The sequence below is a fragment of the Paenibacillus sp. S28 genome, from assembly GCF_016624415.1.
In the GTDB taxonomy this organism is placed as follows: domain Bacteria; phylum Bacillota; class Bacilli; order Paenibacillales; family Paenibacillaceae; genus Paenibacillus_AQ; species Paenibacillus_AQ favisporus.
Window position 1 is genome coordinate 115,344 of record NZ_JACVTM010000003.1, and the last position, 115,343, is coordinate 230,686.

Here is a 115,343-nt window from a genome sequence, read left to right on the forward strand (position 1 = left end):
GTGTGCTCACATACCGCGGTTATAACATTGATGACCTGGCAGCGAACGCGAGCTTCGAAGAAGTGGCTTTCCTGCTCTGGTTCGGAAAACTGCCGAATCAGGACGAATTGAGTCGTCTTCAGCAGGACCTCAGCGACTATGCCGCAATTCCGGATGCTTTGATCGAACAAATGAAATTGTACCCTAAAGATATGAGCACGATGGCAGCTCTCCGTTCCGCCGTATCGGCCCTGGCGCTGTACGATGCGGAAGCCGACGATATGAGCCGTGAAGCCAATGAGCGCAAGGCGATCCGTCTTCAGGCGCAGCTCCCTACGATTATTGCGGCCATGGCCCGCCTCCGCAAAGGCCAGGAGCCTGTCGCACCGAAAGCAGGCTTGTCGGTTGCCGAAAACTTCCTGTATATGCTCAGAGGTGAAACGCCTGAAGAGACTTCGGTGAAGGCTCTCGACCAGGCGCTCGTGCTGCATGCAGACCATGAGCTGAACGCTTCGACGTTTGCTGCGCGCGTAACCGTGGCGACGCTTTCGGACATCTACTCCGGTGTTACATCGGCGATCGGCGCTCTGAAAGGCCCACTGCACGGCGGTGCCAACGAAGCGGTGATGAAGATGCTGAACGAAATCGGAAGCATCGACAAAGTTGAGCCATACATTCAAGAGAAGCTCGACAATAAAGACAAAATTATGGGCTTTGGCCACCGCGTATACAAAAACGGGGATCCCCGCGCCAAGCATCTGCAGAAGATGTCCCGCGAGCTGGGTGAAATGAAAGGGGATACAAGCCTGTACGAAATGTCCGTCAAAGTGGAGGACATCGTGACTGGCCAGAAGGGACTGAAGCCGAATGTGGACTTCTACTCCGCTTCCGTATATACTCAGCTTGGCATCGAGCAGGAGCTCTTCACGCCGATCTTTGCGATCAGCCGTGTGTCGGGATGGACGGCGCACATTCTGGAACAATATGAAAACAACCGCATCATCCGTCCGCGTGCCGAATATGTCGGCCAAACGGATCAAAAATATGTTCCGATTGAGCAGCGTTCTTAAGGTATAATAGGAAAAGGGGGAACACCGTGAACGATCAACCCGGGCACGGGCGGTTCCCTCTGGCTTTGTGCTTGTCCCGGCAGAAATCTGATGCCCGACGAAAACTATAAGGAGGAATTTATTCATGAAACTCGAGAAATTTGCACTCCCTACCGAAGGTGAAAAGATTGAAATAACGAACGGCAAGCTGCAGGTTCCGAACAATCCAGTTATTCCGTTCATCGAAGGCGACGGCACCGGCCGCGATATTTGGAGAGCTTCCAAGCGCGTTCTGGATGCGGCTGTTGAGAAAGCTTATAACGGCGAGAAAAAAATCGCCTGGTATGAAGTATTTGCCGGTGAAAAAGCCTACAATACATACGGGGAGTGGCTGCCGAACGATACGCTCGAAGCTATCCGCGAGTACATTGTAGCCATCAAGGGACCTTTGACTACGCCGATCGGCGGCGGTATCCGCTCCCTGAACGTAGCCCTGCGCCAAGAGCTCGACCTGTACGTCTGCCTGCGTCCTGTGCGCTACTTCAACGGCGTGCCTTCTCCGGTTAAGCATCCTGAGCTGGTCGACATGGTCATCTTCCGCGAGAATACGGAAGACATCTATGCAGGTATCGAGTACAAGGAAGGCTCGGAGGAAGTGAAGAAGGTCATCAAATTCCTCCAGGAAGAAATGGGTGTTAACAAAATCCGTTTCCCTGAAACTTCCGGTATCGGAATCAAGCCGGTATCTTCCGAAGGCTCCAAGCGCCTCGTTCGCGCTGCAGTAGAATACGCCATCAAGCACGGCCGTAAGAGCGTGACGCTCGTTCACAAAGGCAACATCATGAAATTTACTGAAGGTGCCTTCAAGAACTGGGGTTACGAAGTGGCCGAACAGGAGTTTGGCGATAAAGTGTTCACTTGGGCACAATATGACGTCATCAAGGAAAAAGACGGCGTAGACGCTGCGAATGCCGCTCAAAAAGCCGCTGAAGCCGAAGGCAAAATCATCATCAAGGATGCGATTGCCGACATCGCTCTCCAGCAGGTGCTGACTCGTCCGACGGACTTCGACGTGATTGCAACCCTGAACCTGAACGGTGACTATCTGTCCGACGCCCTTGCTGCTCAAATCGGCGGTATCGGTATCGCGCCAGGAGCGAACATCAACTATGTGACAGGACACGCGATCTTTGAAGCAACGCACGGAACAGCTCCGAAATACGCGGACAAAGACGTCGTGAACCCGGGTTCGGTTATCCTGTCCGGCGTTATGCTGCTTGAGCACTTGGGATGGCAGGAAGCGGCTGATCTGATCTACAAAGGCATGGAAACGTCGATTAACAATAAGACAGTAACTTACGATTTCGCCCGTCTGATGGAAGGCGCGACGGAAGTCAAATGCTCCGAGTTTGCTGACGAAGTTATCAAAAACATGTAGGGGAGAGATCCGATCATGGCCTTGACTCGTAAAAAGATTACCGTTGTGGGTGCCGGTTTTACCGGTGCCACGACGGCGCTGATGCTCGCGCAAAAGGAACTTGGCAACGTGGTGCTGCTGGATATTCCTCAACTGGAGAACCCAACCAAGGGCAAGGCGCTGGACATGCTGGAAGCGAGTCCTGTTCAAGGCTTTGACAGTCAGATCATCGGTACCTCGAATTACGATGATGCGGCTGGCTCCGACATCGTGATCATTACGGCCGGCGTTGCCCGCAAACCGGGCATGAGCCGTGACGACCTCGTGAACACCAATGCAGGCATCGTTAAATCGGTCTGCGACAACGTAAAACGCGTAGCGCCGGAATCGATCGTGATTATCCTGAGCAATCCGGTGGACGCCATGACGCATGTCGCTTACAAGACACTCGGTTTCCCTAAAAACCGCGTGATCGGCCAATCCGGCGTCCTTGATACGGCCCGCTACTGCACGTTCATCGCACAGGAGCTGAACGTCTCCGTCGAGGATGTGCGCGGCTTTGTGCTTGGCGGACATGGCGACGATATGGTGCCTCTCGTGCGGTATTCCAGCGTCGGCGGTATTCCGATCGACACGCTGATATCGCCGGAGCGCATTCAGGAAATTGTGCAGCGCACCCGCGTCGGCGGCGGCGAAATCGTCAACCTGCTCGGCAACGGCAGTGCGTATTACGCCCCGGCGGCCTCATTGGTGCAAATGGCGGAAGCCATCCTCAAGGACAAGCAACGAATTATTCCGGTCATCGCGCGCCTTGACGGCGAATACGGCTACCATGACATTTTCCTAGGCGTACCGACAATTCTAGGCGGCAGCGGCATCGAGAAAATTTTCGAGCTGGAGCTGACGGCCGAAGAAAAAGCGGCGCTGGATCAATCGGCCGATTCCGTCCGCAATGTCATCGCTGTAGTGAATGTATAAGCGGGACCATTCGTGTCCAAACTTTGAACAAGAAAACCTCTAATGTGTGACAACCATGGAGGTTTTCTTTTCTTTTCAAAGGTTTATAAGTATAATGAATGTTATGGAAACACAAGCACGCGGGGAGGAAATGGAATGACCACTGTGATGTTTTTCGTACATATTTTGGGAGCGTTGTCTCTCGGATTCTATCTGGTTCTGCCATTCGTTGTAGGTAAAGTGGCCGGTTTGTCACTCCCTGCTCAGGAAGGCAGCGCGGCAGCCATCCGCAGCCTCAATACGTTTGCTCAGGTAGGCCTTGTGATCCAGCTGCTGACAGGCGGCTATTTGATGAGCCAAGGCGACTATTCCGTGCCGTGGATGATCATTATTGTCATCCTGCTGCTGGCGCTTGGCGCAATCAGCGGAATCATGGGCAAGCCGCTCCGTCTGGCGATCAAGGGCATTCAGGAAAAAAGGGATATTTCCGTAGAAATGGGGAAAATCCGTACGCTCAGCGCCCTGCTGGCGATCTGCCTGTTGATCATGACCTTCTTCATGGTCTACAACCACATTATTTAAGCTATAAGGTATCTATCGTTTGGAAGATGACTCCGCATTGCGGGGTCATCTTTTTTTTTGCAATAATGATCCATGGGCTGCTTTTTCTTGATGGAGAGCGGTCTTCTTCTGTTTAACTCCGGGAGCGATGTGGTAAGTATCAACGGTAGAGAATAATCCATCCGTCATATGCCATCCTAATACGGAATGTGATGGCATGTGCACCGATGAAACCCATCCGTGAAAGGAGAATGAATGATGTCAGGAAATTCGCAATCGCAATCTAAACAAACTCTGCCTCCTCAGCATCAGAATCATCAGCCGGGGACGGAATCGGAAATGAACCCTCTACCGAAATACGAGCCCAAGGATTACAAAGCCGCGGGCAAGCTGCAGGGCAAAAAGGCGATCATCACCGGCGGCGACAGCGGGATCGGCCGTGCGGTGGCCGTAGCTTTCGCCAAAGAAGGTGCCGATATCGCGATCGTATACCTGAATGAGCACGGGGACGCCGAAGAAACGAAGCGCCAGATCGAGCAGGAAGGACGCAAATGCCTGCTGATCCCTGGCGATATTGGAGACGAGTCCTTCTGCAAAAACGCCGTCAACCAGTCGGTACAGGAGCTTGGCGGACTGGATATTCTAATCAACAACGCGGCGGAGCAGCATCCGCAGCAGAAAATTGAGGACATTACGAAGGAGCAGCTCGAAAAGACGTTCCGTACGAACATTTTCGGCATGTTCTTTATGACCAAGATGGCGATGCCGTATCTGAAGAATGGCAGCGCGATCGTCAACACGGCCTCTATTACGGCCTATAAAGGCAACCCGACGCTGATCGATTACTCCTCGACGAAGGGCGCAATCGTCAGCTTCACGCGCGCGCTGTCCATGAACGTGGTGGAGAAGGGCATCCGCGTGAACGCGGTCGCTCCGGGCCCGATCTGGACCCCGCTCATTCCGTCCACGTTCGACGCCCAGCAGGTGAGCCAGTTTGGCGCGTCGCAGCCGATGAAGCGTCCGGGTCAGCCGGAAGAGCTGGCGCCGGCCTATGTCTATCTGGCGTCGGATGACTCGTCCTATGTCAGCGGACAGGTGATCCACGTGAACGGCGGCGAAGTCGTAAACGGCTAAGCCGAGCGGAACGTTAAAAAAGGGCAGCGATGCCTTAAAACGTCTGGCAGCCGCAGCCCATATTTGGATCGGTTGTTATCCATAGGGATTGACTTCAAGCATCCCTTGAATAAAAGGTTGTACCCGGAAGAAGGAATCCGGGTACAACCTTTTTTGGTGGTGGCGTCAGGGGGCAGCTTCATTCCAGACTGCCGCCGTGATTTCCATCGTCGGCAGTGTCGGCTGGATTACTGCCGCCTTCATCGTCGGCGGACAGCTCATCCAGCGACATTTCGAAGCTCGGCGCCATATTTTCCAGGAAATAATCCGCCTCGGCGAGCTTCATCTGGCGGATCTTCGCCAGTGTCTGCTCCTTGGCGGCGGCGAATTCCCGGTTGCCTGCAGCAACCTCGCGCGTGCACTTCAGGTACGCGTCCAGCCTGTCGGCGGCTTTGACATAGAGCTGCAGCTCGGACTCCTGTTCATCCACAGTATTCGGATGAAGGAGGGGGCCGTAAACCGCTTGCAGCTCCGGAGGCACCATGCCGGCGAGGCGCTCCGCGGCGATCTGCTCCATCTCGCGGAAGCTTCCGAGGAGCCGCGGGTTGTTATGCTTCACCGGAGTAGCGATATCGCCGGTGAACACCTCCGCCGCGTCGTGAAACAAGGCGAGAGACGCGGCACGGTCCGCGTTGAGCCGGCGCCCGAAGAAGACGTTGCCGATATGGCAGAGCATATGTGCGAGCAGAGCGACGTGATAGGAGTGCTCCGCCACATTTTCCGGCGAGGTGCTGCGCATCAGGCTCCAGCGCTGGATATACTGCAGACGGTACATGTAAGCGGAAAAATGATAGTTCAACGTTCGGTTCTCCTTTCGAAGCTGGATAGATATTATTATATCCGGGAAGAGGCGCCCCGGAACAGGGCTGTCCATTTTCCACTGGTCAAAGGGCGGGATTCACGTTAGGATTAGGAATAGAAAAAGAGGAAACTTGAGGATAAAGGAAGGGAACCATGAAACCTTTTCGGATCAGATTGACGCTGATTCTTATGGTGATGATCGGCGTATCCATGCTCGGGGCAGGCATCACGATGGCCCAGGTGTTCAAGAAATCGCATATTACGGGACTTGAAGAGAATATGGTCCGCGAAATAAAGCTGCTCAGCACCACGTTTGACTTTATACCGATGCAGGGGGCGGATGCGGTCAGCTATTATACCGGCGAAGCCGGGAAGCTCGGCAAGCTGACGGAAGCGCGGGTGACCTTTATTAAAAGGGATGGCACCGTGGTCGGCGATTCGGAGAGCAATCCGCTGGAGATGGACAACCACAGCAAGCGGGAGGAGGTTGTAACGGCTTCGAAAGAAGGGGTGGGGCACGCCATCCGTTACAGTGATACGCTCCGTCAGAATATGCTGTATGTGGCGGTGCCGGTGACTTCCGGCGCGAATTTTGACGGCTTCATCCGGTTGTCGGTCAGCCTGAAATCCGTCGATGAGGGTGTCCGGAACGGCTGGATGGTCATGGCCGTCGGCCTTGTGATCCTGTTTGCCGCGGCTGCCTTGATCAGCTACCGCATCGCATCCGGGATGACGTCGCCGCTGGAGAAGATCACCCGGGTGGCCAGACGCATTTCACAGCAGGATTACGACGCCCGCGTCGATCTGCGCAGAAAGGACGAGATCGGCCTACTGGGCAACGCGATCAACGGGATGGCCGACAGCCTGCAGACACAGCTGAAAACGATCCAGGACAATGAGGATCTGCTGCAGAGCGTGCTCGACAATATGACCGGAGGCATTCTGCTTGTGGATGCCGAAGGGAAGATCGCGCTGGTGAATCCGGCCGCCGAGAACATGCTGAGCGTGAGTGCCCAACACATTACCGGCCGCTCGTATGATGAGCTGAAGCAGTACTACGAACTGACGAAGCTGATCAAGGAAGGGATCTCCGAGCGCATCGAAATCCACGAGGAGCGGAAGGTCTACATTCCGCAGGAAACGATCCTCCGCATGGACGGGGTCCCGATGTTCCGGGAGCAGAGCGGCAAAGAGTTCAGCGGCATGCTGTTTCTGCTGCAGGACGTTACCGCGATCCGCAGGCTGGAGAATATGCGCAGCGAATTTGTGGCCAATGTGTCCCATGAGCTCAAGACGCCGGTGGCAGCGGTCAAGGGCTTTGCCGAAACCCTGCTGAACGGCGGCGTCCATGACGAGAAAACGGCCAAGTCGTTTTTGCAGATCATTTTCGATGAAAGCGAGCGGCTGAACCGTCTGATCAGCGATATATTGGATTTGTCCAAAATCGAATCCAAGCAGTCGCCGATGGATTACGCTCCCGTTGACGTGTCCACGTTTTTTGGGACGATGATGGAGACGCTCGGCACGGTCGCCAGGAAAAAAAGGATCACGCTGCAGACGGACATTCCGGATGAATTGTTTATCGAAGCGGATGAGGACAAGCTGCGGCAGATTTTTATCAATCTGCTCTCGAACGCGATCAGCTATACCCAGGATGGCGGCAGAGTCGAGCTGTCCGTGCGCGATCAGCAGGACGCCGACGGAAACGATCAAGTCGTATTCGCCGTTTCCGATACCGGCATCGGCATTCCGAAGAAGGACCTGCCGCGGATCTTCGAACGCTTTTACCGGGTGGATAAGGCAAGATCGAGAAGCTCGGGAGGGACCGGGCTGGGGCTTTCGATCGTGAAGCATCTGGTTGAACTTCATCACGGGGCGATTTCCGTGGAAAGCGAGCTCGGCATCGGCACCACGTTTACCGTTAAGCTTCCGATGCTTCAGGAGCAGGACGGTGCGTAAAAGGGGGGAATGGAATATTCCCCCTTTTCGTTAGAGACAATAGGCTTATCTTTTCGAAAAAGGTAAACATCATGTATTCTTTTACACAGCGTTAACAATCAGATGATAAGATGTTGCTTGTCAGCATTCATTCATTTGATACAAGAAACAGGGGGACCGGTGAATATGACTCAACGATTGTTGGTAATCGAGGATGAGCCGACGCTCGCCAGATTGCTTTCGTACAACTTGACGCAGGAAGGCTACGATGTCACGATTGAAGACCACGGCACGTCCGGGTACGAGCGGGCCGCCCATGAGCCTTACGACCTCATTATTTTGGATTTGATGCTGCCGGGAATGAATGGATTTGACATTTTGAGCAAACTCCGCAGCAAGGGAATGGAGACGCCGGTGATTATTTTGACGGCCAAAAACGCGGAGGAAGAGGTCGTGCAGGGCCTTAAGCTGGGCGCCGACGACTACATTACGAAACCGTTCGGGGTTTCGGAGCTGCTGGCGCGCGTAAGCACCGTGCTTCGCAGAGTGTCCGGTCCCGGAGAGGAATCGGCGGCCGTTCCGGAATCGCCTACCTCGGCCATCACACTCGGACAGCTGGAGATTTATCCGGAGAAATACGAGGTGATGCTGGGCAGTACCAGCATTAATCTGCGGCCGAAGGAATTTGAAGTGCTGCTGTACCTCGCCCGCAAACCCGGCGTTGTCCTGACCCGGGATGATTTGATGAACGCGGTATGGGGCTTTGATTACATCGGGGGTCAGCGGACGGTGGATGTGCATGTCAGCTCCCTGCGCAAGAAGCTGGAGCTTGATCCCGAATCCGTTCATATTGATTCAATCCGCGGCGTTGGCTATAAGCTGGTCGTCAATAAAAAAAGAAGCTCTCATCCTGTGGAATAAGGAGAGAGCTTCTTTTTTTGCATGCATTAGACCTAAGGAACTAGTTCTTTGATCATAGGTTTACATACAATTTACATTGTCCGCATATTCTCTTAACGCTCGGGAGGTATGATGCGGCTAAAGACTAGAGAGCCGAAGAGGGGGAGGGCCATATTGTCCACACTGTACGCCGATCTGGAACAAAGCATTCGTGCAAATGGAAACCCAGCTCAAGAAGGTAACGCCTCCGCACAAGGCCATACCGAAGCCAACACGCAGGGAGGAGGGGATTCCGGGGATCGCCCCACGCCGGCGGAATACTGCCGGATGGTTCCGCTGCTGGACGCTCAGACGAGCTGCCGTGAAGTTCTGGAGCTGATCAAGGAGCAGCCGGATCTTCCCTGCGTGGTCATCGGAGGGAAAGAGGGCGAGCCGTTTGGGCTGGTCATGCGGGACACCTTTTACCGGAAGCTGACCGGCCGGTTCGGCGCCGATCTGTATTTTGCCCGTCCGGTAGAGAAATTTGCGGATATGCAGCCCCTGATCGCCGACATTGGAGCCGATCCCGGACTGCTGATCCAGCAGGCGCTGGACCGCCCCGAATCCCAATTTTATGACTGTGTCATTTTGACGGATCACGGGCAGCTGGCAGGCGTGTTGACGGTCCTGGATTTGATGATTATGTCGGGCCTGCTTCAGACGGGGGCTGAGCAGCGGCGCAGGCAGACGGTAGCGGAGAGCTTCAGGCATGTCACCGGCATGGAGGAATCGCTGCAGCAGGTAGCGGAGGCGGCGAACGCCACGCTGATAGAATGCCGCCAGATGAAGGAATGGTCGCTGAACGGACGCAGCAAGCTGGATGAGGTCAGCCAGTCCTATTCCAATGTGGTGGAACGGATGAACGAGAATCAGCAGCAGGTGGCCCGGCTGATCCAGGATGTCGACACGATCTCGGCATTGACCCGGACCATTTCGGAGCTTGCGGATAAAAGCAATCTTCTTGCCATGAACGCATCGATTGAGGCGGCGCATGCCGGTGAGCACGGACGCGGCTTTCAGGTCGTCGCTGCTGAAGTCAGGTCGCTCGCAGGACAGACCCGGCAGCTGGCGGCGGATATTTCCGGACTGCTCGGAAGCATCAGCCGGCTGGCGAAGGAAACGGGGGCTTTAACCACGGCCGGAGTGGGCGAGATCACGGCCAGCGCGGAGCTGCTGGGTGAAGGAAGCCGGATGTTCGGTGAACTGGAAAAGGCGGTCGAGCACGTGGCGGGGACCGGTGAAATCGTGAACCGGTTGGCGGGAGATACGGCCATACGGGCCGCCGTCATCAGGCAGGAACTGGAAAAAGGGAGTTCTTTTGCTTAATATTGGATCTGCTAGTTTACACATTTTACACTGCGTTTACAATTGTGGGACACAGCATTTACATAACGGCATTACTATAGATAGGTGCCATATAGATGAACTGAACTTCATAGACCCTTTTTGAAAAAAGGAGAAGCGATTGTAAATGGAAGATATTATCGATATTGAGCAGTTGAACTTGTACTACGAGCAGTTTCATGCGCTTAAAAATATAGACCTGGACATTCCCGAGAAAACGATCACTGCCTTTATCGGCCCTTCCGGATGCGGCAAGTCGACCCTGCTGCGGACGCTGAACCGGATGAATGACATGATCACAGGCACGCATATCGAAGGCTCCGTCAAGATCGGCGGCAAAGATATTTACGGCAATGACGTGCACGTGGAAGCTCTTCGCAAGCAGGTGGGCATGGTGTTCCAGCAGCCGAATCCGTTCCCCAAATCGATTTACGACAATATTGCCTACGGCCCCCGTCTGCATGGCACGCGCGATAAGAAGGTGCTCGACGAAATTGTGGAGCAGAGCCTGCGCCAGGCCGCGCTGTGGGAAGAGGTCAAGGATTACTTGAAGCGTTCGGCCCTCAGCCTCTCGGGCGGACAGCAGCAGCGTTTGTGCATTGCCAGAGCTTTGGCGGTTCAGCCGGACATTCTTCTGATGGATGAGGCGACCTCTGCGCTCGATCCGATTTCGACACTAAAGATTGAGGAATTGGTACAGGAGCTCAAGGAGACCTATACCATCGTTATGGTTACTCACAATATGCATCAAGCTGCCCGGATTTCCGGCCGCACGGTATTTTTCCTGAACGGGGAAGTCGTCGAAGCCGACGATACCAAGGAGTTGTTCACCAACCCACGGGACTCCCGTACCGAAGATTATATTTCCGGGCGTTTCGGGTAACCGGCAGCAAGATGAGCATTAAATATATCCTAGGGGGAACAGGGCAGCGATGATTCGGAGAAAAGAGTTGGATCAGGATTTAGAGGTACTGCGCACGTTGCTTCGCCAGATGGGCGCGCATGTGGTTCATGCTTTGGAAGAGGCGGTTGTCAGCCTGAAAACGCTCGATGCGGTGAAGGCACAGCAAATCGTTAAGGATGACGCCAAGCTGAACGCGATGGAAGAGGAGATCATGGACATCGGCTCTCGCCTGATCGTCACCCAGCAGCCGGTAGCCAAGGATTTGCGGAGAATTCTCGTAGCCTTTAAAATTTCGAGCGATCTGGAGCGCATGGGAGACCTTGCCCTTGATGTTGCCAAGGTGACGCTGCGGCTGCAGGGGCAGGAGCTGATCAAGCCGCTGATCGACATTCCGCAAATGGCTGAGCTGGTGCAAGTGATGATCGAGGAGTCTATTACGTCTTACTTGGACGAAAATACCGACCTTGCTTATAAAATGGCCAAGGACGACGATCAGGTGGACCAATTCTACAGCCGGATCATCACGGAACTGTATGGCTATATCGCCTCGAATCCCGAAACGCTGTCGCAGGCGATGCTGCTCACACTGGTTGCCCGGTACATCGAGCGGATCGCCGATCACGCCACGAATATCGGGGAGAGCACAGTGTATCTCGTCACCGGCCGGCGTCCTGATTTGAATCAATAATATCATATACATGAGATCAAGGAGCTGACCCGCACAGGCGGGAAGCTCCTTTTTTGTCGTAAAGGAATTGACAGAAATTACGCTTAGGAGATTTGCGGCAAAACGGCCTAATTTTTTCTCGAAAAGGGGCGCGTATGGTATCATAAATGAAGGACGTTTGATAAAGGGAAGGTGCCCAATGAACAAGCTGATTTTGATAGATGGAAACAGTATTATTTACCGCGCATTTTTCGCAATGCCCCCACTGACGAACACCAAGGGTCTGCATACGAATGCTGTGTACGGATTTACGAATATGCTTCTGCGTTTGATCGAAGACCATAAGCCGACGCACATGATGGTTGCGTTTGACGCCGGAAAAATGACGTTCCGCCACGAAGGCTACCAGGAATACAAGGGCGGAAGGGAAAAGACGCCGCCGGAGCTGTCGGAACAGTTCCCGCTGCTCAAGGAGCTGCTGCAGAGCTTTGGCATCGCCCAATATGAGCTGAGCGGTTACGAGGCGGACGATATCATCGGGACCGTCTCCCGCATCGCCGAGGAGGAAGGGCAGCAAATTCTCGTCGTGACCGGGGACAAGGATATGCTGCAGCTGGCTTCGGACCATGTTCAGGTGGGCCTGACACGCAAAGGGGTAACGGAAATCGAAACCTACGCACCTGAGCAAATCAAGGAGCGGTACGGACTGACCCCGCTTCAAATCATTGACCTGAAGGGCCTCATGGGCGACCCGTCGGATAACATTCCGGGAATTCCGGGCGTCGGCGAGAAGACGGCGCTCAAGCTGCTGCACCAATTTGGATCGGTCGAGGAAGTGCTGGCCAATACGGCCGAGCTGAAGGGGAAGATGAAGGAAAAGATCGAAACCCATTCCGATGACGCGGTTCTCAGCAAGAAGCTGGCGACCATTTACCGCGAAGTGCCGCTGGACAAATCGTTTAACGAGATGGTATTCCCGGGCTTGAAGGAAGAAACGGCAGGGCCTGCGCTCGCCAAGCTGGAATTCAAATCGCTGCTGGAGCGGTTGTCTTTCCATGCGGACGGTAACACGCACTCGGATGAGGAGCAGGCCAAGGCTGCCGAACGGGAGATCGAGGTCACCGTCGTTGACGGCGAAAATGCGGACGAGCTGATCGCTGCATTGGACGCCGTGCAGCTTATTCATGTCGAGACCAGCGGAGAGAACCCGCATCACGCCGACGTGATCGGGGTCATGTTCTCCACCGAGCCGAAGCATTACTACGTTCCGTTCGAGCGAATGAACGAGTCTTGGGCGGAGCCTCTGCGGACGTGGCTGGGGAACCCGGATGTTCCGAAACGGGGATATGACCTGCACCGCACCGACCTGGCGCTTCACTGGAAGGGAATCGCGTTTGCCGGGGCGTCGTTTGACGTGCAGCTGGCCGCGTATTTGCTCGATCCGACGGAAGCGAACCAGAATGTCAACGCGCTTGCTTCCAAGTACGGGCTGCCGATGCTGGCGGCGGATGAGGACGTATTCGGCAAGGGCGCAAAATACAAGGTGCCGGAGCTGGACGTGCTGAGCGGGCACTTGGCCCGAAAGAGCGCCGCGCTGCTGGAGATCATGCCGCTTCAAGAGAAGGAGCTTACGGACAATGAGATGAGCTCGCTGTTCCATGACCTGGAGATGCCGCTGTCGCGAATTCTGGCGGACATGGAGAAGCAGGGCATCGCGGTCAACAAGGACGATCTGAAGGCGCTCGGAACGGAATTCGAGTCCCAGATCAAGTCGCTGGTCGAGCAGATTTATGAAATTGCAGGCACCGAGTTCAACCTCAACTCGCCGAAGCAGCTGGGAGAGATTCTGTTCGTCAAGCTGGGCCTGCCTGTTGTGAAAAAGACCAAGACCGGCTATTCCACCGACGCCGAAGTGCTGGAGAAACTGGCACCGTATCACGATGTCGTACGCCTGATTTTGCAGTACCGGACCATCGCCAAGCTTCAGTCGACGTATGTGGAAGGACTGTTAAAGGAAATTTCGGAGGAAACGGGCAAGGTGCACACGTATTACCGCCAGACGATTGCGGCTACAGGACGCCTAAGCAGCCAGTTCCCGAACCTGCAGAACATCCCGATCCGCCTGGAAGAAGGACGGAAAATCCGCAAAGTGTTCGTGCCATCCGAACCGGGCTGGTACATTCTGGCCGCCGACTACTCGCAGATCGAGCTGCGGGTGCTGGCCCATATCTCGGGGGATGAAGGGCTGAAGGAAGCCTTCCTGCACGATATGGACATCCATACGAAGACAGCCATGGACGTGTTCGGTGTTAAAGCCGAAGACGTTGACGCCAATATGCGCCGGTCCGCCAAAGCGGTTAACTTCGGTATCGTGTACGGCATCAGCGACTATGGTCTGTCCCAGAACCTGAACATTACCCGGAAGGAAGCGGCCCAATTTATCGATCAATATTTCGATGCCTTTCAGGGCGTTCGCAAATATATGGACGATATCGTCAGAGACGCCAAGCGCGACGGTTATGTCACCACGCTGCTGGAGCGCAGACGTTATTTGCCGGAAATCAATGCGAGCAACTTCAATCTGCGTTCTTTCGCCGAGCGAACTGCGATGAACACGCCGATCCAGGGCACCGCCGCCGATATCATCAAGCTGGCTATGGTTCAGATGGATGCGGCGCTGGCCAAAGAGAAGCTGAAGAGCCGCATGCTGCTTCAGGTGCATGACGAATTGGTATTCGAAGTCCCTGAGGAAGAGCTGGAGCTCATGAAAAAATTGGTGCCGGAGACGATGGAGCGTGCGCTGGCCCTGTCCGTACCGCTCAAAGCCGAAGTGAGCTACGGAGTCAATTGGTACGAGGCGAAATAAAGGGCTCCGCAAGCGCCCGTGTGTAAATCTTACGGGTTCCCCGCGAAATTCTTGAGCAAACTTCGAAGAAAAAGCGCCGCTTTGTGGGGCTGTCTTACGCTATAATAGAGGTTGAGGTGAAGTCATCATGCCGGAATTGCCGGAAGTCGAAACAGTCAAAAGAACACTCAATCAGCTCGTGAAGGGAAAGATGATTGACCGCGTTAGTGTGAATTTGGCGCGGATCATTCAGCGCCCCGATGATATAGATCAGTTTGCGTGGATGCTGGCCGGACACACCATTGAAGGTGTGGAGCGGCGCGGCAAATTTTTGCGGATCCTGCTGGACGGGCTCGTGCTCGTCTCCCATTTGCGGATGGAGGGACGATACGGGGTATACCAGAGCAGTGATCCGGTGGAAAAGCATACGCATGTCATTTTCCACTTTACCGACGGCACCGAGCTGCGGTACAAGGATGTGCGGCAGTTCGGAACGATGCATTTGTTCCAGCCCGGAGAGGAATTCCAGCTTCCCCCGCTCTCCAAGCTGGGATTGGAGCCGCTGGATCCGGCGTTTACGCTGGAGCGTTTCAAAGAAACGCTGAAGGGGAAGAAGACCAAAATCAAGGCTGTCCTGCTCAATCAGGCATATATCGTCGGCATTGGGAATATTTATGTGGATGAGTCGCTGTTTCGGGCGGGCATTCACCCCGAGCAGCCGGCCGATACGCTGACGGATGGGCAGCTCGAAGCGCTCCATCAGGCGATTGTAGCCACGCTCGCCGAGTCGGTTGAGGTGGGGGGATCGTCCATCAAGTCTTATGTCAATGGACAAGGTGAGATGGGCATGTTCCAGCACCAGCTGAAGATTTACGGCCGGCAGAACCAGCCGTGCGTAAATTGCGGCACCGCCGTGGAGAAAACGGTCGTTGGCGGGCGCGGAACCCATTTCTGCCCGTCCTGCCAAACCCTGAAATCGTAACAATTCGAACTGGGCGTGCACCCCTTTTTTGTACCCTCCATATACTGAGGTAGAGATATCTTATGAAGCGGGGCTTCCGAATGCCTGATCCATACTGCAGGCTTTTTCGGGGCACCGCTTCTGTCACAGGGAGGGAACGGGGTGCTCAGTCATGTTCTTGCACTGCTGCTGCTTGCGTTAGCATTAAGTTTGGACAGTTTTGGTGTCGGCATTACATACGGCCTTCGTCAAATGAGGATTTCGCCGTTATCGATAGCGATTATTTCTTTATGCTCCGGGGTCATCATCTATGTGTCCATGCAGGTGGGCGTGCTGCTGGCCCAATTCGTATCCCCTTCGATCGCCTCCATCATTGGAGCGGTCATCCTGATCATTATGGGCTCTTGGTCGCTGGTACAGATGTGGATCCAGAAGGAGAAGAGCGGGGAAGGCAAAGAAGTCTTGGAAGCCAAAGACGCAGAGGTCGCCAAGCAGGCTAAAGACGCCCAAACCAGCGGGATAGGGGGGCATGGCTTGCAAAGCTCCGGCGGAGAAGGTACACTGGACCCTGCCCAGCATGAAGCACCTGAACAGACGGTGTTTTCACTGGAAATCCGGAAGCTGGGCGTCGTGATCCGCATTTTGCGGACGCCGTCTTCCGCTGATATGGATAAGTCGGGCAGCATCTCCGGATGGGAGGCCATGTGGCTTGGTATCGCCTTGTCCCTGGATGCGTTCGGCGCGGGTCTAGGCGCGGCATTGCTCGGATTTTCGCCGCTGCTGACCGCCGTCGTGATCGCTCTCTTCAGCGGCACCTTTTTGGTCGTCGGAATGAAGACGGGTCTGCGCTTTGCGTCCCGAACGTGGATGCGCCGGTTTACGGTGCTGCCGGCAATATTATTAATTGTAATGGGAATAATGAAGCTGTTATGAGGTGAGTTAAGGATATGAACATCGGGTTAACCGGAGGAATAGCGACAGGAAAAAGTACCGTATCCGCCCTCTTAGTCAGCAAGGGGGCGCTGCTTGTTGACGCCGACGTCATCGCCCGGGAAGTCATGCTCCCGGGTCATCCGGTTTTGGCGGCGGCCGTTGAGCATTTTGGACAAGTCATCCTCCTTCCGGACGGAACGCTGGACCGCAGACGCCTGGGGGATATCGTGTTTCACGATCCCGGCGAGCGCAAAGCTCTGAACGATATTACGCATCCTGCGATCCGTCGGGAGATTCGGGAGCAGATGCAGACATTTGAACGGGAGCACCCGGACCGCCTGGTGGTGGTGGACATCCCGCTCCTGTTTGAATCGGGTCTGGAAGCGATGTTTGAGCAGGTCCTGCTGGTCTATGCCCCGTTTGAGGTACAGGTGGAACGCTTGATGGAGAGGAACCGGCTGACGAAGGATGAAGCGGTCGCGCGGATTCGTTCCCAAATGGATATCGAAGAGAAGAAGAAGCGGGCCGACGTTGTGATCGACAACAGTGGACAACCTTCCGAGACGGAGCGCCAAGTGGATGAATTTTGGAACCGGAAGGGCCTGCTATGAAGTTTTTACGCAAAAAAAGAGTGCTTCTTCTGTTGTTTTTAGGATTTGTCGTCATCCTGTTTTTTAATACGAACTGGATGTCGTGGTTTTACCCAATTCATTATAAAGAGAACATTCGCGAGCAGGCTGAGCGTTATGACGTCGACCCGTTCCTGGTGGCTTCGATTATCCGGGTGGAATCCAATTACAAGCTGGGCAAGGAGTCCAAGAAGGGGGCTCTCGGCCTGATGCAGTTAATGCCGGATACGGCCAATTGGGCGATGGAAAAGGCCAAGCTTCCCGAGGTGACGCTGGACCATATTAAGCATGAGCCGGAGGCCAGCATCGAAATCGGCACCTGGTATCTTAAAACGCTATCGGAGCAGTTTAAAGGAAACCGGATTGCCGTCATCGCAGCATACAACGCGGGGCCTGGTAAAGTGGACGGTTGGCTGAAAAGGGGCGTATGGGATGGGACCTACGACTCGGTCAAAAATATTCCCATCGGGGAAACCCGGCACTACGTACAGCGGGTCATTTATTACTACAATCAGTACACGCGGATATACAGCGAGTTTTAAAGGGAGTACTGTTCTGTCACTAAACATAACAAAAGAAGCATTGGAGAAGCTAGGTTAGCGTCTCCAACACTTCTTCGGGTATCAAACCGAATTAGAATTGACCAGCCAGTTGTTGTTCAGCCAGGGTCACCAAACGTTTAGTGATAAGTCCCCCGATCGAACCGTTCTCATATGCAGTCATGTTGCCTTGGTATCCGTCTTGTGGGATGCTGATACCCAGTTCTTGAGCGACTTCATATTTCAATTGGTTCAGGGCTGCGGTAGCTTTAGGTACTACCAGGTTGTTGGAGCTGTTGTTGTTGGAAGCCATTGTTGTTCACCTCCTCGCTGTTTGTAAATGTATTATGTCTCGAAGCTCAAAAGTTCATTACTCTTTTTGAAAAGTTTTTGTTGGAAATTTAATACATTTCGGTGAGGCGGCAAGTTAATCCCTGATGGGATAAGGGTTCGCGATATTCGGACCCTGTGAATGTTCGTGATTTTGTTCTATATACACCGTGATTTGCAAAGGAAGGGAGTTTACCATGAAATGTCCGTACTGTGATTATGCCGGCACGAAAGTGCTGGACTCACGGCCCGCTAACGAAAATAAATCGATCCGCCGCAGGCGTGAGTGCGAGAAGTGCAGCCGTCGCTTTACCACGTTTGAGATGGTGGAGGAAACGCCGCTGATGGTCATCAAGAAGGATGGAAGCCGGGAAGAGTTCAGCCGGGATAAAATCCTCCGCGGCCTGATTCGCGCCTGCGAGAAGCGCCCGGTATCCGTGGAGCAGCTCGACATGATCGTCTCCGAGGTGGAGAAATCACTGCGCAACACCGCCGTGGCGGAGGTGGAGAGCCGCCAGATCGGCGAGCTGGTGATGGAGCAGCTGTATCCCGTGGACGAGGTGGCTTATGTCCGCTTTGCGTCGGTTTACCGCCAATTTAAAGATATCAACATGTTCATGAAAGAGCTGAAGGGGCTGCTGTCCAAAAATACGGTGGAGGACTAACCGTAAGGGAGCATGCTGCTTTGCCGGTCCGTTACAGAGGATGCAACCATCTTAAAGAGCAAAAGGGCCTTACAGGGCCTCTTTTGCTCTTGGCGGTGGCCATGGCATGGGAGCATAAGGCTGAACACTTGCGTGGGCTCCAAATTTTTTTTGAATTTTTTTGTTGACACATGCATAAATCTTTGATAAATTATAAGAGTCGCTGATACATAATAAATCAGTAGAAAATCATAAGGGGCCTTAGCTCAGCTGGGAGAGCGCATCGCTGGCAGCGATGAGGTCAGGGGTTCGATCCCCCTAGGCTCCATAGAAGAAAACCCTTGGGAATCAAGGGTTTTTTGCTTTTTTATTTTCAGTTTGGCTTAATTAAATTTGAAGTTGGGGACGAATTGGGCGATTTCCGACAAAATATATTCGCCATCTGCTCCTTTTTTGAAAAAATAATGGCATAAATGATGTTTATCAATAAGGCTGCAGCGGCCGAACTCCACATTAACATCAGAAACAAGGAAGCCATGGGGTCTTTATCAGCCTCTATTACAGTGTTCATAACGATCTTCGTCCCCCTGTAAATAGTCATGTAATAGGTCATGAAAGAAGCGGCAGCCATATGCAAACAACTCATCAATACATAAACCAATCGACCTGTTTTCAATGACAGCGGGGCAAGAAGCTTTATGATCATAAGCGAAAGGATCGATAAGCCCAACTGGCCAAAGAAAACCCGCAGGTCGACTTCAGGCACTTCAATGAAGTTTAGGATCAAGACAGGACCTAGCGATATGAGGGCAAGAAGCAATAAAGGCGTGGCAAGCCGCCCGGCATATTTTCGTGAATTAATCTGCCTCCAAGATTTTAAAGGGATTAGCAATAGTACCACCGCTATAAAATACAAAAGGCAAAACATGAATCCATACAACATGTTCCTTTGGTTAATAATATGGCCTTTTTTTATTGCATAATTAAAGTCTTCTCCCGGATTCCCCAACTCCATTGCCTGATCCAAAGCCCCGATGGCCTTTTTGAAATGATGCTGCTTAACGAGAATGTCGGAATACAACTGCAGGGCCAGGGCTTTGTCTGTAGTTGACATGAGGGATTTATCAAAGTTTTGTATATATTTTTCCACATGCTCTCTCGCCTTTTGATCGTCGGCAGTTTCAAAATAGTTATTAGCCAAATAAATATGCATTTCCGGCGCAATCAATGTGTCCTCATTCTTGGATAGAATGGTTTCAACTTCCTCAAGGCTATCTTTGAGGGGAATATGGTCTTCTTCCAACTGGACTTTTCTAAAATCTCGCAATGCCTGCCATTCAGAACGTCTTTCATTCAGATAAGCGATCCTTACCCGAAAGTCATTGGCAAATTTTCCTTCAGGGAATTGGTCAAGATACTTTTTATACACGGACAACGCTTTTCCAAAATTAAAGAGGTAATCATCATAGATATGGGTCAGTTGCTTGTAGACCCTTTCATTGTTCAGTTCCGGATTCTTTATCAGGAGTTCCTCCAAAACTAAAGCTGCCTGCTCATAATTTTTGTCGGCAATGAATTGGTTCGCTTTCTTGCTGTATTCCTGTTCAAAGTCGGCAGAGTGGCTTTGAGCCATGACGGTGCCAGGACTCGTAATGAAGACAATAAAAGCAACCATGATGGAAACAAAAAAATAAGATGAAGTATTTTTCTTCATGTCGTTCTCTCTTCCTGTTATTTTTAGAACGGTATCAACTGCAAATTGAACACCCGATCGACGAACCAGAGGAAACCAACAATAAAAATGGCTACGGATGCTACGGCGGCTACTCTTCTAATCGAGAACTTTTTCCTTATCAGGTACAGAAGGGGCATCAGGATTAAAAAGATCATCAACTGTCCCGCCTCCACGCCGACGTTAAACGAGACCACCGAGAGAACAAGATTGGATTTTCCTCTGACGAGCTCCTCGAGAGCACTGGCAAAGCCGAACCCATGCACCAATCCGAAGACAAAGGTGATCAGCCATCGATAATTGACCTGTTTTGCGAACAAGTTTTCCAACGCGATATAACAGATGGAGAGGGCAATCACACTCTCGACAAATCTAGAGTTCAGATTGATCACATGCATGGCCGCCAGCAGCAAAGTAATGCTGTGAGCCAAAGTAAATGAAGTGATAATTTTTAGGGCTTCCCGGGTGGATAAACCTATCACAATTAAAGCAACCAAAAAGGTTATGTGATCATATCCGGTCAGGATATGCTTGATTCCAAGTACTAAGAAGGTAAAGATTTGCGACTGCAAAGCGGCGGCTTTAGATTTAACCGAGAACTCAAATTCCGTATGACCGGAATCGAACGTATACATCAAATCCGGTTGGCTATAATTGAAAACATTCTTCACCGAATCGTCATCGGCATCGGTAAAATAAATATAACCGATACTCACATGCTGATTATTGGTTTCCTTAAATAATAGATGGTAATTAATCTTAACCTTGTTGTCTTGCTGGTTCAAACTTAGATCACTAACCTTCATCCATGTTCTCCATACGGTCCCTTCCTTCTCCATTTTCTCTACCTTAACCGGATAAGAACGGTCATTGACGGAGACCGAGAGCTTCTCGTTCATGTAAGGCTGAACGATATCGGTTTCCATTTTACGGCGCTGCTCATCGGTGAGACTGTCGAGGTTATCTCCGAGTTCCTTGATCCCATTGATTTGCTGTAATATGGCGGGGTCGAGATCAATGGTGAACAGAATGCGATCCTTGCCGACGGCCCATTCTGATCCTCCTAGATACATGTCATGTGCGAAGACGGGGGTAACTCCGCCAAAAAATAAACCGAACATTAGAATCAATGGAGCTAGTTTCCGGAACCATTGTATAGGCATGATGATGCCCTCGTTTCTTCTTGAAGTTAGGAGCGGCCGCAGGTTTTCCCTGCGGCCGCTGTTTTATTTTTCAATGCGGGTTCTACTTGTTGTTATCTTTCAAGCTCGGATTCACGGTGACGACCACAGTATCCGTGGCAGTGGCGCCATCATCATCTGTCACCGTAAGAGTAATGGTATGGGTGCCAACAGTCAGCTTAACGCTCGGAGTGGCGTCGGTGGCAATCGTGGTTTCCCCCTCTTTCCAGACATAGGAAGAGATCGTTCCGTCCTGATCCAAGCTTTTGGTCCCGTCTAGGGTAATCATTTCGTAACCCGGATCTTTGGGTCCGGTTCTTTTCGGTGCGTTTACATTATTGCAGCTGTTGCCGTTGCAGTCGTCAGTCACCGTCTGGTCAAGTCCGGCATCAGCAGCGGGTACCTTGTTGTTGTTGAGTGTCACGGTCTCAATGACCGAGCCGTCAATCCGGCGGGAAGTGACTTTCATAGTTTTTCCATTCACATCGAACTCGGATAGGAAGTACGCACTTTCGGCTTTAACAATGTTCGGCCATGTCGGATCTACTGCATACGAAGGAGCGCCGCCGCCGCCGGAGGTGAGGTACTCGATCCCTTCGTATTCCGCACGGGCATAGTTATGGTTATGTCCGTTGAGGTACAACTGTACTCCATACTGCTTCAGGAGGGGATGGATGACATTCTGAACATTCGTGTCGTTTCCATGAGTACCGGCACCCCACGCTGGATTGTGGGCCATCACAATCTTCCACGGTTTGGTTGTGGAGGCAAGGTCGTTGACCAGCCAGTTGTACTGAGCCGAGCCGGGTTTATAGTCGGAATACTCGTCCAGTACTGTAATATGAACCGGGCCGTAATCGAAGGACCAGTAGAAATTAGACACGTACGGGTAAGGGAAGTACTTTCCATAGACAGATCCTGCTCCCTCATGGTTGCCCCTTGCTCCAACCATAGGAACCTCGGACTGGAGAGTGTGCAGCTGAGGGTAGGTGGATCCGGGAACGAAGTATTGAGCTGTCCAGTTGCTCTCCGTATCACTCGAGGCAATATCCCCGCTGTTCAAGAGAATAGTCTGGTAGGCAGGATCGGCGGCATAAGCCTTAAGCGCCAGGCCGGCTACCTGCTCCTGATAGCTTGGTTGGGTACGGCTGTCGCCGTAAGACAGGAACTTCACGGAAGTAGCATCGTCCGCAGGCGCGGTGACGAAAGAACCAGTCTGACCGTCTACATCATAGTAATATTTGGTAGCCGGCTTCAGCCCATTGATGGTGAACTTGTGCTGGTGGTCGGTACCGTATGTCCCGACGGTCTCTTGTCCCATCGTATAGGAAGTATCGGTACCCCATTTGATGACATTTGCTTGGTCATCGCTCGTCTGCCAAAGGAGGCTCATTGAGGTGTTGGAACCTTCGAACAGCAAATACGGGCTTTTAATAAAGTTGCTTTCAGCTGACGCATTGAACATACCAACCGTAAAAAGAAGAGTACTAACACTTACAAGTGCGGTTACGCTTTTCCACTTGCCTTTCAACTTGCCTATTAATTTTTCCTTCATCATGAACTTCCTCTCAACTTCATTCTAGTAGTCGGAGACACAGGAAACCGCTTCCCAACCTCCTTTCACCCACTGACATTTTTAAGAAATTACGGTTAACAGGTTTCTTCCGACTGTCCGAGCAAATCACATCTTACTCGTCTAACGTAAATTCTGTTGTAAGAGTTCTTTAAGCTAATATTAATGTTCTCAAGTCCCACCATATCGTAATGTTATTGAATCCTTTAATAGAATCAATAATTTTTCAGTTTCCTGAACTTGCTATGATATTCCCCTTACAATTCTTCTGTAAACTTCATTGAGATAATAATAGCAATCAACGAGAGAGAGATGGACAGCCGATGAAATCATTGTTCACTGCAAGAGATTTTGCGGTTACGCAAGCTTGTGTAGCCGCTGCCCTTTTTTTATCTATTCCTTTGGTCAATGTGATCGGATTCAGCAACCATAAGCTTGAAGCCGTCCTTCACGGATTGGGGGCAACCGTCACCGTTATCATGAGCTGCCAAATGATTCACCTGACCTATCCCATGCTGCGGGGCAAGAAAGGGGCAGCGGCGAAACTGGAATGGGTGCTCTGGCTCACAAATGTTATGGTTCTGCTCACGATCGTGTTCGGTAACTGGCTCTACATCGCATACCGGGGACCTGACGGTCCGCAGGAATGGCTGATGTTCCACAGCCCCGAGGTACATTTGATCCTCATGGAATATAAAGAATTCGTCTCGCTGTATCCGCTCCCCTTGGGAATTGCGGCAGGCTTTTTATTGCGCCGGTTTCGCCATACGCTCAAACCTGGCTCGGCGGTTAGCGGAATCATCGCTTTATTGATCACGCTATTCTGGATCTGTCTGCTGATTGGATTTGCGTTTGGCATCGGCATAGCGAAACTGAGAATGGTATGAATCTTAAGACGATCCACTGGGGGAGAACATCATGAAAAAAGACAAGCAACGAAAAACGGGCGAGGTCGCATCCGTTCTGCTGTCAGTATATCTCGGTATCCTTGCGACAACGGCCAGTCACTTATGGAGTTATTACAATCCGCTCAAAGCGAATGCGATTTTGCTGAAGATAGGCTCATGGATTCCCTCTTGGTGGGGTATCGGTCCCTATGCCGGTAAAGAAACGGTAGGACTGCTCGTTTGGTTGGTCTCATGGGCTATATTCCACTGGACGATCGGACGGAAAGAGGTTGATCTGAGACCATGGACGATCGGATTTGCCATTGCATTTGTTGGCAATCTGATCATCCTGTGGCCTACGGTTTACCACACGATCCTATGGTGGCCAGTCCTGCCGAACACGCTGCCCGGAGGTGAAGGTTAGCCATGCTGATTATTTCCAAATATAAACTCTCATTATCGCTGCTGGTATTCATTTGTGTTCTTTGGTGTTCTTTTTATTGGACAAGAGTGCCGATGGCAGGATTCAAAACTTCCGCCGCATCGTCCATCTCATTTCGATTCGGTTATTTTAGTGAGCAGGGAGGGGAAATCGGGGATTCGTTCAAGCAATTCCAAGACATTTCGTACTTTGTCGCACCCGATCAGTGGCTGCAGAATCATCCGGAAGCGCAAGCATCCCAGATTTATCCCATATATGACAGTTCTGCAACGGAACAGCGTTTCAACCAAGCTTATCCCCATGTGCCTACCGGGACTCTTCCGGGTTACGGGAAAACGGTGTATGCGGCCAGTCATGGCAACGCCAGGATGTTCTTCCTGAACGCCGATCGGTTATCGGGTGCGGGAGACGATCAGTTGGAATGGATTCGCAGGACGGCTAATGAAAATAAGAAGCTTTTCAACTTCGTCTGGCTGAGCAAAGATCCGAAGCTTCCCGAAGTATGGAACGCGTTCAGAGCCGCCGGAATTAACGCAGTTTTCATCGGTGATTCCGTATATGTTCTTAAATTGGCCGTTACGCAGCAGTCTTCCGATGATATGCCCACCGAATATGAGGGCTGGGAAGTTTGGGATTTGAACAGGCTGAAGGAAAAGCCCTTCATTACGGTATTGGAAGCCACAGATAATACGTTGTTCATTAAAGCTGAAAATAAACAAGGACAGGTCCTGGATCAACTGGAACAGGATGCGCAGAATCTGGCATCTTGGAATCTGACTACGTTGAAGGAAAAACAGGAAATCCCTCTCGTGGGGATTCAATCTATATGGCGCTATCATCCGGGCAGCGAGGCAATCAAATCCGCTTTACCGGAAGGGGTGGACCTGGTGGGAGAGGGGCCGATCATTGAAACATCTCATACGGAAACGGTTCCACTGCCTGCTAACGATTGGCGCAGTCCGGAATACAACGATTCCGACTGGAAGTTCGGCAGGGCTCCTTTGGGAAATACGAATAACAAGGAGCGGCAGACTTATGTTCAAACAAACTTGGAGACCGTGAAGTCTCCAACTTATTACTTTCGCAAGTCGTTTGACTTGGATGCCGATCCCAAGAAGTTATCCGATTTAGTTTTGAATATCGCCTACGAGGACGGTTACGTCGTTTATCTGAACGGCCAGGAAGTATCCAGGGACGCCATTCTATCCGGGATCTTAACCGGATCCTCGCTCGCGTTTCCGAATGAATTTTCCTTTTATCGAAGAATTGATCTAAAAGCCCATTTGAACAAGCTGCTGAAGGGTGCTAATGTCATAGCTGTTGAGGTGCACCGCAGCCACCCCTCCTCGCCCAATCTGTTCTTTGACCTGGCATTGTCTGTTGAATCAGAATGAAAGGAACGTGGATCATGCGGATAAACCTGATGAATTTCATAAGTAAGCCTGCAATGAGAATCGGCTCATCATTCTTGTTGATCGTCTGCCTTGCCAGCATGATGACGGGATGTGTCCCCGCGCCAACCAGCCCAGTCCCCTTGGCCGAGATTGCCGTTACAAATGGACACTTATTGGTACAAAACCACACCGGACATGTATGGTTCAATGCCAAAATCACCATCGATGACGAGTACACTTATAAAGTGGATGTACTGCCTGCCGTCAAATCCAGCCTGCCGTTATCCGATTTCGTTGACGATCAGGGCCATAGTTACAAGCGCGGGCTGCTGAGCGTGCGCAATGTAACGATCGATGTGCCCGATACGATGGGCAATATAAGGCATTTTCGTTGGTAATTCGCGGCCAATGAAAATCAAGAAGAAAACCCTTGGGAATCAAGGGTTTTCTTGTTCTTTTATTTTATTATGATATTAAGCCCTGGCCCATTTCTTCCGATACTGGTGCGGCGTAGTGCCCATGCGCTGTTTGAACAATTTACAAAAATAAGAGCTGTTCGCCAAACCAATCTCCTCAGCAATGAGCGAGATTGGTTTTTTGGTGGTCGTTAACAGCAGAACGGATTGATGGACCCGGCGGGCCATGATGTATTCGGAGATGCTGATGCCTGTCGCCTCTTTGAAGAGATGCGAAACATGATAGGGAGATAAATGCAGCGATTTGGCCATGTCGTCCAGCCGAAACGGTAACGTATAGTTGGCCTCGATCCATGTCAATATGTGCTCCACCTGATGATTTTGGCGAAGGGCCGGTTTGGGCAGTCCAGCTTCCGTCCGCTGATTCCATACGTGTTGGATCGAACGGTACAGCATAACGAGAAATAAAGAAAATTCCTCATATCTTTCTGCCTCTGAAAGCGCGTGTAATTGATCATCCAAGCTTTTGTAGACAGCGTCCAAGATGTGGAGCTCATCCCCGGTGTCATACAAGCACGGAACAGGGAGTTCCCCTAAATACATGAATCGATAGAAGGTATGAAGCGAAGGCCATTTTTCAAAATAAGACTCAAACATCGTCGGTTCAAAGGTCACAAGGGAACGTTCGAAGCATTGGCCTTCGTCGTATTCGAGCTTGAGATGATGAAGCTGATAAGGCTGAAAAATGCAGAGCATGCCCGGTTTGATGTCGTAGCGGTTGTTATTGACGATCATCGTCCCTTTCCCTTGATGGATCAACAATATTTCCACCCCAAGGTGGGAATGGAAGGTTTCTTTATGCTCATAGTTGACGCTTTTTCGTTTATAGGCAAAATGCAGGGGCACCTCGCTATAGTTCCCCGCTACAAAAGACATGGCTGCTGCCTCCTTCTTCCCCCGTATGTACTCGCTTTCGAATCTATTCTATCTCAGAACCGCAACCCAGTGTTATTTTTCCCCCCACGGCGAAGCACAATGTTCTCGCAGCTTCAGTTAATATTCTTATATACCAATGAAGAACGCTCAGGGGAGGTTAAATGGATGATCAAGGTTGCGATTATAGGGACCGGGGCGATTTCGTCCGCTCATATCGAAGGTTATCTGCGGCTGAAGGACCGCTGCCAAATTGTTGCGTTATGCGATCTTTATCCCGAGAAGGCCGAAGCCAAGCGGGAGCAATACGGTTTGGACGCTGTCATTGTTAAGGATTACAAGGAACTGCTTGATCAGGAGATCGATCTGGTATCCGTTTGCATGCCTCCGTTCGAACATGCGCCGGTCACCATTGATTTTCAGAATGCAGGCAGTCATGTGATCGTGGAAAAGCCCATGGCCTCTTCTCTTGAAGAATGCGACGCCATGATCAAAGCTGCGGAACAAAGTGGAAAAGTATTATCCGTCATTGCCCAAAATCGCTTCAGAAATCCGATTATGAAGCTGAAGCACGTTATTGACAGCGGATTGGCCGGCAGGATTCTTCATGCCCAGGTGGATTCGCATTGGTGGCGGGGCCATTGCTATTACGATTTATGGTGGCGCGGCACGTGGGAGAAGGAGGGAGGCGGTCCGACGCTGAATCATGCGGTTCATCATATCGACGCCTTGCTCTGGATGCTGGGTCAGCCCAGCGAGCTTCAGGCTTATATGAGCAACGTCGCGCATGACAATGCGGAAGTAGAGGATCTGTCCATCGCGATTTTAAAATATCCGAACGGCAGCTTGGGGCAAATTACAAGCTCCGTCGTTCATCATGGTGAAGAACAGCAGTTTATTTTCCAGGGTGAGCATGCCCGGATCTCGGCGCCGTGGCGGGTCACGGCTTCCAGGTCACTGCCGAACGGCTTCCCGGAGCGGGAACCTTCTCTCGAGGAGAAAATCCAGCAATACTACAACGAGCTGCCGGATCTGCCATACGAAGGCCATACGGCACAGATCGATAATGTGCTGAATGCGATCGAGACGGGCGCGCCGGTACTGATTGACGGAATCAGCGGACGGAATACGCTGGAACTCATTATGAGTATTTACAAATCCGCAAGCACCGGAGAAAAGGTCAAACTCCCCCTGCAGCAGGACGATCCTTTTTATACGCGGGAGGGCCTGATGAAGAATGCACCTCATTTTTACGAAAAGGGCAGCAGCATTGAAAACTTTGCGGATCTGAAAATAACGACAGGAAGCCGTTACGGCGGCGTAACGAACGGACAAACGTCAGGCGAACAGTAAATCCCAATCATCGGGATGGACAACCTTAAGCGCGAAAGGGATGAAGGAGATGCAGAAGAACGACGGGATGAATTATGCCCCGAAAGGAAAACCCAATTCAGTAGTCGGGCCGGGTGAATTTGTGATCGCCGCGGTAGCGCTCGATCATGGGCACATCTATGGAATGGTCAACGGACTGATCGAGGCAGGCGCTACATTAAAGTGGGTTTATGACCGTGACCGGGCCAAGGCGGAAGCATTCGCACGAACCTATCCCCAAGTAACGATTGCAGCCTCTGAGGAAGAGGTTCTGGCAGATCCGCAGGTTCAGCTTGTTGCAGGAGCAGCCATTACTTCGGAACGCTGTGCGCTGGGACTTCGGGTGATGGACGCAGGCAAAGATTATTTTACGGATAAAGCTCCCTTTACAACGCTTGTGCAGCTGGAGTCGGCCCGCGCCAAAGTGCGTGAAACCGGAAGAAAGTATATGGTTTATTATAGCGAAAGGCTGCATGTCGAATCGGCGGTTTATGCCGGGCAGCTCATTGAGCAGGGCGCGATTGGGCGGGTGCTGCAGGTGACGGGATTCGGACCGCATCGGTTAAACGCTTCGTCTCGGCCGGAGTGGTTTTTTCAAAAGAAGCAATACGGAGGAATTCTATGCGATATTGGCAGCCATCAGGTCGAGCAGTTTCTTTTTTATGCGGGTTGTAAACAAGCGGAGGTTCTGCATAGTAAAGTGGCAAACTACAATAACCCTGAGTATCCGGAGCTTGAGGATTTTGGCGATGCCACCCTGCTAGGGGACAACGGGGCCACGCAATATTTCCGGGTGGACTGGTTTACGCCGGACGGCTTAGGTTCATGGGGAGACGGACGCACCCTGATGTTGGGAACCGAAGGTTACATTGAGCTGAGAAAATATATCGATATCGCCCGCGACCGGACCGGCAATCATGTCTACCTGGTTAATCAAGAAGGGGAATACCATTTTCATGTTGATGGACAGGTTGGATATCCGTTCTTTGGAGAACTCATTCTGGACTGTCTGAATCGAACCGAAAATGCCATGACGCAGGAGCATGCCTTTATGGCGGCTGAGCTGTGCTTGAAAGCCCAGGAAATGGCGCTGGACGTGACCCGCGGCGGCAGCTGACTGCATGAGTAAGCCATGATGGTCATGGGGCAGCTGCTTATAATGCATCTGTTAAAATAAGCTGGGGAGGGCCTCGTATGTATCATACAACCCTCCCTTATTCATTATTTAGGTTGATCTATCAGTTGTTTGACCATGAGGATATGAGGTATGCCATCTTCCATAAATTCCTCCGAAGAAGTTCGATACCCAAGTTTCTTATAGAACCCTTCCGCCTGACTTTGCCCGTGCAATTTAACCTGCTGTATCCCTTTGTCTTTAGCGATCTCTTCTAACGATGCAATGATCCTTCTCCCGATTCCGAATTTGCGGTAAGGCTGCAGGATGCAAATCCGCTCCAGCTTCCCTGATCCTTCATGAATTCGTATCCTTCCCGTCCCGACGGGCTGCTCATCATAATAGGCGATGATGTGCTCACATGGTCCACCCAAAGTATCAAACTCGTCGAATTCATCATTCAGCGGAACGCCCTGTTCCTCAACAAAGACGTTTCTCCGGATAGAAAACGCAGCCTCTAACTCCTCAGGTAGATTAATTCTTTGGGTTTTCAATCGTTCTCGGCCCTTTCATGATGTATTCAATGATCGTTATTCAAATTATAGGATGAATTATGTTGTAAATGCAATAAAAATAAATTTCTGCGGTTGAAACCACCCACGAGGAGCAAAAAAGCCCCAAATAACGGGGCTTGAAAATCATATGGGTCTCATGAAAAAAAAGCTGTGACCATCTCAATCTCAATTTTAGCTCTGTACGCTTGTCTTGATAAGATCTTTGGCATGCTTCCTGCCTGTCGATAATAGACTGTCACTCAGCTCGGCATCACTAACGGAACGCGTCAGTACAATCGTGCCGACCATAAGGCTCAGCAAAACTTGGCCAGTCAATGGATCGACTTCTGCCAGGTCAGAGATAAAATCAATCATGCGCTGCAGCTCCTCGGTAAAGACTTGGCGCACCTCTTCGGACATTCGGGATACTTCAGCGGAAAGGGCGGGAAGAATGCAGCCCACCTCGGTTTGGTCGCGATGCTGTGGACTCAAATAATAATGAATGACCGCGTGGATCTTGGGTGCTTCCTTTTCCTGGTCCGCCGCCTTCTGCAGCAGGGCAATGGTCTCGCTGATCGCAAAGCGGCAAGTTTCAGCGACCAATTGCTCTTTATTGTCAAAATGTGAATAGAACCCCCCGTGCGTCAGACCGGCACCTTTCATAATAAAGGGAACGCTGATGTCGCGTACTCCGCTGGTTCGAATGGCTTTGGCTGCACTTTCAATAATACGGCCGCGAACCTTTAATTTGTGACCTTCCGGATAAGGCAAAGCAATCACTCCTAGTGGCAAAAAACGCATTTTAAAATATTATAGTCATCATAATTAAACCTGTCAATTTCACTCAGTCCAATCGTTTGGTTTTGCGGCAAATGAGCAGATGATATTGACTGTTTTAAAATATGATGAATATAATATATTACGTTCATCATATTTTATTTCGGAGGTGCAAAGTTATGAATGACCTTAAATCGGTAGACACCCTGGTAATAGGATCGGGTCCGGGAGGTTATGTGGCGGCGCTTCGGTCAGCACAGCTTGGAATGACAACGGCTGTCGTTGAGCGCGGCCGGATCGGTGGAGTGTGCACCAACATAGGCTGCATTCCTTCCAAAGCGTTGATTGGGGAAGCGCATCGCTTCAAGCAGCGTAAGCAATGGAATCACACAGTTGCTGCTGCTGTTGCTTCCTTTGAGGATGCTCAGGCCTTCAAACAAGCGGTCGTAAATAAGCAAGCCGGTGGAGTTCAATATTTGTTAAAGACGGCCGGAGTTTCGATTCTTGAAGGAGAGGCCCGCTTGATTGACGAGCACACCGCTTCCATTCAACAAGCGGGAGCCGAACAAAGGATTTCTTTTAAACACGCCATTTTAGCAGCAGGTTCTCGTCCAATTGAGCTAGCGGCTTTGCCCTACGGCGGACGTATTATGTCTTCCACTGAAGCGTTGTCCCTTTCACAAATTCCATCGAGCCTGGTCGTGATCGGCGGCGGTTATATCGGCGTTGAACTGGGGCAAATGTATGCCAAATTCGGAACAAAAGTTACGATTCTGGAGGGAGGAGGACAGGTGCTGCCCGGATTTGAGGCGGACCTTGTGGCTCCGGTTGAACGGCAATTAAACGAAGACGGTGTAACTATCATTACGGAGGCTATAGCCGTCCATGCAGAACAGGATGCGGGCGGGCTGACACTCCGCTATGTGTGTCAAGATGAGCAGCGTACTGTTAGAGCAGAATATGCGCTGGTGACTGTCGGAAGAAGACCGAATACGGACGGCGGATTAGGGCTCGAGAACATCGGCTTGCAGACAACAGGCAGGGGGCTGATCGAAACGGACGCTCAGTGCAGAACGGCGGTTCCGCATATATTTGCGATCGGTGACATTACGGAAGGTCCGGCTCTGGCCCATAAAGCTTCCTACGAAGCTAAAGTCGCTGCAGAAGCTATCGCCGGCAAACCTTCTATCGTGGATTACAGAGCCATTCCGCTTGTTGTATTTTCCGAACCTGAATTGGCCAGCGTTGGTCTGACAGAGACAGCATGCAAGGAACAAGGCATCCCGGTTATCGTGGGCAAATCCTCCTTTAGTATTAATGGCAGAGCTTTGGCGCTGAAAGAAGAGCCAGGATTTGTGAAAATCATTGCGGATCAAGCGTCGGGGATCGTTAAAGGAGCGCAAATCGTAGGCATAGAGGCGTCAACCCTCATATCGGAGCTTGCCTTGGCGATCGAAATGGGAGCGACGGTAGAGGATCTCGCGATGACGATTCATCCCCATCCTACGTTAGGGGAAGTCATTATGGAGGCGGCCGAGAACGCGGTGAGAAAAATGAGGATTTTAAATAAATAATGAGAATTGCAAAATAAATGCGGATTTTTGCCCCAAAAAGAAAAGCCATTTGCTTAAGCAAACGGCTTTCATGACGGCGATTCATAATCAGCTCATCCTGTCTTTCTCGTTCTTCATCTTGTTCATCTCGGTTAATGTCATCTCATTGCACTGCCGGATGAAGTTCAAAATCAGCTGCAGTTCCTGCTCCGTATACTGCGAGACGATCTCGAGCGTCGACTGCATAATCGATTGGAACAAGGGAGAGATGGATGCCGAGCCTTCCGGCACCGGTTTGACGACGACACGTCTGCGATCGTTCGGATCCTTATCCCGGATGACATAACCCGCTTGTTCGAGCCGGTCGATGACACTGGTCACAGCACCGGTTGTAAGCCCAGTTAACTGGGCCAGCTGGCCGGCCGTGACAGGTCCGGCTTGATTCAAGTAATCCAGGCATTTGTGGTCGGTGGCGTTCAAACCCAATCGTTCCGAAATGAGCTGATGGAACATCACGGCACGGGTGCTGTTCTGGCGCAGCTCGTGCACCATTTCCTGCTGTAAGGAAGCGAGTTCGGGTGACACGCGGTCCTTTTCTTTTGACATCTTGATTCCTCCGCGTATGCGACTTATGTCTTTTCTCGTTAAGATAAACATTATATTAAGATGATTTGCCGATCAAGACTTATTTACTCTACATAGTCACATTAAGGCGATTTATTTTGACCCAATCCACGAAAAGGGCGGTTTTACGCAATGTGAAGTAGGATTAAAGATCAGCAGCGGAGGATCTGCAATTAAGCAGAAAGAAAACCCTTGTTAATCAAGGGTTTTCTGGTTTTCCTCTATGCATGTTTAATAGATGCGATATTTTCCGCTTAGCGCCAGGAGGCTAAAGAAATAAAGGCAGTTGTCGTAATATCGGCGAGTGCCTGTTCTAAGCGGTGTGTTCCAGAACTTGTGAACAAAGAGGAGCGCATCTTCACCGTCGGCGGCCAGCGATGCCATCGCATTGGTGGCCAACAGCCCGATGGGGTGCAAGGCCGGCTCTTCAAAAGGGCTCCCGTCGATGCGGTATCTTCGGTATTCGGAAGGCTCGATCTCCCGGAAAAACCGCTGAATCCGGTTGGACTGCCCGACCTGCCATGGATCCTGGCGGAACCATTCCCAGTCGAGGGCAATGTTGGCCGCCACCCGGTACGCATCGCTGAAGAAATGGCGGTAATCGCCATGGGGCTGCGGTTCAGCCGGCGTGCCGTCATAATTCGCATACTCCGGAGACAGTCCTGTTTCGGGGTGACAGGCCAGATGCAGATAAGCCCGGCTGGCGACGGCAGCTTCTTTCCAAAAAGTCCGATCCCGTTCGTCGACACGCTCGGAGAACAGCTCATAGAAATGGGGAAGGTGATAGGATGGATCGCTGAAGGGAGACTCCGGAATGAACTTGATGAGCTTGGTTGCAGGGTCCCACATCGGATCTCCTTCCTGGCCCCGGCCTTTATGGACGCAAGCGCGAAGAATCATCCTCGCCTGCTCGGAGTAATCGTACGGCGGCAGTCCGTCGCCCCACCGGCTTGAAGCAAAGAACAGGGCCATTGCGAAGTATTCCTCCCCGTCAGGAGCGGGTCCAGGAGACAGGCGGGTGCCGTCCGGCTTGCAGTGCCAGGCGAAATAATCCTTGTAGCGTCCTTCCTTATGCTGCATATACGATTTGGAAAAATTCCAGAGCCGGTCGAAGATGTCTTTATTATCCATCTGAACGGCCATCATCATGCCGTATGACATGCCTTCGGTGCGGACGTCCGAGTTGCCTGTATCCAGAACATAACCTTTATCCTCGCCAAGAGGAAAGTAGATCCGAACCTCAGGTGCACCGTCAAACAGGTCGTTCCATGCCTGTTCAAGCCTGGCGTCGATCTCCTCTGGCGAATAACCCGCTTCCAGGAATACATTCCGATATTGGCCGGTATAAAACGCTCCTTGCATCGTTAGAGCCATAATCAACCTCCAGCTGTTAGTTTAAGCTTATCGTAACATAAGGGGCACTCTAAAAATTAAAGCGTTTACCCTTCAAATTATAGATGTTCGTGTTCCGATGTATAAAAATAATACTTTACCGATCGTTCCCAAAATGTTATGCTGAATTCGTGAAGAAGAGGGTTCACAGCGTTCGAAGTAGAATGTGCATTCTCAAAATAGGCAATGCTGTTCTAAGGTAAGGAAGGGGAAAGCGAAGGGAATGGGAAGCGGAAAGGACAGATTTTCTATACCGATGATTCCCGAAATGATAATATAACGGAAGGAGGTGTACGGGGTGGCCAGAAGCAAAGAATTTGAGGAAAGCGCCGTTCTCGAGAAAGCGATGAAGCTGTTCTGGGAACAGGGCTACGAGAAGACATCCATGAACGACCTTGTCGAGCATATGGGCATTCACCGCAGAAGCCTGTATGATACGTTCACCGATAAGCATACGTTGTTCCTGAAAGCGATCGACCGCTTTGGGGAACGGTTCAACGCCAGAATGTCCGCAGGGGTTAAGCAGTCGGAAACGGCCGAACAAGCGCTGAAGTTTGTTTTCCAATACATGATGCATGGGGATGAAGACGTACCGCCAGGCTGCATGGTCGTGAACTCGGCCGTGGAATTGGGGATCCGTGATGAAGAGGTGGACGCAAAGGCGACGGAGGCATTTGCCAAGGCCGAGCAGCTGCTGAGGGAAATCGTGTTTTGGGGGCAGCAGAACGGAGAGTTTACAAGGGAATACGAAGCGGAAGAATTGGCGGAGTACCTTCATAACGCTCTGGTGGGAATTCGAGTGATGAAACGGACGTCCATTCCCCAAGAAAAACTGGAGCGGATCGCAGACATTTCGATACGCTTCGTCAAAAAATAAAAACATATTTTTTTTCATAATTATAGAATGATCGTTCTCAAAATGGCAGTGCTAAAACTTTTTAATGAGCATAGCATGACGCATGGTTAATAGAACAATCATTCCCAAAAAAGGAGACGATCATTATGAAGACGTTAATTATTGCTGCACATCCCGATTTGCAGGCCTCCCGGATCAACCGGGCCTGGACCGAAGCGGCACAAAAGCAAGCAGAAACGACCGTACACCTGCTGTATGAAGCCTATCCGGACAAAAAGATCGACGTCGCACGGGAGCAAAGTCTGCTGGAGAGCCATGACCGGATTATTTTTCAATACCCGCTGTATTGGTACAGTACGCCGCCGCTCCTCAAACAGTGGTTTGATGAGGTTCTCACATACGGCTGGGCTTTCGGTCCTGGAGGGGACCGCTTGAAAGGGAAAGAGATCGGTATTGCCATCTCGACCTCGGGTACCGCAGCTTCGTACCAACCCGGAGGATACAACCTGTTTACGATCAGAGATATCGCAAAGCCGGTGGAAGCGCTGGCCAACTATGTTAGCGCCCGCTATCTCCCGCCCTTTGCACTGCATAACGCGCATCATGTGACGGATGAGCAGATCGCCGACAGCCAGGCCGCGTATGTCAAGCACTTGGTTGAGGCGCAGCCCGTACAATACGAAGCACTTGAAATCCATTGACCATTTCATAACGATGACTATTTTCATCAAAACAATAACAGGGAGGAAATAAAGATGAACAACAGCAAAATTGCACTTGTGACGGGAGCCAGCAAAGGAATCGGATTTGAGGTGGCCAAACAATTGGGGCAGCAGGGCATTACGGTATTAACGGCAGCCCGGACGAAAGAAGCAGCGGATCAGGCGGCGTCGGAGCTGCACCAGCAGGGGATTGAAGCGGTCGGCGTTCAGCTGGAGGTGACGAATGAAGCCCATATCGCGGAGCTTGCGAAGTGGATTGAAACGGAATACGGCCGGCTCGATATCCTGGTCAACAATGCAGGCGTCTCGTTGGAAAAACCCGGATATGAAAGGGATGCTTTCAGAGATACGTTTGAAGTGAACACGTTTGCGCCTTATTTTATTACGGAGGCACTGCTGCCATTACTGCTGAAGAGTGAGGCGGGGCGGATCGTGAACCAAAGCAGCGCGCTCGGCTCGATTCAATTCATCCTGACGAACGAGCTGGCGCAGCGGATTGCGACTCCGGCCTATTCGGCCTCGAAAGCGGCGCTGAATATGCTGACGGCCTATTGGGCGCAAAAGACCAGCGGGACGAACCTGAAAGTAAACGCGGTGCATCCGGGGTTGGTTAAGACGCGCATGGGCGGTGACAAGGCCGAACTGACGGCCGAAGAAGGTGCGGTGACGGCTGTTCGGCTGGCAACGATACCTGAGGACGGCCCGACCGGCGGATTTTTCTACATGGATGACAAGCTTCCGTGGTAAATGCTGCCAAGTATTAGCGAAAGCCCTTGAGAGATCAAGGGCTTTTTCTCGTTCTTTCGTATTTTTGCTTTGCATATGACATCTCATGTCATATAATCAAAAGGATAATCAGAATAAGTGGAGGGACATAAAATGGCATCGAAAATCAGAATTGGTATTGTAGGTTATGGTAACCTTGGACGAGGCGTCCAGCAATCCATCGCGCAGAACGAAGATATGGAATTGGTGGCGGTATTCACACGGCGTGATCCGTCGCAGATGCCTGCTGAAGCGGGCGTCAAATTTGAGCATTTATCGACAGTGGAACAATATAAAGGATCGATCGATGTCATGATTCTGTGCGGAGGATCCGCAACCGATCTTCCCGAGCAAACACCGGCCATTGCCGCCCTGTTTAACACGGTGGACAGCTTTGATACGCATGCCAAGATTCCTGAGTTTTTTGCAAGCGTGGATGCAGCGGCTAAAAACGGACAAACCGTCAGCGTCATCTCGACCGGCTGGGATCCGGGCTTGTTCTCCATGAACAGACTGCTCGCTGAGTCGATTCTCCCGCAGGGCAAGGAATACACGTTCTGGGGTAAAGGCGTCAGCCAGGGCCACTCGGATGCCATCCGCCGCGTTCCGGGCGTCAAAGCAGGAGTGCAGTATACCGTCCCGGTAGAAAGCGTCATCGAACAAATCCGCAGCGGCGAAACGCCAGAACTGGCAACCCGCGAGAAGCACGAACGGATTTGCTATGTCGTTGCAGAAGAGGGTGCGGACCGTGCCGAGATTGAAAAGACGATCGTGGACATGCCTAACTATTTTGCAGACTATGACACAACGGTCCATTTCATTACGGAAGAAGAGCTGAAATCCGAGCACAGCGGCATGCCGCACGGCGGATTTGTGATCCGGAGCGGAGTGACCGGCCAAGGAACGAAGCAAATCGTCGAATTCAGCTTGAAGCTGGAGAGCAACCCGGAATTCACCGCAAGCGTATTGACCGCTTATGCCAGAGCGGCCGTCCGGTTGGCCAAAGAAGGAGCCGTTGGCGCTAAAACGGTATTTGATATTCCGCTCGGCTACCTATCCGCGAAAAGTGATGCGGAACTGCGCCAGCAATTGCTGTAATTTTGCACCGATAAATGCATTTAATCGACTAAAAAAATATTTTTTATTGGAAAAAACCCCTAAACCTGCATTAGAATTTAGTGAAGCAAAGCGTTATAGTGCAAAAAAATGTGCGAATTGTGCAAAAGGGGTTGGGTTATGAATAGTGTAATGGATACGAAGGGTTTAAATACAGCCGAAAAGTATGTTAACGATGTGTACAATTTAGTCGTTTCCCGGAATCCTTCCGAGGATGAGTTCCACCAGGCCGTTAAGGAAATTTTTGACTCGCTGGTACCTGTTCTTGCAAAACATCCGGAGTACATGGAAGAAGGCATTTTAGAACGCATAGTTGAACCCGAGCGTCTCATCACATTCCGCGTGCCTTGGGTGGACGATAACAACAAGATTCAGGTCAACCGGGGATTTCGGGTACAATTCAACAGTGCACTCGGTCCATATAAGGGAGGACTCCGGTTCCATCCTTCCGTCAATGCAAGCATCATCAAGTTTTTGGGTTTTGAGCAAATCTTGAAGAACGCATTAACCGGCCAGCCGATCGGCGGAGGCAAGGGCGGCTCCGATTTTGATCCAAAGGGCAAGTCGGACCGAGAAATCATGCGATTTACCCAAAGCTTCATGACGGAGCTGTATAAGTATATCGGACCCGATGCGGACGTCCCTGCCGGCGACATCGGCGTAGGAGCCCGGGAGATCGGGTACATGTTCGGGCAGTATAAGCGGATCCGGGGCGGCAACGAAGCCGGCGTGCTTACGGGCAAGGGCATCGGATACGGCGGAAGCCTGGCGCGTACGGAAGCGACCGGCTACGGATGCGTGTATTTCGTGGATGAAATGCTGAAAGACAACGATCTGTCCTTTGAGGGAAGCAAAGTCGTCGTATCCGGTTCCGGAAACGTATCCATTTATGCTATGCGCAAAGCGAAGGAGCTCGGCGCTACGGTCGTCGCGTGCAGCGATTCCAACGGCTATATCTACGACGAAAAAGGACTGGACATCGATACGGTTCAGCGCCTGAAAGAAGTAGAGCGGAAACGGATTAAAGAGTACGTCAATGAACATCCGGATGCCGTTTATGTCGAGGGCTGCCGTGACATTTGGACCGTTCCATGCGATATCGCGCTGCCTTGCGCCACGCAAAACGAAATCGACGAGGAATCGGCCGCTCTGCTCGTTAAGAATGGCGTGAAGGCGATCGGTGAGGGCGCAAACATGCCGTCCACCCTTCAGGCGATCGAGATTTTCCAGAAGAACGGTGTCCTGTTTGCACCGGCCAAAGCAGCGAACGCAGGCGGCGTTGCCGTATCCGCGCTGGAAATGGCTCAAAACAGTATGAGAATGTCCTGGAGCTTCGAAGAGGTTGATGCAAAGCTGAATGATATTATGAAAAATATTTATGCGAGCTGCGTTCAGGCAGCCGATGAATACGGATATCATGGCAATCTTGTCGTAGGCGCCAATGCTGCCGGATTCCGGAAAGTAGCGGACGCTATGATCGCTCAGGGGATCGTCTAAATCTTCCCCGCAGCTTGGTACACCAATCGAAATGAACTCATATCACGATAAAAACCACGGATAAAGGATGGGATACCCTTCCTTTATCCGTGGTTTTCTTTTTTTATACGTTACGAACCAATCGGAGTACCGCGGCTACATCCCGCATATGAAAAAGCCCTCGGGTCCCAAGGGCTTCTCATGAATATGGATTTAAAAGGCCACAGGCAGGGCAGCCAGCCCTTGGGAGCTGAGCGTAAAGTTCCAAGGGACCTCATCCCGGGGAATGCTCAGCCGCAGGTTCGGCATGCGCTTAAGCAGCGTGGTAAAGGCGATGTCCCCTTCGATGCGGGCCAGCGGCGCTCCCAGACACATATGGATGCCGTGGCCAAAGGCGAGATGCCGGTTGATTTGGCGCGTAATGTCCAGCTCTTCGGACTGGTCGAACTGGCGCTCGTCCCGATTGGCCGATTTCAGCACGGGGATCACGGCATCGCCTTTCTGGATGGACTGCCCGGCGAGCACGATGTCCTCCGTGGCAAAGCGCGGTCCGGCAATGGTGGCCGGCCCGTTGAAGCGCAGCAGCTCCTCAACGGCGGAAGGCACCAGGCTCGGCTCGGCCTTGAGCTTCTCCAGCTGCTCCGGATGATCCAGCAGCATCAGGCTGCCGGTGGCGATCAGGTTCGAGGTCGTTTCGTGGCCGGCAAAGATGAGCAGGGTGATCATCGACACAAGCTCGGTTTCCGAGAGCCGGTCTCCTTCCTCTTCGATCGCGATCAGCTGGCTGATGAGGTCGTCCGCAGGCTGTTGACGTTTGGAAGCCACCAGCCGGGCGGTGTACTCACCGAAGGCGCGCATATTCTCTTCAACGCCCGGCTCGCGTCTTCCCAGTCCCAGCCCGTGGGCGAGAGCGGCCGACCAGGTATGTATCTGCTCCCGGTCTTCCTGGGGAACGCCCAGCATTTCGGAAATGACGTTGATCGGGAGCGGATAGGCGTAGTCCTTGACGAGGTCCATCTCGCCTTGCGCCTGGACATGGTCCAGCAGTTCGTCGGCGATTTCCTGCACGCGGGGACGAAGGCTCTCCATGTATCGCGGCGAGAACGCCTTGGATACGAGGCTCCGCAGCCGCCGGTGGTCCGGGTCATCGACTGTGAGCATGGAGTGTCCGGTGAAAAAAGTGGGAGGTGCGGACGGATCCGAACCGCCGGCCAAGCTCTTTCTGAAATCCTCATTCCCGTCGATCGAAGCGGGGTCCACCGTGAAATGGGCATGGTCTTTAAGCACCTGCATCGCTTCCTCCATCCGGGTGACCATCCACGCTTGACGATCCGGCCCGCCCATCGGAAACGGGATCGGAATGACAGCGTTCAATTCTCTCATCTGGGCGAATACAGGGAACGGATTGTCCCCGCTGGCACCGCTGAACAGATTCAGCGCTTCCGGGGCAATGGGATCTGACGGATTCATCATCAAACCATCCTTTCATAAGCAGAGTATTTTGGCCTTGCCGTAGCAGGACGGAGCTGTCTTTAGGGATGATCGAATGATAGAAATAAGCTGTGATAACAGGTGGAATCATGAAATGGCCCGTCCCGAAAGGCTTGGGCGTACGTGTTCGCGCTGCCGTGTTTGTATTTTGCATTGTGGATTGCGCTTAAATCCAATATAATGTCACTGAGTGACAAAAGTCAATGAAGGAAGAAATCGAGATGAATCCTAAAGAAAACATACATCCCATAGAAGCGCCGGCAGGTTTAAGGGAGCGAAAGAAGCGTCTGGCCCAGGCGGCGATTGAGGAAGCGGCGCTTCGGCTTTTTCAGCAGAAGGGCTATGAGCAGACCTCGATTCAGGACATTGCCGATGCGGTCACGATGTCGTCGCGCACGTTCTTCCGGTATTATGCGTCCAAGGAGGAAGTGCTGTCGGGACCGATCCGCAGCACGCAGCTGGATGGCATCCGATACCTGCTGGAAGCGGAGCCTCCGGCATCACCACATGCTGCCCTGCAGTCGGTCTTCGGTTACCTGGCCGGCCAATACGAGAAACAGCGCCCGGGTCTTGTGCTCCGGTACCGGATTGCCGGGCAGACGCCCTCTATCGCGTCCTTATTTTTGTATACGCTGATGGAGGCGGAGCCGGCTCTCTGTGATGCGCTTTGCTCGAGGCTCGAAACCGGGGCGGACCGTGATGAAGTCCGGTTTCTGGTGGCCGTCTATATGGCGGCTCTGCGCGTCTCCATCGAGGAATGGCTGGAGCAGGGGGACGATGCGGATCTGGTGAATGTGCTGCATCGCCATATGGACCGGCTTTCTTCTATGCCACCGGGTTGAGGCCATACAGTTAAAGCGATAAAAGTTCCGCGGCTCCTGCGGAATCTTTTTGTTGATATAACCGAAAAGCGGGGCCTGCTGTCTTCCGTACGAGGGGCTTGCCCAGGAAATTAGGATTCCTTGCCCGGCTCCCATAGGTGTCGCGGTACTCCCGTACGATCTGGTTCAGCCGGTCCGCCGAATTGCCGAGCGCCAGTACACCGTCGTGCATTGGTCGGAGTTCGATCTGGGCGGCCATTTCGCCGCCATGGAGGTACCGGATCAGCTTGCCGAAGATCTGCGTTCCTTCTTCCGGCAGTTCAGAGACTAATCAATAAACAGCAAGAACACACCTTGAAGCTTCAAGGTGTGTTCTCTATTGAAGGCATAAGAGCATATAGGATTTTTCTTTTCAGAATGGCGCTGATTTTTAGCACTCGGAACATGTCCGGAAAGCCATCAGCTCATCTGAATAGGATGAGTTCGATCAGGCTTGCTTTCTTTTACTGCGGGTTACCAAGCGTAAGCCCGAGGGGCTTCTCCGCCGGGACCCGGGAAAATTTCGTCCAGGCGCGCCAGCACGTCTTCGCTCAGCTCGACCTCAACAACCCGGAGCGTCTGCTCGAACTGCTCCAGCGTCCGCGGTCCGATGATCGGGGCCGTCATCGCCGGATGCACGAGCGTCCAGGCGAGCGCCACCGTCGCCTCGGATTCGCCCAGCTCCTTGCACAGCTTCGAGAACTGCTCCAGCTGCGGGCGCAGCTTCTCAAGCCGCTCGGTCTGGCGCGCAGTCCGCGATCCTTCCTTCGGGTTCAGGTTGCCGCCAAGCACGCCGCCGTCCAGCGGGCTCCAGGCGATGACGCCGATGCCATGCTCTTCCGCGGCAGGGAGCACTTCAAGCTCCGGCAGCCGGCAGAGCAGGCTGTATTTGTGCTGCTCGGACACCAGGCCGAGCAGTCCGCGCTTCTCCGCTTCATACTGCGCCTTCACCAGGTCGCGGCCGGCAAAGTTGCTGGCGCCGACGTATCCGATTTTTCCCTGGTTCTGATGAGTTTGGAAAGCGTTCCAGAGCTCATCCCAGGACACGTTCCGGTCCACATGGTGCATTTGATAGAGCTCGATATGGTCCGTCTGCAGCCTGCGGAGTGAGCCTTCCAGGTGGCGGCGGATCTTGTACGCGGAAAGTCCCCCTTGCTCATTGGGATCCACGATAGGATGTTCCATGTTGCCGTATACTTTCGTAGCTAGCACGACTTTTTCCCGTCTTCCGCCACCTTGGGCGAACCAGCGGCCGATGATTTCCTCGGTCCATCCGCGGTGCTCATTACCGCCGTAGACGTTGGCCGTATCGAAGAAATTGACACCTGCGTCGAGGGCTGCATCCATAATCTTGAAAGCTTCCTTCTCCTCGGTGCTTGGACCAAAATTCATCGTACCGAGGCAGAGACGACTAACCTTTAATCCTGTTTTTCCCAAATAGGTATACTTCACGTTTCAATTTCCTCCTTTTCCTGGTGGATTCGGTAACATTATAATTCTTCTTTCGGTTTCTGGTAAGCACTGAAAAAAAGTATACTAAGTGAATCTCGTGTTACTTGAGCCTGTTTGGACCTGCTTTGAACTAACCTGCGTTGACCTCATTGGACCCTCCGGATCCTTCACTCTTCGTCATCATCCCCTAAACAGGCTGTAAGCCAAATAAGCGGCCGTAACCCACATAATAACGGCGGACAGCAGGTTCAGCCACGATCTGAGCCTGCCTGTCGAATCGAGGTTTCTGGCGGCCCGTCCCGCCGCGGCGAGTCCGGCGAACCATACCCAGGAGACGATGACGCATGCCGCGCCAAACGCCAGCTTTTCCCAGCCGGCATAGTTTAAGGAGCTTGTGCCTACCACGCCGACGGTGTCCAGAATCGCATGGGGATTGAGCAGGGATACCGATACGGCAAAAGCGATTTGCTTTCGAGTCGATAAAGACCGGGTGTCCTCCCCGTTATGGACGGTCGGTTTGCTGGTTAACGTGACGTAGCCCATGTACAGCAGGAAAGGAATCCCCAGCCCCAAAAGGACCGTTCTGATCCAGGCATATTCGAGCACGACGACGGAAACGCCCATGATCGCCAGGGATATCAGCAGCGTATCGCAAAGGGAGGCGGCAATGACAGCCGGCAGTGCCCGGGTCATGCGGGTGTGGGAGGCGCCTTGACCGAACACAAACAGGTTTTGAACGCCGAGCGGCAAAATCAGCCCAAGGGCCAATATGAATCCGTGAAATAGAGCGTGTATCATATCATTCCTCCTGTAATGTCCCTATTTTATCGAAGGTGCCACTGCAGGTCTCCATCCAATTGGTTGATTAAAGACCCGACCAATCTGTTAAAATAAACAAAACAATTACGATAGGAAGAGGACTATGAACTACGAGGAGTGGCATTTGGACAAGTCGTCTCCGGTGCCACTGCACCGGCAGATTTACGAATATATGCAAGGGAAAATCATGAACGGGGAATGGCCTGTCGGCACGAGAATCCCTCCACAGCGGGAACTGGCTGCCCGGTTTCAAGTGAACCGCAGCACGGTGGTCTATGCGCTCGGAGAGCTTGCGGCCAATGGGCTCATCGAATCCAAGGTTGGACAAGGAACCGTGGTGGTCAACAATACGTGGAATCTGCTTGCGGCTGGTCCGGCTCCCGACTGGAACCGCTACGTCCGGGCAGGGGCTTATCCGCCCAACATCCAGCTGATTCAGCGAATTAACCAGGCCGAGGCCAGGGCGGACATCATCCGGCTTGGAACGGGGGAGCTGTCACCTGAGCTTCTCCCTGCAGCCCATATGCAGGAAGTCATCGGGAAGGGGAGGGGCAGGCATTTGTCGCTGGGTTATTCCGAGCCGAAAGGAAGCCGGTTTCTCCGGGAGACGCTCAGCGAATATTTACGGTCCAAGGGAATCTCCGCTTCCCCGTCGTCGATTCTGATCGTGTCGGGTGCGCTGCAAGGATTGCAGCTGATATCGGTCGGTCTGCTCCAGCCCGGTTCGACGGTTCTGACGGAAACTCCGTCCTATCTGAACTCGATCCACGTGTTTCAGTCGGCAGGGATCCGGCTCGCCGGCGTTCCGATGGACCTGGAAGGGATTCGTCCGGATGCGGTGGGACCGGCCAAACGTCAGCATCAGGCGGGGCTGCTGTATACGATCCCGAGCTTCCATAACCCAACCGGACGGGTCATGTCAGGGAAGCGCCGGGAAGAGCTGATGAAGGCTGCGGCCTTGGAGCGGCTGCCGGTAATCGAGGATGACGTATACGGAGATTTGTGGCTGGACGCGCCGCCGCCCCCGCCGCTCAAGTCGGCCGATCCGCAGGGCCTTGTCCTCTATATGGGCAGCATGTCCAAAACGCTTGGCCCGGGACTGCGGATCGGCTGGGTGGCCGGGCCGGAACCGGTCATCGACCGGCTGGCCGACATCAAAATGCAAACTGACTACGGCGCCAGCTCGCTGTCCCAATATGCCGTAGCGGAGTGGCTGAGCACAGGCCGGTACGAGCCACATCTTGCCGATATCCGGCAAAAGCTGAAGCTGCGCAGAGATTTTGCCCTCTCGATCCTTCAGCAATATTTTCAAGATATGGCAACGTGGGAGATACCCGGAGGCGGGTTTTACATTTGGCTGCGGCTGCATGTTCCCATCCCGATTCACCAGCTGTTCGAGCAGGCCCTGAAAGAAGGGATCCTCTTAAACCCGGGGCAAATTTATGACCGGCATGACCGGCAGCATCTGCGCTTATCGTATGCGTATGCGTCTCTTCACGACCTGGAGCGGGGATTGATTCGACTGGCCGGAATGATTCGAGCGTATAGGTGAGGGTTCACCCTTGTGGTCCTGGATTTTGATTCCATCTTTCAAAAAGAATGGTTAATCTCTTGTTCCGAAGGATGAGTTTAGTAGTATAATGAAGTTTAGTGTCGAATGATCACCTTTCAAATTTAATTGAAAATAACTCTGTGTATACGGGAGGAAGCAACATGGACCATCAACAGATTCTCGTCCGTAACAACGTTCAGGTCACCGGCAGCGGCACGCAGTATTTGATTTTTGCCCATGGTTTCGGCTGCGACCAAAACATGTGGCGTTTTGTCGCACCTGCTTTCGAAGATCATTACAAAGTGGTCTTGTTTGATTTTGTCGGATCCGGCAAGTCGGACATTCGGGCGTATAATCCGGTCCGCTACGGCGATCTGGACGGATATGCCCAGGACGTGCTGGATATATGCGAGGCACTCGGGACGAAAGACGCGATTTTCGTAGGTCATTCCGTAGGTGCCATGATCGGTATCCTCGCTTCGGTCCGCAAACCCGAATATTTTGAACGGTTGGTCCTGGTCGGACCTTCGGCAAGATATATCAATGATCTCCCCGATTATATCGGCGGGTTTGAACGGGAGGATTTGCTGGCACTCTTGGATATGATGGACAAGAATTATCAGGGATGGGCGAGCTACCTGGCACCTGTCATTATGGGCAATCCCGGCCGGCCCGAATTGTCCGGCGAGCTTGAGCAGAGCTTCTGCGCAACCGATCCAAAGGTGGCCCGGCGGTTTGCCGAAGCGACGTTTCTTTCGGATTACCGGGAGGAGCTTGGAAAAGTGAAGGTGCCTTCCTTGATTCTCCAATGCGCCGAGGACGTGATCGCGCCGCTGGAAGCAGGAGCTTATATCCATACTCATATGCCGGGTAGCGAATTTCAGATCATGGATGCCACCGGCCATTGCCCGCACATGAGCCATCCCGATGAAACGATTCAGCTGATTCAAGGCTACTTGGCGTCGTCCAAAGCCGGGCAGACAAGCGAGTTTACACGGTAACATGGACGAGAGACTGGACCATGCGGCCCTGCGGATATGTGTCCATGGCCGATAATCGCGTTATTCAGGAAGTCAACGCCACGCTGTGCCGCATGCTGGGATATGAGAAACGGGGCATTTGCGGGAGCAGCTTCGAATCGCTGTTGACCCGTTCCAGCCAGATTTTTTTTCAAATTTATTTTCTTCCGCTCATGAAGCTGAACCGGAGCGTTGAGGAGATGTACTTGACGTTTAAAACGAGCAGCGGTGAAGCCCTCCCAGTACTTCTTAACGCTTCGGCAGTGGAACGGCATGGCGAGTGGGTCTACGATTGCATGCTGATGCCCATGCGCCGGCGGATGGAATATGAACAGCAGATCCAGCAAGCCGAGAGCGCCATAAACCGCGCGCGGGAGGAACTTGAGAAGATCGAGAAACTGCTCCGGCAGAAACGTGATGAGTTGGAGCGGATACAGGGATCGTCTTCAATAGAATAAGTACAATACTGAATCATTTCAGTAAAAGTCGGTATGATAAAAAGCCGCCGGACTCTTGTCAGAGGTCCGGCGGCTTTGGTATTTCCCGGGCGGCATGGCCGTATTTCCGCTTGTAATGGCTCAGCGCCAAAAGCGGCCAAATGTACCGGTAACTATGGTAACGGGAGTAGAATGTGCCGGGAAGGCCGGCCCCCGTCGGATAGGCCGTCATGCCGCTGTCCTGCTGCAGCAGGGAGGACAGCCTTTGAATGCCCCGGTCCATGGCAGGCGACGGCTGCTCCTGTACGGCGATGAGCGCGTCTAGCGCCCAGGCCGTTTGGGACGGTGTGCTCTTTCCGAGGGGAACATAGCGCATGACCCGGTCACTCCGGCAGGATTCGCCCCATCCGCCGTCCGGGTTTTGGATATGCTCAAGCCAACGGACGCCTTTTTGGACCGCATCATGACCGGCCGGTACACCGGCAGCCGCCAGTCCCGTTATCGCCGCCCAGGTACCGTAGATGTAGCAAACTCCCCAGCGCCCATACCACGAGCCGTCTCTTTCCTGATGTCGCATCAGCCAGTTTGCGCCCCGCCGGATGAACTCATGCCGCTGCGTCAAACCCGCAAAATGGCCAAGGTACTCCAGCGTCCTGCCTGTCAGATCCGCTTCGGATGGATCGATGGCCGCGGACTTGGCTCCTTCGATTGCGAGCCAGGTCAGGATGTGCTTGTCGGTATCCTTTTCGAACGCCGGCCAGCCTCCGTCCCGGTTCTGCATCGACAGCACCCAATTCAGCCCGCGGTTCCAAGCTTCCCGGTACAGCGGGTCTGTTTCCGTTAGGCGGGATATCGCACGAAGCGCCGCCGTTGTGTCATCCACATCAGGGTTGATCGTGTTCGACTCGGAGAATCCCCACCCGCCGGGAGCTGTATCCGGGTTATGGAGGCTCCAATCGGCCGGTTTGTCCTGCTGCCGGGACAGCAGGTAGGAGGCGGCCTGACGGATGGCCGGATGATTCTCCGCAACCCCGGCCTCCTGCAGAGCATCGGCGATCAGGGCAGTGTCCCAGACGGTGGAGGGCGAATTCTGAATCGTAGTCGTTCCGTCCGCCTGACACTGCATGGCAGTCAGCCCTTTGACGGCATCGCTAATTAGGGGATGCTCCCGCTCATAGCCCAGGGCAAGCAGGGCCAGAACCATCAGAATCGTGCTGCTTGCGTAGCTGTACAGGGTGCCGTCCGCTTCGATCCGATCCAGCATAAACCGCTCGGCCCGTTCCACGGCGGCTTCATGGATGAAACGCGGCGTACCGATCAGCCTGTTCTTCCCCTGGCGGAGTTCCGCCTGCAGGTTCTCGTACTCCCGCGGCAGCGGATCATCTTCGTCGGGGTCTCGGCGGGGTGCTGCAAGGTCGGAGAGGTCGGGAGCGTCCGGCGGAGAAACCGAAAACTTCCGATCCGCCATGATCAGCAGCGGCGTGAGATGGACCCTGGAATAGCCCGAAAATTCGAAAAAGTTGATCGGAAAATACGAGGGGAACAGCAGCACCTCCAGCGGGATCATGGAGATCGACCGGGGCCAGGGGCGCTGGCCCGTCGCTGCCAGGATTGCCTTGGTCAAAATGCTGTCGACCTTACCAATTCCTCCACGCGAAAGGATATACCGCTTGGCGCGCTGCATATGCTCCTCCTCCGGCCGGCTGTAACCGGAGCAAAGCAGGGCGTAGTAAGCCTCCACCGAAGCCGATAAGCTGCCCTCTTCCTCATCGGGATACAGCCTCCAGCATCCGTCAGGCTGCTGCTCTTTGCAGATCCGGTCGTGAAGCTGCCGGATGAGACCTTCCGGATCCGCCTCCAGAATACGAAAGAGGATGATAACGAAGGCGTCGATGCCGATTCCGTTTTCAAAGCAAAAACGCCAGGAGCCGTCCGGCTGCTGCGTCTTCAGGAGATAGGCCGTCAAACGCCCGATCTCCTCATCTACCGTACTTAGCCTATTGCTCATTTTGCCGCTTCCCTTCGTTTGTTGACCATTGATAGCAATATATGTCGGCAGGGAAGGAGAAATGAGAAAGCCGCTGATTATACCAGGGTTTGCAGAAATCTGCAGATATCCTCGTAAACGAGGCGGCCGTCGTCGAACAGGTCGGTCATGGCGTAAAAACCATGGATCATGCCGGGATAACGCCTGAATGTGACTAAGACCCCGGCCTCCGCAAGCCGTCTGCCATACGCTTCCCCTTCGTCGCGGACCGGATCATACTCGGCCGTGATGATTAGTGTCTGCGGCAGGCCGTCAAGCCGGCCCAGCATCGGCGATGCGAGCGGGTTCGAAAGGTCGGTGCCCTCCTTTAAGTAATGCTTCCTGAAGTAATCCAGCACGTTACGGTTTAGAAAATAACCTTCGGCAAATCGATCTTCCGATTCATAGCATTGCGAATAATCCGTGAGGGGGCAAATTAATATTTGCCCAGCAACATCGACCTGTCCCAAATCGCGCAGCTGTTGGGCAACTACGGCGGCCAGATTTCCACCGGCGCTGTCCCCCGCTAGGGTCAGCTTGGAGGGGGCAAATCCGAGTTCCCCGGCATGATCCGCCACCCACTTGGCGGCGAAGATAGCCTCTGTCGGAGCGACGGGAAAAGGATGTTCGGGAGCAAGCCTGTAGTCCACCGATACGACGGCACAACGGGTTACTGCCGCCAGCATGCGGCACATCGGGTCATACTTCTGCACATCGCAGATGACGAAGCCTCCGCCGTGATAGAATACGATAACGGGCAGCGCGCCTTCCCGCTCTGGCCGGTAGATCCGCAGCGGCAGATCACCGTAAGGCCCCTCGATGCTCCTATCTTGAACCGATGCCAGCTCGAACGAATCTGAAATGACGGTTCCTGCGGCTATTTTGCGCAGCTCCACAGGATCCAGTGTGTGGGAGGGCGGCAGGGATGCCGTATCCTGTATAAATTTTTTGGCTTGTGCATGCAGTGTCATAGAATTCGTTCCTTTCTTTCCTGATATTTGGTTAGGGGACATCATGGCTTGAAGCGAGATTAACATGCCGTTTATACTGAAGGCAGTAGCAAACGTAACTAGCATAAAAACTACCTGGATAGGAGTGGACTCGACCGATGGAAGCCGGTTTGAACCGAAAAGCGATCGGAGATTTCCTGAAAGCCCGACGAGCGCAGCTGACACCGGAGCAGTTTGGGCTGCCGCAGGGACATACGCGCCGTAGAACGCCAGGACTCCGCCGGGAGGAAGTGGCGCAGCTGGCCGACTTAAGCATTACTTGGTACACGTGGTTAGAGCAGGGCCGGGAAGTATCCGCATCGCCCGAGGTACTGGATCGCCTGTCCTCTGCGCTCCAGCTGAGCCCTACGGAGCGTGAATATTTGTATCTTCTTGCGGGGAGGTATCCGGTACCATCCAGAGATATGTCGGCATACAGGCTGTCGCCCGCCTTTATGAATTTGGTGACGAGAACGCCGTATCCCTTTTTCGTCATCGGACCGGAAAATCGCCTTATCGCCTGGAACGAGCTCGCCTGCGAAATTTTGACGGATTTTTCAGCGATACCTCCCGAGGACATGCAGATGCTTCGCCTTACTTTTATGCATCCTGCATTTCAGACCAAAATTATCAATTGGGAGCACTCCACCAAAATCGCACTTTCCTTCTACAGGAAGCTGTATGACCGCTCGGCAAGTCAGCCTTGGTATACCCGGCTCATTGAGGAACTGACCACTAGCAGCAAAGAATTTGCCGAATGGTGGCCTCTTCATGAAGTAGCCGAAAAGAACGGCCTACGAATCGAAGTGAAGCACCCGGCAATGGGTCATCTGCACTTTGAAATCATTACGTTTACCCAAATCAATGATCTGGAAAATCTGATGTGCTGCATCTATATGCCGCTGCCGGAAACACGTACGCCAGAAAATCTGGAGGCATGGTTGAAGACTCGTCCCGCTGCCCGCATGTAAGCGAATTTTTTCGCCGAAGTGCGGGTTTCTTTTTGCCCTGAATGTTCCTGTTAGTTTTTATACTAGTTAAAAATTTGATCTGGTTCCCTCTGCCTCCTTAACGTAATGTGATTTACCGAAAGGAGGCGTCTGTATGAAACCATCACCTGAAGTTCCCCGGCCTTTATCTTCACCGTTACGCCCTCTATTGGTGCTTTCCTTGTGTGCATTTGCCATCGGCATGGCTGAATTCGTCATCATGGGCATACTGCCCGACATTGCTTCGAATCTGCAGGTCACGCTATCGGATGCCGGACTGCTCATTTCAGGTTATTCGCTTGGCGTTGCCGTTACCGCCCCGCTCATCATGATATTGACAGGACGTTTGCCCCGGAAAACGCTGCTTCTCCTCCTTATGCTGCTGTTTGTCATCAGCAACGCTTTGGCCGTATCCGCTCAAGACTTCTCCGTGCTGATGACAGCGAGGATTTTGATGTCCTTGACGCACGGCTCGTTTTTCGGCGTGGCGACGGTCATGGCGGCTGAGATGGTGACCGCCGATAGGAGGGCCTGGGCGATATCCGTTCTCGTTAGCGGCTCTTCCATAGCGAACATCGCCGGCGTTCCCTTTGGTACGTGGGTTGGCCATGCCCTTGGCTGGCGTTATACGTTTGCAGCGATTGCCCTCATAGGGGCCGCAGCGCTGGCGGGACTCTTCCGGCTGCTTCCCGGCCATCTAAGCACCCTGCCTGCGCCGCTGAAACGGGAGATCGGCGTTCTGGGCAAACCGGAAGTACTGCTCGCACTGCTGATCAGCGCTTTATGTTTTGGCGGCGTGTTTATGACCTTTACGTACGTAGCTCCGCTGCTGGAGCAGATCGCCATGTTTGACGGCCGCTCCGTTTCGTGGATTCTGGTTTTGTTCGGCATTGGCGTAACCCTTGGCAATGTAGCGGGAGGGAGGTTGGCCGATTGGCGCTTGAGACCTGCGCTGATCGGAATCACTGCGGGGCTAGCAGTATGCCTCTTTGCCTTTACCGTGACGCTGGAAAGCAAGATTTTTGCCGTGGCAGATATTTTTCTTCTGGGGGTGTTCAGCTTCGGCATTCTTCCCTGTCTTACCGTCCTTGTAATGAGCAAGGCAAAGGAAGCGCCAAATCTGGCCACCACCATGAACGTATCTGCGCTGCATATCAGCAACGCAGTGGGGGCCTGGCTGGGAGGAATGGTCATCGACAGCCGGTTTGGGCTTCGAGCAGTACCGCTTTTTTCCGGAGGGGTTACGCTATTGGGATTGACGCTAATCGTCTTCATGATCCTGCTGGAAACGAGGCGCAGAAGGATTCATCGAAAACAGCAGCAGGCGATTCCAGTGAAAAATTAGGAAGGGGAGTAAACCTGATGAAAGCTCTAATCGTAGAACAACCGGGGGAGGCGCTGGCCTTTCACCTGAAAGAATTGGAGGATCCGGCAGCAGCACCGGGCAGATTGACCATCGACGTCGCGTATGCCGGCGTAGGCTTCGTGGATGTTATGCTGGCCAGAGGGGAATTTGACCACGTTAAGCCGCCTTATGTTCCCGGTTTAGAGGTTGCCGGCTATGTGCGGGAGATAGGCGAAGGCGTCAAGGGCTTTCGTGTAGGCGAGCCGGTTGCGGCGATGACGCTGTCTGAGATTGGGGGATTTGCTACGGTGGTATCGGTCAGACCCGAACTGACCGTACGGCTTGCAGAGCTCGATTCCACTCTGGATCTGGCAGTGGCTGCCGCTTCCATCGTCAATTTGACTACGGCTCTGATCGTGATGAAAGACGTGATCCGCTTGCAGACAGGCGGAAGCCTGTTGATCCATGCCGCCGCCGGAGGGCTGGGAAGTTTCCTTGGCCAGGTCGCCCGCCGGCTGGGTGCCGGCTTGGTGTTGGGCACGGTTGGATCGGAAAGTAAAAAGAGCCTTGCCTCCTCCCTTGGGTACGATGAATTATTTATCCGCTCCGGATTCGTCGAAGAGACGATGAGGGCTACCGGCAGCCAAGGCGTTGATGCCGTACTGGATCCTGTAGGTGGAGCCATGAGAAGGGCGAGTCTTGACGTGATGAAGCCATTTGGTCAGCTCGTTGTGCTTGGCAACGCTGGTGGGGAGCCGGATACACTGCAATCGACCCAAGAGTTATGGTTTAAAAATCTGTCCGTCGCCGGATTTCAGCTTGGTACATACAGCGATGCTAACCCCGAGAGGGCAGGCCAAAGGGCCAATGAAGCGCTGCAAATGCTGGCCAAAGGAGAAGTCCATGCCGACATCTTCGGAATTTACCCGGCTTATGAAGCTCATGAAGCGCTTCGTCTTCTGGAGACCGGATCCACGCGCGGGAAGCTGCTGCTTAAGATGGATGAGTGAACATGCGTTTCGTTTAAGCAAAAAATAGATTGGCTTCAACCAACCTGCATGCTAAAGTAAAAAAATGGATGGAACGATCCGGCAACACCAGCTCCTATCAATCAATGGAAGGTGAATGAAATGGCAGTCAATCCATCAAGCAGCAGCTTGACGTACGAAGTCTTGATCGCAGCTCCGCCCGAGCGGGTGTGGGCGGCCATTGCCACATCGGAAGGAACACGCGCCACGTTGTTCGGGTCCAGTATCGAATCGACCTTTGAGCCGGGGGCCCGCGTCGAATTCCGGGGACCGGGGCCGGATGGGGATCGGACGCTTCATGTGTACGGATTCGTGAAGCAGTACGAGCCGAACCGCGTATTTTCGTATGAACAGCATCCCGCTCCGGCATACAATGAGCAGCATGAGTCCGTATTTTGCAATATGACTTATCAATTGACGCCGGTGGGGGATCAGACCAAGCTGGAGCTCACTTGTGCGTGGTCCGAGGGCAACCCGGGATACGAACACGCCAAGCAAGAGTATCCGGCCTCGTCCTATATGGACGCGATCCGGAATTTTGCCGAAGGGACAGCGTAGACCTGGACGGCAGGGACGCCGCCGATTGATCGGCCTCTCCATTTCGTGATGCCGGGACAGAGCTGCAGACCAAAAAAGGCTTATCTCCATTTGGTGGAGGTAAGCCTTTTCAATGAGCGCCAAGCATGATCATCTATAGAATGAGAGTCTCGAACGGGGACTGGCAAGCGTCCTACTGTTAGCCAAGGGCAATGGCGTATTCCAATTGTTTTATCAAATCTCAAGATGACATACTAATCCCTCCAAGTAGAATATTAGTATTTAGTTTCTTTCTTGATATAAAAGAGTTTGCAGATTGAAACGTATAATGATTGGCAATGATGGTTGTTAAAGGAGTGAAGCTAAATGACCATTTTGTTCAGTTTATCGATCATCATAATCTGTTATTTGCTGTATTCGAATCAGAAACAGAAGCTACTGCTAGTGAACTATCAAGAAAATGCCCTTGAAGCATTCTCTTCTCATGAAGATATGAAGGAGACCCTTCGAATTGGTTTATATAATCGTTTCAAACGTGATTTGGAAATGGAGAAGGAAGGCAATCCATTATTATTTGAGCAATTCGCTGCTGAGATCATAACCACGGTGCGTGGTGCCAGAACTTATGTCACAAAAGGGTCAGGGGACTTTGGCATCGATATTGAAGAGCATTCTGATGAAGGACTATATCTTGGGCAAGTAAAATGCTATAGTGATCAGAATTTAGTAGGATTTGATCCTATCGCTATCGTGCATTCTCAAATGATCAAACAGGGTGCGGCGGGAGGTTATGTGATCACAACGAGTGATTTTTCCTCAAATGCTTATACGTATGCGAAGGGTTTAAATATTGACCTAATTAACGGCAAACAGGTTGTTGATTTGTGGTTGGATTATTTAGACGAGAAACATGATCATATAAATGGGTTACAACCTATTCCACAAATGCAAAATTAAAGTTTAGGTTTATTTTTTTGTTAATGAGTCAGGGATAGGAGATATGTTATAATTTCAGGGTAAGGTTGTTTCAGATCAGGAAAGGCAAAGGAGGTTGGAAGGATGAATTTTAGTCTAAAAGCTCCTGACGGTACGGTCATTGAATCGTATTTGAAAGATCATAAAGAATTTATTCGTATAGATGGCCTGGAATATGAGGTCCACAGTCCTGTAGATGAGCTGGATTCTGATCCTGAAATCCGTCATATGATCGAAGCATCGGAGACGGATCTGGTGAAGGGCAAATTGTACTCCACAGAAGAATTAATCGAATCGGTGAAGCGTGGTGAGCTGTAGTTGATTGTCCAATGGACGGAAACGGCAGCTAATCGGCTACGGCAAATTAAGAGTGAGCATTTCACCGAGCAAGAAACAAGGGAATATAAAATAAGCCTCATCAGACGAGTGGAAGAACAAGTTGTCAAAATGGGAGCTATAATGCCTTCGCGTGAATACCCAAATACGTATTACTGTATCGTCGACCGATATATCGTATCTTACAAAGTGCTGGATAACGGCGAGCGTTATGTGATTACTTCATTCAAGCATAGTAGAATGGAGCGTAAATAAGAATGATGACCGATTCCCAAGGGAGCCGGTTTTTTTGTGCCCACAAACCTAAGCATCGCCCTTCCGCATTCTATGAGGAATTGAAAGGGCTGAAAAGTCTGCTTTCACGTTACTTGGATCTTTGTTAACCTTTTGGAAGCGCCGTATGTGGAGCTGACTGTACGGTGGTGTGAGGGGAGGGGGAAACCGCCGCCTCCCCTCAATTGACCGCAAGCGTGTCACATGCAATTACTTCCCGTACGGATCGATCGTTTCGATCGTACCGTCCTCGTGGATCGTCAGCTCGGTGAATTTGACGCAGCGTTTGTTGTCCGCGCCGCCCGAAAGGGAGCTGTCGTGATAGAACAAATACCATTTATCCTGGAACTGCACGATCGAGTGGTGGGTCGTCCAGCCGATGACCGGCGTCAGGATTTTTCCTTTGTACGTAAAAGGTCCTTGCGGGTTCTCGCTCACAGCGTATACGATGTTATGGGTCGTGCCGGTCGAGTAGGACAGATAATACAGTCCGTTATGCTTATGTACCCACGGTCCTTCAAAATATCTCCGTTCCTCGTCCCCTGCCAAAATCGGCTGGCCGTTCTCATCAAGAATGGAGATTTCACGTAGCGCCTCCTTGAAAGTCAGAAGGTCGTCGCTCAGCTCGGCCACTCTTGGCCCCAGTGCCGGTTCGTCGGCCGCCGGGCCTTCTGCGTTCGGATCAAAGGTGCCCGTCTGCCATTTTTCCAGCTGGCCGCCCCACAACCCGCCGAAGTAAATAAAAGCGCTTCCGTCATCATCCATCAGGACGGCTGGGTCAATGCTGAAGCTGCCTGGAATATATTCCGGCTGCGGAGTGAACGGTCCCGCGGGAGAGGAGCTGGTGGCTACGCCGATCCGGAAAATATCATCGTGATCCCGTGCCGGAAAGAAGAGGTAGTACGTATTGTTCTTATAAGCCGCATCCGGAGCCCAGAGCTGCTGCTTGGCCCAAGGGATATCGCGGAGATGCAGCGCCTCGCCGTGGTCCTGGCATGGGGAGTTCGCATCGTCCATGGACAGGATGTGGTAGTCCTCCATGTCGTACTGGTCCCCGTTATCGTTGGACATGTGCTCATGGTCCAGGTCATGGGAAGGGTAAATATACAACTTGCCTTCAAACACGTGAGCCGAAGGGTCGGCGGTATAGATGTGGGTGACCAAGGGCTCGCGCTGCGTCACAGGCTGAGTCATCTCGTTTCCTCCTTAATCAGTGGTTGGATGGATGCTGCAATAGGTGCTCCTTTCCATTTTAACAAACAAACCGGGTCAAAAACCTACAAGATTTATAGGTCTTTTCCTCAAAATTTTAGGTTTTTAAGAGAATGGATGGTTCCCTTATTGAGACGATCAGTTCTATAGGGGAGCATCCATAAAAAAACAGGCGCCATTTCTGGTGCCTGTACTGCTCTTTTTACCAAGGCGTTTCCGTTCTGTTGGACTCATGTGAAGTAAGGCAAAGGCGCTGAATTACAATCTGGCTTAGGAGGGATTATACAAATATAAGGGCTGGGGAAAGTATTCGGAAGAGTAACTGTCCGGCAACAGTAAAATTTCAGTGCTATTCCAATCATGTGGAACCTTGCTCTAACTCGAACCGTATTAGGATTCAAAACGCGAACGCGAATATGGAGGTAATGAGAGATGAATGAACAACAGGGATGCGTGAAATGCGGGAGCCGCAACGCGAAGACGAAAGAGGTGGCCATGACCGGCACGGGCCTTTCCAAAATGTTTGATATCCAGCACAATCAATTTATTGTGGTCTATTGCGAAAATTGCGGCTATTCCGAATTTTACAACAAACAGTCGTCGACAGGATCGAATATTCTCGATCTGTTCTTTGGGTAAGCCGTGGAGGCGCGCCCTCCACGAGCTTTATCTTGCCCGTTAGCAATGAGCTCGTTTTCCCGAGCCGGCGATAGCCGGCTGCTCGAATAATGAAACAGGTGACGTCCCAAACTCTATCGTCGTTCTGATCCTCGTTCCTTCCCGCCCTCGGTGACCGGCTGCTCGGATATCCTGATAATATTAAATGATTGCCTATTTCTATCATCGTCATTAACAGAATGACCGCCATCGACTATAATCAAAATAACATAAAAAGGGGCGTTATGATGGAGGATATCCTTAAGCAGCAGCGGGAATTGGCTGAGCTTATTCAAAGGCATTCCGTCGATGATGGGGTGCACGAGACACCGATTCCCTCTTTAAATATCATTCAATGTTCGAGGTTGGCCGAACCTTCCCACAGGGTGTTCAAGCCTTGTTTTTGCGTTATCGCTCAGGGATTAAAAGAGGTGTTTTTGGCACAGGAGCGTTTTGAGTATGGACCTACGGATTACCTCATTGCCTCTGTGGATCTTCCGGTTGTAGGAAAAATTATTAAAGCTGCTCCTGAATTGCCTTATTTGAGCATCAAACTGGAATTTACGCATTCACAAATTTTAGAGGTAATCAATGAGGCAAACCTAATCATTACGCCAAAAGACCACACAAATCGGGCCCTGTTTGTTGGCCAGATGGAGACATCTCTTATGGATGCAACACTTCGATTAGTCAAATTGCTTGACCGGCCGAATGATATTCCGTTTCTGGCTCCACTGATCACAAAGGAGGTCCTGTACGCACTTCTTAAGGGTCCTTACGGCGTTAACTTGGGACAAATTGCAATGGAAGGAAGCAACAATTATCGAATCATGGAAACGATTGAACATATAACCCGATATTTCGATCAACCCCTTCGTATTGAAGAGCTTGCTGAAACTGCAAATATGAGCATCCCTTCGTTGCATCGAAACTTCAAACAAGTGACCGGCATGAGTCCTATTCAATTTCAAAAGCAGCTCCGATTGCAGGAAGCTCGTCGTTTACTGCTATCGGAATCCGCTGAAGCCGCTGAAGCCGCATTCCGGGTCGGTTATGAAAGTGCTTCGCAGTTCAGTCGGGAGTATTCCCGTATGTTTGGTGCTCCTCCTAAATTGGACATCAAACAGATAAAAGAAATCTACGATTCATCCAAAAGTATGGTTTTCCTAGGTGATTAACGAAAAATCTTCAAATGGTAACCAGAACAGTTTGCCGAAAGATCAAGCAAATCATTCAGATGATATAAATAGGCAATCATTCAATATTATCGGGATATCGGTCACACGCTTTTTCGTAGCATAATTACTATGGGAAACGGGATGAAAGATGTTGATCTTGTCTACACCAATGCTATGGGAGATGAATTATCCACGGAGCAAATTTATTTAGGCTAATTTCATCGATGAAAGGATGGCCAATGAATGCAAAAGCGTAAATTAGGTAACGGTGGTTTGGAAGTCTCCGCAATTGGGCTCGGATGCATGGGAATGAGTCATGGTTATGGTCCTGCCTCTGATCAAAAAGAGATGATCTCTCTAATTCATGCAGCATTTGACCGGGGCGTAACATTCTTTGATACCGCTGAAGTTTACGGTCCCTATGTGAACGAAGAATTGGTTGGCGAAGCACTGGCCCCGTTAAAGGGTCAAGTGATTATTGCAACAAAGTTCGGGATTCAAATGGAAAACGGCAAACAAGTGCTTAACAGCAAACCCGACACCATAAGAAAATCGGTTGAAGGTTCGCTCAAACGTCTTCAAGTCGAAACCCTTGATCTTTACTATCAGCATCGTGTCGATCCTGATGTTCCCATTGAGGAGGTTGCCGGAGTCGTTCAAAACTTGATTCGTGAAGGTAAGGTTAAGCATTGGGGGCTTTCTGAGGCTGGGATTCATACAATTCGCAGAGCTCATGCCGTTCACCCTCTGACGGCGATCCAAAGTGAATACTCCATGATGTGGAGAAATCCAGAGGACGAGCTGCTTCCTGTCTTAGAGGAGCTCGGAATTGGCTTCGTGCCCTTTAGTCCGCTTGGCAAGGGATTTCTTACGGGAACGATCGATGGAACATCGACTTTTGATAGCTCTGACTTTCGAAATATTGTTCCTCGTTTCCAACCGGATAATCTTGCGGCCAACCAGGTTTTAATCGATCTAATCGGTAAAATAGCGACCCAGAAACAAGCAACGCCGGCTCAAATCGCATTGGCCTGGGTATTGGCCCAAAAGCCGTGGATCGTTCCTATTCCGGGTACGAGAAAATTAGAACGGTTGGACGAAAATTTAGGGGCAGCCGATGTTAAACTCTCCGTTTCGGAACTCACTGATTTAAATGAGGCTCTTTCCAAAATTGAAATTGCCGGAGATCGCTATCCGGCTGAATATGCAAATCGTGTGGGCAAATAAATATTTATATTTAGAAAAGGAGAACTCTTATGCAAAACGTTACATTGAACAATGGCGTTACCATGCCAATCCTTGGTTTTGGGGTTTATCAAATTCAAGATTTGGAACAGTGCGAACAGAGCGTGATTGATGCCATTTCCGCAGGCTACCGGCTGATTGATACAGCGGCCGCATACCTCAATGAAGAAGCTGTCGGGAGAGCAATCAAACACAGCGGTGTGCCGAGAGAGGAATTGTTTATTACAACCAAGCTTTGGGTGCAGGATACTGGATATGAACACACAAAAAAAGCATTTGAGGCTTCGCTGAGAAGGCTTCAACTGGATTATCTGGATTTGTATTTAATTCATCAGCCTTTTGGAGACGTTCACGGTTCTTGGAGAGCAATGGAGGAACTTTACCGAGAAGGAAAAGTCAAAGCGATTGGAGTCAGCAACTTCCATAGCGACCGCCTAATGGATCTCATTCTTCATAACGAAATTACACCTGCGGTCAATCAGGTTGAAACCCATCCTTTCTGTCAGCAAATTGAAAGCGCCCAATTCATGAAGGATAATCATGTGCAGATCGAATCCTGGGGACCTTTTGCAGAAGGCAGAAACAACATGTTTCAAAACGCGCTGCTGACAACCATTGCTGAAAAACATAACAAATCCGTCGCTCAGGTGGTTTTGCGTTGGTTGATTCAAAGAGAAGTGGTTGTCATTCCGAAATCGGTTCATAAGGAGAGAATTGAAGAGAACTTTAACGTCTTTGACTTCCAATTGAGCGAAGAGGATATGAGTGCGATCGCTACAATGGATACAAAAGAGAGCATGTTCTTCTTCCATCGAGATCCTGAAATGGTAAAGTTAATTGGTTCGCGAAAGCTTGATATCTGATTCCCTACGAGGGCTGATAATAACCCATCATGATTGAGCTATTGTTCTCTCGGCCCGCTAATTAGGACGTTTTTTTCATATTCGTTCCTCCTGTGATCCACAATATGTTTAACGACGTTGTTTAGAATAAAGCAGCTTTATGAACTGAATATAAACAGCGCCAACTGTTTGGAAAATCCAGGGTTGACAAAAGCAAATGGATGCCATAATATAATTAACAATTTCATACCTCATAAAGGTTTCGATTAGAAATAGTAGAAGTGAAGTGACTTTTCAGAGAGCCGCTGGGTGGTGCGAAGCGGTATGGTCGATCATTTCGAACTCGTCTATGAACCGCCACCTGACAATGTAGGGTCTGCCGGAGTTCCACCGTTACAGGGATAGATGGTGATTGCCATCGAAGAAGATCATTTTTGCTTTGCTGAAAATGAATTAGAGTGGTACCGCGGGTTAAACCTCGTCTCTAGCGTAGAGACGGGGTTTTTTTGTTGGCCAAATTCCGGGTTTGGCCGGCACCGCTTTAAATATATATAAACTACACTCATTTGGGAGGAATAGCAGATGAACCGCAAAATTATCGTATTGGACACGACGTTACGCGACGGAGAGCAGGTGCCTGGCGCCAAGCTCAACACGCAGCAGAAGGTTGAATTCGCGCAGCAGCTGAAGCGCCTCAATGTAGATATCATCGAGGCGGGCTTCCCTGCGTCGTCGGCGGGGGATTTTCAAGCCGTGCAGGAAATCGTCAGAACCGTGGGGGACAGCGTCTCTGTGACCGCGCTCGCCCGGGCGGTGAAGAGCGACATCGAAAGTGTGTATGAAAGCATCAAGCTGGCACAAAATCCGTTTATCCATATCGTGCTGGGCACGTCCAACATCCATGTGGAGAAAAAGTTCAGCCGCTCGAAGGACGCCGTCATGCAGATGGGTGTGGATGCGGTCAAATTTGCGAAGACGCTGCTGCCGGAGGTACAGTACTCCACGGAGGATGCGTCCCGGTCGGAATTCGAATATCTGTGGCAGACGATCGAAGCGGTGGTCAAAGCCGGCGCGACGATCATCAACGTTCCAGACACGGTAGGCTATGCTGTTCCGGAAGAGTTCGGCGAGCTGATCCGCAAAATCAACGACCGGCTGAAAAACCTGAACGACAAGGTCGTCCTGAGCGTGCATTGCCATAACGACCTGGGGCTGGCGACGGCAAACACACTGGCCGCAATCAAGAACGGGGCCGAGAAGGTGGAGTGCACCATCAACGGGCTTGGCGAACGCGCAGGCAACACCTCACTTGAGGAAGTGGTGATGGGGCTGAAGGTGCGGGAGAATTATTTTAACTGCCACACCCAGATCCAGCTGAAGGAAATACTGCGCACCTCCCGGCTGCTGACGCATTTGACGGGCCTGGACGTGCAGGTCAACAAGGCGATTACGGGCGAAAACGCCTTTGCCCACTCGTCCGGCATTCATCAGGATGGGCTGCTGAAAGATAAAAACGTGTACGAAATCATGTCGCCGGAGGAAGTCGGGGCTGAGAGCATGGAATTGATCCTGACCGCCCGTTCCGGACGGCATGCATTCAGAAATGCAGTAGAAAAGATCGGCTTCGACACGAGCAATCCAAACGATTTTGAGGAGCTGTTTGCGAAGTTTCTGCAGCTGGCCGACGCCAAAAAGGAAGTGTACGACCATGACGTATTCTACCTGGTGACCGAGCACCGCAAGATCGATCAAGGCACCAGCCATCTGTATGAGCTGGAATCCTTCCAGGTCGTGACCAACGACCTCGTGCCGACGGCGACCGTCCAGCTGAAAAAAGGCGGCGAAAGCTATACCGACAGCAAGGTCGGGGACGGACCGATCGATGCACTGTACAGCGCGATCAAGGCCTTGGTCGGACTTGACGTGCAGCTGAGGGATTATAAAATCAACAGCCTGTCGCGGGGCAAAGAGGCGATTGGCCGCGTCAGCATCCGGCTGGAATACCAGGGCAAAACTTATTCGGGACGGGCGATGGATACCGACATTATCAAGGCGAGCGCGCTGGCGTTCCTTAACGGCATTAACGCCGCCGTACTGGACGCACCGGGCGAGCCGCAGGCGGCTGTGCAGGGCGCAAGCGAATAAGGAAAGACCGGCGGCAGCTGGACTCAGCCGAATGCGTGAATAGTAATGAACCGTTCCGATAGAAGGGGGTATATATCATGGCGTTAAAAGAGAGTGCCGAGCGGGTGCAGAGCCATCTCCGTGATATGGGCTTTGACCATCGGGTGGTGGAACTGCCGGACAGCACTCGCACGGCGGAAGAAGCCGCGGCGGCGATTGGCTGCGGAGTGGCACAAATTGCGAAGTCCATTATTTTCCGTCTGAGCGGTTCCAATGAACCTGTACTTGTTGTAGCAAGCGGCGTAAACCGCGTCAATGAAAAGCTTGTTTCCTCGTCGCTTAACGTCAAGCTGAAGAAGGCTGATGCAGATTTCGTGCGGGAACACACCGGCTTTGTCATCGGAGGCGTAGCGCCGATTGGTCACCTGGAGAGAATCACGACGATTATTGATGAAGACTTGTTGAAATTCGGCACGATTTGGGCGGCGGCCGGTCATCCGAAGGCGGTATTTTCTTGCACCCCGGAGGAGCTCATTGCAATGACAGCCGGACAGGTAATGACCATTCAATAAGTTATGGAGCCGGGTTGTGGGTACAGCCGGAGACGAACGTATGTATGCGGTTGGGAACCAGTTCGGGCTCCGCATTTAAGGTCCGAACCCAGAAGAAGCAGCAGGATGTGCTGCTTCTTCTGTTCTTATCATTTTTCGTATAGTCCTGCCGCGGATCTGCCGTCATGCCTTGACAAAAGGAACGATTTTGAAGAAACTAGTGATACATAAAAGTTTTTTTGATGTTCAAAATTATTTTTAGATGACAGATTAAAGAGAGTGGGATCTATGGAACATATCAAGGAAGAGCTGAATGTGCTGCTGCCTGTTATCCGGGCCATTGCCGCCCAGTTTGGGGAGAAATGCGAAGTGGTGCTTCACGATTTGACGCAGGGGTACGAAAGCACGATCGTGGCGATCGAGAACGGCCACATTACCGGGCGGAAGGTCGGGGACTGCGGCAGCAATCTCGGGCTGGAGGTGCTGCGCGGAACCGTGACGGAGGGAGACCGCTACAACTACATCACCCAGACGAAGGACGGCAAAATATTGCGTTCCTCCTCAACCTACTTTAAGAACAGCAAGGGGGAGACGATCGGAGCGCTCTGCATGAACCTGGATATTTCCGATCTGCTCGTGGCGGAGAATACGATCCGCTCGCTGACGATGCACAGCCTCGATCAGGAAGTGAAAGAGGTATTCGTCAACGACGTGAACGATCTGCTTGATTACCTGCTGCAGGAATGCCAGAAGGAAATCGGCAAGCCGGTCTCGCATATGAGCAAGGAAGACAAGGTGAAGGCGGTGCAGTTTCTGGATATGCGCGGCGCTTTTCTCGTGAAGAAAGCAGGAGATAAAGTATGCCAGTTCCTCGATATTTCCAAGTTTACGCTGTATAACTATCTCGACGAAATTCGGGCAAACCAGGACAAAGGCATGCCGAAAAACAGGGTATAGCAAGAGGAAGCCGCCGGACCAGGGCCAGATAGATTTCGAATAGCAAAGCGGCAGACAAAGGCAGAAGGAGTCCGCGCAAATCGTATGAATATGAGTAGAAACGGTGCTGCATAGGAGTAGGCCTGTATTTCGGGCTATACTTTGTTATGAATTGAAAGCGCATTCAGATTTGTGATGAATCATAGAAATTATATTGACAATGTACGGAGAAGGGATTCATAATGTGAACAATCAAAAAATTATTTTTTTGATCTAATTATTTTTTTGTAGTTATGGAGTTTGATTGTCTCAGCGAGCCTATCACAAGGGCACACCTATATCCAGATTTTGTGTCATTCAAGGAGGGAGCAAGATGATTCAAACCGTATCAACGCCTGCCGTCATCGTCGATTTGGACATTGCCGAACGCAACATCCGCAGCATGGCGGAGGAAGCGAGAAAGGCCGGAATCCGGCACCGTCCCCACATCAAATCGCACAAGTCGGTTTATTTTGCCCGCAAGCAGCTGGAGGCCGGAAGCACCGGCATCACCTGTGCCAAGCTGGGGGAAGCGGAAGTGATGGCTGAAGCGGGGATCGACGATATTTTGATCGCTTTTCCCATCATTGGCGAAGACAAGCAAGAGCGGCTGTATCAGCTGGCGCAAAAGGTGAAAGTAACGACGGTCGCCGACAGCGTGGAAGGCGCCACGGCGGTGTCGGAGGTGGGCGAGCGTCTCGGCCGCCGCATACCGCTCTACATCGAAGTGGACGGGGGCATCGGGCGCTGCGGCCGCCAGCCGGGGGAGGACACGCTGCAATTTGCACGGCGGATCCAAAGCCTGCCGGGGATCGAAATCACCGGACTGCTGTCTTACGCGGGGCAGATTTACGGCGAAGAGAGCCGGGAAGAGATCCGCAGAACGGCACGCCAGGAGGCGGCTACCCTGAAGAATACTGCCGATCTAATGAGGGAAGCGGGGATCGACGTTCCGGTCGTCAGCGGCGGTTCGTCGCTGTCGTCCAAGTTCGCAGGGGAACTGGAGGGTGTAACCGAGATCCGCGCCGGAAATTACATATTCCACGACGTGGGCCAATTGTCGATGGGCATGATCACGGTGGACGATTGCGCGCTGCGGGTGATCACGACGGTCGTCAGCGTTCCGGCTCCGGGCCGGGCGATCATCGACGCGGGATCCAAAACGCTCACCACGGACACGATGCCGTTCTCTAAAGGTTTCGGCTACATCGTGGAGCATCCCGACATCGAAATTTTCAAGCTGAATGAAGAGCACGGGTTCCTCAGCTATGATCCGGCTTCCGTATCGCTTCACATCGGCCAGCACCTGACGATTATCCCGAACCATGCCTGCGTCCTTCCGAATCTGTGCGATGAAATCGTCGGCTTCCGCGGAGGAGTGCCGGTCGAGAAGATCCGGATCGACGCGAGGGGCAAGAACAGCTAAGCGGTACAGAGAGGAGGCTGTGATTCATGGGGAAGGACCTTGATTCATTTCACGAGCAGGAGCTGCTGGATATCGTCTGCGGACTGATCCGCATCCCGAGCGAAAATCCGCCGGGGCGTGAAGAGGCGGCCGCCCGGTACGTCTTGCAGCTCCTCCGGGACGAGGGGATCGAAGCCGAGCTGCAGTGGGCCGCGCCGCAGCGGCCGAATGTGGTCGCCCGGTTGAAGGGCGCGGCGGAAGGGCCGGCGTTCCTGTACAACGGCCATCTCGACGTTGTCCCGGCCGGGGAAGGCTGGGGCGAGGACCCGTTTGCCGCCGTCGTCCGGGGCGGCGAGTTGATCGGCCGGGGTGCGGCCGATATGAAGTCGGGCGTCGCGGCCATGCTGTACGCGGCCATCCTGCTGCACCGGCGCGGCTGCCCGTTCGCCGGGGAGCTGATCCTGCTCTTCAACGTGGACGAAGAGCGGGAGAATGCTGGCATGCGCTACTTTTTGCGCAGCGGCGTGCACGCCGATTTCGCCGTTATCGGCGAGCCGACCGGGCTCGGCATCTGCACCGCCCATAAAGGCGTCGGCCGCTACCGGATCCGTACAGCGGGCGTCGCCGGCCATGCGGCAAAGGTGCTGGAGCCCGACAACGCCATTCCGAAGATGGCGGCGCTCATCTCGGCGCTGGAGCCGCTTCGAAGCCGCCTCAAAGAGAGCGCCGATCCGCTCCTCGGGTACGCGACGCTGAACGTCACGCAGATCAAGGGCGGGACGGCGCCGAACATCGTGCCGCATCACTGCGAGATCGAGGTCGACCGCCGGGTTATCCCTGGCGAGACGGCGGCGCAGGTGCTGGAGCAGCTGAAGGAGGCGCTAAATGCAGCTGCAGGCACAAGCTTAGACGAAGGCTTAAGTGCCGGAACTGGTGAAGTCACCTACGAAGTGGACGACTACTTGTTTATACCGGCATCGACCATTCCGCAGGACCATGAGCTTGTGCAGGCACTGGTGGAGGTCACCGGCGATGTTCTCGGGGACCCGTCCGCCATCGGTATTTTCGAAGCGACCTGCGAGGCGCCGTTTCTGTCCGTTGACTTGGGCATTCCGACGGTTATATTCGGACCAGGATCGCTGGACCAAGCCCATGTGAAGGATGAGCGTGTTCCTGTCCGTCAGATCACGGACGCAGCCAAGGTATACATGCAGCTCGCCATGCGGCTGCTTCAACAACAACCATTACAGGAGGAATGATGATGAGCATTCAAGAGAGATTGAAAGAACTGAACATCGAGCTGGAGCCAGTTGGCGAGCCGAAGTTCTCGTACGTTCCCGTAAATCAGGTAGGAAATCTGCTGTACACTTCGGGTCATGATTGCCGCAAGAACGGGGAGCTGATTCTAAAAGGCAAGCTTGGAGAAGAGCTGACGATCGAACAGGGGCAAGAGGCGGCGCGCCGGTGTATCGTGAACATTTTATCGTCGCTGCAGGCCCACCTGGGCAGCTTGGACCGGGTGAAGAAAGTAGTGAAAATGCTCGGCTTCATCCAAAGCGCTCCGGGATTTAAAGATCAGCCTTACGTGCTGAACGGGGCGTCGGATCTGCTGATCGAAGTGTTTGGGGAGAAGGGCAAGCATGCGCGCTCCGCGATCGGGACAAACGAGCTGCCGTTTGATACGCCGGTCGAGGTGGAGATCATCGTCGAGATCGAATAACGGCGGTAGAGCAGACTGCCGGGAGAGCTATTTTTCATACAAAAAAAGGAGGGGGTTCAACCCAATGAACCACCACTCCGGAAAATGATCAGATTATTAATGTAACAGACCGAAGCTTGAAAATCAACGAACCGGAGGATCGAACGATGAAGAGCAAGGTTCCATTATATCTGCTGTCTCTTATCGCATACCTGGGGATGCCGCTCGGCGTCATCTGGATGAATCGGATTTACGAGGAACGCCATGTGTTCGTGCTCGGCATGCCTTTATTGCTGTTCTGGATGGTGCTGTGGATCCTCACTGGGGTTGGCATCATGCTGCTGGTTCATAGGCTCAATCCGGACAACCTGGAAGAAGAGAAGGAGGCGACGGAGTAATGTCACATCAGGCTATTTCCATCTCGATTATCGGCATTTTTCTAGTTCTGGCGCTGTATCTCGGCATCCGGGCGTCGAAAGGCAAAAAAATGAGTCTCGAAGAATGGTCCGTCGGTGGACGCGGATTCGGGACGGCGTTTATTTTTCTTCTGATGGCGGGCGAGCTGTATACGGTCAACGCCCTGATGGGCATCAGCGGCTGGGCTTTCGGGCGCGGCGGAGCTGCGTTCTATAACATCACGATGCTCAATTTCATCATCGGATACTGGCTGCTGCCGAAGATTTGGAAGTATGGGAAGGAGCACAATCTGATCTCCCAATCCGACTTCTTTATCAAAAAATACAACAGTCCGGCTCTGGGCATTTTCGTGGCGGTCGTCGGCTTCATTTCAATGATTCCTTATCTGATCATCCAGCTGAAGGGGCTGGGGCTGATCATTTCCGAGGCGTCGTACGGCGCCATCTCCCCGACCGCCGCCATCTGGATCGGTGTGATCGCCGTCACGGTCTATGTGATGATCTCAGGTATTCACGGCTCGGCGTGGACCGCCGTCATCAAGGATATCCTCATCGTGGTGGTCGTCGTGTTCCTCGGTTTGTACCTGCCGATTCACTATTATGGCGGCATTGGGGATATGTTCCGGGCAGTGGAGAACGCTAAGCCCGGTTTCCTCGGCCTGGAGGACAAGGGGTACAGCACGTCCTGGTACGTATCCAGCCTGATTCTGCTGTCCTTCGGATATTACATGTGGCCGCACGGCTTCATCGCCACCTATTCCGGCAAAAATGCGCGCTCCATCCGCAATAATACGCTCATGCTCCCGCTGTACATGCTGTTTACGTTATTCGTCCTGTTTATCGGGACGTCGGCGGTACTGCAGGTGGATGGCGTCAGCAACAACGACATCGCCATTTTTGCCATCGTGAAGCAGACTTTCAGCCCCTGGGTCGTCGGTCTCCTTGGCGCTGCCGGGCTGCTGACGGCGATCGTTCCGGGATCGATGCTGCTGATGACGACGGCATCGCTGATCGCTAACAACGTCGTCAAAGCGCTTCGTCCGCGGACGGACGACCGCTCGGTCATGAGTTTGGCGCGCTGGCTGGTGCCGGTAGTGGCCGCGGTCGCGCTCATCTTCACGTTCAACAGCGGCTCGGCGATCCTGCTGCTGATGCTGAGCGGGTACGGTTTTGTGTCGCAGCTGACGCCGGCGGTGGTCACAAGCTTTATGAAACGGAATCCGTTGAACAAGTACGGCGTGTTTGCCGGAGTGACGGTCGGCGTGCTGATCGTCGCTTATATCAACCTGATCGGCGCCACCATGGGCACCTTTTTCCCTGCGGCCCCGAACTGGTTCCAGGATTTGAACGTGGGGATCGTGGCGCTGCTCGCCAACATCGTGGTTTCCCTGATCGTCAGCGCAGCGACCCGATCCTTGTCCGCCAGCCGCGGCAGCGCCGCTGCCGAGCGTGCGGCCGTCAAAGGTGCATGATCGGTGCTGTGAGCAAGCAGCGGGATAAGTCAGAAAGATATCGTTATGACCGTGGGGTGAGCCTTTAGATCAAGGGGTCCCTTAATGGATGGATTGCTATTTGTTAGGCATTTTTCGTTATACACGGCGCTTCGTGCCGGGAACGTCCAGAAGATGGACTTCCCGGTTTTTTTTATATGTATCGGGAGGTTATTAGAACCTGGAGAATCATGAACCTGTACGGGGCAAAAAGAATGACCTTTTGGATGAGATAAAATCTGTTAATTCCGCCTGCTTTAAGGTTCATTTAATATTGACCGGGTATACTGGCCCTGACCAAGAAGAAGGAGGACCTCATGCTCATGGGCAAACCGCGAATCGAAGAATGGACGCAGCTGCGTGGCCTCGCCTTTCTGGCGATCGTGATGCAGCATTCCATTGCCGAGTATATCTACAGGCCCGACATTGTGGCTGCGGATTCCACCATGCTGACGATGATCTACCACCTGACCCGTTTCGGAACGCCGACCTTTGTATTTTTGTCCGCCGTGCTGCTGTTCTACAACTATGGTGAACGGTTTCGGTATGGTCCGTTTATCCGCAAACGGTTCGGGGATGTGTATGTCCCTTTCCTGTGCTGGACGGTGATTTATTGGCTGTATGTCCACGTATTTACCCCATCCTTTTGGCAAAAAGGAGGACAGGACTGGGGAGCGCTGCTGAAAGAGATGTTCGTTCCTCAGACGGGATACCAGCTGTGGTTTATCCTGATGATCTTTCAGTTCTACCTGCTGTTTCCGCTGTTTGCCTGGGCGTTCCGGGCGGCGCGGCGCGTGATCGGTCCTATGGAGGCGAAGAAGCGGGCAGGGGTGCTGTCCGCGATCCTGGGTGGTTCTTTTATGATCTACGCTGCTCTGCTGTATCTCTCCTATTACCGGATGGGGAGCTGGGCCGAGGGGCTTGGCGGACCCTTGTCCGTTTTGCTGCAGTACCGCAGCTATTCGTTTGTGATGTACGGTTTTTATTTTGTGGCCGGCGCAGTATGCGCGGCATCCGTGTCCAACTGGCGGGCATGGTGCGCCCGGTTGCTGCCTTGGACCGGACTCCTGTTCCTGGCTATGTACATCAAGCTGGGCTATGACGTGCTGCAGGGGTCGGGCGAGGTCGTGAATTTAAATATATCCACTTACCTGCGGCCATCGACCTTTGTCATCATCGTTGCGCAGATGCTCCTGCTGTACGGGCTGCTCATCATGATGCAGGGGCGGAGCCAAGCTTTCCTGCGGATGCTGACCTGGATCGGCCGGTATTCGTTCGGCGGGTATCTTGTTCACGCCCTGATCATTTACGTGATTGCCTTTTTTACACGTCCGCTGAATTTGGCCGGCAGCCACGTGTCTTTTACGCTCCTGACCTTTGGCCTGACCGTGCTCGCTTCACTCGGCATCAGCTACACGCTGTCGCATCTGCCGGGATCGCGCTGGATCATTGGCGCAAAACGCCGTGACGTGAAGCAGGGCAAGCCGGACGAGACCGGCTTCCGCAAGGAGTCGCCGACGGTGTCTTGATGCCTTGATGCCGTGATGAAAGTCCATTAAAACAAACCAATGATGCTTCCAATCATCCCGCAGCGAAAAAGGGTACCATCAATCAATGATTGATGGCACCCTTTTTGATTTCGAAGGTAAATTAGACCGAGAGGACGATCTTTCCGCGGCCATGGCCGGATTCAATCTCCCGGTGGGCTTCCCGGGCCTGATCCAGCGGCAGCACTTTCCGGATATGGATATCGACCTTTCCTTCGTTGTATAAGCGAACAAGCTCGGCAAGGCGTTCTTTGCTGCGCGTGCCGGTCAGCTGCCGGATGCCGAGTGTTTGGGCCCGAGCACTGGGGACCATCGCTACAATTCGGCTGAGGTCCTGGACCAGGTCCACGGATGCCTGCAGGGCGAGGTCATCCCTACCCCCGGCATGCAAGGCGGCGTCCACTCCTGCGGGAGCGATAGCGTGTATGCGGGCGGCGAGCCCATCCCCGTAGTCGAGCGGAATGGCGCCCAAACGCTGGAGATGATCGTGATTGGCCCCGCTGGCCGTGCCGATCACCCTGCCGGCGCCCCAGGCCAGCGCGAGCTGCACGGCAAAGGTGCCCAGCCCCCCGGCCGCCCCGTGGATCAGCACGGTATTCCCGGGCTGAATCCGGATCGCTTCCAGCGCCATATGGGCGCCCTGTCCGTTGCCGGTAAAACCTCCGGCGGTTTCCCAAGGCATGGCTGCCGGTTTGCGGACCAACTGGTCGCTGCTGACGACGACATATTCGGCATATCCGCCAAACATCGTAAAGCCGATCACTTCGTCCCCGCGCGCGAATTCGCTGACGCCGTCCCCCACCTCGTCGATGATCCCGGCAAATTCATTGCCCGGGATGATCGGAAAAGGGTAGGACTGCGCGTACGGGACGCTTCCGCTGCGGACCTTGGCGTCGATTGGCATGACGCCGGCCGTTTTGACGCGCACCCGGACGGTTCCCGGTCCGGCTGACGGGACGGGCAGCTCGGTCAGCTGCAGCACGTCGGGCGGCCCCAGACGGTTGAACGTTATAGCTTTCATTGAACTCACTCCTTGACTTATCCTGAATTGTAGATCCCATTGATTTCCTTTTCAGGTTATTTTATAATCAGGCTGCGATAAACGGAAATATATATTTAATTATGACTCTATATATTGAAGTATATAGAAAACGGAGGGAGAGCTATGGAGCTGCTGCAGCTTCAATATTTCAGGACGGTCGCCAGGCTGGAACATATGACGAAGGCGTCGCAGGAGCTGCGGATCGCCCAGCCGGCGCTCAGTAAGACGATTTCCCGGCTGGAGGAGGATATCGGCGTTCCGCTGTTTGACAGGCAAGCGGGTAGAATTCGGCTGAATTCCTATGGGAAGGCGTTTCTGACAAAAGCTGAGGAAGCGCTCCGCCTGCTGGAGGAAGGAAAGCGGGAGGTAGCGGATCTTGCCGGACTGGAGCGCGGCAGCATCCGTCTGGTCACGGCGACGCTGGAGCGGATGACGGGGCCTATCACCGAATTTATATCGGCTCATCCGGAAGTGAACTTTCAAATTTCCCAGGCTCCCATCGAGCAGATGAGCGAATTTCTTACCTCGGGTGAGGCCGATCTCGGCTTTACGCCGCTGCCGCTGGATCAAGCGGGATATGCCTATAAGGCGGTGCTGAGCGAGGAATTGTACTTGGCCGTGCCCTCGGCGCATCCGCTTGCCGGCCGCCGGCAGGTTACTTTGAAAGAAGCGGCGGCGGAGCCGTTTATCGGATACCGGGAGGACTTTGTCTTTCAACAAATCAATGACGGTTTCTTTGAGCAGGCCGGGGCGGCTCCCCGGTACATTTGCCGGGTCGACGAACCGCCGGCGATCTTAAGCCTCGTACGCGCGGGCGTCGGGGTAGCGCTGTCCGGCTGCAAAAAAGGAGATAAAGAAATACCCGGTGTCACTCTAGTGCCCGTGTCCGATCAAGCGTGCCGGCGCCAATATTACCTCGTATGGAGCGAGCAGCGCTATTTGTCGGCCGCCGCGTGCGAATTTAGGGACCACGTGGCCGCATATTTTGCGGAGTGATTCACGTCAGACGAGAAATGACCCGGTGGCATCCGCTGCGGTGCGGCTGAACTTGAGCCTGGACTTTTATTATGGCTGTAAAGACAGGGGAGGCATCGCCGATATTCGGCTGCCTCTCCTTTGATTTGGACAAGGAAATACGAAGGAAGGGGACTTATGGATTCGAGTGAATCTAATAATTCACTGCATTAACGCGTTACCTTGTGATCTTGCATCCCTTCCACCGATTGTAATACAATGCTTTTAAATTTTAGTTCGAGCTAATTCATAGGACACAAGCTGTGAAGGAAAGAGTAAGCGGAGAAAGCTCCTGCCAGGGACGGTATGCCGATAGACTGGAAGCATCCGAGGGACACTGCCCGCCGAAGTTCATTCCTGAGCCGGTATTTTGATTCCCTGCATGAGGAATGCAGGACGTAGGAATACCCGTTTCCCTTGCGTTAAAAGGTTCAAGTGAGATGTGCAGCCTACACGTGTGCATGTCTAATAAGGGTGGTACCACGACTCCTCGTCCCTTGGCGGACAGGGGTCTTTTTTGTTTGATTTTATATTTTTTTAACACTAGGTGAGGAGAGATGAGAGATGAGTCAAGGGCGCTTGGAAGAACTGCGCAATCAATTGGATGAGGTGAATCTTCAGCTGCTGTCGCTGCTGTCCGAACGGGCACGGATCGCACAGGAGCTTGGTGTAGAGAAGGAAAAACAGGGCGTGCCGAAGTTTGATCCGGTTCGTGAAAAGGAAATGCTAGAGAAGCTCGTGGCCAGCAACGAAGGACCGTTCGACCATGAGACGGTTCGGCATCTGTTCAAGCAAATTTTTCAAGCGACGCTGACACTGCAGCAGGTCGATCATAAGAAGCACCTGCTCGTCAGCCGCAAGAAAAAGGCGGAGGATACCGTCATTCAGCTGGGCGATGTGACGATCGGCGGCGGCAAGCCGGTCATGATCGCGGGGCCATGCTCGGTTGAGAGCTATGAGCAGGTCCGCACCGTGGCGGCCGCTTTGAAGGAAGCGGGCATCACGGTGATGCGCGGCGGCGCCTTCAAGCCGAGAACTTCGCCTTATGATTTCCAGGGGCTTGGCATTGAAGGCCTGAAAATTCTGAAGGAAGTGGCGAGCGAATTCGGGCTGAAGACGATCAGCGAAATCGTGGATCCGGCTCATATCGAGCTGGCGTGCGATTACATCGACGTCATCCAGATCGGGGCGAGAAACATGCAGAACTTCGAGCTGCTGAAGGCGGCTGGCGACGTCCGGACGCCGGTACTGCTCAAGCGCGGGCTGGCAGCGACCATCGACGAATTCGTGCACGCGGCCGAGTACATTTTATCCCGGGGCAATACGCAGATCATGCTGATTGAGCGGGGCATCCGCACGTACGAAAAAGCAACGCGCAACACGCTCGACATTTCGGCCGTTCCGATCCTAAAACAGGAAACGCATCTGCCGGTACTGGTCGACGTGACCCATTCCACCGGCCGCAAAGACATCATGGCTCCTTGTGCTAAAGCGGCTCTGGCCGCCGGCGCGGACGGCGTGATGGTCGAGGTTCATCCGGATCCGGCTACGGCGTTGTCCGACGCGGCCCAGCAGTTCAACATTCCGCAGTTCCAGGAATTCTACAACCAGGTTAAAGGTTCGGGACTGCTGTAAGCACCGGATTCCATTATCACTTTGCCTGAATAAATGACGTTAGCAAGGCACAGCAAAAGCCGGGTCTCCTCTAGAGCTGCATGAGAGGGGATCCGGTTTTTTTAGATATTGCAGTCTGTCTGCGATGAGTTTAGACCGATAGTCATTTCTTTATAAAAAATGGCTCGTTTCCACAAAGCTTTTTTCCAGGGGGGACATCTCATATCCCGCTCGGGTCACCAAATATTTGTCCACATAGCGGAACGGCTCGGGCAGCTGGGCAAACGCCGAAAATCCGTGCTGCATCACGATGTTTTTGGAAATCAAGGAGATGCCCATCCCAAGAGAGGTCAGCTGAAGGAGGGTGTCCAGAATCCCCACTTCGGTGCTTTCTCCTTTTTCCAGGCCAAGCTCGGCGTAAAGCCGCTCCAGAATCGCAGCGTACAGGCAGTCTCGGGTCAAAATGATCCAGTTCTCCCCGTGGAGGGCGCATTCCAGGCTCTGTCCGCCGGCGAACTTTTTGCCGATGAGCACCATCTCCTCCGTACCCAGTTTTTTGTAACTCAGCTGCGGCGAGTCGGTCCTGCCGATCGTAAAGGCCAAATCGATGTTTCCTTGGAGCAATTCGTGCTCCATCGACTGCGTCGTCCCAGTCTTTAGCGTGACGGACAGATCGGCGTGATTTTCATATAAACGGGTCAGTGCATCCGTGAGCTCTTTGCCGAAGACGGACTGCATGGTGCCGATCCGCAGCTTCATCTCCCTATAGCTCATATCCAGCTCGGTTTCTTCCCATAAAACAAGCATTTTTTTATATTGGCGGTAGAGCTTACGCCCCTCCGACGTCAGCTCCATGCCTTTGGCACTCCGGATGAAAAGCTGTTGTCCGTAATGGGCTTCGATTTTTTTGATCTTGGCCGTCATGTTGGACTGGAGATGGTTCAGCTTGACGGCTGCGGCCGACAGGCTTTTAAGCTCGGCAACGCTGACAAAGGCTTTCATATTATCGATATCCATGTCGACCTCCAAGGTATCAAAAATGATGATGACTCTATTGATAACATGCATTATTCATGATGTCTCAATCCCAGTATACTGGAACCGTACAGAATCATAAAGCCAGGAGGAGAAGAGAAATGGAGACAAGGGGTTCTGAAAAAATACGCACCGGGATCATTGGAGGGTCGTTAAACAATCAGTGGGCCAGCAAAACACACATTCCGGCTTTGACGCGGAGCACAAGCCATGAAATTACAGCCATTGCCACCTCGAATATGGCTAGCGCCCGGGAAAGCGCAGCCAAGCTGGGTGTCGCCCATGCTTTCGACGACTATCGTGAACTGGTGCAGTCCGGGAATGTGGATTTGGTGGTCGTCAGTGTCAAGGTTCCCCATCATTACGAAATGATCAAGGAGGCCATCGCCGCGGGGAAACATGTGTACAGCGAGTGGCCGCTTACCGTCACGCCGGAAGAGGCGGAGGAATTGGCGGAGCTTGCTTCGGAACAGGGGATTCATCATGCCGTTGGCCTCCAGGCGAGACAGTCGCCTGCGCTGCTGGATGCGAAAAACCGCATCACTCGCGGAGACATCGGCCGGGTGTTATCCGCCAGCATGTCGGTGTCTACGCCGGGCAAGGGAGGGTACACGGAACGGAACAACATTTATCTGCTTCAGGAGAAGTATGGAGCGACCCTGCTGGCGATTAACGGGGGACACTCGCTCGACGCGTTTGGATTTGTGCTGGGAGATCTGAAAGAAGTCTACGCAACCATGAACAGCAATTATTCGGAGGCCAAGGTACTGGGAACCGGGGAGACGGTACCCAAAGATACGGCCGACCAGATTATGGTTCATGGCACGCTTGAGAACGGCGCGTCGGTATCAATCCATATTCAAGGCGGGACCTATCCGAAATTTGAATTGGAGATTCAAGGGGAGAAAGGGGTCATCCGCATTTCCCAGCCCCAGTCGCAAGGGCATGTTCAGTTTGGTGGACTGGTGGTCGAACAGGCGCTGTACCCGTCAGGACATATTGAGGGTTACGGAGATCAGGAGACGTTCCAAAAGGTGTACGACGAGACCGAAGAACCTTCAGTCATCGTGAATCACGTGATGAAGGCACATCAGGTCATGGCAGAGGATATTCGTCTAGGTACGTTCCAGGCCCCTGATTTTTACGAAGCCGCCCGCCTGCACCGGCTGCTGGAAACGATCCGGCAGTCTGCCTTAACCGGCAAACGGCTAAGCGTTAGCTAATCGGAACAAGCATGGCGGAGTGGTAGAACTGAGACGGAAAAAACGGCGGCAGCGAGGACAGAAAAAAGGTCCTGGGCTGCTGCCTTTTTTTGAACCAAGCGTGTTTGTGGCGCTTCATGAAGCAGCGCTGCTTGTCTCATCGGATTCGGCGGTTTGCCCGTTTTCGAAGCTGTGGAAAATAGTTCATCTCCTCGACGGAAATGGGCTTTGCACCGCCGTCCGGGTTTTGGTCCGAATATTCCCCGCTTGGGAACCCATCTTCCAGTCTAACGTCAATGAAATCAACGAGCTGCTGAAGTGAGGAGATTTGCTCGACGATCTGTTTACGGTGGCTTTTTAAAGTCTGGGTCAGCTCAATATATTCGGCGGGATCCGGGTTACCGGATGCCTTCAGGAACGGCCTCATGGCCTCCAGGGAAATCCCCGTTTTTTTCAGGCAGGATATTAATTTGATCATATGGATATCCTTCCGGCGGTAGACGCGATGCCCGTTGTCCTTTCTGTCCGGCGGAGGGAGCAGCTTGATTTTTTCATAATAACGGATCGTGTCCTCGGAAAGTCCAGTCAGCTCCGCGGTTTGCTTGATCGTGAACGTTTGCTCGGTCATCATCCTGCACCTCCTGTAATGGAAACTTAAAAGCATTATACATCTTGGAGCCGACTCCAAGTCAAACGGGGTCAGCTCATCTTTTTTTCGGACAACGGCTTTGTCCACATTGCCTTGACTTCGATTCGACTCCAACTTTTACAATGGGCTCTATCAGGGAGACATATCCCTGACATATGAAGGAGGAGACGCACATGAACCCTAAATATCAGCCTATAATGGAGCCTTATCGTTTCAAAAATGGCGTCGAAGTTAAGAACAGAGTCGTTCTTGCGCCCATGACGATTTCTTATTCCCGGCAAAACGGTACGATAACGGATGATGTCATCGCATATTATGAAAGCCGTTCGAACGGTGTTGGAATGGCGGTCACGGGAAGCGCGATCGTCACATCGAGCGGCAAAGTATTCGGAGGAGAGATCGCAGCGGACCATGACGATCGGATCCCAAGCTTGCAGCGCCTGGCTGCAGCGATGAAGAAACGCGGGGCCAAAGCCATTTTGCAAATCTTTCATGGGGGACGCGAAGCTCTACCGGAGGCGGTACCCAACGGTGAGATCGTAAGTGCGAGTGCGATTGCAAAAGAAGGGCAGAGCGTGATCCCCCGGGCGCTTGAAGATCAGGAAATTTTAGAGATCATCCGGGCGTTTGGCGCCAGCACCCGGAGGGCAATCGAGGCGGGTTTCGACGGGGTAGAGATTCACGGGGCCAACCGGTTTTTGATCCAACAATTTTTTTCGCCATACACCAACCGGCGCGATGATCGTTGGGGAGGAAATCTAGACAAGCGTATGGCGTTTCCGCTTGCTATAGTGGATGAAGTGAACAGAGCAGTGGCTGAACATGCTAAACGGCCGTTTCTCGTAGGATACCGGTTTTCGCCGGAAGAAGAAATGACGCCTGGCATTACGATGGCGGATACACTAAGACTGGTGGATGCCCTCGCCAATAAAAACCTGGATTATTTGCATGTTTCTTTAATGGACTTCTGGTCTAAGCCTAGACGTGGAGTAGAGGACAATCGCTCCAGGATGGAGATGATTGATGAGCTCGCCGGGCAAAGAGTTCCCGTGATCGGTGTAGGATCGATCCGCACACCTGATGAGGCGCTTAGAGCGCTGCAATCGGGAGTCCCGCTTATAGCACTGGGACGTGAGCTGATTATCGACCCGGATTGGGTTGAAAAGGTAACGCAAGGCAGGGAAAGCGAAATCCGCACAGAGATCACATTACACGATCAAGAAAAACTGGGGATTGCCGATCCGTTATGGCACAAAATCGTCCATACGCCAGGGTGGTTCCCGATCGCGGGCCAGGGTGTAACCGGCTAAAACGGGATTATGGTTATGCGAAAAAGCGCGCCCAAGGCGCGCTTTTTCATTCGTATTAGAACAGTTCCCCTGCTGCGCCAGCTGTTCAGCCCAGCATGCCGATCAGAACAATGCCGCCAAAAATAATGACGGAGCACAGCATCCGCCGCAATCCCTGCTGCTCCTTCAGAAGCAGGACGCCGAGGAAAGTGGCGAAGATGGTGCCGATTTCCCGCAGCGGGCTGATATGGGCCATCGGCGCCTGGGACATGGCGAACAGGAACAGCAGATAAGAGCCCGGGTTTAAAACGGCCCCAAGCAGCAGCGTGGTTTTGTTGGCCTTCCATTCCTCAACAATTTTTCCGGAGGCGATCACGGCCGGGGTCAGACCGAGCACAAATCCGATGTTGGTCACCTCCAGAAGCGCGATCGGAGAGACATGCTCCAGATTCAGCTTGTCGACGAAGACGTAGCAGGTGGTACACAGCCCGACGCACAAAGCCATAAGCACGGGCTTCAGGCCTTGGGCCTGCTGCCCGCCGCTGCGGCTGTTGGAGCCGATGCCGCTCAGCACGGCGAATCCGCCGAGCATGCAGAGGATGCCGAGCCAGCCGAAGACGGACAGCGATTCGTTCAGAAAAAGGACGCCGATCACGGGGACGAGCAGCGTGCTGGTGCCCCGCATGATCGGATAGATTTGCGACAGGTCTCCCAGCTCATAGGTTTTCGACAATAGCCAGGAATAGACGGCCTGAAGCAGCATCGACAGGAGCAGCAGGCCGTAGGAAGCGGCGTTCATCGGATTTTTCCAGAGCTCGGTGAACAGCACCGGCAGCAGCAGAACGGTCGCGACCATCATGATAGACCACAGAAAGACGCTTTTGCTGCGGCTCCGCTTGGTGAACATGCTCCACACGGCATGGGCCATGCCTGAAGCAATCACTAGGACAATCGGTAATAACAAAATGAGTCAGCCCCTTGGTTGTTTAGTTGGTTCCTTGGGTATCGGGTTCATGAATCGGCTGTTCCAGAGCGGCGGACCCGTCCTCCAGCCGGAGCCAGGTATCGAAGTCCTTCTCGCCAAGGGACAGGCGGATGACGCGGGCACCCCGCATAAATCCTTCTTTGCCGTATGTGTTGCAGCCGGTGGCCCGCCCGTAACTCAGGCGGATCCCGTGCAGCGTTCCGCTGTAATCGTTGATATGATCGTGTCCGCAGAACGTGCCGATGACGTCGCCCATTTCGACCAGTGCCGCAAACAGTCCGGAGTTAACCGGAGGGCTGCAGACCCGTTCGTATTTATGTCCATAGCAGACTTGGGTGTCCCATACTTCCTGATATTCGGGAATCGGGATATGGAAGAATGCCAGCGCAGGCAGCTTCTCCGCCTGCCCGTTCAGGTTCAGCCTGGTGGATTCGGAGGCGAGCCAGTTGATTTGGTCACGCTGGATCCACTTGTACCCGGGAACCTGCTCGAGGCTCGAATAATCCCCGGAATCGAGGAAATACAGGTTGGCGGCCGGACGCCCCTCCGCGTCAACCAGCTCCAGCGTGTAATTGCCCGACCCGCTCAAGTCCGCCGGACCGGGCTCTGTTACCGTGTGCCGGTGCTCCAGCACGGTCTGCATCAGCTCGTCCCGGCTGATCCGGTTTTCCGTATCATGATTGCCGAAGACGACCGCCCACGGGATGCCGCGTTCTTCCATGGCAGCGACCGCATCCCGGAAGGCTTCCCGGGGATGCTCGCATTCTTTATTTCCCGGGGACACGGGTCCGGTATAAATGACGTCTCCGGTGATAACGACTAAATCCGGTTTCTCTGCATCCATGACCCGTTCCATGATCTCACGTGTGCGCTGGTCCTCAGGTCTGCCGTCCATCCAATGCAAATCGGTAAACTGTACAATCGTAAAGGTGCCGTCCTTTCGAAAAGACAAGCTCTTGCTCATCTCACGTGTCCCCCTCGTCATTTTACGTTAATTTAACAAACCACATATATGAATGTTGTATTATGTGTATTTATGTGGTTTTAGTTGATTTTAGTCCTGGACAAGGCTGCTGTCAATTCATTTTTTCGAAGTTTGACATTCCTCTCCATCGCCAACTACACTTAATAGAAACAACAACAAAACACATGTAAGCGATGAAAAACCACATGTGTCCAATACTAAGCCTTTTGGTATAAAGGAGGGTTTCGATATGTCCTTAACCTATGAGGAGCGGCGGGAGACCATTCTCGGCCAATTGGGGATGGAAGGGAAAGTCCGCGTGCACGTGCTGGCGGAGATGTTTGGCGTTTCGACAGAGACGATCCGCAGGGACCTCGACCGCCTGGAGAAGGAAGGCAAGCTTCGGAAAGTTTACGGCGGCGCGGTCCGGGTCCGTTCCGGCTTCACGGAGCCCACGTTTACGAACCGTTCCCTGATGCACCGGAGCGAAAAGCAGGAGATCGGCAAACTGGCGGCGTCCCTGATTGAAGACGGGGAGACAGTGCTGCTGGACAACGGCACCACGACGCTGGAAATTATGCGGAATGTGATGGAGCGCCCTCAGGTCACGGTCATCACCAACTCCGTGCCGATATTAAACCTTGCCCTCGAGGGGTTCCGGGGGAAAATCGTGTTTGCTGGGGGCGAGATCAATCCGGAGCATCAGGCGGCTACGGGGATGATCAGCCATGAGCTGCTGGATCGCTTCAAAGTGAATAAGGCGTTTATTTCGGCAGGGGGCATATCGCTGACCGACGGGATCACCGATTATCATCTGGAAGAAGCGCTGCTGTCCCGCAAAATGATCGAGCGTACGGAAGAGGCTATTCTCGTCGCGGACCATTCCAAGTTCGGGGTCACCACCTTCGCCCAGATCGCGCCGCTTACGCAGATCTCGATGGTCGTCACCGATGCGGGCTGCTCCAGGGAATGGATCGACGCCCTGAAGCAGCTGGATATTGAAATCATTTCGGGAGAGGCCCGGCTTTAAGAGGACTCTAAGTGGCGGGTTCCTCCGCGGAACTGCCTTTAAATAAAGGGGCGATCCGGTCGATGCGGTTCGTCCAGATGCCGCCGCTGTAGTGGGCCGGCAGCCGCTTTATGTCTTCGGGGCTGTCAAAGCCGGATGAGAAATCGCTGCCGTCGCCGCCGACGACGATGACCCGCGTGTCAGCCTTGTCCATCCGGTTCAGGAAGCGGTTTGGCCATCCCCACAGGAGCGGGGCGATTTTCTCGGGAATATGCAGCTCCGTATGCTTGCAGGCTGAAGGCATGTACCCGGTCCATCCCGCGGCCAGATACGGAATCAGGCAGCGCTTCATCGTGGCGATGGACATGACGCGGGCTTCGGGAAGCTTTGCTTTGAGAGCCGCAACCGGCTCATCCCCGCCATAGAAGGCGAGCTGCTTCAGCCGCTGTTCGGGCAGCGCCGACATCGCATCCGCCAGCCGGGTGCCTTCCTTTGGATCACTGCTTTTCATATGAATCAGAAAAGACCGGTCCGGAAATTGCTTCAGCACCTCATCCAGCGTCGGCATAAGCCCGACGCCTTTTCCACGGAACGGATACGTTTGTCCGCCGTCGGCGGTATAACCGTAGCCGATATCAACCTTTTTCAGCTCGGCCATCGTGTAATCCGTCGTCATCCCTTTCACATTGGTGCGGCAGTCCAGTGTCCAGTCATGGAACACGGCGATCTGATCGTCCTTCGTCAGCTTGATATCGAGTTCCACCATATCGGCACCGGCCTGAAATGCGGCTTCCATGGACGGAAGCGTATTTTCCAGATAGGGGTGCTCGGGGGGATAAATCCGTTCCGCGGTACAGGTGTCGTTCGTGATTCCCTCCATCGTAAAGGTTTGGGCCAATCCGCGATGGGCGAGCAGAAAAGGGGAACCATCCCGGGGCTTGGCCAGCAGGGAGGTGTTATTCAGATAAATAAAAACAAACAATAGTGCCAAAATCATAAAGGTTTTGCTTCGTACGATCCGCTTCAGCCGTTTCACCTTCCAATTCCCTCCCACACGGCATCCAGCTGCCGTTCAATCGATCCGTATATCCCGTCTTCATTCATCTTGGAGGACAGCGTTATCAGCGTTTGGAAGAACAGTCCGACCACCACTCCTGCGCTTAGCTCGGGGTCTGACAGCCGCTGCTGCGGGTCTTGTTTTCCGGCATCCACCATCACCCGGCTCAGTGCATTTTTGAAATTCGAAATGTTGGTCAATTCGCTGCCTGATACGATTTCAGCTTTGATCGTTTCCATCAAGGTCAGCCGCAGAAGCTCCTCATGCTGCATATAGGTGTGCAGCAGGTCGCGCAGGATTCGCAAAACGCGCTGCTTCAAGGGACCATCCTGATGACGCGCGACGATGTCGTCCATCAGGCCGGAGTACGAATCGGCTACATACAGGAGCACATGCTCTTTTTTGGGGAAATAGTTAAAAAAGGTTCCTTTCGCGATTCCGCACGCGGCGGCAATCTCCTCTACGGTGACGTTGTCGTAGCCCTCTTCCTTAAACATTTGAATTGCATTGCGGGTAATGTTTTCCCGGGTGCTCTTCTTCTTCTGGTCTCTCAGCAAACCGTTCACCTCATTATAAAAAAATGACCATGGTCATAAATGACTGTGGTCATTATATGGCATAAACCGGCTCATGCACAAGTCTATGCGCATATAAACTGCCCTTTTGGCGCATGGTAATAAAAAAGAACGATTTTCTGCAAGGCAGTTGATAGTTTTAAAGCACCCGAACCTATTTATAACTTACATGAAAAACAATCCAAATGAGGAAAGGAGGTCAGGGATATGGGGAAACTTGCCGTTAAATTGGTGGCTCATTTGGTTGTGATCACGGCGATGTTGTTGGTACTCACAACGGCAACGATCTGGGGGGCATTGGTCACGGCGCTGGCAATCGGCGTCATTTCCTATTTGGTCGGCGACCTGCTGATTCTCCGCGCTTCCCAGAACAATATCGTTTCAACGCTGTGCGATGCTGTCCTGGTTTTTCTCATGCTTTGGGCGGTGCGTGCATCGAATCTGTGGTCCTTGTCTTATACGGATATGCTGGTTATCACCATCGTGGCGGGGATTTTCGAATACTTCTACCACATGTGGCTGCTGAGCGATGACCGTTCGGCCAGAAGACAGCGGGCCTAATGCCGCCTTTCAGCTAATCTTTGGTTTAAAATGAATAGATGAAACGATGGAACCCCTAAGACCCTCTGCCAACAGGCAGAGGGTCTTCTTTTAGCGGTTCTGCTTCAGCTCGGCAAGCCCGACCAGGAACATGAGCACGCCGATAAGAAGCGGGGAGAGCAGGGTGCAGTACAGCAGCGTCTCGTATTCGCCGGTCAAATTCATATTGTAAAAAAATATATTCCTGAAGAAGAAGTAACCCATCGGCGCACTGAAAAAAATGAACACAAACGATAATGCGAACCATGCCGTCGACCTTTTCACAGATGTATCATCCCTTCCTGTATCTATTCTCCTTTTTACCATTCTTTACATAGATTGTCATCCGAAAAATCCATATCGTCTTGGACGGATCCGGAAGAAAGCCGATAAATGCAGAGCTGGAAATCGATAGTATTCATTTTTGCACAAACCGGACTTCCAGGAATTGAACTGTCATTCGTAGCAGGACCATAGGTATAATCGAGTCACAAGGAACGACATATTTCGTCAATGACAGGAGGGATGCCGGAATGCTTGATGAACGCAGTACCGAAATACTGAAACTGCTGGTGCAGACGGACGATTACGTGACGCTGGATGAACTGACGCAGAGGCTCGGCATCTCCCGAAGAACCGTGTATTACGATATGAACAAAATCAATGACTGGCTGGAGACTTTGGAGCTGCCCCCTGTCGAGTACGTGCGCACGGCCGGTTATTCTCTGCCGGAGGCCAGCCGCCGGGGGATCCCGGACACGGCAGGAGCAGAGAGCTCTGCGGCCCAGCAGTATTATTTGTCCCAGCGAGAGCGGCTTGCCTGGATCGCGATCCGGCTGCTCACGGCAAAGAGTCCCGTCTTTATCCACCGACTAACCGAGTTGCTCCAAGTCAGCCGGGGAACGGTGCTGAAGGATTTGAATGCGGTTCGCGCGCAGCTGGAGACGGCCGGCCTCGAGGTGGTGTATGACCGGAAGCGGGGCTACGAAGTGCACGGCGAAGAGGCGAGGATCAGGAGAGAGCTGACCCGCTGCTGCGATCAGCTTGCCGGCAGCGTCAGCTGGGAGCAGGCGGTCAGCCGTACGGGCTACTGGGGAGAGCAGGATCCGCTGCGGGACATCATGCCGGAGAATACGGACGAAGGCATCCGGCGTCAGATCCACCGGCTGATCGCGGCCAGCGAGCGGATGCTGAACGTGGAGCTCACCGACGAGATGCTCTTTCATTTGACCACCCGATTTTTGCTGTTTATCCGCCGGATCCAGTCCGGCCGGGTGATCCGCGTGGATGAGGACGAGCGGGAAGTGCTTCGGCAGACGCCCGAATATGATGCGGCTTCCCGAATAGCGGACGGCCTTGGCCGCTTGTTCGGCAGTCCGGTACCGGAAAAAGAAAACGCTTACCTTACGATGCATCTGCTTGGGGCAAGGGCGAACCGGATGGAGCAGCTGACAGGCTCGGATGAAATTATCGGACGCCTGCGGGACGCGGCCCGGGAGATGACGGATGCGTTCCAGCGCAGCGCCTGCGTCTGGCTTGGCGGCCGGGAAGCCGTGGAGGAGGACCTGCTGGTTCACCTGAAGCCGGCGTATTACCGGATCATATACGGTTTGGAGCTGGTCAATCCTCTTCTGGAGGACATCCGCAGTAAATACGGCGATTTATTTGAGCTCACCCGGCGCTCGGCATATGCCTTCGAGGAGCTGGTCGGCCGGAAGCTGAGCGACGTCGAGATCAGCTATCTGGCCATGCATTTCGGCGGATGGCTGCGCCGGGAGGAAGTGGAGCCGGCGGCCCGGCGGAGGGCGGCGATCGTCTGCGTGAACGGGATCTCGGCATCGAGAATGCTGAAGGCCCAGCTGGAGGAGCTTTTCTCCACTCTGGACATTATCGCGATGCTTTCCCTGCGGGAATACGAGCAGTTCCAGGAGCGGGTCGATTTAATTTTCTCAACAGTCCCGCTGCCGGACAGCAAAGTGCCCGTTTATGTCGTCCATTCGATCCTCAGCGACAAGGACAAAGAGAATCTGCTCGGCAGGGTGAACAAGGCAGGCGGCAGAGGCCAAAGGACACAGGCGAGCTCGGTGCAGGCACTGCTCGATATCGTCCGTAAGCACGCCGACGTGAACGACGAAGCGGGCCTCGCCGACGAGCTCGGCCGCTACCTGTCCGGCGGCCGGAGCAAAGTATGGCTGGGCGAGCGGCCCAAGCCTTCCCTGGCCGAGCTGCTGACCGCGCCGATGATCCGCCTGCAGCGGGAGAGTGCGAGCTGGCGCGAAGCGATCCGGGAAGCAGCCCAGCCGCTGCTGGCGGAAGAATACATCGACGAAGGCTACATCGAGGCCATGATCGGCAAAGTGGAGTCCCTCGGCCCATACATTGTGGTCGCGCCCGGAATCGCCATCGCGCACGGCCGGCCAGAGGATGGCGTGAGGCGGCTGGGGATGAGCCTTCTGCAATTAGAGCGGCCCGTGGCTTTTTCCGGGGAAGCGCGCCACCAGGTGAAGGTCGTTCTGGTGCTGGCGGCCATCGACGGAGAGTCGCATCTAAAGGCATTGTCCGAGCTGACGGGCATGCTGAAGGACGCAGCCGGCCTGAACCGGCTGAAGGAGGCGCATACGAAGGAGCAGATTCTGAAGCAGATCGGGACGGCTTCAAGTTCCGGCTAAACTATCCGAACAGGAGAGATGAACATGAAATTTCTTGAACCTCCGCTCATTGCGCTGGATGCGGAAGCGGCATCCGCCGAGGAGGCAATCAGGCTGGCAGGTGCGCTGCTGACGGAGGCGGGTGCTGCGGAAGCACGCTACGCCGACGCAATGGTGGATTCCTACCGGGAGAGGGGCCCGTATTTCGTCCTTGCCCCGAGTATTGCCCTGCCGCACGCCCGGGCGCAGGACGGCGTGATTGAGGCCGCGGTGTCTTTTGTCCGGCTGAAGGAACCGGTCGTCTTCGGCCACAGCGCCAACGATCCGGTGCAGCTGGTATTCGCCCTTGGCGGGTCTGACAGCGGCGAGCATATCGCCCTGCTGCGCCAGCTGACGACGCTGCTGAGCAGTCCGGCGCATCTGGAACAGTTCAAACAGGCGGCCGATGTGGAAGCTATCCAACAAATCATTAGGGGGAATGAGCAATGAAAGTATTATGCGTATGCGGTTTGGGACAAGGAACGAGTCTGATCCTGCGGATGAACGTGGAAAATGTGCTGAGTGCGATGGGCGTCAGCGCCGACGTGGAGCATACGGATGTCTCCACGGCTTCGGGTACGGCGGCCGACTATATTATCACTAGCCATGAGCTGGCGCAAAGCCTGGAGGGCCATTCCGCCCGGATTATCGTCGTCAATAACTACTTCGACAATGACGAAATCAAGCAAAAGCTGGAGGAAGCCTTGTAAGCCCTATCTTGACCTAACCGAGGAGGTGTCCATCCATGGACGTGCTTTATTGGATCGCAACCAATATTTTCGGAACACCTGCTATACTGCTCGGCTTCATCGTTCTGGTCGGCCTTATGCTTCAGAAAAAATCGACCAGCCAGCTGGTGAGCGGGACGTTCAAGGCGATCATCGGCTTCCTCATCATCGGAGCGGGTTCGGACGTCATCGTGAATGCGCTGAACGTGTTCGAACCGATGTGGAAGGAAGTGTTCGGCCTGAAGACCAGCTCGCTCGGCAGCTTCATGGGCCAGGAAGCCTTCAACGCCAAATTCGGCAGCGCCGTCACGCTGGCCATGCTGGTCGGCTTCCTGATCAACGTGGCGCTGGCCCGGTTTACCCGGTTCAAATACATTTACCTGACCGGACACATGATGTTCTGGACCTCGACGATCTTTGCGGGCGTCATCGTCCATGCGGCAGGCACCGGCGTTCCGGTATGGAAACTCGTGGTCGTCATCGCCGTCATTCTGGGCGTGTACTGGACCTTCCAGCCGGCCCTGGTTCAGCCGTTCCTGAGAAAGGTTACCGGGAACGACAACATCGCTCTGGGCCACACCTCAGCCTCCGTCGCCCTGCTGGCGGCGCTGCTGGGCAAGGTGCTCGGTAACAAAAAGAACGATTCCGAGAAGATCAAAGTGCCGAAGGGATTCGAATTTCTACGTGACTCCAACGTTATTACGGCGCTCAGCATGGGCGTGCTGTTCCTGATCGGAGCGATCATTCTGTCGACCAAGGGGACCCCAGAAGCTGCTGCCCTGATCGCCAAGGCGGGAGACCAGAACTTTATCATTTATTCCATTATCCAGTCATTTACGTTCGCCGGCGGTATTGCAATCGTGCTGATGGGGGTGCGGATGTTTGTCGGCGAGCTCGTGCCGGCGTTTAACGGGATTGCGACCAAACTGGTTCCCGGGGCCAAGCCGGCGCTGGATGCCCCGGTCGTGTATCCTTACGCGCCGAACGCCGTTGTGCTCGGTTTCCTCGGCGCCTTCGCCGGAGCCATCATCTGGCTGCTCGTGCTCGGCAGCACGGTGTCCTACATTTTTGTACCGACGATGATCGTGCTGTTCTTCCACGGGGCGACAGCCGGCGTATTCGGCAACTCAACGGGCGGCGTGCGCGGAGCGGTAATCGGGGGCTTCGTAACATCGACGATCGTCGCCTGGGGGCAGTTTGTCATGGTAAGCTTCCTGATCTCTTCAACCGTGCCGGACACGGCCATGTGGGCCGCTGACTCGGATATGTTCATCATCGGTCCGATTTTGCACTTTATCGCCAAGCTGCTCTTTTAAAATGGATATTTGAAACCGGCCAAACGGAAGACGGCGAGCGGTCGGAGCGCCGTCTTTCCTGGGCCATAGGGGGTCTTGTAAGCAGCCGGATTTTACCAACGACACCAACCACTCACCAAGAATGGAGGAGGAACGATTATGGGCTTTATTCGCACACTTCACGGGGACATGGATCCGAAAGAGCTCGGGTTTACGTACTCCCACGAGCATATCGTATGCCGCCCGGCCTATTGGCAGGAGCGGGGGGAAGACGACCTGCTGCTGGACGACAAGGAGAAGTCGAAGCTGGACGTGCTGGATTTCAAACGGTACGGGGGGCAGTCGATCGTGGATGCAACGGCGGTCGACTATGGCCGGGATGTTCATGCCGTAGAGGAGATCGCCCGCGAGACGGGCATCCGGATCGTCGGGACGGCCGGATTCAACAAAAGCTTTTTGTGGGACGCGGGCATCAAGGAAAAGCTGAAGCCCCTTATCGGGCCCTATGATACTTACGCCCAGTGGATTGAGGCGAAAACGATCAACGAGCTGGCCGATTTCGTCATTCGCGAGGTCGAGGAAGGGCTGGAAGGGACGCCGTTCAAGGCAGGCCAGGTCAAGTTCGGAACGGGCTACAACCGGATCACGCCCTTGGAGGAAAAGACGCTGCGGGCCGTGGCAAGGGCGCACCACGAAACGAAAGCTCCAGTCCACTCCCATACGGAGGTCGGCACGATGGCGATGGAGCAGATTGAGCTCTTGAGAAGCGAAGGCGTAAACCTGTCTTATTTGAGCCTCGGACACATGGACCGGAATCCGGATCCGTATTACCACGAGCAAATCGCTGCAACCGGCGCATTTTTGAGCTTTGACGGCATCGGCAAGATCAAATACGCGCCTGAAAGCACGCGGATCGCGCTGATTCTGAATCTCGTCCGCAAAGGGTACGAAGACCAAATCCTGATCAGCGGGGACACCGCCCGCAAAACCTACTACAAGCATTACGATCATGGACTGGGGCTGGAATATATCATTGCCAAATGGGTGCCCCGATTCATCGACGAGGCGGATCAAGCAGGGTTTGACGGCAAAAAGCTGATCGAGAAGTTTTTTGTCGCCAACCCGGCCCGCTGCTTTACATTCAAAAAGTAAGGGGGCAGGGTCATGAAATTCGAGCATGAAAACTCGGCTGACGTCATGGACAAGATCCGCCGGCACCGCACGGCCATACTGCCGGTTGGCGCCGTGGAAGCGCACGGCCCGCATCTTCCCCTCGGCACGGACAATCTGCTTGCCGAACGGCTCGCGGACAAACTGGCTGCGCGCACCGGCGGATTCGTGCTGCCGACGCTGCCTTACGGGCAGGTGTGGAGCCTGCGTCATTTTCCGGGGAGCATAAATGTGTCTAACGAGGCGCTGATTGGGCTCCTTGCTGATATCGGGGAAAGCCTGCACGACCAGGGCTTCCGCATTCTGGCCATGGTCAACGGCCATTTGGGAAATGCCGTCGCCCTGAAGGAGGCCGCGAGGGTGCTGTATGAACGGGTGCCGGACCTGAAGGTGTTCTATTTCTTCTATCCCGGAACGAAGGAAGTGACGGCAGAAGTCCGGGAAACGCCTGCGGTTCATGGCACCTACATGCATGCCGACGAAATCGAAACGTCCTACATGCTGTATTTGGCTGAAGAGCATGTGGACATGAACCGTGCGATCGACGGGAAACCGCATATCCCAGCCGACGCAGACTGCACCCCCACACCATGGGAAGAAATGACGTCTTCGGCGGTGCTGGGCGACGCCACCCGGGCCAGCCGGGCGAAAGGGGAAAAGATCATCGAACGCAGCCTGGACGCGATGGCGGACATGGTGCTGCAGGCCAGAAGGAAGCTGGATTTTGAAGCGAAGGGGGAGGAATTATGCTGATGAACGCGTATTTCAACATTATCGGCGAGCTGCTGCATAAGGTGCGGACGAAGCAGGCAGAGGAGATCCGGAGAGCTGCCGTTAAGGTCGCGGATTGTATAGAGCAGGGTGGCATCATCCATTTATTCGGCTGCGGGCATTCGCATATCCTCACCGAAGAAGTGTTCTATCGGGCCGGCGGGCTTGCTCCCATCCGTCCCATCTTCGTGGAGAAGCTGATGCTGCACGAAGGCGCAGTGCGCTCATCCGAGCTGGAGCGGCAGAACGGCCTTGCGGCAGACTTCATGGATGAGCAGGATATCCGGGAAGGCGAAGTGGTATTCGTGCTGTCTACCTCCGGGCGTAATCCGGTACCGGTGGATGTTGCGCTAATGGCCGGGCAGAAAGGTGCCTTTACCATCGGCATAACTTCCTTGGCGTATTCCAAGAGCCAACCATCCCGCCATGAGAGCGGCCGGCATCTGGCCGATGCCGTCGATCTGGTCATCGACAACTTTTCCGTTAAAGGGGATGCGGTGCTTCGGTATCCAGGCATGGAGGTCGCCTTTGCGCCCAGCTCGACGGTGATTGGCGCAGCGATTCTGAACGCCGTATTCGCGGAGGCGATCGGGATCATGTTCGACAAGGGTCTTACACCGCCGGTATTTTTGAGCGGCAACATCGATGGGGCCGACGCGCATAACGAGGCATTGATCGAAGCTTATAAGGGCCGGATCGCGCTGCTGGCGTAATCGGCTTCATAAAGGGGAGGAGCAACATGATTACACAAACGGTGACGATACGGAATAAACAGGGCTTTCATGTGCGGCCGGCTCAGCAGTTCTCGGACCGGGCGGGACAATATGAAGCGCAGGTGGCGGTCGTAACGGAGGATGGACGCCGGGCCGACGGCAAAAGCATGCTGGAGCTGATGACGCTTGGGCTCGAAGCGGGATCGGTCGTCACGATCGAAGCCGCCGGACCGGGAGACGAAGAAGCGGTTCGCGCTTTGGCGGAGCTCGTGGACGGCAAGTTCGGTGAGGACTGATGGACACGCTGTATGTTCAAGGCATCGGCGTGTCGGAAGGGGTACGGATCGCGCCGGCATTCATCTACCGGCGGAAAGAGGCCGGCGGTGCGCCGGCTCCCGCGGAGCTTCCCGGCGACCCGGAAGCAATTCGGGCTGAGCTCTCCAGGCTGGGAGAAGCGAAGCGCCGGTGTGCCCGGCAGCTGGAGGAGCTGGCGGCAAAGGCGGCGGAGACGCTCGGCGAAGACCAGGCCGGGATCGTGACGGGTCAGCGCAGGCTGCTGGATGACCCGGCCTTCTATCCGAAGATGGAGGCCTGGGTGCAGGAGAAGCAGGTGCCCGCGGAGCAGGCCGTTGCCGGCATCGTGGAACAGGTAGCCGGCGTGTTCGAGGCCATGAGCAACGACTATATGAAGGAGCGGGCCGCGGATATCCGTGACATTGGCGGACGTCTGCTTGATGCGTTGGCGGCGAAAGAGGACCGCGGGTTATCCGCGATTACGGAGCGGGTCATCCTCGTGGCGGACGACTTGGCGCCGTCGGACACGATCCAGCTGGACCCGGAGCTGGTGATGGGGCTGATCACCCGCTCCGGCGGTGCGACGTCGCACACGGCTATCCTGGCGCGCTCGCTCGGCATTGCCGCCGTCGTCGGCGCCGGCAGCGCCATCGACGGCATCGCGGACGGCGATCTGATCGCCGTCGACGGGGCGGCCGGACGCTGCATCGTCCGGCCCAATGAGGCGGAGGCGGAGCAGAGCCGCCTCCGGATGGAGGAGGGCGAGCGGGAGCGCGCCGCGCTCGCCCGTTACGCCGCGCGTCCGGCGGTGACTGCCGACGGGACGCGCGTGGAGCTGGCGGCCAACATCGGGACGGCCGCCGAAGCGAAGGCCGCCGCCGCGCAGGGCGCCGGCGGCGTGGGGCTGTTCCGCACGGAGTTTCTGTTCATGAACGCCCCGGCCATGCCGGGCGAGGAGGAGCAGTTCCGTGCGTATCGGGAGGCGGCGGCCGCCATGGATGGCCGCCCGGTGATCATCCGCACGATGGACATCGGCGGTGATAAGGCGCTGCCGTATCTGGATCTGCCGCGGGAGGACAATCCGTTCCTCGGCTATCGGGCGATCCGGATCGGCCTGGGCAGGCAGGATCTCCTGAAGGTTCAGCTGCGCGCGGTGCTGCGGGCCAGCGCATTCGGAAACGTCAAAGTGATGTTCCCGATGATTTCCGGGCTGCAGGAGTGGCGGGAAGCCAAGGGCGTGCTAGAAGAGGCGAAGGAAGAACTGAGGCGCAGCGGGACGGAATTCGACGAGCGCATCGAGGCGGGAATCATGGTCGAGGTGCCGTCGGCAGCCGTCATGGCAGGGGCGTTTGCCCGTGAGGTCGATTTCTTCAGCATCGGTACGAACGACCTGGTTCAGTATACGCTGGCTGTGGACCGGATGAACGATAAGGTCGCTTACCTGTACGATTATTTCCACCCGGCGGTGCTGCAGCTGATCCGCCAGGTCATCGAAGCTTCCCATCGGGCGGGTAAATGGACCGGCATGTGCGGCGGGATGGCCGGCGATCCGCTGGCCGCTCCACTGCTGCTTGGGCTCGGTTTGGATGAGTGGAGCATGGAGACAGGACGGCTGGGCGTCATCAAAAAAGAACTGTCGGCTCTCGACCGGGAAGCCTGCCGCTCGCTGGCCGACAGCGTTTTGGCGCTGGATACGCCCCAGGCGGTTCGTCAGGCGCTCGAAGAGTTTCGACGCGCCACCGGGCATACGCTATAGGTACATCGTTTAAGCATCCGACCGCTGGATTTTGCAGGAAAAGGCAGAGCGTCCTCTATGAGAGGATCCTCTGCCTTTTGGATTTGCGGCATGGCAGATTGCGATATTGCTGTAATTGCTGAATTGTACTAATTGCGGTAACGGTAATGCGCTGTGCGGTAATGCACAATACGGTATTGCGCACTACGGCACAGCGCATTACAGCATGGTGATATGAAGAATATCGCCTTACTGCGGTCAGCCCGAGTGCCTTTTGTTTTTGCAGGCTCCTTTTCTCGTACTCACTGTTAAGGTCCATCTATATTTTCCGCACGGGCCACAGCAGCACCTCAAGCTTCGGGGTATACGTTAGCAGTGCCGGCTCCGGATCATGGACCAAGCCAAACGAGGCCGTCAGGCTGTTCTCCTCGATCCACAGTCCGGCCTCCTGGAGCGGCCAGGGAAGGTGGTGAATCTCCCCGATTCGGAGCTCACCGTCGGATCCGGCGGAATACAGACAATACCGCTCGGTCAGCCAATGGACGAGGGTCCCGGGCTCGGCATGATAGACCTTTGGGTTTACCGCATGATACCGGCTTTTCCATACCGCCGGGGACTCTCCGTGCCCACGATCCCTTTCGCTGACATAATGGATGAATCCCTCTTGATGGCCCTTTTGCATTCGGGCGTAACGGTAGGGCAGGCGGGCCAGCATGCGGGCCCCCGCGACTACAAGCGGATTCGACGCTTCCAGCGTCAAAAACCAAATGCCGGGTTTGCCGCTGCAGTTCACGTACGTTCTAACGTTCAGCTCCAGGAACTTCCGGGTCCCCGGTACGGGCGGCATCCCCCTCATGCGAAGCGGATCCAGCAGAAACGGGGCGACGCTGATCCACGGCCGTCCTTCCCATCGCTCAAGCTCAAGGCCGGGGGGAATATAGGGGAGCAGACTGTGTTCATCTACTGGCCAATGGGCGAACAGCAGCTCGTTCCATCCCTGCTTCATGACCCAGGGCCCGTCAGGCATAGGTATAGGTCGATGGCTCGTTTGTTCCAGGATGCTGCGGTTTTTCATGGTTCTCTCCTCTCGGCGGTTTGGGCAGGGGTTACGTATCGTTATTACACATCTATGCACAAATACGATGTTTCATATCCTGGGGCACGGGTAAGTAATGAATGCACGCGCAACACTCAAAACCCTAGAAGGAGTGATTCGAAATGGCAAATAACAAAGATAACCGTAAGATGACCGTCGAAGAAGCCGGACGTATGGGTGGCGAGCAAACCGCCAAAACGCATGACAAGGAATTTTATCAAGAAATCGGCAGAAAAGGCGGCGAGGCGACGGCTGATTCCCATGACCGTGAGTTCTATGAGGAAATTGGCCGTAAGGGCGGCGAGGCGACATCAGACTCGCATGACCGCGAATTTTATCAGGAAATCGGCCGGCAAGGCGGAGAAGCGAGAAACGACAGCGATGGCAGGGACGGAAAAATGAGCCGTGAGGAAGCCGGCCGCAAGGGCGGAGAGGCCCGGGCCCGTCAAAGAGACAACTCTTAATCAGTCGATACGATAGATGAACCACATTAAAAGGGACCTTCCTTCAGGGAGGTCCTTTTTGCTGCATGGGCGTCAATCTATGCCCGCGGCCGTCAGACCGGCGAGTTTGGCGCTTGTCATCGCGGTATCGGCAAGGCGCCCTTCGCGTCCCACCCAGTCGCCGGCGACGTACAGCCCGCGAATTTCCGGAACGGCCGTTCCCGGTGCGGGAGCATCCCCGCTTCGCAGCGCAGGCCGGGAAGCATGAGCGGCGAGCAGATTCGGTGAGAAACGGACGGCGGCGGCTTCCCGCTTCCAGCCCGGCTGAATGGCTTCAAGCCTTTCCTTCAGCCGCCCCAGGACTAACTTGGGATCATGGGAAGGACTGGAGCCGTGGTATGTCATCACATGGATCACTTGGGAACCGTCCTCCGTGAGCGGAATCGCTGCCGAATGGTTCGAATAATAGAACGGCTCATCCAGTCCGAGTACAAACGCCCGATCCGGATGGGACACCTGTTTCAAAGCGACGTCCAGGCAGGAAACGTACAGCGGGTGAGCGTGCTCTCTCCAGGCGTCCAGCGAACGGCTATGCAAGCCGGAACCCTTGAGCCATTTGCTGACCGCATGCGGTCCGGCCGCGGCGATGATGCCGCCTGCTCTGAGGAGGGTCCCTTCGGACAGAAGGATACCGGTGACCGTTCCCTGCTCATGCACAATTTGGGCAGCTTCGGTACCTGCGGCGATGACAACGCCGGCCTGGACGGCTTCCCGCTGCAGGCTGTCGATGACCGTCTGCCAGCCTCCACGCACATACCGGACGCCTTGGCTGGCGAGCTGTCCTTGTTCCAAAACGTAGCCTGCGCTTAACCGCTCCATGTCGTCATCGTAGGCCCACTGTCTGCACATGGCGTAAAAGAACAGGCGGACGCGGTCGGAGCGGACATGCCCCAAAGCCCATTCCTTCATGCTGATCGAGCGGACCGGCTCCGGATCGATCCGGTTCAGGTTTCCCATGAGCGTGCTCCATTCCGTCTGTTCTTCGGGACTCAGCTCTTCGGTGGCATGGATCAGCTTCCCGTCTAGAATGCCGTACATGGCATTTTTCGTCCCGCTGCCCAAGGAAGGTTTGCAGCCGAGTTCATCCAAAATCCGCAGCGCAGCGCTGCCTTCGTACATGGCGCGGGGGCCGTAATTAAACAAGGCTCCCCCGATTCTGGCGGTTTGGGCCAGGCCGCCAAGTCGGCTGTCTTTTTCAAGCAGTATCACGGAACGTCCGGCCCGGGCTGCATAAATCGCGGCGGTCAGACCGGTCAGCCCACCGCCAATTACGGCAATATCATAAAATGGGTGTTCCCTAGTCATGTTCATATTTAGTTTCATTATAGAGTGTGCTCCCCTCGAATGTGTTACTTATTAGTCACATATAATATATGTTACTTTATGGTAACGTGTCAATAGGGTCAAGGGGGATTTATTTGAAGAGCCTCAGCAGGTATGGTACGACAAATCAGTTGAAAGAGGGGATGATTGCATTCCTGCAGCAACAAAAAAGCCCTGCTCCCGGGAGTGGGAAAAAAGGGCTTGGTCATGGATCGGCGATGGCCGTATCCGGTATGAACATGGTCCCTCAGCCCCCGATAACGCCCAGAACCATCTCGGTTAATCTGCCGATCGTAGGCTGATCCAGGGGACGCTGCAGCTGATACATGTTCACGGATCCCGACAGGCGGGTTGTGCATTCAAAATGCCACGGGGTTAGACCGCTCTCCGCGAGGAGCGAGCTGCGGTAGGTATGGCGATGGAGGAGCAGCAGGCGCTCCAAACCCCTGATTTCCCGGATTTCGGGCTGCTCGCAGTCTGTTTTGACCAGTTCAAAAACGCCGGCCAGCGGAATCGGTTCGGATGCAAACTTGGCGAGAACCGGGACCGCATACTTCGTTTCCCGGTCGAACAGAGGACGGAGACCGCCCGCGTCCATGCCAAACGTGTCAAGGCTGTCCTGCCAAAGCTTCTGCTGCGGATAGGCAGGGGCAACAAGTGGAAGCTGCTCCGAATCCATCGTAACGGCGATAACATCGTCGGTCAGCAGCTGGCATCCCTGCTGCAGCAGGGCGGATGCCAGCGTAGACTTGCCGTGTCCGGAATGGCCGACCAGGGCATAAGCCTTGCCGTTCATAACGACGGCGCTTCCGTGCAGGGGCAAAATTCTTCTCTGCATCAGAATAGCTCCCATGCAAGTACCGAGGACATACAGCCGGATCTGATCCTCGTCCGCGTCTGCCTCCAGCGAGACGTAAATGTCGGTTCCGTTCTCTGCGCTGAACACGGCCAGCTTCGGAATCCGGAACATCACCTGCTGCTCACTTACGGCGAATTTGTTGACGGGTGTTTCCCGCTGTGCCCAGGCATCGTCAAGGTCGGCGAAGCCGATCCGCACCTGGATATCTTGGCCGAAATGCCCGACCGGCCGGAGCTCGGGCAGCGGGATTTCACTTTCTATCGTAAGCCCGAAGGCTGTATATATCGCTGGTTTGATCATATATTTTCTCCGCTTCGTCAGAAGAATGTGGATATAAGAACAGCCCTTACCCCATATAATTGGGACCAAGGGCTGCTCCTGATCGCTCGGTTATGAATTGGAATTAGCTGTAGAAGACAGGATCATCCGGGTCCGGTTGGAAAGAGTCCGGTTTGCCTTTTCCGGGGCCAGCCATCGTCATGCTGACTTCCAATACTTCCAGTTCAGGTGTAGTCCATTCTTTTTTCATCGATTTCACCTCCTTTCAAAAGTTTCGCTCCAGAAAACGGTACACGATCAAGCTTCGCATCAGCACCTTAATGGCCGGGCTGTAGGCCTGACTTGGGTGCATCCCGTTTCTGGCTTCGTCAAGCGCTTTGCGTACGACAGGAATGTTCAGCACCTGCTGCATGCGGGAGTCCCGGCACAGTTGGTCCAGCTCTTGGATCATTTGCGACCAGTGCGGAGCCATCCGGTGGAGGATATCGGCCGCCTGGATCCCCTTGAGCCGCTGATTCAGCCGGACGTTGTCGGGAAGGTAGCCTTGGGCAGAGCGTCTGATCAACGCGCGGTCGAGGCCGTTCTGCACATACTGCTCCAACGGTACCGAAAGGCAGAACCGGATGACGCGCAGGTCGTTGGTCGGATCATGCGCCCAGAGGGGATATTGCAGCGACAGCTTGCTGAAGCTCGTTCCTGTCGTGCTCCAAACGTTATAGCTGTCAAAATGATACTTTCTCGCCTCCACCGGGTCGGAGGGAAGGTCTTCGCCCGATCCGATTTCGGTGAACTGCCTGTCCGTCAGCTTGTCGTAAACGCCGGCCTGTCTGGCGAATGCCGGGTTAACCAGCTGCGGAAATTCATTGGCGGACGAGGCGGCATGCCTGCGCTTCAGAAGCGGAAAAGCCTGCTTGCACAGCTCGGCTATGATGCGCTTGCGTCCTACGCCAATGTTCATACTGTATTGATTAATCTCCCCGCGCAGGCGGACCCACGCCAATTTCTTCATCAGCTTGGCGTAATAGTCCAACGCGTTGCCCCAGGAGATGCTGTAATTTCCTCTTGCGCCATTCAGCAGAATGCCCACCCCGCGCTCATGCGCCTGTTCGTAAATTCCCCGAAGCCAGAATGAATTTTCGAAAAATTTATAGGGTGTCTCCATAATATCCAGCCAGTGATCAATATCCGTATACGGGCTTCGGCCGTTAAAGCTGAGGTAGCTGTCCTCGATGTTCCCCGCATGCTGGACGGTCTGACGGATGAGCGGCCTTTCGTCCGCCAGTCTCCGCTTGGGTGTCCAATCCTCGAAGCCGTCTTCGGGGACGTAGCTGAACGTATGCAGTTTCCGGTGATCACGCTCCAGCGCTTTGGCCGCAAAACCGGCAACCGATCCGGAATCCAGTCCCCCGCTTAAATGAGCCCCGACCATCCGGCTTGTCCGCTGCAGCCTTGAGGTAACGGCCCGGTTAAACACGTCGCGGAAAGCTTCCTGATATTCTTCGGAAGATTTAAGCTGCAGGGGGGAAGTCTCCGTCAAGCTGTAGTATCTGGAGACGGACACCTGGCAGCTGCGGACCGTGAGCGTATGCGAAGGCGGCAGCTGCTCGATATGCCGGTAAACCGTCGTAGATAAGTCCGGCGGCTCAAAAACCCCGCTGATGGCAAGAAACTCGGCCAGCCAAGGCTCGTTCAGCTCCTGGTGAACATATGGCAAGGCTAACAGCGGGCGAATGGCCGTACAGAAGGACAGCTGTTCCCTGTTCCGGTGATAATAGAGCGTTCGTGCACCGGAGAAATCCCGGGCTCCGAACAGCATCTGCTTGTTGCCGTCCCAGATCATAAAAGCAAAGTCGCCGACTAAACGCTCCGGCATCGACTCTCCCCATTTTTCGTAAGCGAGCAGCAGAATTTCCCCGTCCGTCATGGCTTGTCTTCCACGAGTAGGGACCTGCAGCCCATCCATCAGCTCATCCCGGTTATCGATGATGGCGTCGGCGGTAATGGCCAGCCTGCGTTCTGCGCAATAGAAAGGCAACAATTCGTGGGCAGACTGCTGCGTGATCCACTTGGCGTGACAGCCGAGCCACACATGGCCCTGCTGCCATACCGAACTCCGGTCTGCCGGATACCGTTTCAGCGACTCCATAATGGGCGCTCCGGCGCTGACGTCTAAGGGGTCTTGGCTAAACCGGTAAATCCCCGCAATTGCGCTCATGACATCTTCCTCCGTTATGTACCGTTCAAACAATTTGCGACAATATGTATCTAGTTCTTCTGTATCATACTACATGTATACATATTGTATCAACATTTTTTTTCAGCGTGCGAAATTTAGTGAATTTGGATGAGGATAGATTACCTGGTTTGCTTTTTGTCGGATGGGAGTGCTGAGCGCGGAGGCTGCGCTGCCGTTCTGGCACGGTTTGTCCGCTTGATATAAGCCTGGAGAATAAGGCAGAACAGGTAAGCGCAGAGGATGCCGAACGTATCGTTCACGATGTCGTAAATCCGTCCGCTTCGAAAAAAATACAGCTGAAGAACTTCAGTTAACGCTGCGTACAAGATCGCCGTCATGACGGCAAGCTTTGAGCCGCGCAAATTGGACAAGAGCAGCTCCAATAGAAAGAAACCGATAAAATGCCCGATTTTCCGGTTGATCCAGGCCTCGCTCGACCACTGTAAATCAAGCTTGAGCAGCTCACTCCAATCGGGTGAGGGGTTCAGCCGGAAATCCGCCTGGTGATGGTGGAGAAGGGCGTTGAAATCGAAAGAACAAGTAAAGACGAACAGGCAGACCGCCCACGTCACGGTGAGAAAAATGCGCATAATTCCTCCTTCATTTAAAGCGCTTCCATTATATATGTGTTTGTTCTGAGATGAGAGAAGGCGTGTTTGCGATACAAAGTGTAACTTTTTTCGGCAAGTATATAGCAGCATTTTTCGGATTTCAAGTTTGCAGGCCGTCAATTTTTTTAACGCCAGAAAGGGAATGCGGATTTTAACTGTCTGAATATGCATGGAAATGCGGATGAAAGCGTTTTTTCGCTGCATAATCATGTCGCTTTTCGAAAAAAATTAGAGTCATTTGCTTGACATGATACATTTTGTATCTTAAAGTGTAGGATGAATAATACATACTGTATCGGTAAGGTGTGACCCACAACTGCAGTTGAAAAATGATTAGCGGGGGTAGCGTGTTTATGGAGCTTAAACAGTATTTTCGAATCATTGTAAAAAAGTGGTGGTTAATCGCGGCGATTGTCGTTATTGCCGTTGCGGCTACCGGAGTCAAAAGCCTCTACCTCACGACGCCGGTCTATGAGGCCAACGCCAAACTGATCGTTAACCAATCCGCCTCCGCGGACGGCGGGGCCAGCTTGAATGCCGGAACGATTCAGACCAGCATTTTCCTCATTAACTCCTATAAAGAAATTATCAAGTCGTCCGCCATTATGAACAAAGTCGTGCAAAAATATCCCGATCTGAAAGCATCGCCCGGTGAACTTGCAGCGATGATCTCGGTCACTTCAGCCAATGATTCACAGGTCATGAACCTGGTGTATCAGGATCCGTCCTATACCCGGGCGGCCAAAATCGTTAATGCCGTCTCTATGGTGTTTAAGGAGCAGATTCCCCGCATTATGAACGTGGACAACATTACGATTCTTAGCGAAGCCGACACCAAGGCCTCCCCTGGACCGATCAACATTAATCCGGTCATGAACATGCTGATCAGCTTTGTCGTTTCCCTGATGCTCGCCATCGGACTGGTTTTCCTGCTTGACTATCTGGACGATACGGTGAGAACGGAGGCCGAGGCTGCGGAAATTTTGGACATGCCGGTGCTTGCAGTCATCAGCGAAATGAACCGGGCGGATTTGAAAACCCGAAGCGGCACAAGTATACCAAATCAAAAAGTAGGTGAAGGCAAGTATGCGACGCTCAATCAATAAAGAAGCCCTGGTCGTATCCGGGAATCCAACCTCCCGGGTATCCGAGGCATACCGGCTCCTCCGGACCAAAATTCATTTTTCCCCCAAAGACGCGGCGCATCAGGTCATCATGGTCACATCGACGCGTTCTTCCGAAGGCAAAACGACAACGGTCAGCAATTTGGCGGTGACCTACGCGATGGAAGGCCGGAAGGTGCTACTGATTGACGCGGATATGCGTAAGCCGGCGCTGCATGACATCTACTCCCTTTCCAACCGGCACGGGCTGAGTACGGTACTGGCCGGGGACGTGCTGGTGCAGCAGGCCGTTCAGGAGACGGGCATCAACCATTTATCCCTGCTGACGGCCGGGCCCGTGCCGGCAAACCCGGCAGAGCTGATGGACTCAGCCTCCATGCGGGACATGCTGATGCAGCTTCGGCAGGAGTACGACGTTATCCTCATCGATACGCCGCCGGTGCTTGCGGTGTCGGACGGTGTCATTACGAGTGCGTTATGCGACGGTGTCATCATGGTGGTTGCCGCGGGCAAGGTCAAACGGAGCCACCTGAGGGCGGCCAAGGAACAGCTGGATCATGTGAAGGCCAACATGCTGGGGCTGGTGCTTAACCGAAGCAGCCGCGACCAGCAGGCCTTTGCTGCGGACCATTACGGTATGCAGGCTCAATAAAGACATGTTTTTCAAGAAGGTAATGCCTACTGCACCTTTATCACTGGAGGCACTCGGTCACGCTGTGGGTCCTATGGACCTTAGACATTCATTGTCGAGGGTGTGATGTGAGGACGGGTTGAATGCCCTGTTTTTAGAAAATGGAGCTATGGTCTTTTCCCTGTTTGCGAAGAGCATATAGCTAGATTTTCTACATACACAGCATGCATCTGGGGTACAAAGAAAAATATAAAAGATGGGTAGTGAATGAGATGAGGAAAGTGAAAAAAGCGATTATTCCCGCAGCGGGGCTTGGAACCCGGTTCTTACCCGCGACCAAAGCGATGCCGAAGGAAATGCTGCCGATCGTCGACAAGCCGACGATTCAGTACATCGTAGAAGAAGCGGTGGCGTCCGGAATTGAGGACATTATTATCGTGACCGGCAAAGGCAAGCGCTCCATCGAGGACCATTTCGATCATGCGTTTGAGCTGGAGAACAATCTGTTCAGCAAAGGGAAGTTTGACCTTTTGGACGAAGTCCGCCGGTCCTCCAACGTGGAGATTCACTACATACGCCAGAAGGAAGCCAAAGGGCTGGGGCATGCCGTGTGGTGCGCCCGCAACTTTATTGGCAATGAGCCCTTTGCAGTGCTGCTTGGGGATGACATCGTACAGTCCGAGGTGCCCTGCATCCGCCAGTTGGTGGAGCAGTACGAGCAAGTTGAGAAGTCCGTCATCGGCGTGCAGACCGTTCCGAGCGAGCAGACGCACCGGTATGGGGTGGTTGCGCCCTTGGAGAAGTTCGGACGTTTACACGAAGTGAGCTATTTTGTGGAGAAACCGCCGGCAGGACAGGCTCCGTCGAACCTGGCCATTATGGGCAGGTATGTTCTGACGCCGGAAATTTTCAGCTACCTGGAGCTGCAGGAAGAAGGAGCCGGCGGGGAAATTCAGCTGACTGACGCCATTCAGAAGCTGAACGAGAGCCAAGGCGTTTATGCTTACGATTTCGAAGGTACGCGTTACGATGTCGGCGAGAAGCTGGGCTTCATCATGACGACACTGGATTTTGCACTGCAGTATGAGGAACTGCGCACCCCGCTGCTGCAGGGGATGGAGCATATTCTCGAGCGGGAACAGCTCGGCAAAATAAATCGCTAGTGAGGTGATAGGTGGTGATCTCTCCCACACCGCAAAGAAACGAGTCGGATGTCGCATTCGAGGGTACGCCGGCGTACTCGCCATATGTTCTGGAGAACGACAATCCCCGGGTCATCTATCAAGCGTTTAAAAGAGCGACGGATATCGTCCTTGCGCTGATCGGCCTTGTCGTGCTCTCACCGCTGTTTCTGATCGTCGCTATACTGATTAAACTGGAGGACCCGAAAGGGTCCGTTTTTTTTGGACAAACCCGTATCGGTAAAGACGAAAAGCCGTTCCGGATGTACAAGTTCCGTTCCATGGTATCCAATGCCGAACAGCTGCTGAATGGACTTCTGGAGCAAAACGAAATCAGCGGCGCCATGTTCAAAATGAAAAAGGACCCGCGCATCACCCGGGTGGGCGCCGTCATCCGCAAAACGAGCATTGACGAGCTGCCGCAGCTCTGGAACGTCGTTCGCGGAGATATGTCCCTCGTCGGCCCCCGGCCGGCCCTTCCACGGGAGGTCGCGGAATACAGCAGCTACGATAAGCTGCGCCTGAGGGTCATCCCGGGATGCACCGGCCTCTGGCAGGTGAGCGGGCGAAACGAGCTGAGCTTCAGTGAGATGGTGGAGCTGGATTTGCGGTATATCGAGCAGCGCGGCGTGATGATGGATTGGAAGATTATTTTTATGACGATCAGGATGTTTGCAGGTTCGAAGAATGCTTATTAAAGATCGGGCAGGAGCTGATGGTTTATGGATTTGAATTCGAGAATTTATGTGGCTGGACATCGAGGATTAGTGGGGTCTGCGATTCTGCGGGCCCTCCAACAGCGGGGGTTCCACCATTTAATCACCCGTACAAGCACAGAACTGGACTTGAGAAATAAGGCCGAGGTCGATCGTTTTTTTGGACAGGAACAGATCGAATACGTTTTTTTAGCGGCTGCCAAGGTTGGGGGGATTACGGCGAACAATGATTACCCGGCGGATTTCATCAGGGACAATTTACTCATCCAAACGAATGTCATTGACGCTGCGTACCAAAACCAAGTGAAGAAGCTGTTATTCCTTGGTTCCACCTGTATCTATCCGAAGTTTGCCCCGCAACCGCTAAAGGAAGAATACTTGCTTACCGGTGAACTTGAACCAACCAATCAGCCTTATGCTATTGCCAAAATTGCAGGCATCAACATGTGCCAGTCGTACAACCGCCAATACGGAACGAATTACATATCGGTGATGCCGACGAATATGTACGGCCCCAACGATAATTTTGACTTACAAACGTCCCATGTTCTGCCGGCGTTAATCCGCAAATTCCATGAGGCGAAGCAAAACAATCTCAGCTCGGTCGAGGTATGGGGGACTGGAAACCCCAGACGGGAGTTCCTCCATTCGGATGATTTAGCTGAAGCCTGTTTGTTCCTTATGGATCAGTATGATGACAGCGACATTATTAACGTCGGCGTTGGCCAGGATATTTCAATCAGGGAACTGGCGGAGCTCATCCAGTCGGTGGTTGGTTATGAAGGGGAGATTGTGTTCAATTCGACTGTGCCGGATGGTACCCCCAGAAAACTGGTAGACGTTACGAAAATCAACAAGCTCGGCTGGAAAGCCAAAGTTACACTTAAGGAAGGTCTGGAATCGGTTTATAAGGCTTACCGGGACGACCTTTTAATCAAACAAGTATAGAAAATATCGGAGGATAATATGAAAAGAGCGCTGATTACAGGGGTTACAGGACAAGACGGTTCCTATTTGGCGGAGTTATTGTTGGCAAAAGGGTATGAAGTGTTTGGACTGCGGAGACGGACGAGCACGCCAAACTACGAAAATATTCAACACATCAAAGACCAGATTAAATGGATTTCCGGGGACTTGACGGATTTGGCTTCCTTGATTGAAGCGGTACGCTTATCCGATCCTGACGAGGTGTATAACCTCGCCGCCCAATCGTTTGTTGCCGCATCCTGGCCCCAGCCTTTGGCAACGGGACAAATGACTGCGATTTCGGTAACCAACATGTTGGAAGCCGTGCGCATTATAAAGCCGCAGGCTAAAGTCTACCAGGCTTCCAGCTCCGAGATGTTTGGAAAGGTCGTCGAAACGCCGCAAAAGGAAACAACTCCATTCTATCCGCGCAGCCCCTACGGCGTTGCGAAAGTATATGGACATTGGATCACGGTCAACTATCGCGAAAGTTTTAACATGTTTGCTTGTTCTGGAATCCTATTTAATCACGAGTCTCCGCGGCGCGGGCTTGAGTTTGTGACCAGAAAAGTAACGGACGGCGTTGCCAGAATTAAGCTCGGTCTGGAGCACGAACTGAGAATGGGGAATCTGGATTCGCTTCGGGACTGGGGATTTGCCGGGGATTATGTGAAGGCCATGTGGCTGATGCTGCAGCAAGACGAGCCGGATGACTATGTTATTTCCACAGGTGAAATGCACAGCGTTAAGGAACTTCTCGAAGTAGCTTTCTCTTACGTTGGTTTGGATTACAGAGATTACGTTGTGATTGATCCCGAATTTGTGCGTCCCGCAGAAGTGGATCTATTGCTGGGCGATTGTTCGAAGGCCAAGGAAAAGCTGGGTTGGCAACTGGAAGTAGGCTTTAAACAGTTGATTCAGATGATGGTTGATGAGGATTTGAGGAGAGTTCAGGCACAGACAAATTATAGGGAATCTGTGCTTCCTATTTAAAAATAAGTCATTATAAATAAGCGGGGCTGTTTCCAGTCCTGCTTTATTTAATTGCTTCAGAATATCTTCCTAATAGAGTGGAGCATCTTTAATGAAGCTAAAAACAAAGGTAGTCTCTTTTACTAAAAACAGTGATAGTAAAAATGTGCTCTATAGCGTCTTATCTTATGTTATTACTCCAATGATATTAGTTATATCCACTCCAATGTTGTTATCCAATTTGGGAAGCTCGAATTATGGTATCTGGGTTCTAATTAACTCACTAATCAATGTATTGGGAGTGTCTAACTTCGGATTAGGAAATGCATTCATAAAGATTGGATCGGAATACGAGGCAACAGCAAACAATGTAATGTTTAACCAGTTGTTTTCAGTATCCATAACATGTTCAGTTATTCTTGCAATAACCATTAATTTATTGACTTTCCTGTTTGGAGGTTATCTATTTCCGCTTTTTTTTGGAAGCACAGGGACCAAGGAGATCATGTCAGTTACTTTTTTAGTTGGCGGTATCGTAGGTATAAGAATTGTTAATAGTGTTGTGTCAGGTTCATACATGGCAAAACAACGCTATGATATTAATAGTAAAGTTAATATCGCATTCAATTTGATTACTTCGATAACCTTCACGGTATTGGCTCTGCTTTATAAAGATATTAGAATTCTCGTTATTTCTATGTTTATATTCACTGTACTATTTCTTATTGCCAATATTTATATAGCTAAGAAAATAAATACAAGCCTTTCTTTCAAACCTTATTTGTTTAAAAAGATTATTTTCAAAAAAATTTTTAGCTATGGAATTTATTCTTGGTTTCAACTGATTATTAGCGCCTTGAATGCCCAGGCAGATAAACTTGTTATAGGATTTTTGCTAGGCCCAGCTGTTCTTGGATATTATTCGGTTTGCATGCAACTAGTTGTAAAGATTCATGAAATACCAACTGCAGCAGCAGCGTTTCTTTTACCCAAATTTAGTTCACTCTATGAAAGTAGAAATTTAGCGAAAATTCGTGAAGTGTATTCAAAAGCTTTTTTATACAAATCTATATTCATTGTCCTATCGTTCTCTGTAGCTTATATATTCGCAAATCCAATATTATCGATTTGGATCAGCAGTGAGTTTGCAAATCAACACGTAATGTTATTTCGAGTGCTAGCTGTGTCAACTTCGATTGGAGCTTTTGGAATTATTCCTTATTATTGTTTGAATGGTACCGGATACGTAAAAATTAATACGGTAATTTCACTAACTACCTCGCTATCGGCCTTGATCTTATTATATTTTCTAATTCCGCATATGGGGGACATTGGAACTGGAGTGGCTAAATTGGTGTCTGTTCCATTGGTTGTATTCTCAATATATCTTGTTCAAAGAAAAATATATAAGCTTAATGCAGAACAAGAACCTAATGTAAAGGAATTTCATGTGAAAACTCAATGAAGCAACAATAAGAAAACTAATTTATTGAAATAATTAATTTCTTGGAGTAGAGGGAAAGATGGATAGAATTTTATTTTTTGATACAACAAGTAGTGGTCATCGATCGAGTTATGATCTTTCTCTTATTAAGGGGATTTCTAAAGAAAGAGAAGTTTTATTTGTAACGAAGGCATCTTCTCAATTACAGGCTTCATTAAATAATGAGGGTATCAAATACAAGAGTATTTTGACTAAAAGAAAACATCATTTAATTCATGATTTAGAATTGTTATTTCAAATGTTATGGATCGCAAAAAGACAGAAAGTAAAACATATTCATCTGCTTTATCTGGATAGTATTCTTGTTTTAGTTATGCTGATCATGCCAATTATTTACCTCTTTGGGTTTAGGGTAACTGGGACATTGCACTGGTATCCTAATAAGACCATTAAGAAAATACTGTTATATGGACTAATTAAGGGAAAGGTTCTAGATAAAGTTGTTGTTCATGGGGATTATACGAAGGGAAAAGTTTTAAAGTTGTTAGGCCCCAAAACAAAAAGCAACAGGATATTTTCTGTTCCTTACCCCAATCTCCATAATTCAGTTGACGTAAGGAATAAAAATATAACTACAGTATATGAGGAGATAAACATCCAGAATTTAAAGAGGCCTTTTCTTTTGGCCTTTGGCGGCTTGCGTTATGATAAAGGACTCGACTTGTTAATTGAATCATTAAAGAAGGTTAGTAATCGTAATTTTACTTTATTGATTATTGGAAAAGAGGAACATTTTGATCAACATTTTATTGAGCAACAAATTAATGGAAGCTTCTTAGAAAACAATACCATTCTAAAATTAGGATATGTACCAGATGAATACGTTTCTTATTATTTCGGAATGACGGATGCTGTTGTGTTGCCATATAGGAAAATATTCACAGGCCAAAGTGGTCCCTTAACAGAAGGAGTTGCAAAGGGAAAGTTTATTATTGGTCCAAATCAAGGTGAACTAGGGTATACGATTGATAAGTTTGATTTAGGCTACACTTTTTTAGTTGAAGATACCGATGATCTAGCAAAAACCTTACAAAAGTATATCGATGAATTTGGGAGCGGAGGACGTTTGATCAATCAAAATGGAATAAACCAATATAAATCAATGGTCTCCGAGAATTTTTTTTGGCACCAGTACCGATCTTTCTTCAGAGTAATTGAATAAATAATTTAAAATTATGGGTGAACAAAATGTTAAAACAAGGTATTGTGTCCGTAGGATCTAAGTTCCATGCTACGTTTACAGCAGAGTCGTTAGAAAGAGGTGGGATGTTAAAAACATTCTATACTGGTAAAAAGGTGAACAGTCAAACCATACCAGAACGGCACATAACTCGTATTTCATTGCCTTTAATGGTGGGTTATGCATTGCGTAAAATGCCATTGATAGGACAGTATATTCCCTATAATTTATTGTCCGATATTTTATTCGATTGTATGGTATCCATTAAGTTGAAAAAAGCGGATTTTATTATCGGCTTTAATAATTATTCCCTGATGCAAATGAAGAAACTAAAAAAACATAAATCCACCCTATTTTTAGAGCAAAGAATCGCTCATGTCTTAACGGAGATTCAGATTTATAATGATGAATTTGGAAAAGTCCCTGCCAATTTGCATCCCTTGATGGTAAAGAGAAAATTACAAGAATATGACATGGCGGACTACATACTAGTTCCTAGCGAATTTGTTTATCAATCTATGATAGATAACGGAGTTTCTGAAAAGAAACTGCTTCTAGTTCCCTATGGATATGACTCAAAGTTATTTAAGAGGGATACGCAAATTATGAAGTCAGATGAATGCTTAAGACTATTATTTGTAGGCCAAATAGGGCATAGGAAAGGCTTGAAATATTTATTAGAGGCTGTAGAAAATATAAAGCAGAAACGTCCAGAAGCACCCTTGGAGCTTGTTCTTGTCGGTGGAATCGATAATGATTTTGTTCCTTATTTAAATAAATACTCTAATTTATATAAGCATATCGATTTCGTCCCTCAAAGGAAGCTTGTTGAATTATATAATAGTTCTCATATTTTTGTTTTTCCGAGTCTATGTGAAGGAAGTGCTGTTGTAACTTATGAGGCATTGGGAAGTGGGTTGCCTCAAATTGTTACATTTAATGCTGGAAGTGTAATATCAGACAATGAAGAAGGCATCATAATTCCGCCAAGAGATACCGCTGCTCTCGAAAAAGCGATATTGCATTTGATGGATAATCCGGCAAAAATTAAACGAATGGAGCAAAACGCTATTAACAAAGCTAAAGAATTTACTTGGGAAAAGTATGGAGATAGGCTCATTAGTACCCTTCACCAAAAAATTTGATTCTAATGAGGTAAGCGATGATGATAAAAACACTTTTACTTACTAATACAATTGCTCCTTATCGAATTCCTGTACTGAATAGATTAAAAGAACATAATGACATCGAATTAAAGGTATGGTATTTGGAAGAACGTGAAAAGAATCGGCAGTGGAATATTAATCACCAAGAAATTAATTATAACTATACTTGTTTGCCTGGAATTCACACTTATATCCAGAGGTTGGATATGGGGGTGCATATTAATCCAGGCATTTTTTTTAGGCTTGTAAAGGAAAATCCGGACGTTATTATTACTTCAGGTTACGACTCTTTAGGCTACTGGTCAGCACTGTATTATAGCAAAATGTTCAGGAAGAAATTTATTGTTTGGTGGGGAAGCACTCTGGAAAGCAGCAGAGTCAATAATGGATTAGTCAATCGGGCAAGGAAACTTTTTTTTCATTCTGCGGACGCTTTTATTACGTACGGAACGGAATCAGCCAACTGCTTAAAGCATTATGGAGTCGAACAGGAAAAAATCGTGGTCGGTTACAACACGGTTGATATTCGATTTTTTAGAAACAAATACAAGGAGTATATAAATCGAGCAGATTCTGATTATAAAAAGCAGAATAAATTGAAGTTACTGTTTATAGGTCAGTTAATTGAACGAAAAGGATTAGTGCAAATCATCGATGCATTGAATTTACTTGGGGATTCCTCCTGGGAATTAAAGATTGTCGGGTCGGGTCCTGATGAACAAAAATTAGCCCAAAGGGTCAAGAACTATGGTTTACAAAGTCAGATCCATTTTGAGGGCTACAAACAAAAAGAAGAATTGACAGATTACCTTATTCAAAGCGACTGCTTATTATTTCCTTCTTTGATCGAAGTATGGGGGCTTGTTGTGAATGAGGCCTTAGCTACAAACACCTTTGTGCTTGCATCCAAGTACGCTGGTGCTACTAAGGATATTATCATCAACCAACAGAACGGTCTGATTATTGACCCATTGGATGTTAATGACCTGTTACAGGCATTCCGGTGGTTAATGGACCATCAGGGTTACGTACGCTCGCAATGGAAAATGAGTTTTCAATTATGGAGAAAATTACATCCTCATTCCTATGCCAAGGCCGTTTCTGAAGCAATCAAAACAGCAATTTCATGAGGTGTTTGAAAATGATCAATATCCTTTACATTCAACCGTATGCCAGCCATGTCGGGGGCGTTGATACAGTCCTTCTTCAACTTGTTCAGGGACTGGATAAAACCAAGTATAAACCATATGTCGTTCTTCCTGGTCACAGTCCCTATGTAGAAAAGTATGAAGCTGCTGGAGCTACTGTGTTGTTCAGTGTTCTCGCTGTTTTTGGCAAGCCGACGGATCCGATGTATTTCGCTCGTAATTTCGTTAATTTATTTCGAAGTATTCGCTCTATCCGGCAGATCGCATCAAAGTACAACATCGATTTAATTCATTCTCATAAGATGGAACTGATTGGAGGCAACATAGCCGGTAAGCTGATGGGAATACCTACTTTGCAAACCGTTCACGAGCTGCCTAGAAAACCGCTGATCGCTTATAAACTTGTTGGTTATTTGAATCATTGCTTTAATGACAAAGTCATTGTTTTATGTGACCGGAGCAAGACTATGTTCAAGTGGGGAAAGCAGCATTCTAGTAAGCTGATCAAAATTTATAACGGAATTCATGTGGAACAGTTAGCGGTTCAAAACAAGACGGTTCATCCTTTAAAAAAGGAACTTGATCTAAAAGACAAGGATAAAATTATCATCACGGTTGCTCGTTTATCGCCAATGAAAGGAATAGAGTATCTGCTTAAGGCGGCTCATCTAACAAAAAAAACAGATCCATCGCTAAAATATATTATCGTGGGAGATGTTGCTTTTGATTCCGACTTACATTACAAAGAGTCATTAATGAGCTTGGCAGATGAACTGGAACTGGATAATGTCTTCTTTCTGGGATTGCGCAGAGACATTCCTGAATTATTGTCGCAGGCGGATCTCTTTGTTTTGCCCTCCGTCTATGACATCTTCCCTACAGTAATCTTGGAAGCTATGGCTGCTTCGCTGCCTATTGTGGCTACTGATGTGGGTGGAGTCCCGGAGATGGTCACAACCGAAATAGGGAAACTGGTCCCCGCAATGAACGGAGAAGCAATTGCTGATGCGATCATGGAAATTTTCAGCAGAGAAAATAAAGATAAACTTGGAATGAACAGCAGAAAACGTTTGATGAGAAGTTTTACCAGAGAGCATTACATTAAATCTACGGTCCAAGTGTATGACACCTTGCTGCAAAATAAACCAATTTCTAATGGGAGCACGATTGTCCATGATCAGTAACCGAATTCGATTGGATCAGTATCATCAAGAAGGATATTCCAGAGGGAGAAGCGGTTGGTATGTGCTGCTTTGGTGGCTTGTTCAAGGAAGTCTTTTTCGCTTTTCTCTTCACCCGATGTATAAATGGCGAAATTTTCTGCTGCGCTTATTCGGTGCCCATATTGGTAAAGGTGTTCAAATCAGGGCTTCGGCCAAATTTACATACCCATGGAAAGTGAGCATCGGTGATTACTCATGGATTGGTGATCAGGTGGAATTTTACAGTTTGGATCGTATTGAGATTGGGGAGCATTGCGTTATATCACAGCGTTCCTATCTCTGCACAGGAACCCATGATATCCATGACCCTAAATTCGGTTTAATGACTAAGCCCGTAATCGTTAAGGATGGGGCTTGGGTAGCAAGTGACGTTTTCATTAATCCGGGAATCACTATCGGTGTTATGGCAGTAGTTGCCGCAAGAAGTACGGTTACTCGTGATGTGCCGGCAAATGAAATCCATGCGGGTACGCCTGCGCAATTTAAGAAATATAGATTTGATGAGAGTCGAGAAAAGAGACAATTGAAAGGGATTGGGCTATGAAACCTAAGATTGTTTTTGTGATTAATTATTTTTATCCGGATTATGCATCAACGGGGCAACTGTTAACCGAACTCTGTCTTCACATTCAAAAAGATTTTCACATTATTGTGATTGCGGCACAACCTGAAGATATTGCGACAGAGGGACATTCCAAAACAAGGTTTTTAGCAGATAAATTGGAGAATATTGATATTTTAAGAATCAGGCTGCCCAAACAAAATAAACGGAACAAATGGAGTAGGTTGCGTTATATGGCAGCTTATTTTTTTTATGCTAACTTTTTACTTCTGAAACAAAAAAATATTCGGATTCTTTATACAGTCTCCACACCTCCTATTCTAGGGGGGGTAATCGGCTCGATAGGAAAATTTTTTAAACACGCAAAACATATTTACAATATACAAGATTTTAACCCCGAACAAGCAGAGGCCGTTAGTTTTATGAGAAATAAATTTCTTTATCGTGCCGCGAAATGGCTGGATACCATGAATTGCAAGTATGCAGATCATATTATTACTGTAGGTCATGATATGCAGGAAACCCTAAACAAAAGATTTGCCAATAAGGAAATTACAAGGAGTACCGTTATTAACAATTGGACAGATGAGCAGGAAATCCTACCCTTAACAAAGGATCATCCCAAAGTACATGAATTCATTAAGAATAATGGATGGGAAAATAAATTCATTGTAATGTATTCAGGAAATTTAGGGCTCTATTATGACTTAGAAAACTTAATAAAAATTACGAAGGATCTATCCAGTATAGATGAAATTATATTTGTATTTATTGGTGATGGAGCAGTCAAATCAGAAATGGAGACATATGTAAAAAATAATAAGCAAGGGAATGTTTTCTTTTTACCATTTCAACCAAAGTCGGAAATTAAATATACATTAAATGCGGCCGATATTCATTTGGTTGTCAATCAAAAGGGGATTAAAGGAGTCTCTGTCCCTAGCAAAATTTACGGTGTGATGGCTGCAGGCAAACCTGTTTTAGGCGTTCTGGAAAAAGGTAGCGAAGCTTGCTTGTTGATTGAAAACAGTGGCTGTGGAGTAGTGGTTGAACCACAAAACTATTCAGATGTAACAAAGGAATTGATGAATATGTATACACTTGATAGTGATGTTTTAAAAGATAAAGGAATACGGGGAAGGAAGTATTTAGAGCAGCATTTAAGAAAAGATCAATCGTTGGATAAATATCGAAATCTTCTATTATCAATTTAAGTATCTTATAACTGCTGAAATAAAGGGAGGGTAATAGTAGTGAAAATCATTTTGCTTTCGGGAGGGTCTGGGAAAAGATTGTGGCCGTTATCCAATGATGCGAGGTCCAAACAATTTTTAAAGGTGCTTGAGAACGAGAATAACGAGCTGATTTCCATGGTTCAACGGGTTTGGGGGCAGATTACAGCTAACGGGTTAGCAGATGATAGTTACATCGCTACAAGCAAATCGCAAATCGAAATTATGTTGAGTCAAGTAGGAGACAATGTTTCTCTTATCATTGAGCCTGAGCGTAGGGATACTTTTGCTGCGGTTACATTATCCGCATCCTATTTATATTCTCAAGCATCTGTTGGGCTAGATGAAGTAGTCGCTGTTTTACCTGTAGATCCTTATGTTGAGAATCATTTTTTTGACACTATTAAAAATATGGAGTCGGTACTGTTTGACTCTAATGCAGATATCGCATTAATCGGTGTAAACCCGACTTATCCATCAACCAAGTATGGTTATATCATACCAACTGATTCAGAAAGTCAACGCCCAAATGAACCTGAATATTTACATGTTAGCAGTTTTATGGAGAAACCAACGGAGAAAGTTGCTGAATACCTGATCTCCAAAAATGCACTTTGGAACTGTGGAGTTTTTGCGTTCAAACTTGGGTACATTATAGAATTATTAAAACGTAAAGGGCTCCCTATCGAATATGGTGAACTGTCAGCTAACTACCATGATATACCAAAAACCAGCTTTGACTATGAAGTATTGGAGAAAGCAACAGATATTGTTGTTCTTCCGTACGAAGGATATTGGAAGGATCTTGGAACATGGAATACGTTAACAGAAGAAATGAAGAACAGACAGATTGGCAAAGGTATTATAAGTGATGACTGTGATAATACTCACCTTATAAACGAAATTGACATCCCAGTCTCAATCCTGGGCTTATCAAATATTGTGGTCGCTGTAAGCCCTGACGGAATCCTAGTAACAGATAAAAGTGCAAGTCCTAAAATAAAAAACTTCATTAATTTTGATCAGGGGCCAATGTATGAGGAAAGAAAGTGGGGATGGGTTCGAATATTAGATGATCAATATTATGAAGACGGCCGCTGTGTTATTACTAAGAGGGTAAGCATTCAACAAGGCAAAAACCTAAGCTATCGAATGCAAGTCGGTCGTGAAGAGGTATGGACAATTGTGAAAGGAAGAGGAGAATTCGTCCAAAACGGCAACTTTATGGATGTAAGTGCTGGTAATGTTCTACATATTCCTATGAAAACACTGCATAGTATTCGTGCTCTAACTGAACTTGAAATCATTGTAGTCCAGAGCGGAATTAAACAGGATCCTAACCAATTAATAGAGCTTTATCAAAGTTGGGGCGAAATCGCAGCGCATTGTATTAAGGTTTAAGGGAGTACTCTTGAAGACAATTTGCTACTACATTTCTGATTACGGATACGGTCATGCGACTCGAAG

Annotated in this window: 112 protein-coding genes, 1 tRNA gene and 1 other annotated feature (2 of these 114 cut by a window edge); of the genes, 83 read left to right on the forward strand and 30 right to left on the reverse strand. The window is 52.0% G+C overall.

Annotated elements, in window-relative coordinates:
• The 5 genes from citZ to IAE55_RS09120 all read left to right on the forward strand — a co-directional run.
• Nucleotides 1-1,049, forward strand: the 3' portion of a protein-coding gene (gene citZ / locus IAE55_RS09100) for a citrate synthase (RefSeq protein WP_089545820.1). The gene continues 67 nt to the left of window position 1, outside the view; only the last 1,049 of its 1,116 coding nucleotides appear in the window; its start codon lies off the left edge, out of view; the stop codon is at nt 1,047-1,049.
• 124 nt (nt 1,050-1,173) lie between these two features.
• Nucleotides 1,174-2,466 carry an NADP-dependent isocitrate dehydrogenase gene (icd, locus tag IAE55_RS09105; RefSeq protein WP_145025270.1) on the forward strand — a complete coding sequence of 431 codons (1,293 nt, stop codon included), beginning with the start codon at nt 1,174-1,176 and terminating at the stop codon, nt 2,464-2,466.
• Between the two features lie 15 nt (nt 2,467-2,481).
• On the forward strand, nt 2,482-3,423 hold the full coding sequence (gene mdh / locus IAE55_RS09110) for a malate dehydrogenase (RefSeq protein ID WP_200631787.1): 942 nt from the start codon (nt 2,482-2,484) through the stop codon (nt 3,421-3,423).
• Nucleotides 3,424-3,558: 135 nt separating this feature from the next.
• Complete coding sequence (locus tag IAE55_RS09115; protein WP_094595712.1) at nt 3,559-3,984, forward strand: hypothetical protein; 426 nt, start codon at nt 3,559-3,561, stop codon at nt 3,982-3,984.
• 237 nt (nt 3,985-4,221) lie between these two features.
• The gene (locus IAE55_RS09120; RefSeq protein ID WP_076170461.1) at nt 4,222-5,097 is read left to right on the forward strand and encodes an SDR family oxidoreductase; all 876 of its coding nucleotides are present in this window, start codon (nt 4,222-4,224) and stop codon (nt 5,095-5,097) included.
• A gap of 178 nt (nt 5,098-5,275) precedes the next feature.
• Here the strand turns inward: IAE55_RS09120 and yfbR are convergent, their stop codons facing one another.
• Nucleotides 5,276-5,935, reverse strand: coding sequence for a 5'-deoxynucleotidase (gene yfbR / locus IAE55_RS09125; RefSeq protein ID WP_200631789.1), 660 nt, complete (start codon nt 5,933-5,935; stop codon nt 5,276-5,278).
• Between the two features lie 155 nt (nt 5,936-6,090).
• On the opposite strand from yfbR, the gene pnpS reads away from it, so the two are divergent.
• The 10 genes from pnpS to IAE55_RS09175 all read left to right on the forward strand — a co-directional run bounded on the left by pnpS (nt 6,091) and on the right by IAE55_RS09175 (nt 17,639).
• A complete protein-coding gene (gene pnpS, locus IAE55_RS09130) occupies nt 6,091-7,896 on the forward strand; it encodes a two-component system histidine kinase PnpS (RefSeq protein WP_145160151.1) in 1,806 nt (601 codons plus the stop codon).
• 165 nt (nt 7,897-8,061) lie between these two features.
• Nucleotides 8,062-8,796 (forward strand): response regulator transcription factor, encoded by a 735-nt coding sequence (locus IAE55_RS09135; protein WP_105441749.1) that lies wholly within the window; start codon nt 8,062-8,064, stop codon nt 8,794-8,796.
• A gap of 153 nt (nt 8,797-8,949) precedes the next feature.
• On the forward strand, nt 8,950-10,140 hold the full coding sequence (locus IAE55_RS09140; protein ID WP_200631791.1) for a methyl-accepting chemotaxis protein: 1,191 nt from the start codon (nt 8,950-8,952) through the stop codon (nt 10,138-10,140).
• Between the two features lie 145 nt (nt 10,141-10,285).
• Complete coding sequence (pstB, locus tag IAE55_RS09145) at nt 10,286-11,041, forward strand: phosphate ABC transporter ATP-binding protein PstB (protein WP_076170457.1); 756 nt, start codon at nt 10,286-10,288, stop codon at nt 11,039-11,041.
• 49 nt (nt 11,042-11,090) lie between these two features.
• Nucleotides 11,091-11,750 (forward strand): phosphate signaling complex protein PhoU, encoded by a 660-nt coding sequence (gene phoU, locus IAE55_RS09150; RefSeq protein ID WP_145160147.1) that lies wholly within the window; start codon nt 11,091-11,093, stop codon nt 11,748-11,750.
• Between the two features lie 178 nt (nt 11,751-11,928).
• A complete protein-coding gene (gene polA, locus IAE55_RS09155; RefSeq protein ID WP_200631792.1) occupies nt 11,929-14,595 on the forward strand; it encodes a DNA polymerase I in 2,667 nt (888 codons plus the stop codon).
• Between the two features lie 127 nt (nt 14,596-14,722).
• A complete protein-coding gene (gene mutM / locus IAE55_RS09160; RefSeq protein WP_105441746.1) occupies nt 14,723-15,556 on the forward strand; it encodes a DNA-formamidopyrimidine glycosylase in 834 nt (277 codons plus the stop codon).
• A gap of 141 nt (nt 15,557-15,697) precedes the next feature.
• Entirely contained in the window at nt 15,698-16,468 is a 771-nt protein-coding gene (locus tag IAE55_RS09165; RefSeq protein WP_116232274.1) for a manganese efflux pump, read from the forward strand.
• Nucleotides 16,469-16,482: 14 nt separating this feature from the next.
• The gene (coaE, locus tag IAE55_RS09170; RefSeq protein WP_145160144.1) at nt 16,483-17,079 is read left to right on the forward strand and encodes a dephospho-CoA kinase; all 597 of its coding nucleotides are present in this window, start codon (nt 16,483-16,485) and stop codon (nt 17,077-17,079) included.
• A complete protein-coding gene (locus IAE55_RS09175; RefSeq protein ID WP_076170451.1) occupies nt 17,076-17,639 on the forward strand; it encodes a lytic transglycosylase domain-containing protein in 564 nt (187 codons plus the stop codon). Before coaE ends, IAE55_RS09175 begins: the two co-directional genes overlap by 4 nt.
• A 91-nt stretch (nt 17,640-17,730) precedes the next feature.
• Here the strand turns inward: IAE55_RS09175 and IAE55_RS09180 are convergent, their stop codons facing one another.
• The gene (locus IAE55_RS09180; protein WP_076170450.1) at nt 17,731-17,949 is read right to left on the reverse strand and encodes an alpha/beta-type small acid-soluble spore protein; all 219 of its coding nucleotides are present in this window, start codon (nt 17,947-17,949) and stop codon (nt 17,731-17,733) included.
• 214 nt (nt 17,950-18,163) lie between these two features.
• Here IAE55_RS09180 and nrdR point away from each other — a divergent pair, with 214 nt between their 5' ends.
• A complete protein-coding gene (gene nrdR / locus IAE55_RS09185; protein ID WP_076170449.1) occupies nt 18,164-18,631 on the forward strand; it encodes a transcriptional regulator NrdR in 468 nt (155 codons plus the stop codon).
• A 234-nt stretch (nt 18,632-18,865) separates the two neighbouring features.
• A tRNA-Ala gene (locus tag IAE55_RS09190) sits at nt 18,866-18,938 on the forward strand.
• A 45-nt stretch (nt 18,939-18,983) separates the two neighbouring features.
• Here the strand turns inward: IAE55_RS09190 and IAE55_RS09195 are convergent.
• The 3 genes from IAE55_RS09195 to IAE55_RS09205 form a co-directional block, all read right to left on the reverse strand.
• Nucleotides 18,984-20,324: a tetratricopeptide repeat protein gene (locus IAE55_RS09195; RefSeq protein WP_145160141.1), complete on the reverse strand. Its 1,341-nt coding sequence runs from the start codon at nt 20,322-20,324 to the stop codon at nt 18,984-18,986.
• Between the two features lie 23 nt (nt 20,325-20,347).
• Nucleotides 20,348-21,505 carry a HupE/UreJ family protein gene (locus tag IAE55_RS09200; RefSeq protein ID WP_200631793.1) on the reverse strand — a complete coding sequence of 386 codons (1,158 nt, stop codon included), beginning with the start codon at nt 21,503-21,505 and terminating at the stop codon, nt 20,348-20,350.
• An 82-nt stretch (nt 21,506-21,587) separates the two neighbouring features.
• Nucleotides 21,588-23,081 (reverse strand): metallophosphoesterase, encoded by a 1,494-nt coding sequence (locus tag IAE55_RS09205; RefSeq protein ID WP_145160138.1) that lies wholly within the window; start codon nt 23,079-23,081, stop codon nt 21,588-21,590.
• A 338-nt stretch (nt 23,082-23,419) separates the two neighbouring features.
• Between IAE55_RS09205 and IAE55_RS09210 the strand changes: the two genes are divergently transcribed.
• The 4 genes from IAE55_RS09210 (at nt 23,420) to IAE55_RS09225 (ending at nt 26,217) form a co-directional block, all read left to right on the forward strand.
• A complete protein-coding gene (locus tag IAE55_RS09210) occupies nt 23,420-23,983 on the forward strand; it encodes a hypothetical protein (RefSeq protein ID WP_145025251.1) in 564 nt (187 codons plus the stop codon).
• A gap of 31 nt (nt 23,984-24,014) precedes the next feature.
• The gene (locus IAE55_RS09215; protein WP_145160136.1) at nt 24,015-24,407 is read left to right on the forward strand and encodes a hypothetical protein; all 393 of its coding nucleotides are present in this window, start codon (nt 24,015-24,017) and stop codon (nt 24,405-24,407) included.
• Between the two features lie 92 nt (nt 24,408-24,499).
• Nucleotides 24,500-25,819 (forward strand): hypothetical protein, encoded by a 1,320-nt coding sequence (locus tag IAE55_RS09220; RefSeq protein WP_145160134.1) that lies wholly within the window; start codon nt 24,500-24,502, stop codon nt 25,817-25,819.
• Nucleotides 25,820-25,848: 29 nt separating this feature from the next.
• On the forward strand, nt 25,849-26,217 hold the full coding sequence (locus IAE55_RS09225; RefSeq protein WP_145160132.1) for a hypothetical protein: 369 nt from the start codon (nt 25,849-25,851) through the stop codon (nt 26,215-26,217).
• A 75-nt stretch (nt 26,218-26,292) separates the two neighbouring features.
• On the opposite strand, the gene IAE55_RS09230 is transcribed toward IAE55_RS09225, so the two are convergent.
• The gene (locus IAE55_RS09230; RefSeq protein WP_145160130.1) at nt 26,293-27,171 is read right to left on the reverse strand and encodes an AraC family transcriptional regulator; all 879 of its coding nucleotides are present in this window, start codon (nt 27,169-27,171) and stop codon (nt 26,293-26,295) included.
• 165 nt (nt 27,172-27,336) lie between these two features.
• Between IAE55_RS09230 and IAE55_RS09235 the strand changes: the two genes are divergently transcribed.
• Nucleotides 27,337-28,521 (forward strand): Gfo/Idh/MocA family protein, encoded by a 1,185-nt coding sequence (locus IAE55_RS09235; protein WP_200631794.1) that lies wholly within the window; start codon nt 27,337-27,339, stop codon nt 28,519-28,521.
• A 49-nt stretch (nt 28,522-28,570) separates the two neighbouring features.
• Nucleotides 28,571-29,656, forward strand: a complete 1,086-nt coding sequence (locus tag IAE55_RS09240; RefSeq protein ID WP_200631795.1) for a Gfo/Idh/MocA family protein — start codon at nt 28,571-28,573, stop codon at nt 29,654-29,656.
• Between the two features lie 104 nt (nt 29,657-29,760).
• Here the strand turns inward: IAE55_RS09240 and IAE55_RS09245 are convergent, their stop codons facing one another.
• Together IAE55_RS09245 and IAE55_RS09250 are read right to left on the reverse strand one after the other, a co-directional pair.
• The gene (locus IAE55_RS09245; protein ID WP_200631799.1) at nt 29,761-30,207 is read right to left on the reverse strand and encodes a GNAT family N-acetyltransferase; all 447 of its coding nucleotides are present in this window, start codon (nt 30,205-30,207) and stop codon (nt 29,761-29,763) included.
• Between the two features lie 192 nt (nt 30,208-30,399).
• Nucleotides 30,400-30,978, reverse strand: coding sequence for a TetR/AcrR family transcriptional regulator (locus tag IAE55_RS09250; RefSeq protein WP_200631805.1), 579 nt, complete (start codon nt 30,976-30,978; stop codon nt 30,400-30,402).
• 185 nt (nt 30,979-31,163) lie between these two features.
• Between IAE55_RS09250 and lpdA the strand changes: the two genes are divergently transcribed.
• On the forward strand, nt 31,164-32,558 hold the full coding sequence (lpdA, locus tag IAE55_RS09255; protein WP_200631807.1) for a dihydrolipoyl dehydrogenase: 1,395 nt from the start codon (nt 31,164-31,166) through the stop codon (nt 32,556-32,558).
• 87 nt (nt 32,559-32,645) lie between these two features.
• On the opposite strand, the gene IAE55_RS09260 is transcribed toward lpdA, so the two are convergent.
• The gene (locus IAE55_RS09260; RefSeq protein ID WP_076170443.1) at nt 32,646-33,143 is read right to left on the reverse strand and encodes a MarR family winged helix-turn-helix transcriptional regulator; all 498 of its coding nucleotides are present in this window, start codon (nt 33,141-33,143) and stop codon (nt 32,646-32,648) included.
• Between the two features lie 249 nt (nt 33,144-33,392).
• On the reverse strand, nt 33,393-34,535 hold the full coding sequence (locus IAE55_RS09265; RefSeq protein WP_200631808.1) for a glycosyl hydrolase family 8: 1,143 nt from the start codon (nt 34,533-34,535) through the stop codon (nt 33,393-33,395).
• Nucleotides 34,536-34,851: 316 nt separating this feature from the next.
• On the opposite strand from IAE55_RS09265, the gene IAE55_RS09270 reads away from it, so the two are divergent.
• The 5 genes from IAE55_RS09270 to gdhA all read left to right on the forward strand — a co-directional run bounded on the left by IAE55_RS09270 (nt 34,852) and on the right by gdhA (nt 39,509).
• Entirely contained in the window at nt 34,852-35,430 is a 579-nt protein-coding gene (locus IAE55_RS09270; protein WP_200631809.1) for a TetR/AcrR family transcriptional regulator, read from the forward strand.
• A gap of 125 nt (nt 35,431-35,555) precedes the next feature.
• Nucleotides 35,556-36,110 carry an NAD(P)H-dependent oxidoreductase gene (locus tag IAE55_RS09275; protein WP_200631810.1) on the forward strand — a complete coding sequence of 185 codons (555 nt, stop codon included), beginning with the start codon at nt 35,556-35,558 and terminating at the stop codon, nt 36,108-36,110.
• Between the two features lie 54 nt (nt 36,111-36,164).
• Entirely contained in the window at nt 36,165-36,878 is a 714-nt protein-coding gene (locus IAE55_RS09280; protein ID WP_200631811.1) for an SDR family oxidoreductase, read from the forward strand.
• Nucleotides 36,879-37,010: 132 nt separating this feature from the next.
• Complete coding sequence (locus IAE55_RS09285; RefSeq protein ID WP_200631812.1) at nt 37,011-37,994, forward strand: diaminopimelate dehydrogenase; 984 nt, start codon at nt 37,011-37,013, stop codon at nt 37,992-37,994.
• 150 nt (nt 37,995-38,144) lie between these two features.
• Nucleotides 38,145-39,509 (forward strand): NADP-specific glutamate dehydrogenase, encoded by a 1,365-nt coding sequence (gdhA, locus tag IAE55_RS09290; protein WP_425281304.1) that lies wholly within the window; start codon nt 38,145-38,147, stop codon nt 39,507-39,509.
• 192 nt (nt 39,510-39,701) lie between these two features.
• Here the strand turns inward: gdhA and IAE55_RS09295 are convergent, their stop codons facing one another.
• The gene (locus IAE55_RS09295) at nt 39,702-40,961 is read right to left on the reverse strand and encodes a cytochrome P450 family protein (protein WP_234489414.1); all 1,260 of its coding nucleotides are present in this window, start codon (nt 40,959-40,961) and stop codon (nt 39,702-39,704) included.
• Between the two features lie 239 nt (nt 40,962-41,200).
• Here IAE55_RS09295 and IAE55_RS09300 point away from each other — a divergent pair, with 239 nt between their 5' ends.
• Nucleotides 41,201-41,821: a TetR family transcriptional regulator gene (locus tag IAE55_RS09300; RefSeq protein ID WP_105441733.1), complete on the forward strand. Its 621-nt coding sequence runs from the start codon at nt 41,201-41,203 to the stop codon at nt 41,819-41,821.
• A 492-nt stretch (nt 41,822-42,313) separates the two neighbouring features.
• Here the strand turns inward: IAE55_RS09300 and IAE55_RS09305 are convergent, their stop codons facing one another.
• Together IAE55_RS09305 and IAE55_RS09310 are read right to left on the reverse strand one after the other, a co-directional pair.
• Nucleotides 42,314-43,291 (reverse strand): aldo/keto reductase, encoded by a 978-nt coding sequence (locus IAE55_RS09305; protein ID WP_076170434.1) that lies wholly within the window; start codon nt 43,289-43,291, stop codon nt 42,314-42,316.
• 180 nt (nt 43,292-43,471) lie between these two features.
• Nucleotides 43,472-44,089, reverse strand: a complete 618-nt coding sequence (locus tag IAE55_RS09310) for a LysE/ArgO family amino acid transporter (RefSeq protein ID WP_145160100.1) — start codon at nt 44,087-44,089, stop codon at nt 43,472-43,474.
• A 124-nt stretch (nt 44,090-44,213) separates the two neighbouring features.
• On the opposite strand from IAE55_RS09310, the gene IAE55_RS09315 reads away from it, so the two are divergent.
• The 3 genes from IAE55_RS09315 to IAE55_RS09325 all read left to right on the forward strand — a co-directional run bounded on the left by IAE55_RS09315 (nt 44,214) and on the right by IAE55_RS09325 (nt 47,139).
• A complete protein-coding gene (locus tag IAE55_RS09315; protein WP_145160098.1) occupies nt 44,214-45,662 on the forward strand; it encodes an aminotransferase-like domain-containing protein in 1,449 nt (482 codons plus the stop codon).
• Nucleotides 45,663-45,823: 161 nt separating this feature from the next.
• Nucleotides 45,824-46,663, forward strand: a complete 840-nt coding sequence (locus IAE55_RS09320) for an alpha/beta fold hydrolase (protein WP_145160096.1) — start codon at nt 45,824-45,826, stop codon at nt 46,661-46,663.
• 44 nt (nt 46,664-46,707) lie between these two features.
• Complete coding sequence (locus IAE55_RS09325) at nt 46,708-47,139, forward strand: PAS domain S-box protein (protein ID WP_234489415.1); 432 nt, start codon at nt 46,708-46,710, stop codon at nt 47,137-47,139.
• A gap of 58 nt (nt 47,140-47,197) precedes the next feature.
• Here IAE55_RS09325 and shc read toward each other — a convergent pair whose 3' ends face one another.
• Both shc and IAE55_RS09335 read right to left on the reverse strand, forming a co-directional pair.
• The gene (shc, locus tag IAE55_RS09330; protein WP_200631813.1) at nt 47,198-49,126 is read right to left on the reverse strand and encodes a squalene--hopene cyclase; all 1,929 of its coding nucleotides are present in this window, start codon (nt 49,124-49,126) and stop codon (nt 47,198-47,200) included.
• Between the two features lie 77 nt (nt 49,127-49,203).
• Nucleotides 49,204-50,115, reverse strand: a complete 912-nt coding sequence (locus IAE55_RS09335) for an alpha/beta hydrolase (protein ID WP_200631815.1) — start codon at nt 50,113-50,115, stop codon at nt 49,204-49,206.
• A 137-nt stretch (nt 50,116-50,252) separates the two neighbouring features.
• Between IAE55_RS09335 and IAE55_RS09340 the strand changes: the two genes are divergently transcribed.
• The 6 genes from IAE55_RS09340 (at nt 50,253) to IAE55_RS09365 (ending at nt 55,325) form a co-directional block, all read left to right on the forward strand.
• Nucleotides 50,253-51,104: a helix-turn-helix transcriptional regulator gene (locus tag IAE55_RS09340; RefSeq protein WP_200631816.1), complete on the forward strand. Its 852-nt coding sequence runs from the start codon at nt 50,253-50,255 to the stop codon at nt 51,102-51,104.
• 133 nt (nt 51,105-51,237) lie between these two features.
• A complete protein-coding gene (locus IAE55_RS09345) occupies nt 51,238-52,467 on the forward strand; it encodes an MFS transporter (RefSeq protein WP_200631817.1) in 1,230 nt (409 codons plus the stop codon).
• 17 nt (nt 52,468-52,484) lie between these two features.
• Complete coding sequence (locus IAE55_RS09350) at nt 52,485-53,477, forward strand: quinone oxidoreductase family protein (RefSeq protein ID WP_200631818.1); 993 nt, start codon at nt 52,485-52,487, stop codon at nt 53,475-53,477.
• Between the two features lie 120 nt (nt 53,478-53,597).
• The gene (locus tag IAE55_RS09355) at nt 53,598-54,053 is read left to right on the forward strand and encodes an SRPBCC domain-containing protein (protein ID WP_200631820.1); all 456 of its coding nucleotides are present in this window, start codon (nt 53,598-53,600) and stop codon (nt 54,051-54,053) included.
• 423 nt (nt 54,054-54,476) lie between these two features.
• Nucleotides 54,477-54,989 carry a restriction endonuclease gene (locus IAE55_RS09360; RefSeq protein ID WP_325168619.1) on the forward strand — a complete coding sequence of 171 codons (513 nt, stop codon included), beginning with the start codon at nt 54,477-54,479 and terminating at the stop codon, nt 54,987-54,989.
• A 102-nt stretch (nt 54,990-55,091) separates the two neighbouring features.
• Nucleotides 55,092-55,325, forward strand: coding sequence for a hypothetical protein (locus tag IAE55_RS09365; RefSeq protein ID WP_200631822.1), 234 nt, complete (start codon nt 55,092-55,094; stop codon nt 55,323-55,325).
• Between the two features lie 501 nt (nt 55,326-55,826).
• Here the strand turns inward: IAE55_RS09365 and IAE55_RS09375 are convergent.
• Complete coding sequence (locus IAE55_RS09375) at nt 55,827-56,810, reverse strand: glycoside hydrolase family 43 protein (RefSeq protein WP_200631823.1); 984 nt, start codon at nt 56,808-56,810, stop codon at nt 55,827-55,829.
• Between the two features lie 450 nt (nt 56,811-57,260).
• Between IAE55_RS09375 and IAE55_RS09380 the strand changes: the two genes are divergently transcribed.
• The 13 genes from IAE55_RS09380 to IAE55_RS09440 all read left to right on the forward strand — a co-directional run bounded on the left by IAE55_RS09380 (nt 57,261) and on the right by IAE55_RS09440 (nt 70,939).
• A complete protein-coding gene (locus tag IAE55_RS09380) occupies nt 57,261-57,467 on the forward strand; it encodes a zinc ribbon domain-containing protein (protein ID WP_145160076.1) in 207 nt (68 codons plus the stop codon).
• Nucleotides 57,468-57,730: 263 nt separating this feature from the next.
• Nucleotides 57,731-58,663 (forward strand): AraC family transcriptional regulator, encoded by a 933-nt coding sequence (locus IAE55_RS09385; RefSeq protein ID WP_200631824.1) that lies wholly within the window; start codon nt 57,731-57,733, stop codon nt 58,661-58,663.
• Between the two features lie 243 nt (nt 58,664-58,906).
• On the forward strand, nt 58,907-59,890 hold the full coding sequence (locus IAE55_RS09390; protein WP_200631826.1) for an aldo/keto reductase: 984 nt from the start codon (nt 58,907-58,909) through the stop codon (nt 59,888-59,890).
• Between the two features lie 29 nt (nt 59,891-59,919).
• A complete protein-coding gene (locus IAE55_RS09395; protein ID WP_200631828.1) occupies nt 59,920-60,771 on the forward strand; it encodes an aldo/keto reductase in 852 nt (283 codons plus the stop codon).
• Nucleotides 60,772-61,003: 232 nt separating this feature from the next.
• Nucleotides 61,004-61,239 (forward strand) — a binding site (T-box leader).
• A 93-nt stretch (nt 61,240-61,332) separates the two neighbouring features.
• Nucleotides 61,333-62,895 (forward strand): 2-isopropylmalate synthase, encoded by a 1,563-nt coding sequence (locus tag IAE55_RS09400; protein WP_200631830.1) that lies wholly within the window; start codon nt 61,333-61,335, stop codon nt 62,893-62,895.
• 77 nt (nt 62,896-62,972) lie between these two features.
• On the forward strand, nt 62,973-63,446 hold the full coding sequence (locus tag IAE55_RS09405) for a YbaK/EbsC family protein (RefSeq protein WP_145160069.1): 474 nt from the start codon (nt 62,973-62,975) through the stop codon (nt 63,444-63,446).
• A 267-nt stretch (nt 63,447-63,713) separates the two neighbouring features.
• On the forward strand, nt 63,714-64,382 hold the full coding sequence (locus IAE55_RS09410; RefSeq protein WP_105441721.1) for a helix-turn-helix transcriptional regulator: 669 nt from the start codon (nt 63,714-63,716) through the stop codon (nt 64,380-64,382).
• A gap of 352 nt (nt 64,383-64,734) precedes the next feature.
• Complete coding sequence (locus IAE55_RS09415) at nt 64,735-65,826, forward strand: alanine racemase (RefSeq protein ID WP_200631831.1); 1,092 nt, start codon at nt 64,735-64,737, stop codon at nt 65,824-65,826.
• Between the two features lie 26 nt (nt 65,827-65,852).
• The gene (locus IAE55_RS09420; RefSeq protein ID WP_200631832.1) at nt 65,853-67,064 is read left to right on the forward strand and encodes a M20 family metallopeptidase; all 1,212 of its coding nucleotides are present in this window, start codon (nt 65,853-65,855) and stop codon (nt 67,062-67,064) included.
• Complete coding sequence (locus IAE55_RS09425) at nt 67,064-67,525, forward strand: RidA family protein (RefSeq protein ID WP_076170412.1); 462 nt, start codon at nt 67,064-67,066, stop codon at nt 67,523-67,525. Before IAE55_RS09420 ends, IAE55_RS09425 begins: the two co-directional genes overlap by 1 nt.
• A 146-nt stretch (nt 67,526-67,671) precedes the next feature.
• Nucleotides 67,672-67,902 (forward strand): DUF3311 domain-containing protein, encoded by a 231-nt coding sequence (locus IAE55_RS09430; RefSeq protein ID WP_200631834.1) that lies wholly within the window; start codon nt 67,672-67,674, stop codon nt 67,900-67,902.
• A complete protein-coding gene (locus IAE55_RS09435; RefSeq protein WP_200631835.1) occupies nt 67,902-69,392 on the forward strand; it encodes a sodium:solute symporter family protein in 1,491 nt (496 codons plus the stop codon). Before IAE55_RS09430 ends, IAE55_RS09435 begins: the two co-directional genes overlap by 1 nt.
• A 341-nt stretch (nt 69,393-69,733) precedes the next feature.
• The gene (locus tag IAE55_RS09440) at nt 69,734-70,939 is read left to right on the forward strand and encodes an acyltransferase (RefSeq protein ID WP_200631836.1); all 1,206 of its coding nucleotides are present in this window, start codon (nt 69,734-69,736) and stop codon (nt 70,937-70,939) included.
• Nucleotides 70,940-71,060: 121 nt separating this feature from the next.
• Here IAE55_RS09440 and IAE55_RS09445 read toward each other — a convergent pair whose 3' ends face one another.
• Nucleotides 71,061-71,978 carry an NADP-dependent oxidoreductase gene (locus IAE55_RS09445; RefSeq protein WP_200631837.1) on the reverse strand — a complete coding sequence of 306 codons (918 nt, stop codon included), beginning with the start codon at nt 71,976-71,978 and terminating at the stop codon, nt 71,061-71,063.
• Between the two features lie 144 nt (nt 71,979-72,122).
• Here IAE55_RS09445 and IAE55_RS09450 point away from each other — a divergent pair, with 144 nt between their 5' ends.
• Both IAE55_RS09450 and IAE55_RS09455 read left to right on the forward strand, forming a co-directional pair.
• Nucleotides 72,123-72,995, forward strand: coding sequence for a LysR family transcriptional regulator (locus IAE55_RS09450; protein WP_163878382.1), 873 nt, complete (start codon nt 72,123-72,125; stop codon nt 72,993-72,995).
• 582 nt (nt 72,996-73,577) lie between these two features.
• Nucleotides 73,578-74,648, forward strand: a complete 1,071-nt coding sequence (locus tag IAE55_RS09455; RefSeq protein ID WP_200631838.1) for a bifunctional 3-deoxy-7-phosphoheptulonate synthase/chorismate mutase — start codon at nt 73,578-73,580, stop codon at nt 74,646-74,648.
• Between the two features lie 150 nt (nt 74,649-74,798).
• On the opposite strand, the gene IAE55_RS09460 is transcribed toward IAE55_RS09455, so the two are convergent.
• Nucleotides 74,799-75,644, reverse strand: coding sequence for a LysR family transcriptional regulator (locus IAE55_RS09460; protein WP_200631839.1), 846 nt, complete (start codon nt 75,642-75,644; stop codon nt 74,799-74,801).
• A gap of 119 nt (nt 75,645-75,763) precedes the next feature.
• Between IAE55_RS09460 and IAE55_RS09465 the strand changes: the two genes are divergently transcribed.
• Nucleotides 75,764-76,885, forward strand: a complete 1,122-nt coding sequence (locus IAE55_RS09465) for a Gfo/Idh/MocA family protein (protein ID WP_200631840.1) — start codon at nt 75,764-75,766, stop codon at nt 76,883-76,885.
• 136 nt (nt 76,886-77,021) lie between these two features.
• On the opposite strand, the gene IAE55_RS09470 is transcribed toward IAE55_RS09465, so the two are convergent.
• A complete protein-coding gene (locus IAE55_RS09470) occupies nt 77,022-77,495 on the reverse strand; it encodes a MerR family transcriptional regulator (protein WP_200631841.1) in 474 nt (157 codons plus the stop codon).
• 191 nt (nt 77,496-77,686) lie between these two features.
• Between IAE55_RS09470 and IAE55_RS09475 the strand changes: the two genes are divergently transcribed.
• Nucleotides 77,687-78,823, forward strand: coding sequence for an NADH-dependent flavin oxidoreductase (locus IAE55_RS09475; protein ID WP_200631843.1), 1,137 nt, complete (start codon nt 77,687-77,689; stop codon nt 78,821-78,823).
• Nucleotides 78,824-78,908: 85 nt separating this feature from the next.
• Here the strand turns inward: IAE55_RS09475 and IAE55_RS09480 are convergent, their stop codons facing one another.
• On the reverse strand, nt 78,909-79,766 hold the full coding sequence (locus IAE55_RS09480; protein WP_234489416.1) for a DMT family transporter: 858 nt from the start codon (nt 79,764-79,766) through the stop codon (nt 78,909-78,911).
• 22 nt (nt 79,767-79,788) lie between these two features.
• Entirely contained in the window at nt 79,789-80,751 is a 963-nt protein-coding gene (locus tag IAE55_RS09485; RefSeq protein ID WP_200631844.1) for a metallophosphoesterase family protein, read from the reverse strand.
• 250 nt (nt 80,752-81,001) lie between these two features.
• On the opposite strand from IAE55_RS09485, the gene IAE55_RS09490 reads away from it, so the two are divergent.
• On the forward strand, nt 81,002-81,781 hold the full coding sequence (locus IAE55_RS09490) for a DeoR/GlpR family DNA-binding transcription regulator (protein WP_089545869.1): 780 nt from the start codon (nt 81,002-81,004) through the stop codon (nt 81,779-81,781).
• A 7-nt stretch (nt 81,782-81,788) separates the two neighbouring features.
• Here the strand turns inward: IAE55_RS09490 and IAE55_RS09495 are convergent, their stop codons facing one another.
• A complete protein-coding gene (locus IAE55_RS09495; protein ID WP_234489456.1) occupies nt 81,789-82,757 on the reverse strand; it encodes a glycerophosphodiester phosphodiesterase family protein in 969 nt (322 codons plus the stop codon).
• 35 nt (nt 82,758-82,792) lie between these two features.
• Nucleotides 82,793-83,374: a TetR/AcrR family transcriptional regulator gene (locus tag IAE55_RS09500; protein WP_200631845.1), complete on the reverse strand. Its 582-nt coding sequence runs from the start codon at nt 83,372-83,374 to the stop codon at nt 82,793-82,795.
• Nucleotides 83,375-83,599: 225 nt separating this feature from the next.
• Between IAE55_RS09500 and IAE55_RS09505 the strand changes: the two genes are divergently transcribed.
• A complete protein-coding gene (locus IAE55_RS09505) occupies nt 83,600-83,953 on the forward strand; it encodes a DUF2512 family protein (RefSeq protein ID WP_145160036.1) in 354 nt (117 codons plus the stop codon).
• A 90-nt stretch (nt 83,954-84,043) separates the two neighbouring features.
• On the opposite strand, the gene IAE55_RS09510 is transcribed toward IAE55_RS09505, so the two are convergent.
• Nucleotides 84,044-84,256 carry a hypothetical protein gene (locus IAE55_RS09510; RefSeq protein WP_105441705.1) on the reverse strand — a complete coding sequence of 71 codons (213 nt, stop codon included), beginning with the start codon at nt 84,254-84,256 and terminating at the stop codon, nt 84,044-84,046.
• A gap of 248 nt (nt 84,257-84,504) precedes the next feature.
• Between IAE55_RS09510 and IAE55_RS09515 the strand changes: the two genes are divergently transcribed.
• The 9 genes from IAE55_RS09515 (at nt 84,505) to ptsP (ending at nt 93,385) form a co-directional block, all read left to right on the forward strand.
• On the forward strand, nt 84,505-86,640 hold the full coding sequence (locus IAE55_RS09515) for a BglG family transcription antiterminator (RefSeq protein ID WP_234489417.1): 2,136 nt from the start codon (nt 84,505-84,507) through the stop codon (nt 86,638-86,640).
• Between the two features lie 24 nt (nt 86,641-86,664).
• Nucleotides 86,665-87,108, forward strand: coding sequence for a PTS sugar transporter subunit IIA (locus IAE55_RS09520; RefSeq protein WP_076170394.1), 444 nt, complete (start codon nt 86,665-86,667; stop codon nt 87,106-87,108).
• On the forward strand, nt 87,105-87,368 hold the full coding sequence (locus IAE55_RS09525) for a PTS sugar transporter subunit IIB (RefSeq protein ID WP_116232338.1): 264 nt from the start codon (nt 87,105-87,107) through the stop codon (nt 87,366-87,368). The genes IAE55_RS09520 and IAE55_RS09525 overlap by 4 nt, the downstream gene beginning before the upstream one ends.
• Nucleotides 87,369-87,403: 35 nt before the next feature.
• Nucleotides 87,404-88,702 (forward strand): PTS ascorbate transporter subunit IIC, encoded by a 1,299-nt coding sequence (locus tag IAE55_RS09530; RefSeq protein ID WP_145160034.1) that lies wholly within the window; start codon nt 87,404-87,406, stop codon nt 88,700-88,702.
• Between the two features lie 138 nt (nt 88,703-88,840).
• On the forward strand, nt 88,841-89,833 hold the full coding sequence (locus tag IAE55_RS09535; RefSeq protein ID WP_200631846.1) for a phosphotriesterase family protein: 993 nt from the start codon (nt 88,841-88,843) through the stop codon (nt 89,831-89,833).
• A 12-nt stretch (nt 89,834-89,845) separates the two neighbouring features.
• The gene (locus IAE55_RS09540) at nt 89,846-90,604 is read left to right on the forward strand and encodes a creatininase family protein (RefSeq protein ID WP_145160030.1); all 759 of its coding nucleotides are present in this window, start codon (nt 89,846-89,848) and stop codon (nt 90,602-90,604) included.
• Nucleotides 90,601-91,335: an SIS domain-containing protein gene (locus tag IAE55_RS09545; RefSeq protein WP_076170792.1), complete on the forward strand. Its 735-nt coding sequence runs from the start codon at nt 90,601-90,603 to the stop codon at nt 91,333-91,335. Before IAE55_RS09540 ends, IAE55_RS09545 begins: the two co-directional genes overlap by 4 nt.
• Nucleotides 91,336-91,361: 26 nt before the next feature.
• Nucleotides 91,362-91,631, forward strand: a complete 270-nt coding sequence (locus IAE55_RS09550; protein ID WP_076170389.1) for an HPr family phosphocarrier protein — start codon at nt 91,362-91,364, stop codon at nt 91,629-91,631.
• Nucleotides 91,631-93,385 carry a phosphoenolpyruvate--protein phosphotransferase gene (gene ptsP, locus IAE55_RS09555; RefSeq protein ID WP_145160028.1) on the forward strand — a complete coding sequence of 585 codons (1,755 nt, stop codon included), beginning with the start codon at nt 91,631-91,633 and terminating at the stop codon, nt 93,383-93,385. Before IAE55_RS09550 ends, ptsP begins: the two co-directional genes overlap by 1 nt.
• 298 nt (nt 93,386-93,683) lie before the next feature.
• Here the strand turns inward: ptsP and IAE55_RS09560 are convergent, their stop codons facing one another.
• Nucleotides 93,684-94,439, reverse strand: coding sequence for a YqjF family protein (locus IAE55_RS09560; protein WP_200631847.1), 756 nt, complete (start codon nt 94,437-94,439; stop codon nt 93,684-93,686).
• Between the two features lie 143 nt (nt 94,440-94,582).
• On the opposite strand from IAE55_RS09560, the gene IAE55_RS09565 reads away from it, so the two are divergent.
• Nucleotides 94,583-94,924, forward strand: coding sequence for a KGG domain-containing protein (locus IAE55_RS09565; protein WP_145025143.1), 342 nt, complete (start codon nt 94,583-94,585; stop codon nt 94,922-94,924).
• A gap of 72 nt (nt 94,925-94,996) precedes the next feature.
• Here IAE55_RS09565 and IAE55_RS09570 read toward each other — a convergent pair whose 3' ends face one another.
• From IAE55_RS09570 to IAE55_RS09590, 5 genes are all read right to left on the reverse strand, one after another.
• A complete protein-coding gene (locus IAE55_RS09570) occupies nt 94,997-96,286 on the reverse strand; it encodes a phytoene desaturase family protein (protein WP_325168620.1) in 1,290 nt (429 codons plus the stop codon).
• Nucleotides 96,287-96,533: 247 nt separating this feature from the next.
• Nucleotides 96,534-97,445 carry an aldolase gene (locus IAE55_RS09575; RefSeq protein WP_200631852.1) on the reverse strand — a complete coding sequence of 304 codons (912 nt, stop codon included), beginning with the start codon at nt 97,443-97,445 and terminating at the stop codon, nt 96,534-96,536.
• 103 nt (nt 97,446-97,548) lie between these two features.
• Nucleotides 97,549-97,674 (reverse strand): paeninodin family lasso peptide, encoded by a 126-nt coding sequence (locus IAE55_RS09580; protein WP_105441696.1) that lies wholly within the window; start codon nt 97,672-97,674, stop codon nt 97,549-97,551.
• 15 nt (nt 97,675-97,689) lie between these two features.
• Nucleotides 97,690-99,639 carry an asparagine synthase-related protein gene (locus tag IAE55_RS09585; protein WP_200631854.1) on the reverse strand — a complete coding sequence of 650 codons (1,950 nt, stop codon included), beginning with the start codon at nt 99,637-99,639 and terminating at the stop codon, nt 97,690-97,692.
• Nucleotides 99,640-99,779: 140 nt separating this feature from the next.
• Nucleotides 99,780-100,250: a VanZ family protein gene (locus tag IAE55_RS09590; protein ID WP_200631855.1), complete on the reverse strand. Its 471-nt coding sequence runs from the start codon at nt 100,248-100,250 to the stop codon at nt 99,780-99,782.
• A 374-nt stretch (nt 100,251-100,624) separates the two neighbouring features.
• Here IAE55_RS09590 and IAE55_RS09595 point away from each other — a divergent pair, with 374 nt between their 5' ends.
• The 15 genes from IAE55_RS09595 to IAE55_RS09665 all read left to right on the forward strand — a co-directional run.
• Nucleotides 100,625-101,377 (forward strand): YveK family protein, encoded by a 753-nt coding sequence (locus IAE55_RS09595; RefSeq protein WP_076170381.1) that lies wholly within the window; start codon nt 100,625-100,627, stop codon nt 101,375-101,377.
• Nucleotides 101,358-102,047 (forward strand): CpsD/CapB family tyrosine-protein kinase, encoded by a 690-nt coding sequence (locus IAE55_RS09600; RefSeq protein ID WP_200631856.1) that lies wholly within the window; start codon nt 101,358-101,360, stop codon nt 102,045-102,047. The genes IAE55_RS09595 and IAE55_RS09600 overlap by 20 nt, the downstream gene beginning before the upstream one ends.
• Nucleotides 102,048-102,298: 251 nt before the next feature.
• Nucleotides 102,299-103,189: a UTP--glucose-1-phosphate uridylyltransferase GalU gene (gene galU, locus IAE55_RS09605; protein WP_076170786.1), complete on the forward strand. Its 891-nt coding sequence runs from the start codon at nt 102,299-102,301 to the stop codon at nt 103,187-103,189.
• 17 nt (nt 103,190-103,206) lie between these two features.
• Nucleotides 103,207-103,905, forward strand: a complete 699-nt coding sequence (locus IAE55_RS09610; protein ID WP_200632168.1) for a sugar transferase — start codon at nt 103,207-103,209, stop codon at nt 103,903-103,905.
• 24 nt (nt 103,906-103,929) lie between these two features.
• On the forward strand, nt 103,930-104,871 hold the full coding sequence (fcl, locus tag IAE55_RS09615; RefSeq protein ID WP_200631857.1) for a GDP-L-fucose synthase: 942 nt from the start codon (nt 103,930-103,932) through the stop codon (nt 104,869-104,871).
• 18 nt (nt 104,872-104,889) lie between these two features.
• Nucleotides 104,890-105,882: a GDP-mannose 4,6-dehydratase gene (gene gmd, locus IAE55_RS09620; RefSeq protein WP_200631859.1), complete on the forward strand. Its 993-nt coding sequence runs from the start codon at nt 104,890-104,892 to the stop codon at nt 105,880-105,882.
• A gap of 91 nt (nt 105,883-105,973) precedes the next feature.
• Nucleotides 105,974-107,326 carry a lipopolysaccharide biosynthesis protein gene (locus IAE55_RS09625; protein WP_200631864.1) on the forward strand — a complete coding sequence of 451 codons (1,353 nt, stop codon included), beginning with the start codon at nt 105,974-105,976 and terminating at the stop codon, nt 107,324-107,326.
• Nucleotides 107,327-107,384: 58 nt separating this feature from the next.
• Entirely contained in the window at nt 107,385-108,527 is a 1,143-nt protein-coding gene (locus IAE55_RS09630; RefSeq protein WP_200631865.1) for a glycosyltransferase, read from the forward strand.
• Nucleotides 108,528-108,553: 26 nt separating this feature from the next.
• The gene (locus IAE55_RS09635) at nt 108,554-109,690 is read left to right on the forward strand and encodes a glycosyltransferase family 4 protein (RefSeq protein WP_200631866.1); all 1,137 of its coding nucleotides are present in this window, start codon (nt 108,554-108,556) and stop codon (nt 109,688-109,690) included.
• A 17-nt stretch (nt 109,691-109,707) separates the two neighbouring features.
• Entirely contained in the window at nt 109,708-110,841 is a 1,134-nt protein-coding gene (locus tag IAE55_RS09640; RefSeq protein ID WP_200631867.1) for a glycosyltransferase family 4 protein, read from the forward strand.
• A gap of 11 nt (nt 110,842-110,852) precedes the next feature.
• Nucleotides 110,853-112,043 (forward strand): glycosyltransferase, encoded by a 1,191-nt coding sequence (locus IAE55_RS09645; RefSeq protein WP_200631869.1) that lies wholly within the window; start codon nt 110,853-110,855, stop codon nt 112,041-112,043.
• On the forward strand, nt 112,033-112,626 hold the full coding sequence (locus IAE55_RS09650) for a WcaF family extracellular polysaccharide biosynthesis acetyltransferase (protein WP_105441687.1): 594 nt from the start codon (nt 112,033-112,035) through the stop codon (nt 112,624-112,626). Before IAE55_RS09645 ends, IAE55_RS09650 begins: the two co-directional genes overlap by 11 nt.
• Complete coding sequence (locus tag IAE55_RS09655) at nt 112,623-113,858, forward strand: glycosyltransferase family 4 protein (RefSeq protein WP_200631871.1); 1,236 nt, start codon at nt 112,623-112,625, stop codon at nt 113,856-113,858. The genes IAE55_RS09650 and IAE55_RS09655 overlap by 4 nt, the downstream gene beginning before the upstream one ends.
• A 39-nt stretch (nt 113,859-113,897) precedes the next feature.
• Nucleotides 113,898-115,277 (forward strand): sugar phosphate nucleotidyltransferase, encoded by a 1,380-nt coding sequence (locus IAE55_RS09660; RefSeq protein WP_200631874.1) that lies wholly within the window; start codon nt 113,898-113,900, stop codon nt 115,275-115,277.
• 10 nt (nt 115,278-115,287) lie between these two features.
• On the forward strand, nt 115,288-115,343 hold the 5' portion of the coding sequence (locus tag IAE55_RS09665; RefSeq protein ID WP_200631876.1) for a glycosyltransferase. The gene runs 1,039 nt beyond the window's last position; only the first 56 of its 1,095 coding nucleotides appear in the window; its start codon is at nt 115,288-115,290; its stop codon lies beyond the right edge, outside the window.

Bases quoted from the DNA above. Each gene is read 5' to 3' on its own strand.
- icd (WP_145025270.1), top strand. From the start codon at position 1,174: ATGAAACTCGAGAAATTTGCACTCCCTACCGAAGGTGAAAAGATTGAA.
- mdh (WP_200631787.1), top strand. From the start codon at position 2,482: ATGGCCTTGACTCGTAAAAAGATTACCGTTGTGGGTGCCGGTTTTACC.
- IAE55_RS09115 (WP_094595712.1), top strand. From the start codon at position 3,559: ATGACCACTGTGATGTTTTTCGTACATATTTTGGGAGCGTTGTCTCTC.
- IAE55_RS09120 (WP_076170461.1), top strand. From the start codon at position 4,222: ATGTCAGGAAATTCGCAATCGCAATCTAAACAAACTCTGCCTCCTCAG.
- pnpS (WP_145160151.1), top strand. From the start codon at position 6,091: ATGAAACCTTTTCGGATCAGATTGACGCTGATTCTTATGGTGATGATC.
- IAE55_RS09135 (WP_105441749.1), top strand. From the start codon at position 8,062: ATGACTCAACGATTGTTGGTAATCGAGGATGAGCCGACGCTCGCCAGA.
- pstB (WP_076170457.1), top strand. From the start codon at position 10,286: ATGGAAGATATTATCGATATTGAGCAGTTGAACTTGTACTACGAGCAG.
- phoU (WP_145160147.1), top strand. From the start codon at position 11,091: ATGATTCGGAGAAAAGAGTTGGATCAGGATTTAGAGGTACTGCGCACG.
- polA (WP_200631792.1), top strand. From the start codon at position 11,929: ATGAACAAGCTGATTTTGATAGATGGAAACAGTATTATTTACCGCGCA.
- mutM (WP_105441746.1), top strand. From the start codon at position 14,723: ATGCCGGAATTGCCGGAAGTCGAAACAGTCAAAAGAACACTCAATCAG.
- coaE (WP_145160144.1), top strand. From the start codon at position 16,483: ATGAACATCGGGTTAACCGGAGGAATAGCGACAGGAAAAAGTACCGTA.
- IAE55_RS09175 (WP_076170451.1), top strand. From the start codon at position 17,076: ATGAAGTTTTTACGCAAAAAAAGAGTGCTTCTTCTGTTGTTTTTAGGA.
- IAE55_RS09180 (WP_076170450.1), bottom strand. From the start codon at position 17,949: ATGGCTTCCAACAACAACAGCTCCAACAACCTGGTAGTACCTAAAGCT.
- nrdR (WP_076170449.1), top strand. From the start codon at position 18,164: ATGAAATGTCCGTACTGTGATTATGCCGGCACGAAAGTGCTGGACTCA.
- IAE55_RS09195 (WP_145160141.1), bottom strand. From the start codon at position 20,324: ATGAAGAAAAATACTTCATCTTATTTTTTTGTTTCCATCATGGTTGCT.
- IAE55_RS09200 (WP_200631793.1), bottom strand. From the start codon at position 21,505: ATGCCTATACAATGGTTCCGGAAACTAGCTCCATTGATTCTAATGTTC.
- IAE55_RS09205 (WP_145160138.1), bottom strand. From the start codon at position 23,081: ATGATGAAGGAAAAATTAATAGGCAAGTTGAAAGGCAAGTGGAAAAGC.
- IAE55_RS09210 (WP_145025251.1), top strand. From the start codon at position 23,420: ATGAAATCATTGTTCACTGCAAGAGATTTTGCGGTTACGCAAGCTTGT.
- IAE55_RS09215 (WP_145160136.1), top strand. From the start codon at position 24,015: ATGAAAAAAGACAAGCAACGAAAAACGGGCGAGGTCGCATCCGTTCTG.
- IAE55_RS09220 (WP_145160134.1), top strand. From the start codon at position 24,500: ATGGCAGGATTCAAAACTTCCGCCGCATCGTCCATCTCATTTCGATTC.
- IAE55_RS09225 (WP_145160132.1), top strand. From the start codon at position 25,849: ATGAATTTCATAAGTAAGCCTGCAATGAGAATCGGCTCATCATTCTTG.
- IAE55_RS09230 (WP_145160130.1), bottom strand. From the start codon at position 27,171: ATGTCTTTTGTAGCGGGGAACTATAGCGAGGTGCCCCTGCATTTTGCC.
- IAE55_RS09235 (WP_200631794.1), top strand. From the start codon at position 27,337: ATGATCAAGGTTGCGATTATAGGGACCGGGGCGATTTCGTCCGCTCAT.
- IAE55_RS09240 (WP_200631795.1), top strand. From the start codon at position 28,571: ATGCAGAAGAACGACGGGATGAATTATGCCCCGAAAGGAAAACCCAAT.
- lpdA (WP_200631807.1), top strand. From the start codon at position 31,164: ATGAATGACCTTAAATCGGTAGACACCCTGGTAATAGGATCGGGTCCG.
- IAE55_RS09260 (WP_076170443.1), bottom strand. From the start codon at position 33,143: ATGTCAAAAGAAAAGGACCGCGTGTCACCCGAACTCGCTTCCTTACAG.
- IAE55_RS09265 (WP_200631808.1), bottom strand. From the start codon at position 34,535: ATGGCTCTAACGATGCAAGGAGCGTTTTATACCGGCCAATATCGGAAT.
- IAE55_RS09275 (WP_200631810.1), top strand. From the start codon at position 35,556: ATGAAGACGTTAATTATTGCTGCACATCCCGATTTGCAGGCCTCCCGG.
- IAE55_RS09280 (WP_200631811.1), top strand. From the start codon at position 36,165: ATGAACAACAGCAAAATTGCACTTGTGACGGGAGCCAGCAAAGGAATC.
- IAE55_RS09285 (WP_200631812.1), top strand. From the start codon at position 37,011: ATGGCATCGAAAATCAGAATTGGTATTGTAGGTTATGGTAACCTTGGA.
- gdhA (WP_425281304.1), top strand. From the start codon at position 38,145: ATGGATACGAAGGGTTTAAATACAGCCGAAAAGTATGTTAACGATGTG.
- IAE55_RS09295 (WP_234489414.1), bottom strand. From the start codon at position 40,961: ATGATGAATCCGTCAGATCCCATTGCCCCGGAAGCGCTGAATCTGTTC.
- IAE55_RS09300 (WP_105441733.1), top strand. From the start codon at position 41,201: ATGAATCCTAAAGAAAACATACATCCCATAGAAGCGCCGGCAGGTTTA.
- IAE55_RS09310 (WP_145160100.1), bottom strand. From the start codon at position 44,089: ATGATACACGCTCTATTTCACGGATTCATATTGGCCCTTGGGCTGATT.
- IAE55_RS09315 (WP_145160098.1), top strand. From the start codon at position 44,214: ATGAACTACGAGGAGTGGCATTTGGACAAGTCGTCTCCGGTGCCACTG.
- IAE55_RS09320 (WP_145160096.1), top strand. From the start codon at position 45,824: ATGGACCATCAACAGATTCTCGTCCGTAACAACGTTCAGGTCACCGGC.
- IAE55_RS09325 (WP_234489415.1), top strand. From the start codon at position 46,708: ATGGCCGATAATCGCGTTATTCAGGAAGTCAACGCCACGCTGTGCCGC.
- shc (WP_200631813.1), bottom strand. From the start codon at position 49,126: ATGAGCAATAGGCTAAGTACGGTAGATGAGGAGATCGGGCGTTTGACG.
- IAE55_RS09335 (WP_200631815.1), bottom strand. From the start codon at position 50,115: ATGACACTGCATGCACAAGCCAAAAAATTTATACAGGATACGGCATCC.
- IAE55_RS09340 (WP_200631816.1), top strand. From the start codon at position 50,253: ATGGAAGCCGGTTTGAACCGAAAAGCGATCGGAGATTTCCTGAAAGCC.
- IAE55_RS09345 (WP_200631817.1), top strand. From the start codon at position 51,238: ATGAAACCATCACCTGAAGTTCCCCGGCCTTTATCTTCACCGTTACGC.
- IAE55_RS09350 (WP_200631818.1), top strand. From the start codon at position 52,485: ATGAAAGCTCTAATCGTAGAACAACCGGGGGAGGCGCTGGCCTTTCAC.
- IAE55_RS09355 (WP_200631820.1), top strand. From the start codon at position 53,598: ATGGCAGTCAATCCATCAAGCAGCAGCTTGACGTACGAAGTCTTGATC.
- IAE55_RS09365 (WP_200631822.1), top strand. From the start codon at position 55,092: ATGAATTTTAGTCTAAAAGCTCCTGACGGTACGGTCATTGAATCGTAT.
- IAE55_RS09375 (WP_200631823.1), bottom strand. From the start codon at position 56,810: ATGACTCAGCCTGTGACGCAGCGCGAGCCCTTGGTCACCCACATCTAT.
- IAE55_RS09380 (WP_145160076.1), top strand. From the start codon at position 57,261: ATGAATGAACAACAGGGATGCGTGAAATGCGGGAGCCGCAACGCGAAG.
- IAE55_RS09385 (WP_200631824.1), top strand. From the start codon at position 57,731: ATGATGGAGGATATCCTTAAGCAGCAGCGGGAATTGGCTGAGCTTATT.
- IAE55_RS09390 (WP_200631826.1), top strand. From the start codon at position 58,907: ATGCAAAAGCGTAAATTAGGTAACGGTGGTTTGGAAGTCTCCGCAATT.
- IAE55_RS09395 (WP_200631828.1), top strand. From the start codon at position 59,920: ATGCAAAACGTTACATTGAACAATGGCGTTACCATGCCAATCCTTGGT.
- IAE55_RS09400 (WP_200631830.1), top strand. From the start codon at position 61,333: ATGAACCGCAAAATTATCGTATTGGACACGACGTTACGCGACGGAGAG.
- IAE55_RS09405 (WP_145160069.1), top strand. From the start codon at position 62,973: ATGGCGTTAAAAGAGAGTGCCGAGCGGGTGCAGAGCCATCTCCGTGAT.
- IAE55_RS09410 (WP_105441721.1), top strand. From the start codon at position 63,714: ATGGAACATATCAAGGAAGAGCTGAATGTGCTGCTGCCTGTTATCCGG.
- IAE55_RS09415 (WP_200631831.1), top strand. From the start codon at position 64,735: ATGATTCAAACCGTATCAACGCCTGCCGTCATCGTCGATTTGGACATT.
- IAE55_RS09420 (WP_200631832.1), top strand. From the start codon at position 65,853: ATGGGGAAGGACCTTGATTCATTTCACGAGCAGGAGCTGCTGGATATC.
- IAE55_RS09425 (WP_076170412.1), top strand. From the start codon at position 67,064: ATGATGAGCATTCAAGAGAGATTGAAAGAACTGAACATCGAGCTGGAG.
- IAE55_RS09430 (WP_200631834.1), top strand. From the start codon at position 67,672: ATGAAGAGCAAGGTTCCATTATATCTGCTGTCTCTTATCGCATACCTG.
- IAE55_RS09435 (WP_200631835.1), top strand. From the start codon at position 67,902: ATGTCACATCAGGCTATTTCCATCTCGATTATCGGCATTTTTCTAGTT.
- IAE55_RS09440 (WP_200631836.1), top strand. From the start codon at position 69,734: ATGGGCAAACCGCGAATCGAAGAATGGACGCAGCTGCGTGGCCTCGCC.
- IAE55_RS09445 (WP_200631837.1), bottom strand. From the start codon at position 71,978: ATGAAAGCTATAACGTTCAACCGTCTGGGGCCGCCCGACGTGCTGCAG.
- IAE55_RS09450 (WP_163878382.1), top strand. From the start codon at position 72,123: ATGGAGCTGCTGCAGCTTCAATATTTCAGGACGGTCGCCAGGCTGGAA.
- IAE55_RS09455 (WP_200631838.1), top strand. From the start codon at position 73,578: ATGAGTCAAGGGCGCTTGGAAGAACTGCGCAATCAATTGGATGAGGTG.
- IAE55_RS09460 (WP_200631839.1), bottom strand. From the start codon at position 75,644: ATGGATATCGATAATATGAAAGCCTTTGTCAGCGTTGCCGAGCTTAAA.
- IAE55_RS09465 (WP_200631840.1), top strand. From the start codon at position 75,764: ATGGAGACAAGGGGTTCTGAAAAAATACGCACCGGGATCATTGGAGGG.
- IAE55_RS09470 (WP_200631841.1), bottom strand. From the start codon at position 77,495: ATGATGACCGAGCAAACGTTCACGATCAAGCAAACCGCGGAGCTGACT.
- IAE55_RS09475 (WP_200631843.1), top strand. From the start codon at position 77,687: ATGAACCCTAAATATCAGCCTATAATGGAGCCTTATCGTTTCAAAAAT.
- IAE55_RS09485 (WP_200631844.1), bottom strand. From the start codon at position 80,751: ATGAGCAAGAGCTTGTCTTTTCGAAAGGACGGCACCTTTACGATTGTA.
- IAE55_RS09490 (WP_089545869.1), top strand. From the start codon at position 81,002: ATGTCCTTAACCTATGAGGAGCGGCGGGAGACCATTCTCGGCCAATTG.
- IAE55_RS09495 (WP_234489456.1), bottom strand. From the start codon at position 82,757: ATGATTTTGGCACTATTGTTTGTTTTTATTTATCTGAATAACACCTCC.
- IAE55_RS09505 (WP_145160036.1), top strand. From the start codon at position 83,600: ATGGGGAAACTTGCCGTTAAATTGGTGGCTCATTTGGTTGTGATCACG.
- IAE55_RS09515 (WP_234489417.1), top strand. From the start codon at position 84,505: ATGCTTGATGAACGCAGTACCGAAATACTGAAACTGCTGGTGCAGACG.
- IAE55_RS09520 (WP_076170394.1), top strand. From the start codon at position 86,665: ATGAAATTTCTTGAACCTCCGCTCATTGCGCTGGATGCGGAAGCGGCA.
- IAE55_RS09525 (WP_116232338.1), top strand. From the start codon at position 87,105: ATGAAAGTATTATGCGTATGCGGTTTGGGACAAGGAACGAGTCTGATC.
- IAE55_RS09530 (WP_145160034.1), top strand. From the start codon at position 87,404: ATGGACGTGCTTTATTGGATCGCAACCAATATTTTCGGAACACCTGCT.
- IAE55_RS09535 (WP_200631846.1), top strand. From the start codon at position 88,841: ATGGGCTTTATTCGCACACTTCACGGGGACATGGATCCGAAAGAGCTC.
- IAE55_RS09540 (WP_145160030.1), top strand. From the start codon at position 89,846: ATGAAATTCGAGCATGAAAACTCGGCTGACGTCATGGACAAGATCCGC.
- IAE55_RS09550 (WP_076170389.1), top strand. From the start codon at position 91,362: ATGATTACACAAACGGTGACGATACGGAATAAACAGGGCTTTCATGTG.
- ptsP (WP_145160028.1), top strand. From the start codon at position 91,631: ATGGACACGCTGTATGTTCAAGGCATCGGCGTGTCGGAAGGGGTACGG.
- IAE55_RS09560 (WP_200631847.1), bottom strand. From the start codon at position 94,439: ATGAAAAACCGCAGCATCCTGGAACAAACGAGCCATCGACCTATACCT.
- IAE55_RS09565 (WP_145025143.1), top strand. From the start codon at position 94,583: ATGGCAAATAACAAAGATAACCGTAAGATGACCGTCGAAGAAGCCGGA.
- IAE55_RS09570 (WP_325168620.1), bottom strand. From the start codon at position 96,286: ATGAAACTAAATATGAACATGACTAGGGAACACCCATTTTATGATATT.
- IAE55_RS09575 (WP_200631852.1), bottom strand. From the start codon at position 97,445: ATGATCAAACCAGCGATATATACAGCCTTCGGGCTTACGATAGAAAGT.
- IAE55_RS09580 (WP_105441696.1), bottom strand. From the start codon at position 97,674: ATGAAAAAAGAATGGACTACACCTGAACTGGAAGTATTGGAAGTCAGC.
- IAE55_RS09585 (WP_200631854.1), bottom strand. From the start codon at position 99,639: ATGAGCGCAATTGCGGGGATTTACCGGTTTAGCCAAGACCCCTTAGAC.
- IAE55_RS09590 (WP_200631855.1), bottom strand. From the start codon at position 100,250: ATGCGCATTTTTCTCACCGTGACGTGGGCGGTCTGCCTGTTCGTCTTT.
- IAE55_RS09595 (WP_076170381.1), top strand. From the start codon at position 100,625: ATGGAGCTTAAACAGTATTTTCGAATCATTGTAAAAAAGTGGTGGTTA.
- IAE55_RS09600 (WP_200631856.1), top strand. From the start codon at position 101,358: ATGCGACGCTCAATCAATAAAGAAGCCCTGGTCGTATCCGGGAATCCA.
- galU (WP_076170786.1), top strand. From the start codon at position 102,299: ATGAGGAAAGTGAAAAAAGCGATTATTCCCGCAGCGGGGCTTGGAACC.
- fcl (WP_200631857.1), top strand. From the start codon at position 103,930: ATGGATTTGAATTCGAGAATTTATGTGGCTGGACATCGAGGATTAGTG.
- gmd (WP_200631859.1), top strand. From the start codon at position 104,890: ATGAAAAGAGCGCTGATTACAGGGGTTACAGGACAAGACGGTTCCTAT.
- IAE55_RS09625 (WP_200631864.1), top strand. From the start codon at position 105,974: ATGAAGCTAAAAACAAAGGTAGTCTCTTTTACTAAAAACAGTGATAGT.
- IAE55_RS09630 (WP_200631865.1), top strand. From the start codon at position 107,385: ATGGATAGAATTTTATTTTTTGATACAACAAGTAGTGGTCATCGATCG.
- IAE55_RS09635 (WP_200631866.1), top strand. From the start codon at position 108,554: ATGTTAAAACAAGGTATTGTGTCCGTAGGATCTAAGTTCCATGCTACG.
- IAE55_RS09640 (WP_200631867.1), top strand. From the start codon at position 109,708: ATGATGATAAAAACACTTTTACTTACTAATACAATTGCTCCTTATCGA.
- IAE55_RS09645 (WP_200631869.1), top strand. From the start codon at position 110,853: ATGATCAATATCCTTTACATTCAACCGTATGCCAGCCATGTCGGGGGC.
- IAE55_RS09650 (WP_105441687.1), top strand. From the start codon at position 112,033: ATGATCAGTAACCGAATTCGATTGGATCAGTATCATCAAGAAGGATAT.
- IAE55_RS09655 (WP_200631871.1), top strand. From the start codon at position 112,623: ATGAAACCTAAGATTGTTTTTGTGATTAATTATTTTTATCCGGATTAT.